The organism is Haladaptatus sp. DYF46, from assembly GCF_021083305.1.
In the GTDB taxonomy this organism is placed as follows: Archaea; Halobacteriota; Halobacteria; order Halobacteriales; family Haladaptataceae; genus Haladaptatus.
In genome coordinates, this window is record NZ_JAJFAY010000010.1 from 1 (window position 1) to 113,888 (window position 113,888).

The 113,888-nt window shown below is 51.5% G+C and carries 114 protein-coding genes, 4 tRNA genes and 3 pseudogenes (1 of these 121 running past the window's edge); 53 read left to right on the top strand and 68 right to left on the bottom strand.

The window, feature by feature from the left end; translation table 11 throughout:
• A pseudogene (locus tag LJF34_RS25935) lies at positions 1-670 on the top strand (transposase); the annotation flags it as partial.
• Positions 671-1,625: 955 nt separating this feature from the next.
• Here the strand turns inward: LJF34_RS25935 and LJF34_RS25940 are convergent.
• The 4 genes from LJF34_RS25940 to LJF34_RS25955 form a co-directional block, all read right to left on the bottom strand.
• Positions 1,626-2,315 (bottom strand): 4-carboxy-4-hydroxy-2-oxoadipate aldolase/oxaloacetate decarboxylase, encoded by a 690-nt coding sequence (locus LJF34_RS25940; protein WP_231189084.1) that lies wholly within the window; start codon positions 2,313-2,315, stop codon positions 1,626-1,628.
• A gap of 738 nt (positions 2,316-3,053) precedes the next feature.
• Positions 3,054-4,082 carry an alcohol dehydrogenase catalytic domain-containing protein gene (locus LJF34_RS25945; RefSeq protein ID WP_231189092.1) on the bottom strand — a complete coding sequence of 343 codons (1,029 nt, stop codon included), beginning with the start codon at positions 4,080-4,082 and terminating at the stop codon, positions 3,054-3,056.
• A 36-nt stretch (positions 4,083-4,118) separates the two neighbouring features.
• The gene (locus LJF34_RS25950; RefSeq protein ID WP_231189094.1) at positions 4,119-5,033 is read right to left on the bottom strand and encodes an NAD(P)-dependent oxidoreductase; all 915 of its coding nucleotides are present in this window, start codon (positions 5,031-5,033) and stop codon (positions 4,119-4,121) included.
• Between the two features lie 306 nt (positions 5,034-5,339).
• Positions 5,340-6,113 (bottom strand): IclR family transcriptional regulator, encoded by a 774-nt coding sequence (locus LJF34_RS25955; protein ID WP_231189097.1) that lies wholly within the window; start codon positions 6,111-6,113, stop codon positions 5,340-5,342.
• A gap of 49 nt (positions 6,114-6,162) precedes the next feature.
• Here LJF34_RS25955 and LJF34_RS25960 point away from each other — a divergent pair, with 49 nt between their 5' ends.
• The 4 genes from LJF34_RS25960 (at position 6,163) to LJF34_RS25975 (ending at position 9,971) form a co-directional block, all read left to right on the top strand.
• Positions 6,163-6,936 (top strand): MBL fold metallo-hydrolase, encoded by a 774-nt coding sequence (locus LJF34_RS25960; protein WP_231189098.1) that lies wholly within the window; start codon positions 6,163-6,165, stop codon positions 6,934-6,936.
• A 68-nt stretch (positions 6,937-7,004) separates the two neighbouring features.
• Entirely contained in the window at positions 7,005-8,057 is a 1,053-nt protein-coding gene (locus LJF34_RS25965; protein WP_231189100.1) for a TRAP transporter substrate-binding protein, read from the top strand.
• A gap of 140 nt (positions 8,058-8,197) precedes the next feature.
• Positions 8,198-8,677: a TRAP transporter small permease subunit gene (locus LJF34_RS25970; protein ID WP_231189102.1), complete on the top strand. Its 480-nt coding sequence runs from the start codon at positions 8,198-8,200 to the stop codon at positions 8,675-8,677.
• Complete coding sequence (locus LJF34_RS25975) at positions 8,670-9,971, top strand: TRAP transporter large permease (RefSeq protein WP_231189103.1); 1,302 nt, start codon at positions 8,670-8,672, stop codon at positions 9,969-9,971. Before LJF34_RS25970 ends, LJF34_RS25975 begins: the two co-directional genes overlap by 8 nt.
• A gap of 309 nt (positions 9,972-10,280) precedes the next feature.
• On the opposite strand, the gene LJF34_RS25980 is transcribed toward LJF34_RS25975, so the two are convergent.
• The gene (locus LJF34_RS25980; RefSeq protein ID WP_231189106.1) at positions 10,281-11,009 is read right to left on the bottom strand and encodes an AEC family transporter; all 729 of its coding nucleotides are present in this window, start codon (positions 11,007-11,009) and stop codon (positions 10,281-10,283) included.
• A gap of 131 nt (positions 11,010-11,140) precedes the next feature.
• On the opposite strand from LJF34_RS25980, the gene LJF34_RS25985 reads away from it, so the two are divergent.
• On the top strand, positions 11,141-11,575 hold the full coding sequence (locus LJF34_RS25985) for a universal stress protein (RefSeq protein WP_231189108.1): 435 nt from the start codon (positions 11,141-11,143) through the stop codon (positions 11,573-11,575).
• Positions 11,576-11,886: 311 nt separating this feature from the next.
• Here the strand turns inward: LJF34_RS25985 and LJF34_RS25990 are convergent, their stop codons facing one another.
• The 11 genes from LJF34_RS25990 to LJF34_RS26040 form a co-directional block, all read right to left on the bottom strand.
• Positions 11,887-12,834, bottom strand: a complete 948-nt coding sequence (locus LJF34_RS25990; protein WP_231189110.1) for a homoserine dehydrogenase — start codon at positions 12,832-12,834, stop codon at positions 11,887-11,889.
• A complete protein-coding gene (locus tag LJF34_RS25995; protein WP_231189112.1) occupies positions 12,831-13,361 on the bottom strand; it encodes an amino acid-binding protein in 531 nt (176 codons plus the stop codon). Before LJF34_RS25995 ends, LJF34_RS25990 begins: the two co-directional genes overlap by 4 nt.
• A gap of 148 nt (positions 13,362-13,509) precedes the next feature.
• On the bottom strand, positions 13,510-14,244 hold the full coding sequence (locus tag LJF34_RS26000; RefSeq protein WP_231189114.1) for a type I 3-dehydroquinate dehydratase: 735 nt from the start codon (positions 14,242-14,244) through the stop codon (positions 13,510-13,512).
• Positions 14,245-14,341: 97 nt separating this feature from the next.
• The gene (locus LJF34_RS26005) at positions 14,342-15,055 is read right to left on the bottom strand and encodes a type I 3-dehydroquinate dehydratase (protein ID WP_231189116.1); all 714 of its coding nucleotides are present in this window, start codon (positions 15,053-15,055) and stop codon (positions 14,342-14,344) included.
• 371 nt (positions 15,056-15,426) lie between these two features.
• Positions 15,427-15,801, bottom strand: coding sequence for a hypothetical protein (locus LJF34_RS26010; protein WP_231189118.1), 375 nt, complete (start codon positions 15,799-15,801; stop codon positions 15,427-15,429).
• A 963-nt stretch (positions 15,802-16,764) separates the two neighbouring features.
• Positions 16,765-17,217, bottom strand: coding sequence for a hypothetical protein (locus tag LJF34_RS26015; protein ID WP_231189120.1), 453 nt, complete (start codon positions 17,215-17,217; stop codon positions 16,765-16,767).
• 278 nt (positions 17,218-17,495) lie between these two features.
• Positions 17,496-18,755: a DUF58 domain-containing protein gene (locus LJF34_RS26020; protein ID WP_231189122.1), complete on the bottom strand. Its 1,260-nt coding sequence runs from the start codon at positions 18,753-18,755 to the stop codon at positions 17,496-17,498.
• Positions 18,752-19,345: a hypothetical protein gene (locus tag LJF34_RS26025; protein WP_231189124.1), complete on the bottom strand. Its 594-nt coding sequence runs from the start codon at positions 19,343-19,345 to the stop codon at positions 18,752-18,754. Before LJF34_RS26025 ends, LJF34_RS26020 begins: the two co-directional genes overlap by 4 nt.
• Positions 19,342-19,827: a DUF4129 domain-containing protein gene (locus LJF34_RS26030; RefSeq protein ID WP_231189126.1), complete on the bottom strand. Its 486-nt coding sequence runs from the start codon at positions 19,825-19,827 to the stop codon at positions 19,342-19,344. The genes LJF34_RS26025 and LJF34_RS26030 overlap by 4 nt, the downstream gene beginning before the upstream one ends.
• 968 nt (positions 19,828-20,795) lie before the next feature.
• Positions 20,796-20,869: transfer RNA gene (locus tag LJF34_RS26035), tRNA-Thr, on the bottom strand.
• Between the two features lie 140 nt (positions 20,870-21,009).
• A complete protein-coding gene (locus LJF34_RS26040; RefSeq protein ID WP_231189128.1) occupies positions 21,010-22,092 on the bottom strand; it encodes a DUF2092 domain-containing protein in 1,083 nt (360 codons plus the stop codon).
• Positions 22,093-22,857: 765 nt separating this feature from the next.
• Between LJF34_RS26040 and LJF34_RS26045 the strand changes: the two genes are divergently transcribed.
• Entirely contained in the window at positions 22,858-23,679 is an 822-nt protein-coding gene (locus tag LJF34_RS26045) for an IS5 family transposase (RefSeq protein WP_231189130.1), read from the top strand.
• Positions 23,680-23,925: 246 nt separating this feature from the next.
• Here the strand turns inward: LJF34_RS26045 and LJF34_RS26050 are convergent, their stop codons facing one another.
• Positions 23,926-24,474 carry a bacterio-opsin activator domain-containing protein gene (locus LJF34_RS26050; protein WP_231189132.1) on the bottom strand — a complete coding sequence of 183 codons (549 nt, stop codon included), beginning with the start codon at positions 24,472-24,474 and terminating at the stop codon, positions 23,926-23,928.
• A gap of 236 nt (positions 24,475-24,710) precedes the next feature.
• Here LJF34_RS26050 and LJF34_RS26055 point away from each other — a divergent pair, with 236 nt between their 5' ends.
• From LJF34_RS26055 to LJF34_RS26075, 5 genes are all read left to right on the top strand, one after another.
• The gene (locus tag LJF34_RS26055) at positions 24,711-25,055 is read left to right on the top strand and encodes a transcriptional regulator (RefSeq protein ID WP_231189133.1); all 345 of its coding nucleotides are present in this window, start codon (positions 24,711-24,713) and stop codon (positions 25,053-25,055) included.
• 472 nt (positions 25,056-25,527) lie between these two features.
• On the top strand, positions 25,528-27,237 hold the full coding sequence (locus tag LJF34_RS26060) for a hypothetical protein (protein ID WP_231189135.1): 1,710 nt from the start codon (positions 25,528-25,530) through the stop codon (positions 27,235-27,237).
• A 102-nt stretch (positions 27,238-27,339) separates the two neighbouring features.
• A tRNA-Leu gene (locus tag LJF34_RS26065) sits at positions 27,340-27,424 on the top strand.
• Between the two features lie 144 nt (positions 27,425-27,568).
• Entirely contained in the window at positions 27,569-27,781 is a 213-nt protein-coding gene (locus LJF34_RS26070; protein WP_231189137.1) for a winged helix-turn-helix domain-containing protein, read from the top strand.
• A 354-nt stretch (positions 27,782-28,135) separates the two neighbouring features.
• A complete protein-coding gene (locus LJF34_RS26075; RefSeq protein ID WP_231189139.1) occupies positions 28,136-28,543 on the top strand; it encodes a heme-binding protein in 408 nt (135 codons plus the stop codon).
• 364 nt (positions 28,544-28,907) lie between these two features.
• On the opposite strand, the gene LJF34_RS26080 is transcribed toward LJF34_RS26075, so the two are convergent.
• The 4 genes from LJF34_RS26080 to LJF34_RS26095 all read right to left on the bottom strand — a co-directional run bounded on the left by LJF34_RS26080 (position 28,908) and on the right by LJF34_RS26095 (position 33,608).
• Entirely contained in the window at positions 28,908-30,797 is a 1,890-nt protein-coding gene (locus tag LJF34_RS26080) for a diol dehydratase reactivase subunit alpha (protein WP_231189141.1), read from the bottom strand.
• A 64-nt stretch (positions 30,798-30,861) separates the two neighbouring features.
• Positions 30,862-31,278, bottom strand: coding sequence for a diol dehydratase small subunit (locus tag LJF34_RS26085; RefSeq protein ID WP_231189143.1), 417 nt, complete (start codon positions 31,276-31,278; stop codon positions 30,862-30,864).
• Between the two features lie 15 nt (positions 31,279-31,293).
• Entirely contained in the window at positions 31,294-31,869 is a 576-nt protein-coding gene (locus tag LJF34_RS26090; protein ID WP_255666504.1) for a propanediol/glycerol family dehydratase medium subunit, read from the bottom strand.
• Between the two features lie 11 nt (positions 31,870-31,880).
• A complete protein-coding gene (locus LJF34_RS26095) occupies positions 31,881-33,608 on the bottom strand; it encodes a propanediol/glycerol family dehydratase large subunit (protein WP_303646690.1) in 1,728 nt (575 codons plus the stop codon).
• Between the two features lie 347 nt (positions 33,609-33,955).
• Between LJF34_RS26095 and LJF34_RS26100 the strand changes: the two genes are divergently transcribed.
• Positions 33,956-34,141: a hypothetical protein gene (locus LJF34_RS26100; protein ID WP_231189145.1), complete on the top strand. Its 186-nt coding sequence runs from the start codon at positions 33,956-33,958 to the stop codon at positions 34,139-34,141.
• Positions 34,142-34,311: 170 nt separating this feature from the next.
• Complete coding sequence (locus LJF34_RS26105; RefSeq protein ID WP_231189152.1) at positions 34,312-34,695, top strand: SWIM zinc finger family protein; 384 nt, start codon at positions 34,312-34,314, stop codon at positions 34,693-34,695.
• 311 nt (positions 34,696-35,006) lie between these two features.
• On the opposite strand, the gene LJF34_RS26110 is transcribed toward LJF34_RS26105, so the two are convergent.
• The 5 genes from LJF34_RS26110 to LJF34_RS26130 form a co-directional block, all read right to left on the bottom strand.
• Positions 35,007-35,885, bottom strand: coding sequence for a mechanosensitive ion channel family protein (locus LJF34_RS26110; protein WP_231189155.1), 879 nt, complete (start codon positions 35,883-35,885; stop codon positions 35,007-35,009).
• 47 nt (positions 35,886-35,932) lie between these two features.
• Positions 35,933-36,979, bottom strand: coding sequence for a YihY/virulence factor BrkB family protein (locus tag LJF34_RS26115; RefSeq protein WP_231189157.1), 1,047 nt, complete (start codon positions 36,977-36,979; stop codon positions 35,933-35,935).
• Positions 36,980-37,034: 55 nt separating this feature from the next.
• Complete coding sequence (locus LJF34_RS26120; protein WP_342765911.1) at positions 37,035-37,277, bottom strand: amphi-Trp domain-containing protein; 243 nt, start codon at positions 37,275-37,277, stop codon at positions 37,035-37,037.
• A 111-nt stretch (positions 37,278-37,388) separates the two neighbouring features.
• On the bottom strand, positions 37,389-39,647 hold the full coding sequence (locus LJF34_RS26125; protein ID WP_231189160.1) for a CDC48 family AAA ATPase: 2,259 nt from the start codon (positions 39,645-39,647) through the stop codon (positions 37,389-37,391).
• A gap of 19 nt (positions 39,648-39,666) precedes the next feature.
• Positions 39,667-40,098, bottom strand: coding sequence for an Hsp20/alpha crystallin family protein (locus LJF34_RS26130; RefSeq protein WP_231189163.1), 432 nt, complete (start codon positions 40,096-40,098; stop codon positions 39,667-39,669).
• A gap of 269 nt (positions 40,099-40,367) precedes the next feature.
• On the opposite strand from LJF34_RS26130, the gene LJF34_RS26135 reads away from it, so the two are divergent.
• From LJF34_RS26135 to LJF34_RS26160, 6 genes are all read left to right on the top strand, one after another.
• Positions 40,368-41,357, top strand: a complete 990-nt coding sequence (locus LJF34_RS26135; RefSeq protein ID WP_231189168.1) for a bifunctional oligoribonuclease/PAP phosphatase NrnA — start codon at positions 40,368-40,370, stop codon at positions 41,355-41,357.
• Positions 41,358-41,567: 210 nt separating this feature from the next.
• A complete protein-coding gene (locus tag LJF34_RS26140; protein ID WP_231189169.1) occupies positions 41,568-42,812 on the top strand; it encodes an inorganic phosphate transporter in 1,245 nt (414 codons plus the stop codon).
• Between the two features lie 54 nt (positions 42,813-42,866).
• A complete protein-coding gene (locus LJF34_RS26145) occupies positions 42,867-43,073 on the top strand; it encodes a hypothetical protein (RefSeq protein ID WP_231189170.1) in 207 nt (68 codons plus the stop codon).
• Positions 43,074-43,176: 103 nt separating this feature from the next.
• The gene (locus LJF34_RS26150; RefSeq protein WP_231189171.1) at positions 43,177-43,479 is read left to right on the top strand and encodes a CopG family transcriptional regulator; all 303 of its coding nucleotides are present in this window, start codon (positions 43,177-43,179) and stop codon (positions 43,477-43,479) included.
• On the top strand, positions 43,480-43,983 hold the full coding sequence (locus tag LJF34_RS26155; protein WP_231189172.1) for a hypothetical protein: 504 nt from the start codon (positions 43,480-43,482) through the stop codon (positions 43,981-43,983).
• A 57-nt stretch (positions 43,984-44,040) separates the two neighbouring features.
• Positions 44,041-44,262, top strand: a complete 222-nt coding sequence (locus LJF34_RS26160) for an SWIM zinc finger family protein (RefSeq protein ID WP_231189173.1) — start codon at positions 44,041-44,043, stop codon at positions 44,260-44,262.
• Positions 44,263-44,471: 209 nt separating this feature from the next.
• Here the strand turns inward: LJF34_RS26160 and LJF34_RS26165 are convergent, their stop codons facing one another.
• On the bottom strand, positions 44,472-44,741 hold the full coding sequence (locus LJF34_RS26165; protein ID WP_231189174.1) for a hypothetical protein: 270 nt from the start codon (positions 44,739-44,741) through the stop codon (positions 44,472-44,474).
• 113 nt (positions 44,742-44,854) lie between these two features.
• On the opposite strand from LJF34_RS26165, the gene LJF34_RS26170 reads away from it, so the two are divergent.
• Together LJF34_RS26170 and LJF34_RS26175 are read left to right on the top strand one after the other, a co-directional pair.
• Positions 44,855-45,910, top strand: a complete 1,056-nt coding sequence (locus LJF34_RS26170) for a hypothetical protein (protein WP_231189175.1) — start codon at positions 44,855-44,857, stop codon at positions 45,908-45,910.
• 268 nt (positions 45,911-46,178) lie between these two features.
• Positions 46,179-47,000, top strand: a complete 822-nt coding sequence (locus LJF34_RS26175; protein ID WP_231189177.1) for an IS5 family transposase — start codon at positions 46,179-46,181, stop codon at positions 46,998-47,000.
• 147 nt (positions 47,001-47,147) lie between these two features.
• On the opposite strand, the gene LJF34_RS26180 is transcribed toward LJF34_RS26175, so the two are convergent.
• Positions 47,148-47,426 (bottom strand): STAS/SEC14 domain-containing protein, encoded by a 279-nt coding sequence (locus LJF34_RS26180; RefSeq protein ID WP_231189179.1) that lies wholly within the window; start codon positions 47,424-47,426, stop codon positions 47,148-47,150.
• Positions 47,427-47,645: 219 nt separating this feature from the next.
• Here LJF34_RS26180 and LJF34_RS26185 point away from each other — a divergent pair, with 219 nt between their 5' ends.
• The 4 genes from LJF34_RS26185 to LJF34_RS26200 all read left to right on the top strand — a co-directional run bounded on the left by LJF34_RS26185 (position 47,646) and on the right by LJF34_RS26200 (position 50,901).
• Positions 47,646-48,230, top strand: a complete 585-nt coding sequence (locus tag LJF34_RS26185) for an alpha/beta fold hydrolase (RefSeq protein WP_231189181.1) — start codon at positions 47,646-47,648, stop codon at positions 48,228-48,230.
• 647 nt (positions 48,231-48,877) lie between these two features.
• The gene (locus LJF34_RS26190; protein ID WP_231189183.1) at positions 48,878-49,816 is read left to right on the top strand and encodes an ABC transporter ATP-binding protein; all 939 of its coding nucleotides are present in this window, start codon (positions 48,878-48,880) and stop codon (positions 49,814-49,816) included.
• Positions 49,813-50,658, top strand: coding sequence for an ABC transporter permease (locus tag LJF34_RS26195; RefSeq protein WP_231189184.1), 846 nt, complete (start codon positions 49,813-49,815; stop codon positions 50,656-50,658). Before LJF34_RS26190 ends, LJF34_RS26195 begins: the two co-directional genes overlap by 4 nt.
• An 84-nt stretch (positions 50,659-50,742) precedes the next feature.
• Positions 50,743-50,901, top strand: coding sequence for a hypothetical protein (locus LJF34_RS26200; protein ID WP_231189187.1), 159 nt, complete (start codon positions 50,743-50,745; stop codon positions 50,899-50,901).
• Positions 50,902-51,035: 134 nt separating this feature from the next.
• Here the strand turns inward: LJF34_RS26200 and LJF34_RS26205 are convergent, their stop codons facing one another.
• Both LJF34_RS26205 and LJF34_RS26210 read right to left on the bottom strand, forming a co-directional pair.
• Positions 51,036-51,308: a hypothetical protein gene (locus LJF34_RS26205; protein ID WP_231189190.1), complete on the bottom strand. Its 273-nt coding sequence runs from the start codon at positions 51,306-51,308 to the stop codon at positions 51,036-51,038.
• Between the two features lie 78 nt (positions 51,309-51,386).
• Positions 51,387-51,806 carry a hypothetical protein gene (locus tag LJF34_RS26210; protein WP_231189193.1) on the bottom strand — a complete coding sequence of 140 codons (420 nt, stop codon included), beginning with the start codon at positions 51,804-51,806 and terminating at the stop codon, positions 51,387-51,389.
• A 55-nt stretch (positions 51,807-51,861) separates the two neighbouring features.
• Between LJF34_RS26210 and LJF34_RS26215 the strand changes: the two genes are divergently transcribed.
• Both LJF34_RS26215 and LJF34_RS26220 read left to right on the top strand, forming a co-directional pair.
• A complete protein-coding gene (locus tag LJF34_RS26215; protein ID WP_231189196.1) occupies positions 51,862-52,053 on the top strand; it encodes a hypothetical protein in 192 nt (63 codons plus the stop codon).
• Between the two features lie 1,491 nt (positions 52,054-53,544).
• The gene (locus tag LJF34_RS26220) at positions 53,545-54,033 is read left to right on the top strand and encodes a hypothetical protein (RefSeq protein ID WP_231189197.1); all 489 of its coding nucleotides are present in this window, start codon (positions 53,545-53,547) and stop codon (positions 54,031-54,033) included.
• Positions 54,034-54,208: 175 nt separating this feature from the next.
• Here the strand turns inward: LJF34_RS26220 and LJF34_RS26225 are convergent, their stop codons facing one another.
• The 5 genes from LJF34_RS26225 to LJF34_RS26245 form a co-directional block, all read right to left on the bottom strand.
• Positions 54,209-54,580 carry a thermonuclease family protein gene (locus LJF34_RS26225; RefSeq protein ID WP_231189198.1) on the bottom strand — a complete coding sequence of 124 codons (372 nt, stop codon included), beginning with the start codon at positions 54,578-54,580 and terminating at the stop codon, positions 54,209-54,211.
• 1,201 nt (positions 54,581-55,781) lie between these two features.
• Positions 55,782-56,072, bottom strand: a complete 291-nt coding sequence (locus LJF34_RS26230) for a PadR family transcriptional regulator (protein WP_231189199.1) — start codon at positions 56,070-56,072, stop codon at positions 55,782-55,784.
• Between the two features lie 365 nt (positions 56,073-56,437).
• Positions 56,438-56,878 carry a hypothetical protein gene (locus LJF34_RS26235; protein ID WP_231189200.1) on the bottom strand — a complete coding sequence of 147 codons (441 nt, stop codon included), beginning with the start codon at positions 56,876-56,878 and terminating at the stop codon, positions 56,438-56,440.
• 716 nt (positions 56,879-57,594) lie between these two features.
• The gene (locus tag LJF34_RS26240; RefSeq protein ID WP_231189201.1) at positions 57,595-58,275 is read right to left on the bottom strand and encodes a helix-turn-helix domain-containing protein; all 681 of its coding nucleotides are present in this window, start codon (positions 58,273-58,275) and stop codon (positions 57,595-57,597) included.
• A gap of 535 nt (positions 58,276-58,810) precedes the next feature.
• Complete coding sequence (locus LJF34_RS26245; RefSeq protein WP_255666506.1) at positions 58,811-59,344, bottom strand: DUF2391 family protein; 534 nt, start codon at positions 59,342-59,344, stop codon at positions 58,811-58,813.
• Positions 59,345-61,304: 1,960 nt separating this feature from the next.
• On the opposite strand from LJF34_RS26245, the gene LJF34_RS26250 reads away from it, so the two are divergent.
• Complete coding sequence (locus LJF34_RS26250; RefSeq protein WP_231189202.1) at positions 61,305-61,472, top strand: DUF1931 domain-containing protein; 168 nt, start codon at positions 61,305-61,307, stop codon at positions 61,470-61,472.
• A gap of 248 nt (positions 61,473-61,720) precedes the next feature.
• Here the strand turns inward: LJF34_RS26250 and LJF34_RS26255 are convergent, their stop codons facing one another.
• The 5 genes from LJF34_RS26255 to LJF34_RS26275 form a co-directional block, all read right to left on the bottom strand.
• Positions 61,721-62,224, bottom strand: a complete 504-nt coding sequence (locus LJF34_RS26255) for a hypothetical protein (protein WP_231189203.1) — start codon at positions 62,222-62,224, stop codon at positions 61,721-61,723.
• Positions 62,225-62,384: 160 nt separating this feature from the next.
• Positions 62,385-62,996 carry a helix-turn-helix domain-containing protein gene (locus tag LJF34_RS26260; protein WP_231189204.1) on the bottom strand — a complete coding sequence of 204 codons (612 nt, stop codon included), beginning with the start codon at positions 62,994-62,996 and terminating at the stop codon, positions 62,385-62,387.
• Between the two features lie 1,010 nt (positions 62,997-64,006).
• On the bottom strand, positions 64,007-64,975 hold the full coding sequence (locus LJF34_RS26265) for a BadF/BadG/BcrA/BcrD ATPase family protein (protein WP_231189206.1): 969 nt from the start codon (positions 64,973-64,975) through the stop codon (positions 64,007-64,009).
• Between the two features lie 108 nt (positions 64,976-65,083).
• Positions 65,084-65,827 carry an FAD-dependent thymidylate synthase gene (gene thyX, locus LJF34_RS26270; RefSeq protein WP_231189207.1) on the bottom strand — a complete coding sequence of 248 codons (744 nt, stop codon included), beginning with the start codon at positions 65,825-65,827 and terminating at the stop codon, positions 65,084-65,086.
• A 101-nt stretch (positions 65,828-65,928) separates the two neighbouring features.
• Positions 65,929-66,909, bottom strand: a complete 981-nt coding sequence (locus tag LJF34_RS26275) for an endonuclease/exonuclease/phosphatase family protein (protein ID WP_231189210.1) — start codon at positions 66,907-66,909, stop codon at positions 65,929-65,931.
• Positions 66,910-67,226: 317 nt separating this feature from the next.
• Here LJF34_RS26275 and LJF34_RS26280 point away from each other — a divergent pair, with 317 nt between their 5' ends.
• Positions 67,227-67,487 carry an SWIM zinc finger family protein gene (locus LJF34_RS26280; RefSeq protein WP_231189211.1) on the top strand — a complete coding sequence of 87 codons (261 nt, stop codon included), beginning with the start codon at positions 67,227-67,229 and terminating at the stop codon, positions 67,485-67,487.
• 449 nt (positions 67,488-67,936) lie between these two features.
• Positions 67,937-69,838, top strand: a complete 1,902-nt coding sequence (locus tag LJF34_RS26285) for an asparagine synthase-related protein (RefSeq protein WP_231189212.1) — start codon at positions 67,937-67,939, stop codon at positions 69,836-69,838.
• Between the two features lie 7 nt (positions 69,839-69,845).
• On the opposite strand, the gene LJF34_RS26290 is transcribed toward LJF34_RS26285, so the two are convergent.
• The gene (locus LJF34_RS26290; protein ID WP_231189213.1) at positions 69,846-71,072 is read right to left on the bottom strand and encodes a carboxylate--amine ligase; all 1,227 of its coding nucleotides are present in this window, start codon (positions 71,070-71,072) and stop codon (positions 69,846-69,848) included.
• A 774-nt stretch (positions 71,073-71,846) separates the two neighbouring features.
• On the opposite strand from LJF34_RS26290, the gene LJF34_RS26295 reads away from it, so the two are divergent.
• Together LJF34_RS26295 and LJF34_RS29350 are read left to right on the top strand one after the other, a co-directional pair.
• A complete protein-coding gene (locus LJF34_RS26295; RefSeq protein ID WP_231189214.1) occupies positions 71,847-72,110 on the top strand; it encodes a hypothetical protein in 264 nt (87 codons plus the stop codon).
• An 18-nt stretch (positions 72,111-72,128) separates the two neighbouring features.
• Positions 72,129-72,284, top strand: a pseudogene (locus LJF34_RS29350) (SprT-like domain-containing protein); the annotation flags it as partial.
• Positions 72,285-72,348: 64 nt separating this feature from the next.
• Here the strand turns inward: LJF34_RS29350 and LJF34_RS26300 are convergent.
• A complete protein-coding gene (locus LJF34_RS26300; protein ID WP_231189220.1) occupies positions 72,349-72,792 on the bottom strand; it encodes a VOC family protein in 444 nt (147 codons plus the stop codon).
• A 280-nt stretch (positions 72,793-73,072) separates the two neighbouring features.
• Between LJF34_RS26300 and LJF34_RS26305 the strand changes: the two genes are divergently transcribed.
• Positions 73,073-73,528 (top strand): hypothetical protein, encoded by a 456-nt coding sequence (locus LJF34_RS26305; protein WP_231189221.1) that lies wholly within the window; start codon positions 73,073-73,075, stop codon positions 73,526-73,528.
• Positions 73,529-73,750: 222 nt separating this feature from the next.
• Here LJF34_RS26305 and LJF34_RS26310 read toward each other — a convergent pair.
• The 4 genes and pseudogenes from LJF34_RS26310 to LJF34_RS26325 all read right to left on the bottom strand — a co-directional run.
• Positions 73,751-74,230: pseudogene (locus LJF34_RS26310) on the bottom strand (IS5/IS1182 family transposase); the annotation flags it as partial.
• A 79-nt stretch (positions 74,231-74,309) separates the two neighbouring features.
• Positions 74,310-75,020 (bottom strand): type II CAAX endopeptidase family protein, encoded by a 711-nt coding sequence (locus LJF34_RS26315; protein WP_231189225.1) that lies wholly within the window; start codon positions 75,018-75,020, stop codon positions 74,310-74,312.
• 529 nt (positions 75,021-75,549) lie between these two features.
• On the bottom strand, positions 75,550-75,927 hold the full coding sequence (locus LJF34_RS26320; RefSeq protein ID WP_231189229.1) for a hypothetical protein: 378 nt from the start codon (positions 75,925-75,927) through the stop codon (positions 75,550-75,552).
• Positions 75,928-76,771: 844 nt separating this feature from the next.
• Positions 76,772-76,845 (bottom strand) — tRNA-Thr (locus tag LJF34_RS26325).
• A 148-nt stretch (positions 76,846-76,993) separates the two neighbouring features.
• Between LJF34_RS26325 and LJF34_RS26330 the strand changes: the two genes are divergently transcribed.
• A complete protein-coding gene (locus LJF34_RS26330; RefSeq protein ID WP_231189233.1) occupies positions 76,994-77,809 on the top strand; it encodes a hypothetical protein in 816 nt (271 codons plus the stop codon).
• A gap of 1,344 nt (positions 77,810-79,153) precedes the next feature.
• On the opposite strand, the gene LJF34_RS26335 is transcribed toward LJF34_RS26330, so the two are convergent.
• The 3 genes from LJF34_RS26335 to LJF34_RS26345 all read right to left on the bottom strand — a co-directional run bounded on the left by LJF34_RS26335 (position 79,154) and on the right by LJF34_RS26345 (position 80,421).
• Positions 79,154-79,318 carry a hypothetical protein gene (locus LJF34_RS26335; RefSeq protein ID WP_231189236.1) on the bottom strand — a complete coding sequence of 55 codons (165 nt, stop codon included), beginning with the start codon at positions 79,316-79,318 and terminating at the stop codon, positions 79,154-79,156.
• A 29-nt stretch (positions 79,319-79,347) separates the two neighbouring features.
• On the bottom strand, positions 79,348-79,563 hold the full coding sequence (locus LJF34_RS26340; RefSeq protein WP_231189238.1) for a type II toxin-antitoxin system death-on-curing family toxin: 216 nt from the start codon (positions 79,561-79,563) through the stop codon (positions 79,348-79,350).
• A 579-nt stretch (positions 79,564-80,142) separates the two neighbouring features.
• Positions 80,143-80,421: a carboxypeptidase-like regulatory domain-containing protein gene (locus LJF34_RS26345; RefSeq protein WP_231189240.1), complete on the bottom strand. Its 279-nt coding sequence runs from the start codon at positions 80,419-80,421 to the stop codon at positions 80,143-80,145.
• Positions 80,422-80,751: 330 nt separating this feature from the next.
• Here LJF34_RS26345 and LJF34_RS26350 point away from each other — a divergent pair, with 330 nt between their 5' ends.
• Positions 80,752-80,943 carry a hypothetical protein gene (locus tag LJF34_RS26350; protein ID WP_231189242.1) on the top strand — a complete coding sequence of 64 codons (192 nt, stop codon included), beginning with the start codon at positions 80,752-80,754 and terminating at the stop codon, positions 80,941-80,943.
• Between the two features lie 411 nt (positions 80,944-81,354).
• The gene (locus LJF34_RS26355) at positions 81,355-82,404 is read left to right on the top strand and encodes an LEA type 2 family protein (RefSeq protein WP_231189243.1); all 1,050 of its coding nucleotides are present in this window, start codon (positions 81,355-81,357) and stop codon (positions 82,402-82,404) included.
• Positions 82,405-82,531: 127 nt separating this feature from the next.
• Here the strand turns inward: LJF34_RS26355 and LJF34_RS26360 are convergent, their stop codons facing one another.
• On the bottom strand, positions 82,532-83,671 hold the full coding sequence (locus LJF34_RS26360; RefSeq protein ID WP_231189244.1) for a mechanosensitive ion channel family protein: 1,140 nt from the start codon (positions 83,669-83,671) through the stop codon (positions 82,532-82,534).
• A gap of 628 nt (positions 83,672-84,299) precedes the next feature.
• Here LJF34_RS26360 and LJF34_RS26365 point away from each other — a divergent pair.
• Together LJF34_RS26365 and LJF34_RS26370 are read left to right on the top strand one after the other, a co-directional pair.
• A complete protein-coding gene (locus LJF34_RS26365) occupies positions 84,300-84,587 on the top strand; it encodes an SWIM zinc finger family protein (RefSeq protein ID WP_231189245.1) in 288 nt (95 codons plus the stop codon).
• Between the two features lie 473 nt (positions 84,588-85,060).
• Positions 85,061-85,495 (top strand): DoxX family protein, encoded by a 435-nt coding sequence (locus LJF34_RS26370; protein ID WP_231189246.1) that lies wholly within the window; start codon positions 85,061-85,063, stop codon positions 85,493-85,495.
• 101 nt (positions 85,496-85,596) lie between these two features.
• Here LJF34_RS26370 and LJF34_RS26375 read toward each other — a convergent pair.
• Together LJF34_RS26375 and LJF34_RS26380 are read right to left on the bottom strand one after the other, a co-directional pair.
• Positions 85,597-85,670 (bottom strand) — tRNA-Thr (locus LJF34_RS26375).
• Positions 85,671-85,743: 73 nt separating this feature from the next.
• Positions 85,744-86,115, bottom strand: a complete 372-nt coding sequence (locus tag LJF34_RS26380) for a MarR family transcriptional regulator (protein ID WP_231189247.1) — start codon at positions 86,113-86,115, stop codon at positions 85,744-85,746.
• A gap of 374 nt (positions 86,116-86,489) precedes the next feature.
• Here LJF34_RS26380 and LJF34_RS26385 point away from each other — a divergent pair, with 374 nt between their 5' ends.
• From LJF34_RS26385 to LJF34_RS26395, 3 genes are all read left to right on the top strand, one after another.
• Entirely contained in the window at positions 86,490-87,047 is a 558-nt protein-coding gene (locus tag LJF34_RS26385; protein ID WP_231189248.1) for an NAD(P)/FAD-dependent oxidoreductase, read from the top strand.
• 543 nt (positions 87,048-87,590) lie between these two features.
• Positions 87,591-88,226, top strand: a complete 636-nt coding sequence (locus LJF34_RS26390) for a helix-turn-helix domain-containing protein (protein WP_231189252.1) — start codon at positions 87,591-87,593, stop codon at positions 88,224-88,226.
• Between the two features lie 150 nt (positions 88,227-88,376).
• Complete coding sequence (locus tag LJF34_RS26395) at positions 88,377-88,835, top strand: DUF6069 family protein (protein WP_231189260.1); 459 nt, start codon at positions 88,377-88,379, stop codon at positions 88,833-88,835.
• 226 nt (positions 88,836-89,061) lie between these two features.
• On the opposite strand, the gene LJF34_RS26400 is transcribed toward LJF34_RS26395, so the two are convergent.
• The 4 genes from LJF34_RS26400 to LJF34_RS26415 all read right to left on the bottom strand — a co-directional run bounded on the left by LJF34_RS26400 (position 89,062) and on the right by LJF34_RS26415 (position 92,066).
• Complete coding sequence (locus LJF34_RS26400; protein WP_231189263.1) at positions 89,062-89,889, bottom strand: ABC transporter permease subunit; 828 nt, start codon at positions 89,887-89,889, stop codon at positions 89,062-89,064.
• Positions 89,886-90,803: an ABC transporter ATP-binding protein gene (locus LJF34_RS26405; RefSeq protein ID WP_231189265.1), complete on the bottom strand. Its 918-nt coding sequence runs from the start codon at positions 90,801-90,803 to the stop codon at positions 89,886-89,888. Before LJF34_RS26405 ends, LJF34_RS26400 begins: the two co-directional genes overlap by 4 nt.
• Positions 90,804-91,012: 209 nt before the next feature.
• Complete coding sequence (locus tag LJF34_RS26410) at positions 91,013-91,639, bottom strand: hypothetical protein (protein WP_231189267.1); 627 nt, start codon at positions 91,637-91,639, stop codon at positions 91,013-91,015.
• 82 nt (positions 91,640-91,721) lie between these two features.
• Positions 91,722-92,066, bottom strand: a complete 345-nt coding sequence (locus LJF34_RS26415; protein WP_231189268.1) for a hypothetical protein — start codon at positions 92,064-92,066, stop codon at positions 91,722-91,724.
• A gap of 105 nt (positions 92,067-92,171) precedes the next feature.
• Here LJF34_RS26415 and LJF34_RS26420 point away from each other — a divergent pair, with 105 nt between their 5' ends.
• Entirely contained in the window at positions 92,172-92,489 is a 318-nt protein-coding gene (locus LJF34_RS26420; protein WP_231189269.1) for a hypothetical protein, read from the top strand.
• Between the two features lie 262 nt (positions 92,490-92,751).
• Positions 92,752-92,910 carry a hypothetical protein gene (locus tag LJF34_RS26425; RefSeq protein WP_231189270.1) on the top strand — a complete coding sequence of 53 codons (159 nt, stop codon included), beginning with the start codon at positions 92,752-92,754 and terminating at the stop codon, positions 92,908-92,910.
• Between the two features lie 131 nt (positions 92,911-93,041).
• On the opposite strand, the gene LJF34_RS26430 is transcribed toward LJF34_RS26425, so the two are convergent.
• Positions 93,042-93,419, bottom strand: a complete 378-nt coding sequence (locus tag LJF34_RS26430; RefSeq protein WP_231189271.1) for a hypothetical protein — start codon at positions 93,417-93,419, stop codon at positions 93,042-93,044.
• Between the two features lie 359 nt (positions 93,420-93,778).
• Positions 93,779-94,024 (bottom strand): hypothetical protein, encoded by a 246-nt coding sequence (locus tag LJF34_RS26435; RefSeq protein ID WP_231189272.1) that lies wholly within the window; start codon positions 94,022-94,024, stop codon positions 93,779-93,781.
• Positions 94,025-94,326: 302 nt separating this feature from the next.
• On the opposite strand from LJF34_RS26435, the gene LJF34_RS26440 reads away from it, so the two are divergent.
• The 3 genes from LJF34_RS26440 (at position 94,327) to LJF34_RS26450 (ending at position 96,906) form a co-directional block, all read left to right on the top strand.
• Positions 94,327-94,542, top strand: coding sequence for a hypothetical protein (locus LJF34_RS26440; RefSeq protein ID WP_231189273.1), 216 nt, complete (start codon positions 94,327-94,329; stop codon positions 94,540-94,542).
• A gap of 1,221 nt (positions 94,543-95,763) precedes the next feature.
• A complete protein-coding gene (locus tag LJF34_RS26445; RefSeq protein ID WP_231189274.1) occupies positions 95,764-96,420 on the top strand; it encodes a helix-turn-helix domain-containing protein in 657 nt (218 codons plus the stop codon).
• Positions 96,421-96,519: 99 nt separating this feature from the next.
• Positions 96,520-96,906, top strand: a complete 387-nt coding sequence (locus tag LJF34_RS26450) for a hypothetical protein (RefSeq protein ID WP_231189276.1) — start codon at positions 96,520-96,522, stop codon at positions 96,904-96,906.
• A 416-nt stretch (positions 96,907-97,322) separates the two neighbouring features.
• Here the strand turns inward: LJF34_RS26450 and LJF34_RS26455 are convergent, their stop codons facing one another.
• The gene (locus tag LJF34_RS26455) at positions 97,323-97,898 is read right to left on the bottom strand and encodes a DoxX family protein (RefSeq protein ID WP_069452282.1); all 576 of its coding nucleotides are present in this window, start codon (positions 97,896-97,898) and stop codon (positions 97,323-97,325) included.
• A gap of 856 nt (positions 97,899-98,754) precedes the next feature.
• Here LJF34_RS26455 and LJF34_RS26460 point away from each other — a divergent pair.
• The 3 genes from LJF34_RS26460 to LJF34_RS26470 all read left to right on the top strand — a co-directional run bounded on the left by LJF34_RS26460 (position 98,755) and on the right by LJF34_RS26470 (position 100,094).
• Positions 98,755-99,084: a hypothetical protein gene (locus LJF34_RS26460; protein ID WP_231189278.1), complete on the top strand. Its 330-nt coding sequence runs from the start codon at positions 98,755-98,757 to the stop codon at positions 99,082-99,084.
• A gap of 33 nt (positions 99,085-99,117) precedes the next feature.
• On the top strand, positions 99,118-99,537 hold the full coding sequence (locus LJF34_RS26465) for a SprT-like domain-containing protein (RefSeq protein WP_231189280.1): 420 nt from the start codon (positions 99,118-99,120) through the stop codon (positions 99,535-99,537).
• Positions 99,538-99,791: 254 nt separating this feature from the next.
• A complete protein-coding gene (locus LJF34_RS26470; protein ID WP_231189283.1) occupies positions 99,792-100,094 on the top strand; it encodes a HalOD1 output domain-containing protein in 303 nt (100 codons plus the stop codon).
• 79 nt (positions 100,095-100,173) lie between these two features.
• Here LJF34_RS26470 and LJF34_RS26475 read toward each other — a convergent pair whose 3' ends face one another.
• Both LJF34_RS26475 and LJF34_RS26480 read right to left on the bottom strand, forming a co-directional pair.
• Positions 100,174-101,013 (bottom strand): helix-turn-helix domain-containing protein, encoded by an 840-nt coding sequence (locus tag LJF34_RS26475; protein WP_231189285.1) that lies wholly within the window; start codon positions 101,011-101,013, stop codon positions 100,174-100,176.
• Between the two features lie 478 nt (positions 101,014-101,491).
• Positions 101,492-101,698, bottom strand: coding sequence for a transcriptional regulator (locus LJF34_RS26480; protein ID WP_231189287.1), 207 nt, complete (start codon positions 101,696-101,698; stop codon positions 101,492-101,494).
• A 270-nt stretch (positions 101,699-101,968) separates the two neighbouring features.
• On the opposite strand from LJF34_RS26480, the gene LJF34_RS26485 reads away from it, so the two are divergent.
• The 3 genes from LJF34_RS26485 to LJF34_RS26495 all read left to right on the top strand — a co-directional run bounded on the left by LJF34_RS26485 (position 101,969) and on the right by LJF34_RS26495 (position 105,022).
• On the top strand, positions 101,969-102,460 hold the full coding sequence (locus LJF34_RS26485) for an Lrp/AsnC family transcriptional regulator (RefSeq protein WP_231189290.1): 492 nt from the start codon (positions 101,969-101,971) through the stop codon (positions 102,458-102,460).
• 315 nt (positions 102,461-102,775) lie between these two features.
• On the top strand, positions 102,776-102,985 hold the full coding sequence (locus LJF34_RS26490; RefSeq protein WP_231189292.1) for a hypothetical protein: 210 nt from the start codon (positions 102,776-102,778) through the stop codon (positions 102,983-102,985).
• A gap of 1,518 nt (positions 102,986-104,503) precedes the next feature.
• Positions 104,504-105,022, top strand: coding sequence for a helix-turn-helix domain-containing protein (locus tag LJF34_RS26495; RefSeq protein WP_231189293.1), 519 nt, complete (start codon positions 104,504-104,506; stop codon positions 105,020-105,022).
• On the opposite strand, the gene LJF34_RS26500 is transcribed toward LJF34_RS26495, so the two are convergent.
• The 7 genes from LJF34_RS26500 to LJF34_RS26530 all read right to left on the bottom strand — a co-directional run.
• Positions 105,019-107,766: a TraM recognition domain-containing protein gene (locus tag LJF34_RS26500; RefSeq protein ID WP_231189294.1), complete on the bottom strand. Its 2,748-nt coding sequence runs from the start codon at positions 107,764-107,766 to the stop codon at positions 105,019-105,021. The genes LJF34_RS26495 and LJF34_RS26500 overlap by 4 nt on opposite strands.
• Positions 107,759-108,640, bottom strand: a complete 882-nt coding sequence (locus LJF34_RS26505; RefSeq protein ID WP_231189295.1) for a hypothetical protein — start codon at positions 108,638-108,640, stop codon at positions 107,759-107,761. The genes LJF34_RS26500 and LJF34_RS26505 overlap by 8 nt, the downstream gene beginning before the upstream one ends.
• Positions 108,641-108,819: 179 nt before the next feature.
• The gene (locus LJF34_RS26510; RefSeq protein WP_231189296.1) at positions 108,820-109,080 is read right to left on the bottom strand and encodes a hypothetical protein; all 261 of its coding nucleotides are present in this window, start codon (positions 109,078-109,080) and stop codon (positions 108,820-108,822) included.
• On the bottom strand, positions 109,077-111,782 hold the full coding sequence (locus LJF34_RS26515; protein WP_231189297.1) for a hypothetical protein: 2,706 nt from the start codon (positions 111,780-111,782) through the stop codon (positions 109,077-109,079). The genes LJF34_RS26510 and LJF34_RS26515 overlap by 4 nt, the downstream gene beginning before the upstream one ends.
• A gap of 250 nt (positions 111,783-112,032) precedes the next feature.
• On the bottom strand, positions 112,033-112,341 hold the full coding sequence (locus LJF34_RS26520; protein WP_231189298.1) for a hypothetical protein: 309 nt from the start codon (positions 112,339-112,341) through the stop codon (positions 112,033-112,035).
• A gap of 117 nt (positions 112,342-112,458) precedes the next feature.
• Positions 112,459-113,862, bottom strand: a complete 1,404-nt coding sequence (locus tag LJF34_RS26525) for a hypothetical protein (protein ID WP_231189299.1) — start codon at positions 113,860-113,862, stop codon at positions 112,459-112,461.
• A gap of 10 nt (positions 113,863-113,872) precedes the next feature.
• Positions 113,873-113,888, bottom strand: the final stretch of a protein-coding gene (locus tag LJF34_RS26530) for a hypothetical protein (RefSeq protein WP_231189300.1). The gene runs 407 nt beyond the window's last position; the window shows 16 of its 423 coding nt (coding positions 408-423); the start codon falls outside the window, past its right edge; its stop codon occupies positions 113,873-113,875.

Sequence of the window (113,888 nt, forward strand, 5' to 3'; positions counted from 1 at the left end):
CTTATCAGTGGGCGACGGTCCAGCTCGTCGGCAATGCAGTACCGATTGTCTTGGATGCTCGGCCGGTTCAGAAGGGCGATTCTCGGTTAGAGATCGTGCAGGATCTCTTAGATTCTGCTCAAGAGCATGTCCTCGTCGATAACGTCTTGATGGATCGCGAATTCGATAGCCACACATCTTAGAGGAAATTGACCAACGTGGGCTTCAATACGTCGTTCCAAAGCGAATGCAGACAAGTGAGCAAGCCCAAGCAAAGCGATTACTGCAGTGGGATCAAGACCGGTACGTGACTGACCGGAGCCTCCTATTGAACGACGATGAGCGGCATGAGACAACGCTTGTGTACCGACGCAGGGACAATTCCAATCGCACGGGCTATCGCCAGTATTCGGTGTTTATGACGAATGGGAATCCGAGACTGTTACGAGAATATTCGTATCGGTGGGAAATCGAGAGTGGCTACAAGAGCATTAAGCGGTTCATGGCGGCCACAACCTCGAAGAACTTCGTGTTGCGGTTTTTCTACTTCGCGTTTGCGTGTCTGCTGTATTCAATCTGGCGTGCGGTCGATTTACTGGTTCAGATCGATTTGACTGGCGAGTACACGCGATCGCCTGTTGTGACGGCAAACACGGTGCTCACGCTGCTAAAGCAGACTGGCATTGGATAGTGCTGTGGTAGGATGTAGTAAACTCCCGTGGATGAGCAACAGCTCTGGCTCAAACAGTCCGCAAATCCTGGAAAAGCTAAAATACTAACTAGAATTGGCCATAGACTTCGGTTTGAAGTGGTTGCAGACCGATAAATCAGTCGAAATCGTGCATTCTAGCCCCTCTATACTGGGTGTAGTCTCATCTTCCGTATAACTCATTTGATGTAGCAACATATACTTTATGGATATGAAAACAGCCATTCTCGGGCGATAGAGCCTTTGTAGCGACGGATAACACTGGAAGTGGTGGTGTGCCGTCCACTTCCACTTAACGCCGTAAGCGGAAGTAGAATCCGGCAGGTCGCCGCCCTCCGGGAAGCACAAAATCCGTATCGCCAGCGAACAGTTGGTTTCTTTTCACAGAATCCTGGTTTGTCGTACTGAGTAGTTTGGTGCTACGCAGTTATTTTAGTACCACAGTCGTTTTTGGATCGTTGATCGGATATGAGTAAGAAAAAGACTGGGTAACCTAACGAGGGATTCCTATAAAATTATTGATTACCATTCCAATTTGGGGTAAATGGGGTTCTTGATAGGGACTTGCCTCGCGAGACTAAGCTCTCGGTGAGCCTGACTCAGGATTCAAAGATTGGTTCGTGTCCTTATCAGAGGTTGGTTGACCTGAGTGGGTGAGGTGCCAGAATCAATATCCTCTGAAAGGCAAGAATCTCCTCCAGGGTTGAAGGGAGACGTCATCTCCGCTACCGACTTCCGGAGTCTCAGTACATGAGTCTTGACAGAAGAAGAGTTCGTCGAGTGCGTGAGCGTCACGTATATCGACATCGAAGATAAGACTGTCACTATACGTATATTCGACGAGTTTCAACTCAAACGAGGTGTCCATCTCATTATCCATATTGGCCGTGATCTGTACTGTCGTTCCTCAATCAGCTCTGTCTATCTGTTCGTATTGTTATTGGACGGAATCTTCGGGGCCGACGACGTCCATATCCTCGTATAGCTTGTTGTATCCTTTAGCTTCGTAAAGGTATGCACCATCCTCGACGAGTTCACGTGTGTCACCTTCGGCGGCAAATTTCTCACGAGCGTCTTTGAGTACTTTCTCTGCATTTTCACCAGGAACAACCGTAATACCGTCGTCGTCACCGACGATGATATCTCCAGGATCGACTGCTACTTTACCACATGTTATGGTAACATTAATCGATCCAGGGCTCTGCTTCAGCGGACCCTGTGGGTGGATCCCTCGAGCGTATACGGGGAACTCCATCTCCTTGATATCTGCACTATCGCGGATCGCACCGTCGATGATGATGCCGGCGAGGTCGTTCGCCTTACAAGAGGCGCACATGAGTTCGCCGAGATGACCAGTTTCGACGTAGCCATTTGCATCTATGACGAGCACGTCGCCTGGTTCCGCCATCGTGATCGCTTTGTGGATGATGAGATTGTCACCTGGCTCTGCCTTTACTGTCACTGCAGTCCCCACGAGTGTTGCTCCGTCGTATACTGGCTTGATCCCGGAGTCCATTGCGAAGCGCACGTTCCCCGTCACATCCGACGCGACAGAGCTGGGAATTCCTTCGAAATCTTCAACAACTTCACTATCTGGTCGTTCGATCTCTGGCTCTACGGTATGCACACCTCTCACAATGTGATTACCGTACCTTAAACTATCGGTCTCTGTGATCCATCATTCGTAACTGACCCTATATTGCCATTTACAGCCGAGAATGAGCCAGTACACTTTCCTAGAATTATGTCTATTGGCCTCACAGAAGTGGCTGTATGTGAATTGGTAAAGATTGTCCAAAGAGAGTGCTCTTAGCAGGCCCCCGGCACAATTAGGATACTTACCGTACAAGTCGTGAGAGCCCATGGTATGACACTATCATCGTCTCCAGCGCGGGTCAAGATGAGGTGTATCGGCTTCCGTTGGCCCGTAATCTCGGAGTTATGATGGTCAGCATTGTGATGGAGAATTTCACAGACTGGCGAGGCAAATTCAACGACGATGTGGCTATGATATCGTCTTCGACATGACCGGACATCGGTCCGGGCTTATGACTGTGTCCGGGAAGGTACGAAAGGGCTAGCGGATCGTACTCGTCGGCCAAACTGGTGAAACCCCACTATCATCCACCTCACTTGCTCGCGCCGAGATTGACGTTCAGAGCTGCTAGGGCCATATACGAGAATTTCGAATACGCACTGTGATTTCCGACACGACGACATCACAGCATACACATTCGTCGACGAGTGATTCTCTCTTCAATGATTGGAAGGCCTTCGAGGCGTTCCTCAATTGGGAGCCGTGAAGGTCGTCTCCGATGTGGCAGAACTCGAATGAGCATTCCAAAGCGGTCGGTAATCCATCTGTCTATTGGAATGAGAACATCGGCTTGCAGGTTTGTCCAGCAAGGAAGTCCTCAAACGCTGATGCAGGATCGTCGCTCTCGTAACTGGTATCGATAATCGTTTCCACATCGACAGCGCCGACCTCAAGCACGTTCACTGCCTGCTTGTAGTTCTCTCGAGTCGCCCCATAGGAGGTATTGATGTCGAGCTCACCGCGGACGATCGGTGAGAAGAACAACTCACTCGACTCACCAGGGAGGCCGACGACAATTACCTCGCCGCCTTTTCGGGCATAGTCGACAGCTGTCTCAACTCCACTTTTGTGGCCGGTCGTGTCGAACACAGTGTCGACGCCAATACTATCAGTCTCTCTCTCAATGTACTCACCAAGGTCCGTCTTGCTGATATCGACGGTCTCTATCCCCAGTTCTTCGGCGAGCGGCAGACGGTATTTCGTGTCTTTTCCGAGTCCGGAGACGATAACATGCGCTCCAAGTGAATCAAGCAGAGCGGCGATCAGCAATCCGATCGGCCCTGGTCCTTGGACGAGGATAGAATCTCCAGGAGTAACGTCCGCCCGCTCATAAGCTGCTCGCGCTGCAATTGCGAGGGGCTCCGTAACTGCTGCGTGGTGTGTCTCAATCCCATCGGGAATCGCGATGAGCTGGTTCGCGTCAACAGTCGTGTACTCCGAGTAAGCACCGTCGGTCTCCATCCCGACGAGCGTCGTATTCTGACAGACGTTCTCCTCACCAATCTCGCACTGGTGACACTCTCCACAGGGATGGATCGGGATTTCGACCACCGTCTCACCGACCGAAAAACGGGGGACATTCTCGCCAGTTTCGACAACCGTGCCTGCGTACTCATGTCCCATCACGCGCGGCATCTTCACCCACTCGAAGCCATCCATTTGTAGATATGCATGGACGTCGCTGCCACAGACGCCAGCGTACTCGACGCGAACGAGAACCTCGTCCGCGCTTGGACCTGGCCGTCTGACCTCCTGTACTTCAACTTCTTCACGACCAGTTTGAACGATGGCTTTCATCGTCTTACCTACTGGTTTGCTGGATTGGGGTGCCATTTAGTTTGGGGTCTGGATTGTGTTCGGTGGGCTGTCCCATTCAGATGCATCGTCCTGAGGTTCGTAGCCGAGGACTGCCTTCGCGTGTTCGGTGCCGAACCAGCGGGCGGCGTTGTCACTGACTGCGTAGAACGTGTCATACGTCACTGTCTCGTCCTGTAGGCAGCATTCAAGAAGATGTGCGAAATCACGCTGGGAGGTCCAAGTCGCTTTCAGTCGCTTCACCATCTGTTCGTACTCCTTGCTCCCACGCTCCCAAGAGCCAGTCTGAGACTGATCCCAGACCTCCCCTTCTTCTACCGTATCCTCGTTTCCGCGTTCGACGCCACGTTCGGCATCCCCGTACGGATGGTCGTAAGTCTCCGTACGTACGCTGGAGATCCGAAGCGCGTACACCTGTTCGGGTGAACCACCCCGACGGGCGTGAATCTGACAGATATGTTCGCCGAACACCTTCGATGCACCGTAGTAACCATCCGGCTTCGGGAGGGTTTCGTGGGTTAGTCGGAGCGGATCGTACTCGCTCGGGTAGTCCTCTTCGTAGAGTTCGGGTTCGTGTTCCTCCTCGTAAAGCCCCATCGTGCGCTGTGAAGAGGCAAAGACGAGCTTTGGAACATCAGCTTCTTTCATCGCTCGCAAGACGTTGTAGGTGCCGACGATATTTGGCTCGACGATTCCTTCAAAGTCGGCGCCTGCGTCTGATTGGGCAGCAAGATGGATTACGGCATCTTGATCATCGAACGCGGGTCGGATCGCCTCGTAGTCAGAGATGTCTGCGACGTGCGTGTCGTACTCTGGGTGGTCGTTCCGGTCGAGGAAGGTGAATTCATAGTCCTCCTCTTCGAGGAGGTAGTTCATAATCGCCTCCCCAGCCTCACCGTATGGTCCGGTGACCAGAACTCGTTGCGTACTCATCGATAGGGAGGTGTACAAGTAGCGTTAAATATCTTTTTGTCGTCCTTTTGGAGCTGTGTTTCTCACCGCGGGTATGCTACATTATAAAAGACGTTCTGTGCCTACGCACGTGATCTAATATTCCGGAGATGAGATGGACCCGGTCTTCAATATTATTGAATCACATCGGTGAGTGATTCTCGTCTGTGACATCGATACAGTGGAAAGGTAGAACAGATCATCCATTACATGACTACGATTGTAATTTAGATGGGTGAGCAGCACCCCCATCACATTGCTACGCTTGTAATTTAGAAGAAAAGTGAGCTAATACTGTTTGAGTTTCAGCTCGATAATGTTCTTTTTATCAAATAGTTCTGGGGAAATTTCATCTTCAATCCGCTCGTCGCTCATCCGGCTAATCGGCCCACTGAGGCTGATTGCGCCAAGCACCGAGTGATTCTTCGACATTATTGGAACAGCAGCCGCACAGACGCCGCCGAAGTGCTCACCACGATTGATGGAGTACCCTCGTTCACGGATCGTCTCAAGATCAGTCATCAACTCCTCATAGTCATCGATGGTTCCCTCCGTTGATCGCGGGAGTCCACGACGCTCGAGAATATCTTCACAGTCCTCCTGAGGAAGATGAGCAAGCATCGACTTACCCGTCGCCGTCGTGTGCATGTAGAAGTGATCACCGAGCGGAGCGTTGTCGTCAATTGACTCTGCGTTCTCGGACTTGTACAGTTGCACCATATATCCATTCTCGATCGTCGCGAGGTTGGCTATTTCGCCGAGTTTCTCTTGCAGATTGTCGACTTCGTTCTTCGCCGCCCGGAAGAGTGGCATCTCATCACGGAGTTCCCCGCCAGTCCTGAGAAAGAGAAGACTACACTGATACTTGCCATCCGACTTCACCACGTAGCCGCTATCCACGAGTGTTGCTAAGTGAATGTGTGCCGTGCTCATCGGCAAATCCAACGACTGTGCGACGTCTGAGAGCGTCGTCGGCCCATCTGTCCGCAGATATTCGATCATATCGAAGGCCTGCTTGACGCTTTTCAGCCTCCGAGACCCGTCGTCATTCTCCTTTGTCATACTTTCTCAAAGGAAGAACGTCGTGATAAGACCTCCGAAAACTTCGACTATGTTGAAACCTTCTCCTGACATCAAAATAGATACTCATGTGCTCACTCAACCTCTCGGATCAGCCCTGACATGCTGTCTACCGGTAGTTTTATTCGGCACGGTATTCGACTATCTGACCGAAATGAGTGCTGAAAAGGTAACTGATGGCATCTACAAGGTACAGTTCGAGCACGTTCGAGTATACATCCTCGAAGATGTCCCCGAGGGTAAGACGACTCTCATCGACACTGGGTTCGACGAGAACGGCGAGGAACTCGTCGAAACGATTCGGGCGGAATTTGGAACGATAGATAGACTGATCCTCACTCACGGTGACCACGGGCATCACGGTGGCCTCCCGTTTGTCATGGAGGCGTTCGATCCGGAGTTCCTCGCGGCCGAAAACGAAGCCAAGCTCTATGAGGCAATCGACTACGAACCAGACCACCGCTTTGAGGATGGTGACGTCCTTGACGGAAATATCGAGGTCATTCAGATACCCGGCCACACGAAGGCAACATCTGCACTGCTCCTCCGTGACCGCGATATCCTCATTTCGGGAGATGCGCTCGACGGCGCCGACCGCGCCGGGTTTCCTGAGGGCTATCTCCTTCCACCGCCCGCTTTATTCAACGATGACCACAAGGCCGCGGAGATCAATCTTTACGACTTGCTCCAGTACGACTTCGATACCGTCCTCGTCTTCCATGGGTCGAACGTCTTCGAAAACCCGAAGCAGAAACTCGACGACTTTCTTGTCGAGCGGGAGTGGGATCCGCGGCCCGATAACTGAACCGTTCGACGCGCCGTTGTCAATCCATTACCATAATCTTTATTAGGGACTGGTTAGGTCGGAGTAGTATGGTCCATGACCAGACAGAGCAGTCTCGGCGTAGCCTATTGAAAAAGAGTGGTGTCGCCCTAAGTATCGGGATGGCCGGCCTCGCAGGTTGCTCCACTAACAGTGGTTCGTCGAACTCTCAATCGGACGGTGATAATCTGACGATTACGCTCGCGACGACTCAGCCTCCGGAGAATATCTCGGTGAAGGCCGCCAAGAAGCACTTCACCCAGCCTCTCGAGAAGAAATCCGATGGAAAAATATCAGTCAACCTGAAGGCTGGCTCACTCGGTGGAACAGAGGACAATCTTGATGCTCTCGAAAGTGGGACCGTCGACATCCTCCACGAGAGCCCGACCGCCCTCGCGCAGCGATGGGCGTCCAAGTACTCCTTCGCTGGTGACCCGTTCGTTATTAAAGATATGGACCACTATCAAGCGGTCACGGACAAGTACTTGAAGCCGGACGACGGTCTGAACGGGATTCTCAAGAAGAACGGCGTCCAACTGGGTGATGCGTTCTATGTTGGCAATCGTGGCTTCACTAGTAATTCCACGGTAAAGACCCCGAAAGACGTACAGGGCATGAAGCTTCGTCTTCCACAGTATGACACGTGGACCAAAGTCTGGGGCGAAATCGGGGCGGATGTCACTCCAGTTGCGTACGACGAACTCTACTCGGCACTCCAAACGGGTGTCGTCGATGCCTCCGAAGGTCCCATCTCGCAGTTCCTTTCGGTCAGCCTCTACGAGGTTCAGTCCCACTTCAGCGTTACAAATCATTTACTCGGCACGAAGCACTTCCTCTATAATCAGGAGTTCATGAACGGGCTCAGTGACGACAACCGCGACCTCATTACGTCGACCGCGAGTGACGCCGTGAAAAAGATGACCGAGCAGATCAAGAGCAATGAGTCGAGTCTCTACAAGGAAGCCAAGCAGAAAGGCACGAACGTCGTTCCAGCAGATAAGGTGGACCGTGAGGCTTTCGTGAACGCTGGAATGCCGGCGCTCAAGCAACTCTCGAAGAACAAGTGGGCAGTCAACATCAATGATGTCCTCAACCTCAAGTAAATCTCTCGGCTCCCATGGATGGTCAGAGATAGGATACTCCACAGTCGTCTCCGTGTTCCCCCCACGTCGATCAAGACATCTGTCTTGATCATTCAACGGGGAACCAAAATGTTTTTAGTGGACCGGCGGGCTTTCCCACTATGGCGCAGAACTGGTTAGACCGGATCACCACTACCATAGGGGTGGTCCTACTAAATGTAATGCTGGTTGTCGGACTCCTTCAGGTGGCTAGTCGCTACATTACTTTCCCCATTGACCTCAACTGGACTTACGTAGTCGCGCGAACTGCCTTGGCACTAATGACGATTATCGCACTCCCATATCTATTCCAGAACGAGGCGGACATCTCGTTCCTCCCTGTTCTAAAACGTATCATCACCCGGACCGATCAGGTATTGTTCGTCCGGAACATCCTGATGGCGTTCTTCTCGGCCACGCTCGTGTTATCTGCGTATCGAGCGACCAATGTTTCCGGGGACACCGCGCTTCCGATGATTGGGTGGTTCAAGGTTGGTTGGGCGTACAACATAATCGCGCTGAGTGCTGCCTGCCTCTTCATCGTGGTCGTGCTTGACACGCGTAAGCGTGTTACCGAATTCTTGGGGAGGACCAATGCCTGAGATTCTCCTACTCGTCGCGTTCATCGCCATTCTCATGGCACTGTACGCCGTTGGCGTGCCAGCGGCCTACTCGTTAGGTCTGACTGTCCTCATCATCATGCTGTTGCCAATCGGTCCACCGCTGAATCTCGTCGTGATTACGCAACGGTTCTGGGCTGGGATGACTTCATGGGTCCTCCTCGCCGTTCCGTTCTTCCTCATGGCCGGACGAATCATGAACATCACCGGAATCACCGACGACATGTTTAATTTCGCCACTGAACTAGTCGGTCCCCTTCCCGGTGGTCTCGCGCAGGTTAACGTCTTTGTTAGTTTGATTTTCTCTGGGATGAGCGGTTCTGCCGTCGCAGACGCTGCAGGTATTGGAAGTGTTGAATACGAGGCGATGACGTCGAATGGCTACGACGGGGATGATGCCGTCGGTATTACCGGTGCCTCCGCAATCATCGGGCCGATCATTCCACCAAGCATACCCGTCGTCGTCTACGCCGTGCTCGCACAACGCTCGATTGGGACGCTATTCGTCGCCGGTATCATTCCGGGTCTTCTCATGGCGCTCGCGATGGCAGCCACGGCGTTCTACCTCGCCAAGCGTGACGGATGGCCGAAGGAAGACAGTCACGATCTCTCGAACCTATTTGAGTCCTTTCTTCGGGCCGTGCCTGGGCTTATCACGCCACTCATTATTGTCGGTGGGATCCTCGGCGGCGTGTTCACCGCAACAGAAGCCGCGCTGATCGCCGTCGTGTATGCAATACTTCTTGGCGTGTTTTACTATCGTTCAATCGGGCTGACCGACCTGATAGAGGTCAGCAAGGACACGTTCGAGGACACTGCGAGCATTGTTGTCATCTTCGGCTTTGCGAATCTCTACGCGTACTGGTTAACGCTCGCCGGTATCCCCGACTTGATCGGGCAAATTCTCGTTGGAATCTCTGCGAGCCCTCCCGTGACGATGTTAATCCTCACTGCCATTCTGCTGATCCTGGGGACGTTCATGGAAGGTACGGCAGTTCTTCTGATCATGGTCCCAATGCTGGTACCGCTCTATCCGACGCTGGGCATCAACCCAGTTCAGTTCGGAATCGTCATGGTTGTTGCCCTAATGTACGGACTTATCACACCACCCTTTGGCCTGATTCTCTTTGTGCTGGAGCGCGTTACTGACGAATCTCTTGATGATGTTATGCGGTCGATGATCCCCTACTATCTGCCACTTGCGTTTGTCCTCCTCTTGATCATCCTCGTTCCTCCGTTAACGCTGGCGGTCCCCCGTGCATTCGGGCTCTTCTAAGAAACCTGTATTCACCGGTTTTCTATCCATCCACTATTCGTAGCTGATATCTCGTCGACACTAACGTAATGGCGGGTCAGACGACGACTCCCGTCTTTAAGATCAGGACAACGATTGAGAGAACAGGAATGGACATAAGCGTCGTTGTAAGCACATTTACTGAAACGTATTCAGGGAGGCCCACACCACGGATAGTCGTTTCACTCGCGAACTCTACAGCGAAAATAAATGGCGCCACAGCAACTGGCATAGCCGTGAGCAAAATAAATACCCGATCAACTGTCACGTTACGAAAACTGAGCGCAAGCGCTACGGCAAGACCGATGGTGGGCGAGACGAGAAATCGAGAGGCCGAGGGTGGAAGAGTAAGCGAGGAGACACGATGGTATTCCGTATTAGGGAGTTGGATGCCAAGAATAATGAGCTTACAGGAATCGAGGCGTTCCCAAGCATTCCGATCGTTTGCATTGTCGCCGCTCCCGCGGGCGGAACGATATCTATAGTACGGACAGCGACTGCGATCAAGACTGCGTAGACAACCGGATACCGAAATACCTGTCTAAGGCTCTCAAGGCCGGGCTGACCGCCTGAATTTGCTGCAATAGCAAGCCCGATTGTGTACACGAACACGCCATGAACTGCGGCGAACAGGACCGCGGTCTGCCGGCCGATATCACCGAAGGCAAATGTAGCGAGCGGGATGCCGAGTGCGCCGGTATTACCGAAGGACGCGATCCGCTGAAAGGTGTTGAGGAACGTTTCTTCCATTTGGAGCGCTTTTCCGACCGCCCAACTTACTGCCAGAGTACATGCGAGGAATGCGACGACGCCAACAGATATCTTGAGGAGCGCGTCTGCTCCTAGTGTTGTGAGCGCAATGCTGTGGATCGTGAGTGCCGGCGTTAACACGAACAACGTCAGCGTGTTCAATGGCCCTGGGTCAAGACCCTCTAACCGATCTAGCACTGCTCCGATTCCGATTATCAGGAACGTCGGAAGGATGGCTGTAATGATGATTCCAGAACGGATGACATACATCAAATTTATCAAACGGAATGTGCAAAAACATACCGCTGTGGCATGGCGAAACTTATTCATGCAATCAACGAAACCGCAGGAACCTATCCAGAGTCACCAACAACTAATAGAGGTGGCTCCATATGGGACCTATGGTCATCGTTGCAGCCATCGATCGTACGGAACGAGCGACAGATGTACTTGCGGAAGCCGCTACCCTGGCAGAGACGTTCGAAGAAGAGGTCCACGTCCTGCACGTGATGAAGCGCTCGGAGGCCATCCAAATTGAAGAAGACAATGCAAATAAAGACGAGGCAGTCAGTACCGCCGAGTTGCGAGGGCAAGCCGCGCAGCCGGCGAAGTCACTTGTGGATACGCACCCACCGAGGGTCGAGACAACGACCGTTGGCCGAATCGGTGACCCAGCGAGCGAGATCGTTGAGTACACGGACGACCAGCAGGCACGCTATGTGGTGATCAGTCCACGACGCCGCTCACAGACGGGGAAGCTACTTTTCGGAAGCGTCGCACAAACCGTCCTACTAAACGCGTCCTGCCCCGTTGTCTCGCTCGCTGACCACTCCTAATGACTGCGTCACGGGGTGATGAATGCCGGGAGAAACCTAACCTGAGATGGGATGAGATCTGCCGTGACTTTTAGTCGATAGAGCGAGTCGGGGCGCGTAGATAGTTGAAGCTATAGCATGCATTTGCGCAGTGTTCGGCGGGCATAGTTGCTGATGTTACAATTGGCGACTAGCTGTACCAAAACTGGTGTCCAGCTTGGCCACGCTCATCAAATCACCTAAAGATGACTCTATGAGCCGTAGATTTTTATATGGTATAAGAGTTCTGCTATCGATCGACGAAAAGAGAATCACAGAGTAAGGCTATGCTGTCACTCCAAACGACGGATATCGGCCATGATAGAGACTGTAGTCGTCGACCCGCCGGCGCCGTGACCTGAGATACTCAACTGTCCAGCGTTCTCGGTTGCGAGTTGGACGACGTTCTCGGTACCGGAGACAACGAGTGGGGATTGTTGTGGAATGATCCGTGGTCCAACGCGAATCTCGCCGTCCACGATTTCGCCAACAAGACGGACCGTCCGCCCATCGGCGTCCGCGAGCGACAGTGCACTGCCGGAAATTCCGACGATTCCATCAACAGACGCGTCATCGAGCGTATATTCACGCTCCCCTTGCGCGAGTACATTCGCGGCGATCACGCATTTGAGTGCGGTATCCGTCCCTTCGACATCGAAAGACGGGTCGGCCTCCGCAACACCGAGGTCTTGTGCTTCTACAAGCACGTGATCGTAGTCAAGTCCCTCGGCCGCCATTCTTGAGAGGATAAAATTTGCAGTCCCGTTCAGTACACCGCGAAGAGCATTCACATGTTCAGGTCCGTAGTCCTCGATCGTCGAAATAACTGGCATCGCCCCTCCGACTGTCGCCTCGAAACGGAGCTCACCTTCACTCTCTCGTTCAAGTGCCCGAACATCTGCGTATCGTTGCGCGACGGGTCCTTTGTTCGCAAGCACGACATTTCTGTTTCGTTCAAATGCCGCCCGAATGTGGTCGTAGGCTGGCTGTGCGGTATCGAGCGTCGTGGGAGTCGCTTCAACAAGAACATCATACTCGCTCGCCAACGCGTCCTCGACGGTGTCTGTCCCGATGTCTTCTGTGCCACGCTTCTTTGAAAGGACGTCCTCGACATCGAGACCATCCGGGTTGATTGCCGCACTCGATGAGTCAGCGAGCGCGGTCACTGTGTGACCGTAATCAGAGGCTATTTTCGCGACCGATGTACCGACCGTGCCCGCCCCAATGACTGCGAGTTTCATGCAAACTCCCCCGAAAGTGGTTCGATGACGCGAATGTCTTTTTCTACGGCAATTTCCCGAATCTTTGAGAGGGTGTGCTCGGTCTTACCCTCTTCAATACCAAGACGAAGTCGCCCACTTGATATATCGTTAGACCCTTGCGGTGCGGACAGCTCGAAATCAGCGATCGTTACGTTCGTGGTCTCACGAATTCGTGTTAACGTGTCCGAGAGGCCGGTGTCGACGAGGTCTCCTGAGAGCAGTACGGTTAGTGACTCACTGTACCGCTCCGTCCCAGCCTGAATCACGTTGATTCCCTCCTCACGGAGTGTGTCAACTATCATCTCGTACCGCTTCGGCGTCGCTTCGAGGTCGATTTCGACGGGGATATGGCCGCGGGGCGTAATGTGTCCTCGCTCGTGATATATCGACAATAAGTTCCCGCCGTTCTCCCCGATTGGATGGAGTGCACGAAGCAACTCACCGGGTTCGTCGACCAGCTCGAGGCGAATCGTGTAGGCTTTCGCCTCGCTTTGTGGTTCGTTCATGCGTAATTCTTCCTCCGATAGAGATTGGCTCGCTCACTCATTGTGAATTACTCACCAGATGCAGTTATATGAATCCCGGCGGTTTGCGTGTGACTGTTCAAGCCAGTGTTGCGGGTAATTGTCGAAAACACGTGAATCTGGGATGGGCCTATGCGAACGTCTCTCGGTCGGCGAGCTTCTCACTCAACGACTCGAGTTCATCGACGTCTTCACTCGCCGTCTGGAGTATCTCAACGAGTACGGACAGTTTCTTCAGTGGGATCTGTCCCGGAGCGTACTTGCTAGTGTCTGAGGCGAGGGGTGCATATCCAAGTTTTGAACCATAGAGCGGTGCAACGGCGCGGCTGTGACTCCCAATCCCTCCCATTGAGATCCCTGCAACGTTCATCCCGTTGTTCGTTGCTGTATTGATGGCTTTCAGAAGACGGAGTACGTCATCGTTGTCCTGCGGATATGTGGCGACTTTTGCGACATCTCCGTATTGCGCGCACTGCTCAAAGAGTGCGTCAAGCACCTTTGATTCCGGTGTCTCGTTGAAGTCGTGATGCGAGATGATGAGCTTGACGTTGTTTTGTCGAAACTCATCGAGAATCCATCCCATTGCACGGGCAGTCTCCAACTCGATATCTACGAGTTCAACTGCGTCGAAGCGTGACGCCGCAGCGAGACGGTCAAGCCGCCCAGTATCGTTTGCCTCGCCGCCGAACCATTTCGTTCGGTTCGTCGCAATTATCGGGAGCGTACCGTCGTACTCACGAAGTTGTCCAATCGGGTCTTGTGCGCTGTCCATCCGGAATTCGAGGACATCCGCTGCCTCACGAGCCTCCGGCTCTCGTGTGAGGTCGTTTGTTGTTGCAGCCAGTGCGAAGCCATCCAGTTTCATGTGGTAGTGTCTCTCAATCCACGGTATAAAATCTTCGCCGGACAGAATCAATACTCCTTATACATACTAGAGGGAGTTCCGCCCATCAATCGTACGCTCACTTGGGGACAGATGGGAACTTGTCCTTGAGATTGTCCATTAATTTTACGTCATCGCCACCGTGTGCTACTGACTGGATTAAGGAAGCTAATTCTTCCAGTTCGACCTGGCCCGGCTCGGCCATTTCCTCGTCAAGTGGGGCGTATCCGATCCGAGAGCCATAGAATGGCCCGATAATACGGGTGTGGCGACCTTCTTCACCCATCGCCACTCCAATGATTTTGACACCATCCTCGTTAGCCCTGTGAATCACTTGGAGGACATCTAATGCATCACTTCGAGATTCGGCAAAGACAGAGATTTTAGCGAAATCACCGATCGCATTGCACTCATCGATGACTCGAGTGAGATCATTGATGTCCGGTGTATTAGACCCATTGTGATAGGAGACGATCGTCTGTGCCTCGATTCCTGAAACCATCTGTTCATTTTCTTTCGCGTCAGATAGGCCAATATCAACGATCTCGACTTGGTTGATCTGTGACGCCTGAACCAACGCATCGATTCGGTCGTCGCTATCGATCTCAGTAGCTTTTGGACTCGGATGGTTGGTAACAATGAGTGGCAACTCTCCCGTGTATTCTTGCAGTTTAGTAATAGGATCTTCCACTGCGGACATAGAAAATTCGACGTAGTCAGCGTACGCCCGTGCCTGTGGCTCTTGAGATAGCTCAGAAGTGATCGCCGCAAGCGCGAAGTCATCGACCTGCATACGAAAATAAAGCCCTCGAAAGTACAAAAGTGTATTTGTGACTTCGCACATATGAGAAAACCACCAATATAATTCTCAAGGAGGACATTAGTAATTGATGTATAACATGAAATTGCCGTTCTGAAGGAGATTGTATAGTTCCACAATCCGCGATATGACGATGACCGAATCCAGAGTTTCCAAATAGTTCTGTAGATCGTCTAACTTCTGCATTGTTCTAATTGGAATAAGGAGACACGAATATGGGGGTTGTTGTTTGATAGCGGTTATAATAACAATAACTGATCAATTTCTCTATCCAAATTGCGAAATCGTGACCATATCGAAGCTGATAGGATTCTCTTCTAAAATTGATCTTATTCTTTGTAGACTCAATCCGAAGAACTTCGTTCCCAAATTGTAGGGAAGTCACGGTCTTTTGGAGCGTTCTCGATACGGTGAATTTCCCATAAACCACCAGAACTAGGATGAAGTAATTCAAGAACGGTATCCTCACTAAGCCACTTTTCTGCATGAAGCGTTTTGTCATCTACAAATACTCGATCAAAAGACAGTGGATCTGGTTCATCATGCTGACGAGAAACATACTCAAACGAGGAAAGATGAAGCCCTATAACTGGAATTCTCTCTTCGGTTCCGTTTATCTCTACAACTAAGTGCTTGTCATACGTAGGACCAATACTCGCAGAGTTCGCTTTTCGATTATTCTGTTTTTCGAGCCCAATGACGTTGACGTTCTGGCCCATTACTATCCTTTTTTCGAGGGAAGAAAATAGATGTTTCCGTCAGAGGCCAATTCCCTCCTAAATCCTCATCATTTTATCAATCTCAAAAAGTGGCAATGTCTAGTTTGTCTCCTCCTCGACAGGTGTTCGGTTGACGAGCGATTAGTACGGTATCTGATAGTTATAGAATTGTGGGAATTGTCCAAGACAGCACTGGACAGTCAGCTGACTGCCACCCATGAGCTACAGAAACAGTAGACCTGGGTTTTAAAAGTATGACACCACTTTTCGATGCGGGTTTACTCTGTGTAATCAGCCCATCCATTCAATCTCAATCGGAAGGAGCAGTGGGGTATCTGAACTAACCAACCAGAAATAATATTTCCTTGCAATTGTATTTATCAATAACTTAGTGGAGGGGTATATCCACCTAATTGGCAGTATATCAATTGTAATATGGTATGTGATTGATAGGTCTCGCAAATATTGTATTGTGATATATAAACAAGACCATTTACCGTTTATCACTACAAATTCCAGTCTACAACAATACATTTCTACTTGCGAAGGTGGATCCAAAAACTATATGATATTTGTCATACACTCTGTAAAATTGCCCAAAATGACCAATCAACACCGAGCAGACGCAACTTTGAGCAGTACTAAGTCGCTTTCTGCCTCCTAAATCCATAAGCGGAAGTAACACCACCCCGGGAGCCCCGAATCAATCTGTGCGCAGTCTATGCTACAAACTCCTCTCCGCTAAAGAGCTAAGCATATCCACCGTAACGCATTCTGCAAGCACATGGCTGCAGTCGAAACCGCAACGGACGACGAGATGCTCAATGTCTTCCCTTAGAGAACGAAGACAATGCTGAACTGGAAGACTGCGACTGCAACGATCCCGGTGGCTTCCCGTGTTGGGATGCGTGAGGACTGAGCAGAAGACTTGCCGAACTAACTCTCGCTTCAGTTCTCTGTCTCTCAACTTCTCTCTAGATCACCAAGATAGAGCGCGAACAGCAACAGAAGCAAAACACCCAAGAGCAGCGTAAATGATGCAGCTGGTATCGCTACCGCCCGGAGACGATTGAATACATCTGCTATCAAAATCCCTCCCATACCGACGGTAAGAGTACCTACTGTATGCACACTCGACACCACAAATGAGCGTGATCCTCGCCCAACTTCCTTCCCAAGTGAAATTGCATGTCCAGCGGCATCCCACGCCAGGATCGTTAGCATGATCGCTCCGAGCAACTGCTGGTGGCTCAATTGTGCTGCCCATCCATTTACTACAGCACTATAGATGAGCAGCGCCGTACTAATCCCGGTGAGCCACCGTGATACAGATTTATGAAGTGGATAAAGCCCGAGTAACAGCACGACCGGACCAAACATCCCGCCGACGAAGGCACTCCGTTCAATGAGATTCATCGGGAAAACGATACCCAGTCCAAGGGAGATGGTAGTGAGGAGACTTCCAAGCAGTATACATGCAAGTCCACTCATGCGATTCCAGCGACGCTGTACAACAATACTCAATTGGAGTATGAGCAGCCCTATTGCCTCGATGCCAACGATTTTTCGTTGGAGCGGGTGCGTCGTAAGAACACCAACGACACAGACTGCAGCACAGAGAGCAATGGTACTACTCGTATAACTCGGGTGTGTCGTAATTCGCGGGTTTGAATTGTTCATACTTTCCACCTCTCTTACCTGCTCGGCCAGACAACCGGGTTTCCTGGTTGCCAATTACAAACCGGTATCTGTACATCCCGTAGCATCTGGATTCGATTCTTTCGTTCAATTTGAGCAAGTTCTGTACCAAGGGTTTCATCCGTACTCACATCTGGGCTCACCACCGTCGGTGTATGGCCATCTACCGTAAGATGCTGTGCCGCCGTCACTCCAAAATCATCTAATAACGGAGTAAATAACGTCACGTCAACGCTTTTTCCACTCCGTGCGAGAAAGCTTCGTATCTGATCGGAAGGGTCTATGTCCTGTATGGATTGTGCGGGAGTTACAGAACGAGTCTGGTGATTTTTGAGGAGATGTGAAACTTCTGCTTGGTGGTGCTGCCCTGTGCCTGGAGCTAGCCACTTGAACTCTTCTCCGATGATTGCGACGCCAATGCGCACAGACCGCTCACTGAGGAGTGAAGCCACCTTCGTCGCGGCAGCAACACTAAAGGAGACTGCATGTGGTTCAGTTGCCCGACGAGTGCGGAACGCTTCTTCTCGTGCATCAAGACAGAGAATAACCGTTGTGAGCCGTTCTTCTCGAAATTCAACCGTCGTCAGATCCCCTGTTCGTGCAAATCGTCGCCAATCAATTCGATTTGCCGAGTCTCCCCGCTGGTACGCTCGTGTTTGATAAAACTCAATGCCAGATCCACCGACAGCAGCACTCGTCTGGCCAGTGTAGCGCTGTGTCTGTTGTAATGTAAAGTTTCGAATATCAACGGTACATTCTAGTGTCTCCTCTATGGCTGACTGCGTCTTGGACGAAATTTCTGTTTGAACTCGCGTGCTGGCACAGATATCATAGACGACAGCTGTTGCTGGCTCAAACTGGTGAGTGCCATACTTTGCTTTGACTGTATAGTGGAAGGTCGTTGATTGACCCGGACGTAGCGTTGCTGTGTGTCGTGCGGTCCCATCAGTAACTGCTAAGAGCGGTGGTACCCCGTCAATCAGCCGTACATCGAAGAGTGTTTGCCTACCTGTATTTGTCACCGTCACAGTGACAGTAACCGAATCATCGTGTTCCGGTGTCTCATCAGTAAACGTTCGAGATAGCGCTAAATCGACTGCCGGTTCTGATGTTAGCAGTGGGTATGTCACGTACACGATGCTGACAACTGATGTTAAGAGGAGTGATGGCTGTTTGAGATAGACTCCAGCTGAGCTTGTAACTAAGGCAATAATAAATATTGTTTGCCATCGGTGAGTTCGGTGAATAGTCGTCATGCTTCCCCATGCTCGTTCTCAAATGCTACAATTGCAATCGCCGTCTGTCGAACCCCATACTGAAATGCAAGCTGATTGGAAACGTGATTACGGAGTTGGTATCCAGGTGGTGGCGTTGTTTCACCAAGGAATGCGGCTGCTGTTCGATTCTCAGTCCATTCACCCTGCTCAAGGAATCTTTCTGCTTGTTGGTGCGACACATCTCTCGTGCGCTGGATCGTCAGTATCGTTGTCTCTTGGAGCTGCGCCTGGACTTGGGTACGCTCATTAGGCGGCAGATGTCGGGGTAAGACACGACGAGCCACGATTTGCTCGAGTTCTGATCCAGCTAAAGGGATCTCAGATGTTGTTTCTGGCGTTGCGGGTATGCCTCCTGAATCGGTGGTCAGCCAATTAATATTGAGTAACATCGCAACTGCAACCGTCGTAATTGAAACAAAAGTGGCTCCAATAATCGATCTATTATTTAACCAATCGTACGTTCCCCCGATTTCTATTTTCGAGAGTCCAACCATTACTCCCGCAACAATTAGTAAAGAGATCCCGAGAAGTACCGTCCATTTGCGGGCAGTATTCAGATATCGATTCATTCCTGGCTAGCACCGTCAGTAGAAAGTAGGTCTGAGAGAGCTGCCTGGACTCGATTGTGATGTACTGGCGTTACTGATTTGTTACCATACTGGACTTTGACAAAAGCCTTCGTGATTGTCTCCACAGCTTTTGGATCAAAACCTGCCTTGATTACCGCAGTTTGACACTCTTTAGGTGTTCGAACATGGGGATCGTCGATCTCCGCTATTTGAATCATTTCGATCCATGCTTTAGAAATATCGTTAGAAGGCTTCTCTCTTGGCCAATCGCTTATTGGTTGTTCCCGTGTTGTCGTGTTTTGATTATTAGATGGTGTCTCTAGTTGGCCCAATGTGATCTGATCATGATTCTTCAGACCAAGCACGCAGATAATCAGTAGTAACAGACTCGTTATGAGGACGAGACGGTGGTTGTACAGTTGCTGTAAGCTGTCCAAAATCACGTTAATTAGCGGAAAGCCTGCTGCCCCGCCTCCTTTCATATTTAGCGAAAGACCAAAGAGAGATAGAAGTGCATTTAGAAGTAAATAAAGGAGCGCGAAGAGCGATAGTCCGGATTTTGGTGTTTGTGAGGATGGAAGCGTCGGTGTTGAGTTTGTTGAAAGAGACAGTTCTAACGTAGTAGTTGAGACACCCACGACAATAACGCAAAGACAGGCTGTAGTTACAGAGAGAAGTGAACTGCGAGTAATTTCGACCATCTATACAGGTCTTATATCTTGTTCCCAGACTTTGTTAGTTACGATTATTATGCAGATAAAAGTGACGCTCGTTTCACCACTATGTAGGACGCTTTGGAGCGATTCTCGGCTGAACAGACCAGCCTAATTTCGTTTTACTTGTCTCATTTGTTATTCTGCGGATTACCCGAGGAGCGAATAGCGCTATGCAGAATCCAACCGCTCGCAAAGGCAGTTCCAATCATAATCAACGATGAACCATCACTGAAGAAAAGCCACCCACTCAAAACCAAGAGCACAAGTCCTGGGACAAGACTTTCGAGCACTTTGGGGAGTGCAAAGACAGCGATCAGCAGATCAAGCAGTTTCCCGAGAGCAAAGACTCCTACAACTGGAAGCGTCCGTGTAAGCGGTAATCCGAGGAGTAGCGTAACTCCTGTCGTGAGTGTACCAATGAAAAGCCAGCCAAGGAGATCGCGTTGCTCTTGGCGTGTTGTTTGTAATCGCGACTGAAGCAGTGACGCCTGAGAGCTCATTAAGCCAACTAAATATTCATTCTCCAAGAATTCTAATAAAGGTAGCCCTCTATCTCAGATTTCCCCTGAGAGCCGCTTAAACCCCATGACAAACGTTAAACCGCAACGATCGCGCAAAATGACGACAGGAGAGACAATACACCAACTAAGAACTGGAGAGCTAGTAGCATATACTAACCGTGACCAATCTCCGGAAATTTGTTTCTCACATGCGAGTGCACAAATCGTATGGAAAGCCTTAGGAGAGATTTGAACTCTTGACCGACTCCTTACAAAGGAGTTGCTCTGCCAGTCTGAGCTACCAAGGCACAACTGGAATCACTACGCCGGCGACAAAGGCTTTCTCTTTTCCTCTAACCGACCTCCATCGAATTAATTCCACTCGTGACTACCTATCCGTTTATAAAAGAAAAATGCTGTCTGCAGACCTACTCCTCAGGGAGTTCCCTCAACAGTAGATCGATTCGGCAACTTCGATCAGCGATGCTTTTGAGAGGGTGCCACTCACTGAATACTGTGATTCAGCATCCGACCACTGGAGTATATGCTGGTCACTAACCGACATATAGGACCCGGCATGCCCAGCAATCGACACGGACTGCTCGCCACTCACGGGACGAGTCATCGACGTCTGGGTCACTGCCAACGAATCAGACCCATTCGAGTACAGCAACGACACCGATGCGTTTCCGTTTGCAGAACTAACCGTCACGTTCTCGAGCGAATAGCCGTCTGGAAGTGAGGTTGGCTCTCGAATCGTGAAGTTCACTTCCTTCTGTGCCTGTGCAACCGACTCATAATTCGACGTCTGGGGCAATTCGACATCGACGACCTTTGCATCCTCTGGCGGGGTGTACTCGAATCGCTCATCCGGAATCGACTTATTGTAGCTCAGATTCGAGTAGGTCATCGTCGTCGTGGTCGTCTCATTGCCAACAGACGTGCTCACTTGCGTTTTCACAGGGAACCAGTTGTCCTGATCAAGCCAGACGGTCTGATTTGACATCACTTGCTGGAGCGATTCATTTTCCGGCTGAAGCGTCACCTTGTATGTCTCCTGTCCGGAGACAGTTGCCTCACCTTGATAATCCGCGCTAAATCCGTTCGATATCTGCTGGAATGCGGCAGTAAGGTTCTGGATCATACCCGCATTCTCGCCAGTGAGGCTGAGATGACGGGCGGTGTTCGTCGACTCGTTGTACATCCAGAAGCCCGAGCCGTTCGAGACCATTACGTTGCCTTCCATCGGTCCAGCCGTGTATTCATACCGGACGTGATTTGGCAGCCGTTGCCAGACATCGGCTTTCATAGTCTGGGTGTTGTTGGGCTGTTCCATCTCGATTGTCACCGTTCCGGTGACGCTCTTGGCGGTGGTATTGTTTCCGAGAGCATGCTGTTCAATCGTTGCTTCGGACGGTGTTGAACTGTCTTGTGCGTGGACTTGATTCCCGACGCTCGCGTAGCCTGTGACGGACACAGCGACGACGAGTGTGAGGAGGCCAAGTGTGAGCAGGGATTTTCGTGCGACCATACATGTAGAACCGCAAATCCTACCCTAATGAAATCTTTTATCCAAAAACAAAATATGCGAACAATTAACATGGTGTCGAGGTGTCACTTTCGGATCCATGCTCCACTACGTACTGTTTGACCAGTTCAGCATGACGCATTCTGAAAACACATGGCTGCCATCAAAACCGCGACGACGGCACACTTGGGAAATACCAACACAGGCACAACGCTCCATCAATCCCGCTCGTCTCACACTCCAGAAAGCGGCTTTCAAACAGCCGCGACGTGCCCGTCTATCTCCTTCTCGTACCCCTGTAACACTCGATGTCGTACAACGACTCGGCGGTGAACCGGTCATCACATACTGGTCCCTGTGACGTCCTTTGAGAGCTTGGTCATAATCGACTTTTTACTTGCCATCGATTCCTCCAATCGAGGTTGCCAGCACCGAGAAACAACACAAGAAGCCACACAATTATCACAATGCCCAATTCGATACTTGCGCAAGGGAGTACTGTACAGACACACCAGAACACCTCAAGCGAATCGTATCCGGGAGATTATCGTTGCCGCAACTGTAGAGCGTTCATAATACGAGACTTCGCTCGTGTCTTCGGTACTAATGACGATGAGGTATTCGGGTGCTTCGAGTGTTTGCATGCAACTGATGTGAAACGAGGTGGGGCGCTCTACTCCGAATAATTCAGAGAAATCGAACTGTGTGGTCAAATCGGCTCTGTTGAAATCCTCGGAGAGATACAGGTTCAATCGGTAGTCTGACCGAATGCAGGTCCTCCCGAAGTCGCGGTTACTCCGGTTCGTCGAACAAGCAACTCACTTAGCCCGGCGAGCTGTCACTCGTTACTCCTCGAAGTTCTCAAAAAAGCGGTACACGCTCCACCAGCACATCGTCTTGCTCTGCCTCAAGGTACGGAAGAATACGACGTATCGTATGCTTCTCGACGAACTTATTGAAATGCCCCGGATTCGGAGCGCCATTGATCTTGAGGAACTTCCGTCTCCCTCAACGTTGTGTAAGGCGTTCAACCGGCTCGATATGGCTGTCTGGCGTGTTCTTCTCAACCTCTCGGTTACACTCCTGCCGACCAACGGTGTCGTCAGTATTGACGCCTCCGGATTTGACCGCAGTCACGCCTCGAAACACTACACGAAACGAGCAGAATTGACGATCCAGCAGTTGAAAGTCACGTTGTTAGTTGATACAAGAGCGAATGCTATCCTTGATCTCCACGTTACAACAACCCGCAAGCATGATACACAGATCGCCCCATCACTCATCAACCGCAACGCGGCAGAAGTTGATGTCCTTCTTGGAGACAGGGGATATGACGATCATCAGATTCGGGTAATGGCCCGCGAGAACGAGATTCGTCCGTTGATCAAACACCGTGAGTTTTCTTCACTTCAGAAAGCGTGGAACGCTCGGTTGGATGCCGAACTCTACGGCCAACGGAGCCAGAGCGAAACAGTGAACTCTCGACTCAAACGAAAATACAGTGCGTTCGTTCGCTCTCGACAATGGTGGAAGCAGTTCCGAGAACTCACTGTCGTATGCCTCATCCACAATCTCGATAAGATACTCTAATCGGGAGAGATAGGGCGGGTATTCGTCGGCTGAAACAGCGACGCCGAACGGGTTCTGACAGTGAAAAAGTACTTTGAGGTTCGAGCCCGATGACTAATAAGATTTTGACAGAGCCACTCACTAGTCAGTGATGGGAGTCGAACTCTGAGAATAGGCTCCCTTCGATGACGGATTCGAGGCTGCTCCGCAGCCGCTTGGAGTACGCCGAGTCGCTAATACCCTCATCTTCGGCGAGTTCCTCTATCGTTATCTTGCGCGGCACCTCAAAGTACCCAGCTCGGTACGCTCGTTTGACTGTTTCACTCTGTCGTTCCGACATGGGTGGTGATGCCACGGGCGGACCTGGGTGGTAGATTCTTTGAGCCGTACTGGAATCAGGTTCGCCGTCAGGCGCTCGGTGAACTCGACGAGGTCTTCCCGGGCCATGAATCGCAGGCGGAACTCCCAGACGTCGTCCTCGTACTCCCCCTCCAGAACATAGACGTCGGACTCTTGGAGCGCGGTGAGAAAGCCGTTCATGTCAGAGGTCCACTCCACCTGGTAGAGAAACTGGTCGTCAACAGCGACCAGCTGGCGAATCTCCTCGGTACCTTCATACTCGCGCACTTTGGTCTCGAACGCGTCAGGGTCGCCCTTGTTGAGCCAGATCAACGGGATCACGCCACCCGAACCCATCGGAATAATCCGTTCGAGTTCGAGTTCGAAGTCCCCCGATAGCACGCGTCCGAACTCGATGTCATCGGCCTCGATGCTGATTTCCGCGATAGTCGAATACCTGTCCGGTTCGGCGTCCATATTCGGGGATACGGGATGGAGAGACGTATACCTGTGGCTGGCTTCCGGGGCTTCGACATCGAACCGAACTCGGCGTGAGAACGTGCACGCCCATCAACGACAACCATACGCGCTGGTGTAGCATCGAAGTAGCCCAGAAGCTACGATACCCTTCGAAATTTTTTTTTTCCAATATAAGTACCCGGTTCGACAATCCACCGCGAACGTATCCCGTTGCAGGTCTCAGACTCATCTGTATGGTCCGTTCCACCGAATCCAGCGAACTACTCTCGCTCGACGAAGTGTTGGAAACCATGGCGGACGTCTATCGTCGCCGCGTGCTCGTTGAGATGCTCGATCACAATCCCCAGGACGACGACGACGTCCAGTTGCCAGAGGGGATCACAATCGCAGACGACGACCTGGCGACCCTTAGAACACAGATGCGGCACGTCCACCTCCCGAAACTAGAGGACGCGGGACTCGTCGAGTGGGACCGCGAGGCCAACGTGCTGCGAAGAGGCCCGCGATTCGAGGAAATTCGGCCGCTGTTGAAACTAATGGACGACCATGCCGACGAACTCCCCGACGACTGGATCTAAGTCCGACAAGGAACGCTCCGCTCCGGATGCGTGTGATCGTCGAACCGCTCGATCACCGTTGGGATACGTAAGCGTACTAAACAGCTGGTATACACAGATTCCTGTCTAAGTAATAGCGGTTCAACAAGGCCGAAATTCGTGGAACCTCTTGAATGTTGCATCTGATGTAGATTCGGTATCTACTTTTCCTGTACGTACCGCCAATGGTGGCAAACCTATCATCCCCTGATGATTTCAACAGGGCCGTCAAATCAGCAATTTGAGTTATAGGGTTAGTCTGTCTTCCTAACCTGATTACTGCTCATTTTGCCACTCTAGATTGTTTCCTTAGATTATTGATCGCTGACGACCGTAACTTATCCATACTCGTTGAGTGGCTTCTCCTATTGCTCGTTAGCTCAGAAAGTGATTGTTGATGCGTTTTTTCAATACAACACAAGGTATATTATTGTAGATTAGGAATGTTATGCTAATGCCCTCTACAATAGCAATCGTTCATTATTGCGAAGGTGCCGGACACGCAACACGAATGGTGGCGATTGCTCGCGCGCTCGATGCCGCTGGTGCTGACGTTCATATCGCTGGTGGTGGAGCTGGGTCACAGTATGTCACGCTGAATGGATACGACTCATATGAACCAACAGTTGTCGATTATATAACTGATTATCAGGAAGGAACCATTAGTGATGTCCTTACAGGCAGCGTGCTTAACAGCGCTCGTCGTATCACGGATCTCGTGAGCTGGCTTCGCGAAATCGGTCCAGATGCTCTCGTTACAGATGATATGTTTGCTGCGATGGCTGCTGTCCGGATTGGCGTCCCACAGTATATTCTGAAACACGATACACCATCTGTATATGACGACCGACTTGAACGACTCGGTGCTCACTTTCACTGTTCATTTCAGTCTGCAGCTGCCAGAACATTCTTCTATCCGAGTGTCTGGACGCCTGACTCATTAGATACGACGGATTTCACGCATGTTCCTCCCGTTGCTCTTGAGGGACCAGACGTCGATGTACCCGACGATATTGACGTTGTTGTTGTACCCAGTCATTACTCGAATCTCGATCCAGTCGCTGAACAACTTGTTGACCGTGGGAAAACTGTTCTTAATGTTGGTTCCGAATCATGGGAGTCAGTTCCTGCGCTTCTTCCATATCTCCGTGCAGCCAATGCAGTCGTCTGCTCGGGATACTCAACTGTAATGGAGGCTGCAGTTGCCGGTACTACATGTGTTGTTTTCCCCGCTACCGATGAGCAGGTGGGAGTTGCACGTCATCTAGAAGATTTATCTGGCTTTGAAGTAGCCAACGATGTTGATACTGCTGTTGCAGCTGCCGAGGCCCCATCGGCAGCTCCTGAATATGAAAACGGAGATATAGTTATTGCGAGTAAAATTCTCGACGACCTTGAGTCACAACACACCTCGGCCGAGAGTAGTAAGCAAATGATCTCCCGACGTAACATTCTCCGTGGTGGTGCAGCAGCTGGAGCCGCTGCAGTCGGGGCAACTGCTACCACCGTAGCGGATGGGCGAAAACCCTATCATTTCCGCTACTCTCGAACGGCAGATAAATCGCTTGACCGAACAGAAGCCTTAGAAGAGATCCAAGCAGCGCTTAAACACTATGGTGGCAACTGGCCCGCTGAATTCCGTGATCTTCCGGCAGATCGTTTTAGTGGAGCAACAACAGACGTCATTCACCTAACTGAGAAGTTTAAGCGTGTGAGGGGCTCAGCTGCAATTCGTGTGATGCAGTGCACTACCACACTTGATACTAGCTCTGCTGATTATCGACATTGGCTTTGGATTGGTGTTGATGTCTCCAATAGTCAGGTTCAAACCGGCGTTGTTCGCAGACATCCAACCAAGATTGAACCACGACACCTTCGAATCGCGTTTGCACCGACAGATGGGACCATAGAACACGCGCAGATCGCCTCCACGACACAAATCGCCACTTCTTCCTGCACTGCATTCATGCCTGATGAGTCACCACCAGCTCATCCAGCAGGGACGCCACCAGAGAATGCAGCCTCGTTCGTCTGGCAGGGGAAGAATACACGTTCCCTTTCATTTATCGGGATCTGCGAGTCGTCCTTCCCTGCTACAGGTGCCAGCTGGGTAGGATCACAATGGCAAATTGTCTGTGAGTTCCGTCCAGATTTCCCGAGATAATGTTCTCGCGGGATATACTGTTGTATCTACCAGCGATCACCCTATTATATTACTCCCACAATTAGTAACTCACGTGTTCTGAACGGAGTAATCGCCTGACGGGCGAGGGTTGCCAAGCCAGGCCAACGGCGGTGGGCTTAAGACCCGCTCGCGGAGGCGTCCATGGGTTCGAATCCCATCCCCCGCATACATTTCCCCACTCAACCCGACAGATATCTCTGTCATAGCAACGGTGCCTTGAGTTACTAGTCACATACCGTGACTAATGCGACAAGGTGCCTCCACGTCAGATGATACTGCTGACTCACAAACAAACACACCGACAGAGGTGATGGCTGAACTTCCACCAAGTGCAAAACTGGTTGGAAAGACACTCGAATACAACGATGATTCACTCACACAGGCTGAAATCGCCGATAGAACCCGCCTCCCAGCCCGGACGGTTCGCTACGCACTCACACAACTCGAGGACCACGATCTCGTCAACTCACGCATCTCGTTTGCTGATGCACGAAAGCGCTACTACTCTCTTTCCTTCGACTAAGCACGCAGGATTGGCGTGCGAGACGACGGCTCTCCACAATCAGCTCAAACCAACGCTGAAATCAGAGACGAAAGCGAACCACAATCGCTAATTGATACCTATTGCTTTGCAATCCACCAGACAACCATCCGCGGACTCAATTTCCCACCCTCTAACTCACCCCATATATACAACCCTTCGAGCCATTGATGCACTGGCCGCCGTTCCATTCCAACTGTATCTGCGACCCATCGAGCGGTCACTGCCGGAAACTCGGACGCACGAATCACCCACAGGATATCATCATCCGTACCATCTTCGACATAAATCTTATACTCTGAATTGTGTTAGCGTATAACGAGTCTGTGATGAACAATGACTAACGTAAGCACGGAGGTTGCAAAATCGATCCTCGCGGCTGCTGAAGAGAAAGCGACAGAGATTGAGGTACCAATGTGTATCGCCGTCTTCGATGAAGGCGCTAACATGGTTGCCTTTCGCAGAATGGATGATGCTCTCTTAGCAAGCATCGATATTGCCCAGAATAAAGCGTACTCAGCGGTGAGTCTGAAAATGCCGACCCATGAACTAGCGGATGCTGGTCAACCAAATGAGTCTCTCTTCGGGATTCATTCGACGAATGATGACCGCATCGTTATCTTTGGAGGTGGATATCCTCTTCGCGCTAATGGCAATGTTGTTGGTGCTGTCGGAGTGAGTGGCGGAGCGGTTGAAGAAGATCGAACCGTTGCTGAAGCCGGTGTTGAAGCATTTGAATCGTAGGTTCTCTATTCGATAATCTGCTTCAACGGAGTTCGTTTTGCTAACCGGGCGCTGTTTGCTCCAAGAAGCCGAGCCTGCACAAGTGTTGGCGACGCCAAATCGAATAACGGTTGTTTTGCTGGTAGCCGTTCATGTTGGAGAACAATTCGACTGGAATTTCCGTCTCTAATTGCAACCCCGATACCAAGTCGTGAATCGTCGGCAGCCTCGTGTGCAACCATGAGAAGGTCCTCCCGCTGCATGCTCTCGACGTGCCAGGGAACCCCTTCTTCCTCAATACCATATTCCACGTAATCGAGTACGTCGGATCGCTCACCATGATAGTATACCTGAATCTGTGGCTGGGGAGATGGTGCAGAATTACTCACTTGTCGTCACCTTCTCGGTAATATGTCGAAAGCTCATCTGGTAGTTCGAAATCAAGGAAAGAATCGCCATCGATATGGGACAGTACAAGCCCAGTGGCAACGGCATTTCTCGGACCCTGTTCTTCTCGAATATTGCCACTGCCACAGACGATGCCATATTCAGCTAAGGTATCCGAGATCATCTCGGGGATCTCGAAATCGAGGGCCGACCGGCCAACCATCACGACAAACGGTAAATGGCGAATATTTAGCGACGGGGTAATCTGGCGAAGCGCCCGTTCACTATTCGTCACGAACACTTTTTCTTTTGCCTCTCGGCGTGTCGTTCGGATCTCTTCCAGCGAATGATCCGAATTGATTGGTTCCATCTCGCCATCGTTCTTCAATAGTACGACTTTTCCAAAGAGCTCAGGGTCAACAGCAGTTTCCAGAAAATCAACAGTCCCGTCTTCATGCCTGATACTGAAGAGGGTCTCTACTTTCGCAGCTGGATGCTTCTTTATCTCTTCAGCAGTTTTTCGATCCTCTAACCCAAGTTCGGAATCAATGAGCATGGTAACGAGATCACCTGCCCCGGCGAGATGAATTGATTCGATCTCTTTGTGCTCGTTCATGTATGCTGCATCGGTAGAGCCGCCTCCAATATCGAGGATTGCAATAGGGAAATCCGTCCCCGGTGTCGTCAATGATCCAAGCACTGCCATTGATGCCTCTATCCCTTGGATGTGAACGTCAACTGCAAGCTCTTGTTCCAGTTCTTCTGCGATCTGTTCCATCGGTAGCCGGTTCGTCTTGACCATCGAGGCAAGCGCAACAGCGTTTTCCATCCGATATTCGCCAGCCACTGCCCCCTTGACTGCCTGAGGAACGATCGTATCCACTGCAAGGATATCACGAATCTGAATCGAGTTTGGGTCTTGATTCGTGATTTCACTCATTTCAGTACGGGCTCGGTTCAGCATCCCTCCGATATTGGTGCCGGATTCACCAGTGACATCCTTGAGTGGTCGTAGGCTACTGACAGCTTCTCGAATCGCGTGTGCTCCGTTCTCAGTATCGACGGTACTCTTCGACCCGTCCTCACCAATTACAGTAAGTGACCCTGCTGGGATGCTCCGTTCTTCGACATCCCCTTCCGGTGTTTTGATCACGACGCCAGATTTGTTCCCAACCAATGCCCGTGCAACCGGAATGATTTTCTGTGTTTCTTCTGCTGTCAACTCGAATAGAGTCGCAATGCCGTAGGGATTCGAGAGGGTGTCGATCGTCTGTCCTGATGAAGCGACTTCGATGGCAGCGGGTTGACCGAGCGGTACTTCGCCGATTTCAGTCACCTCGTCTATGATCGGGATATCGATCTCACAGCGGTTGGAAACGAGTACGGCGTCATCCTTCTGGAGTATTGCCCCTTGGATGTCGAATCCTTGCTCGACCCACTCGTTGATAATGGCCGCCGCATCAGCGAAATCGACCTCATTCGGGATACGGAAAATGATATCCTCGTCTTTCGAATGAGTTTGTTGTGACCCCATAATATCGACAATGGTTCCAGTTCCGATTCCAACGCCTCCAGGTGTCGATGGATCGTGGCCAATCATCGTCGATTCCGTGATGATGGTTTCAGTAATCGTCTCCATAGCAACATCACCGATTACCGGTGCTGCTTCATTCAACAGGAGGAGATCAAGTTCGTTCACCGCTATTCCGGCGTTTTCTACTCCGCGTTCTAATGCTCGGATAATCCCTGGAACGTTTTCGGTCGTCCCTTTGAGACCGGTCGTCTGAAAGAGGCTGCTCGCGACGAATTGCCACGACTCCTGATCATGTCGAATAATTCCAACCTCGGTGCTGGAATTCCCGATATCGATTCCTGCGATGTATTTCATATGTAGTATCGTGTTCTGTAGCGAAAGGTGGACAAACGGCTGTACCAACTACCGTACGGATCCTTTAGTAAAGTCCACGTGTTTCGTAGACTTCTGCAGCTTCACGGACGAGTTCTGCGTTGATCTGTGCATCATATTCGTCCTCAAGTTCATCAGCAATATCCAACAGTTTCTCTTTCTCTGCTCCACTTGGCCGAAGTGCGTTATAGATCTCTAAGATGCGCTCATCCGGTATCTCAGTCAATTCTGCCGCTCGTTGGAAGTTTTGTTTCATCTGCGAACGACCAGCAGATTCTGCGACCGTTGCCTGTTTTTCGAGTGTTTCTGCAGAAATGCGGATGTCAGCTGCATCGACATCGCCGTCTGCTAAGCTCTCGAGCGTTACATCGGACATCGTTTTTCCAGTCGGTGTTTCGACCTGGTCTGGATTCTTGCCGAGCGGATACTCGCTTGGGTCGTCTGCGCTGTTATTGTTGGACATGGATCGTTATGGTAATTATTCGAACTGAGCTTCGAGTTCGACTGGTTCTCGAGTCTCGTCAATTGATTTCGACTCTTTGATGTGGAGCACTGCAGCGAGTGCTTGATATTTCGGCCTAGCCATCGGGTCGTTTTCGACCGTAACAGGTGACGGATTTTCCCCTTTTGCGTACTTTGCTGCATTTTTTCCGATGGCTCTGAATTTCTCGCGATCTAAAAGCGGTGCCTGCGGGAATAATTCGAGATTACTAAGCGGAAGCAAATCCGCCTGATGAATCAATGCCGTTCCCTTCGACTGGATACCGACACTGATCCCTGACCCGCTCAACTTTGCGCCTCGATTCCCGAGATTACCCAGGTCGGCAGTATCGATAAACCGGACAAGTCGTGATTTGAGACCTTCCTCTTCGATTCCGGCCATCGTCTCACGAAGCACATCTGCAAGCGGAATATCCACGATCGTTGAGGTTTGAGTCTCGCCGAAGGCTGGACTGATCGCGATTACGACTTCGTCACTTTCACTTCCCTTTTCGGCACTTCCTTTCTCTTCAAGTCGAAGCTTTCGTCGACTGGTTTTGGTTTCAGTACTCATTGTCACAATGATCAGACTTCTTCTGGATCGAACGCATGTCGAATGTCTTTGATCTCCTCCCAGCGTTCCTCACTCATGCGATAGCCGGTTCCAGGGCCCTGATAGTCATTTCTGTCGTTTACACCGCTGGTTACGTTGAATTCCCCATCAATGACCGCAGAAGTATGGAGATAATCCCCGGAGATCCGTTGCTTAAGCATGTTTAACATATTTTCCGCCAAATCGTCAAAACCATGATCGGCAAGGATTTCTACGATGTCTAAGCCAGTGATATCTCCTTCCATCAATTCTTCTGCAGCTTTCAGATCCGCAGCTTGGTCTCTGTCCGGCATATCATCGCTCCCATCTCCGTACGTCGCAGCTTCAACTTCTTTGTCGGTGATTTGTGGGAAGCCCAGTTCTCGGAATACCACTTGAATAGCTCGTGCGGCAGTATTCCGTACTGCAATCGCATCCTCTTCTGCGATCGGCTTCAGTCCCCCATCAACCTTGAGGTCCCGTTGCACAACGTTGTAGTCATCATAGTCGTATGAGTCGAAGTTCGATCCGGCGAACATATCGTCATAGTTCGGCATGGTGCTATATCCAGAGAAGATGAGATCTGTTCCAGCTACTAATTGCGGGAACGTCCGTGCCATCTGGCGTTTATGCGAATGGGAGAACGTCTGGTCATTTCCTGATGCGACCTCTAAATCCACCATGGTCGTAATCAGATTCTCTGCAAGGACGCCTCGAATCCCTGATGGCACAGCGGATGGGATTGCGATACAGCTAATTCCACCGTTTTGCAACCCTTGGACACCACATCCCTTTGTCACGAGAACACAACGTGATTCGAGATAAACCATCGATTTTCCTTCCGCTTGTCCCATATTCACTTCTGAACCGGAACCAGACGTAAACCGCATCTTCAATCCACGGGAAGCATACCCCGAGGCGAGAAACGCCTTCGACCATGGGGTATCGTCTCCGTCTTTGAAGACTGATTCTGTCCCATAGACAGAGACCGTTTCAGCGTACGTCGTCAGGCCTTTCATCCCTAATTCCAGTTCGGTCGCCTCCTCAACAGCACACTGGGTAAGTACCCCTCCACGTCCAGCTTGGCTTCCGAGCTGCTGAGCGAGTGCGTTAAACGGTGCATATCGAGCAACTCCTACCGTGGTTTCAATTTCATCGAATCCTCGGAGAGCCGCCTCGGCAGCGTCTGCTGCGATTTGCACAGGGTGATCTTTAACACTCGTACAGTGGCCTTGATTGCCTGGCGTTTTTCGAGCACGCATTTTCTGCAATGCCATCATCATCTCCAGTGTGTTCATCTGGTTCACTACTTCAGCCAGTTTTGCTGGAGTCATTGCAGTCGTAAGCTCAATGATGTCTTCACGTGGGATGTTAATATCCACGAGTCGCTGAGCAAGCTCAACTGAATCAATAGCGAGTGCTTCTTCGGCTTTCTCCACATTGATGGCGTAGTCGGCAATGAAGAAATCGATAAAATCGAAGTCTTCTCGCTGCTTTCCATCCATCTCGATGATCTCTCCCTCTTTAACAGTCACACTAGGGTCTGGATCATTGGGACTATCCATTGCGATTAGTCCCTCTTCTGGCCACTCTTTTGCGAACCCGTCTTGATTCACCGGCTTTTCATCGAGTGATTTGAACCGATTCGACCTTTTGTGCTGATTTGTGTCTGCAATCTCGACTTCACCCTCCTCTCTCTCATTCATGCTTTGAAACAGCATACCATGCGATTGGCCCCCACATAGATTTTTCCTATTTTATCATTAAATAATCCAAGCTTGTTTTCAAAACAACAAATTTGATTGGGTCATAATATTCAATCTTATAGGTTCTGTCCTATAGTCGATTACATCTATACCTCCCCCCATCCTTTCCGAAGTACGAGATGTGATGCTCCGATGTTAGCCAAACCAATAGAAAGTGCGAAGATAATGAGCTAAATCAGCAAGTCAATGATATTGAAAGAATTGTTTGAAGCTAGGATGATTCACTAGTTTCCCTATCCCGTTGGAATCCACCAAATAACCACCCGTGGACTCAACTTCCCACGTTCCAACTCACCTCGCTCATGAAGTTCCTCGAGCCGCTGATGTACTGGCCGCCGCTCCATCTCGACTGTATCTGCAACCCACCGAGCAGTCACCGCTGGAAACTCGGACTCACGAATCACTCGAAGAAGATCGTCATCACTCGCTTTCTCCGCAAATCGTCCCTGCTCATCGCGCTCACTCTCGTTTTCAGTCATAGCCCATAGTATTGCATCCATCTACTTAATACCAGATCCTACGTAGGATACCGAAATCTTTAATACCATATCCCATGTGGGATATGGTAGGAAGAACGGTGGCCTCGGGCGTGTTTAGAAACGCGCCGGGTGCGCCAACACCCGGCACTGGTCTTCCAAATTGCCACGGCTAGAAGACCATGAGTACGAAACCGCCTAGTGAACTTGAAGCTGGCGAGACGGCACAGCAACGCGCACAGGCCGAACAGTTTTCCTTCGACGTCGATGCCCCCGGACTCATCGAAGTCACCAACGAGAGCCACGAGAACCTCGCAGACCACCAATACACCGTCTCCATCGACGATGTGACCAACGAACTGATGGCCTGCACCTGCCCGCACCACGTCCACCGCAACGCCTTCTGCAAGCACATGGCCGCCGTCGAAAACGCAACCGACGACGGGACGCTCAACGCCTTCCCGTCCGAAGACGAAGCCGAACTAGAAGACTGCGACTGTGAGGGCCTCGGTGACTTCCCGTGCTGGCCATGTGTGAGAACGGGACGAAAAGAACTGCCGAACTAACCACCGCTTCTGTTTTCACCTACTTTACATCAATCTCTTTCTCGAAAAGGAAGCGGACAGGTAACGTGACGGTTGATCTATAAGTCACCCTACGACGCAGGGTGTAACGCGTTTCGATTGCCGACCTACGTAGCTAACCAACCACCGATTGCGCCTCCGATGAAATCCAATACGGCTCCGATAGCCAAGATAGCCAGTACAACCAATGGGACGACGATCACTGTAAAGACGATTGCGCCGGACCCAAGCCATTTGGTGACGATGTCAGACTCACCTTTACTGTTCAAAAATCGACCTTTGTTCGTCGCACGCTACTCCGAGAGTTCGATCGACCCTTCAAGCGTTCGAACCGGATAGGGCATGTCGATTGCCTCGGCATCAAGTCGCTCTTTGACCGCTTGTACTAGCTCTGATCGAATACGCGTAAAGTTCCCTCGCCCAGGCTCACCGATCCAAAAGCGAGTTTGCAATCCAACATACGAGTCAGCGAGTTCAGTCACCCGAATATCGGGGGCTGGATCTGCAAGAATTTCTTCGTGTTGCCGGGCTTCGTCGAGAATCACATCTTTCGCGTGATCAATATCGTCATCGTAGCCGATTCCGAAGACGAATTTCTGCCGAAGTTTATCATAGGCAACTGGATTCTTCACTGCATCATTCGCCAAATCACCGTTCGGAACGGTAATCCGCTCATTATCGAACGTCCGCACTCGAGTTACACGCAAATCGATATCCTCGACTTGTCCTTCGCCATCGCTCCACTCGATCCAATCGCCGATCGTGAACGGACGGTCTTTGAGAATAAAAATTCCAGCAACGAAGTTACCAAGGAGTTCTTGTGCGGCAAACCCGATAGCGAGAACGATTGCACCCGCGAAGACACCGAATGCGGCAATAACACCGCCAAAGCCCGCGACTGTGAACGCAAGAGCGATAGCGAGTACCCAAACAAGGATTCCTGCCACATTCTCGGCCAAACTTCGAACAGCTGGATCGTGCCCTTGCTCTTTCAATACTCGTGTAAGCAGTGGAATGAGGACGCTCCGCCCGATCAGGTATACCACGACGAGTGTTACAAGGAACAGTGCGGCGGGGATCACGTAATTGCTAACTACGGATGAGGTTGTGAGTGTGTTACCCGTTTGCAACGGGACCATTGAACCGCTGTCCAGTCCAAAATTCAGTACCATGGGTCAAATCGAAAATCGAAGAGCCGTTTTATGAACGTTTTCCCAGATTAGTCCTCATTCTCATCGCTGGTTTCGTTCCACCGCACTCGAATTTCGTATTGTGTGCCCTCGTCCGTTTTCGATATCTCTTCAATCAGCTCGACTGTAGCAGGTCGCTTTGTAATCGAGGTCAAGAACGATTCATCGGCTGGAACTTCTATCGGTTCCATTCGCTCATATCGCCCGAACACTCGTTCGCGAACGAGGCGAACATACCGAGCAGCTTCATCATGGCTGAGTGACCGTTGTCGTGTTTCTATCTGTTCATCTGCCGTTGCCGTTCGGTGTGAAAGGACGGCATTCAGCACTGCCCCAATGAGCAATACTAACCGACTGAAATAGAGCCATGTAACCAAAAGAAGAACTGCACCGAGAACACCCGAGGCACTCGAACCAACCACCTGGACATAGATTTGAAACAAGCCCTGAAGCGCTGTCCATCCCACGGCCGCAAATACTGTTCCAGGCAAAACTCCACGGGGCGTGGTTTCAACGCCAGGAAAGAGATAATACATCGGGAAAAATGCGATGACGAGTGCCACGATCAACACGATCGGGTTGAGCAATTCGATGAATGGAACTGCAGGAAAGAGGGCGAGCAGTGTGCCTGCAACGATCGTCGCAATCACCGCAAACCCAATCGCGAACAGGACGATGAGCCCGTCACGTATCTGGTCGAGAATGGATCCATCTGTTTCAGCTGCATAGATCTCGGAGAAGGCAGTATGCAATCCCCGGAAGAGCTTCAATGCCCCCCATGTGAGCGTTACAATCCCGACGATCGAAGCGCTTGCTCGCCCCTGTTCACTTTCGAGGGTTGTTTCTGCGAGATCACCGATCGCGGGAGAAAGGGAATCTGCAAAGTTGATTACTTGGGTTTGTAAGTTGGTGCTCCCAATGGCTGCAAATGCTAAAAATGCAAGCAGAAGCAGAGGTAGAAGAGAGATGAATGCATGGTATGCGATACTCCCAGCGAGAAACGTTACCCGCTTTTCCTGTATTTCTGTTCGAACCGACTGAGCGACTGTGATACCGTTCTGAACTGATAACGACATAATCGATAACGGTGGTTTGATCTTCGGGTTCTACCAACGAGACACGATTACCGTCCTATTCGGGTTTCCAGTCCAGCTTGATGGTCACCGATTCGCGACTCCCACGGAGGACGGATGACGATTCTCGAGTGCCGATTTCATACCCGACAGAGTCCGCTGGTGAGAGCGTCACCGTTTTATTGCCGACATCGATGTTGGAGTTTCCACCTTCTCGAAGTTCATGTGCAATTGCTTGCAATCGATCAGCGACTTTTTCTCGTGAGAGCTTCTCCTCATTGAGTATTTTTTCAGATATCACTGATAGCTATCTCAAACATGTCGGATAGGTGTTTTGGGCAATGAGTTCGGTTGCTCATTGTCGTTTTAGCGCCTGAAAAAGTCAAACAAAGGTGGTCCGAGTATCCACTGGCTATTCTGCCTCAGACCTCCCATTTTCGGGTTCTGATCGCTTACTGCGATGCTCAATCTCTGCATATCGATCTCTCATACGCGCAGTAACGCTTGGAGGGACTTCGACGAACGCATTTTCGAAGTGCTCTTTCGTAATCCGGACTGTCCCGATCATCTCTTCAAGCTCTTCCGGTGAACTGCTGATAATGAGCTCCCGTGCGGCTGTCATCGTTGCCTCACGTACGACTGCCTCAATATCGGCACCGACATAGTCCTCCGTTTCTGCAGCAAGCCACTCTAAGTCGACATCGCCAGCTAATGGCTTGTCGCGGGTGTGCACCGAGAAGATTGCCTCTCGCCCTTCTTCGTCCGGAACTGGCACATGAATGTGCCGATCAAGCCGTCCTGGTCGGACGAGTGCATCGTCAATGAGATCTGGACGATTGGTTGTCGCGATAACGACGACATCCTCAAGAGTTTCCAGGCCATCGAGCTCGGTCAACAACTGAGAGACAACGCGTTCAGAGACCCCTGAATCGCCCGTTTGCTGCCCACGTTCCCCCGCGATGGAATCGAGTTCGTCGAAGAACACAATAGTGGGCGCATTCTCACGTGCCTTACTGAAGACTTCGCGGACACCTTTCTCAGATTCACCAACCCATTTGCTCAGGAGCTCCGGGCCTTTGACTGAGATGAAATTGCTCTCTGACTCGTTGGCAACTGCCTTTGCTAACAGCGTTTTTCCGGTTCCTGGTGGCCCATAGAGAAGGATTCCTTTTGGCGTGGTTAGATCAAGCTCGTCGAATACCTCGGGATAGGCAAGCGGCCACTGAATTGTCTCGCGGAGGCGCTCTTTTGTGTCCTCCAGACCGCCGACGTCCTGCCACGTCACATCGGGCACTTCCACGAATACTTCCCGGAGTGCCGAAGGCTCGATGCCGTGGAACGCCTGTCGGAAGTCTTTCTCGGTGACTTCGAGTGTCTCGAGGAACTCAGCATCAATTTCATCAGCGGCAAGGTCGATCTGCGGACGGACACGTCGAAGGGCAGCCATCGCCGCTTCTTTCGTGAGCGAGGCAATATCGGCGCCAACGAACCCATGTGTTTTCTCAGCGTACTCATCGAGGTCAATCTCTTCGGCGATGGGCATTCCACGCGTGTGGACGTGGAGGATCTGCGTTCGTCCGTCCTTGTCGGGGACACCGATCTCGATTTCACGATCGAATCGGCCGCCCCGGCGGAGCGCCGGGTCGATTGCATCGACACGGTTTGTTGCACCGATGACAGTCACTTGCCCTCGTGTTTCGAGGCCATCCATCAATGAGAGAAGCTGTGCGACCACTCGTCTCTCGACGTCACCGCTCGTCTCTCCACGCTTGGGCGCAATCGAGTCTAGTTCATCGAGGAAGACGATTGCGGGTGTGTTTTCCTCAGCCTCTTCGAACACGTCGCGGAGTTGTTCTTCACTCTCGCCATAATACTTCGACATGATCTCTGGCCCGGAGATCGTCTGGAAGTGGGCGTCTATTTCGTTGGCAACGGCTTTTGCGATGAGAGTTTTGCCCGTCCCAGGCGGACCATGGAGAAGTACTCCTCTCGGTGGTTCGACGCCAAGCTGTTGGAACAACTCCGGGTGGCGCATCGGGAGCTCGATCATCTCGCGAACCTGTTCAAGTTCGTCTTCGAGCCCACCAATGTCCTCGTACGTCACCATCGGCGCGCTAGATTCTACTCCTTCGTTTGTCTCTGTTGGCAGATGTTCTGTTGCTTGCTCGCCCACCTCGACAGTCGTTGCATCGGTGATGACGACCGGTCCAGTGGGATCGGTACTGGCAATCTGTAGGGGAATCGTTTGATTCGAGCCAGCAAACAGTGACCCGATACCCAATGAGATACGAACTGTTTGTCCTTCCTGTACGACTTGTCCAGAGAGCCGATTCCGAATGAGCTTGCCCACATTGCCCCGAATGCGAAGAGACTGTGGAAGTACAATCGTGACATTGTCTGCCGACCTGACGTCGGCACGTTCAACTGCTACTTGTCCATCGATGCCGACGTTCACTGCATTGCGGAACTCTCCATCAATGCGGATCACATTTTGATCTTGGGATCCCGTATAGCCGGGCCACACCCGGGCGATGGTACTGGCACCTTGTGGGCCAGCGAGAAGGACATAGTCACCACTCTGGACATCGAGTTCGTCCATGATTGTTCGATTGATCACGGCAAGCCCGCGACCCGCGTCTTTCTTGTGTAATGGTTTTACTGTGAGTTTCATTGGTGTCGTGAAAGGGTGGTTATTGTATCTCTATTCGGGAGTTATCATCGGCGTCCGAATCATCACTGGACGGGAGATGCACTTCGAGGACACCATTTCGATAGCTCGCAGAGATCGCATCCTTATCGATCGCTACCGGAATGCGGAGTCGCTCGTAGACGTGACGCTGCTGACCGTATGCGGACGACCCCACATCTTTAGGTGATTCCTCTGAACGATTCTGAGTACCACGTATCGTGAGAATATCATCCTCGAAACGGAGGTTGATTTCATCCTTTTCGAAGCCAGGCAGGTCAGCAGTAACGATGTAACCACTCTCCACTGGCTCAGCAGTAAGGTTTATCGAGAACTCCCGCATAGAGGCGTGATTCGTCTCGGAACTCAGTTTCTGCTGGTAGTTGGTTCCAAAGGTGCCGTCCCCAATCATTGATCGATGCATCTGTTCGATCATCTTTTCTAGTTGAGTGAATGAATTTGGTTGACGCATTTTACAACATATTATGATTGTTTGAACTTCTATAAAAATGTATCGAGGGCCATGATAGCAATCCACATAATAATTCCTGTACAAGAGACTCTGAGCCGCCACATTTGAGAAAAGGAAGGCATGAACGGAATCACTCTGGAAGTATCCTATTTAAGAGGATACTATCGTTGTGTTATTGCTCAACCCCCAACTAGCCTATAGATTCATACACGTGTAGTTGAATTATTCTTATTGTGACTCGTGCACAGCAAGTCGTTGATCATCTGCAGAATCAGGAATCACTGCTTATCGTTTGCCATAACAATCCGGATCCTGACTACCTTGCGAGTGCACTTGCGCTCAAACGAATTGGAGAGTACGCTGGAGTTGAAACGATTACTATTGCATACAATGGTGGAATCTCCCACCAACAAAATCGAGCTCTCGTCAATCATCTCGATATCCCATTAGCGAACTTTGAAAACGAACTGCTAGAGAAACACGATAGTGTAGCATTCGTCGACCATTCGGTTCCTGGCGAGAACAATGATGTCCCATCGACTGCTGACATCGATATCGTTCTCGATCATCATCCAGCAACGCATGTAACAGCCGATGTTATCGACCGGCGTGTGAACGTAGGTTCGACCGCGACAATTTTGGTTGAATATCTACACGATCTTCAGATCATTCCCGAAAGTGATCTTGCAACCGCACTGTTGATCGGCATTCGCTCCGATACACTTGGGTTTACACGCAAAGTGTCGGCCCAAGAATATGCTGCAGCAGAGTATCTCCATCCGTTTATCGATCAAGCCCTTTTTACAAACCTGTTGAATGTCCCGTATACGCCAGAGACGATCGATGCACTGAGTGAGGCAATTGAAAATCGCAAAATCCAGCAGTCCTCCTTGATCTCTTTTGCTGGAGAGACCACTGAGCGAGACGCCCTTCCACAGGCAGCTGATTTTCTGTTGAACCTCCAAGGAATCGATATTGCAGTCGTTTTCGGCGTCATCAACGATGAGGTTCAGTTTAGTGCACGGTCGGCCGACCCAGCTACCAACGTCGGAGAATTGCTTGACCAAACATTTGGCTCGATGGGGAGCCTAGGAGGTCATCACCAAATGGCTGGCGGGTGTGTCCCTTTCCCCAAAGACGACGAAGACTATGATGAGATAATTAAGATTGCAACCTCACTTATCACGAATCGACTATTCCGCGAACTCGCAGATTTTAGATGACCGATAGTGCGTATTCTCGTCGCTAGTCGGAGGTCAAATGTTAAGGACAGGGTATGTACCCTCACGCTTAAAATGAGCAGACCTTAGAATATGAGCGAAAAAGGACTAAGGCATAGGACAGGGGATGGAAACAGGTTGCTCAGAATCATCTCGGAGATGGCTTCAGGGATTTTATATAGGTGCAAGCAACGTTGATTTAGAGAGAAACCAATGGTATCAGTGCTAACTGTCGCCGGGGTAGCCGTCGCCGTATTCGTTGGGTTCAATATTGGTGGCTCATCGACGGGTGTGGCGTTCGGCCCAGCAGTTGGTTCACGTCTCCTTCGGAAGGCAACCGCAGCAGCCCTGTTCGTTGGCTTTGGCTTTCTCGGAGCATGGACCGTCGGTCGGAACGTCATCGCGACGATGAGCAGCAGTATCGTACCAGCAACCCAATTCACGCCTGCTGCGAGCGTCGCCGTCTTGTTTTTCACCGGCGCGTCACTCCTTATTTCGAATCTCTACGGCGTTCCAGCCTCAACCTCAATGACAGCCGTTGGCGCCATCGTTGGGCTGGGCCTTGCGTCGAACACACTCAATCAGGCACTGATGTTTACTATTGTCTCAGCATGGATCGTCGCGCCGCTGATCAGCCTCTGCATCGGAATCGTGGTTGGACGTTACATCTACCCGTATCTGGATCGCTATGTCGCGTTCACAAAGTTTGATCTCCACTTCATCCAAGTCGACCGATCTGGGACGATTCCTCGACTCTACCTGAATCCGAACGCAACACGGCAGGACATTCTTGGATCACTCTCGGTGGTTGTCATTGCGTGTTACATGGCGTTTTCGGCGGGGGCGTCAAACGCAGCGAACGCTGTGGCTCCGCTCGTCAGCGAAGGGGGGTCGCTCACCGTCAATCAGGGTGTCCTGCTCGCGGTCGTAGCCTTCGGTCTAGGCAGCTTCACTATCGCCCGTCGCACGCTAGAGACGGTAGGAGATGATATTACGGAGTTACCAATTCTCGCTTCACTGATTGTCTCCATAGTCGGTGGCACTATCATCACGATTCTGTCCTACTTCGGAATCCCGGCGAGTCTCGCAGTAAGTACGACATCGGCGATTATTGGACTTGGATGGGGTCGGGCAAGCCGAGCAGCAACACTCGTGGAGTTTGCGACGCCGGAACGGGAACATCCGGATTTAGAGGTTGCGACAGGAGCGCTGGTCACTTCCCGCGCCGAGGATATGCCTGCAAGCCCAACGATCGGTGATATTGCCCGTCACGAGGAACCGGCGGAAAAGCCGGAGGAACTGCCAGACGTGCCGGACGTTGGTGCGGAGGGGCCGGCGGATCTCGACCAGCGGAGCCTGTTCGACTCGGCGGCGGCCAAACGTATCGTTACAATGTGGGTGTTGACGCCCTCGCTAGCAGTTGTTGCCTCCTATCCGGTATTTGCATTTTTGCTGTGAACGTGGTTTGACTGATCTCGCGTAAACAATATCGACGACGTCACGAAAGAACTGATGGCCTGCACCGGTCCGCATCACATCCATCGTAACGCCTTCTGCAAACACATGGCCGCCGTCGAAACCGCGACTGATGACGGCACACTCGACGCTTTCCCGTCCGAGGACGACGAGACCAAACCCGAAGACTGCGACTGCGCTGGTCTCAATGGCTTCCCGTGCTGGCCATGCGTGAGAACCGGACGGAAAGAACTACCGAACTAACAACGGATTCTGACGCTGATTATTTTCTCTTCATCCACTGGCCCATTAGCTCACTAACTACCGGAGAACCTTTTTGCTCCTGTAGGTACAACGTACCCACACCATGAGCACTCGGAAAGTCAACTTTCGTCTTCCAGAAGAACTCGTGACTCATGCCGATATCGCTGCTGAAGTCACGCACAAAAATCGAACCGAACTCCTCATCGAAGCACTCCGAGAGTACCTCAAGGAAATCGAATCAGAAGAGAGCTTTCAGGAAGCAGTCGTTGAACTCTACCTCGCAGACGAGCTTGATTTCGAAATACTAACGGACATAATCGGTCGACAGGACGCAGAAGCAGTCCGTACCTCAAAGCAACTCCTCGATCAGGGAGACGACCTTGCCGACAAACTCGCAGATTTGTAGATGTTGGTTATCGATACAAGCGCGTTCATTTCTCTCGCGATTGGTGATGTCCTTGATGACGTACTATCTGAATACGACGTCGTAACGACGACACTCGTCATCGAGGAACTTGAATCGACTGCAGAATATGATGATGTCCACGGTCACGGGGCACTAGCCGTCCTCGAACGTTCCGATTGCTTCGAGATTCTGGATACCTCTGCATCAGAATTTTCTTCGAGTCGAATCGATGCTGGCGAGGCGAGCTGTGTCGCGGCCGTTGATACGACCGATGCAGCGTTTCTCATCACAGACGACTTCCGGGCACTTCCTGAACTCACTACTCTTGTCTCGGCCGATGTTGCTCTTTCACCAATTCTTCTCCGTGCACTCGTCAAACGTGATGTCCTTACTGATTCTGAAGCTCGATCTGCACTCGATACGATTGCACGTGATCGGGACTGGCTTGGTGCGCCAATCTATCGATATGCACAACGTCTCTTTGAAGGTGAGCCGGGGACATAATCACCCGAGAGCGACTACTGAATACGGATCGCAAAAGAACTCGGGAGGAAGATCACGATGCATGACGTGATAGCGTGCGTGTGCCCGCACCACGTCCACCGGAACGCCTTCTGCAAGCACATGGCTGCCGTCGAGAATGCAGCCGACGACGGAACACTCGACGCATTCCCCTCGGAGGACGACGACGAGACCAAACCCAAAGACTGCGACTGTGACGGCCTTAACGGGTTCCCGTGCTGGCCGTGCGTGAGAACGGGACGGAAAGAACTGCCGAACTAATCACCGCTTCAACCCTTTTAATTGCTACTTCGGCGTGTAATACAGAGTGATCAGGCTCTGTTGAAATCCTAGTCGAACAATATCTTCACCTCTAAAACAACTGATCAGTAGATGTGTACTGAATGTAATCTCCCGACCAATGCTTACTTCCCGACAGATACTGCACTGTAGCACTAATGTGGGTGGGGTTTCACGTAGTGGCCTATCTGCTACTCCTTTTCCTCCCTTTTCGAGATGACAAGAATCGTTGCGATAACCACGAAGATGGCGATCTGTATAAGTATCGCTTTGGGGCTGACACCCGTCAAGAATTCAAAAGGGGTACCTTCAGCCAGCCGCCGACCAAGTGGTGTCTCTGAGAAGTTGAAAACAAGATTGATTAGTACAAACGCCAGCCGTGCGAGTAATACAACGGCGATGATCGTGAAAGCCCATTCAAAAACCGTTTTACTGAGTGAATTGGGCTGATTAGTACCCATCTTACTCGCATTTGTGGGTTCGCGGACTTGACTGTTGCGTCAACTCCCTAAGCAAATAAGTGGGGAGAAGTTAATTGAGATAAACGATCCCTCTTGACCGGGAACGCAGACCGATGACGACAGAAAATCCTACTGACTCCGTATCTGGAAGTAGAACGCGGGAGAGTGCCAGTTCGGACGTGAAGGCGTTCATCTACAGAATCGCGCCAGCTGTGGTCCTCTTCTTTCTCTCTCCACTATTCGGTGAATTCCTGCTCGGCAACCTAAAATTCTCGGAACTGTACCTCCTCCCGTTTCTCGCGTTGCTATACGGGGCTGGGGCACTGTTCATCCGGGAGATTTCACGGCGCGCCGGGCGGGGCTTCCCGACCATGCTCGTGCTCGCCGTAGCCTACTCACTGATCGAGGAAGGGCTAGTCACACAATTACTCTTCAACGAATCCTACTTCCCAGGGCAAGCCGAACTGAGCGAAACCTACATCGCGGCGATAGGCATCGATACCTGGATCACGATCATCGTAATCGGCATGCACACCGTCTGGAGTATCTGTATCCCGATTATCCTCGTCGAATCGCTCTTCTCGAACCGAGGGACCAACCCGTGGCTTGGAACACGAGGACTGGTGTTGTCGTTCGTGATTTTCGTATTCGGGTCAGTGTTCATCGGCTACGAGACGTATCTAGAGACGGGTTTCATGGCCTCCGTCCCACAGTTACTGGGTGTTACTACAATTGTCGGCTTGCTCGTCTTCGTTGCGTACAGTAATCCCCAGCCACCGGACATCCGCGTCGTGGATGTCTCCCCGAATCCGGTACTCGTCGGCGGGGTAGCCTTCGTTGCCTCGTCGTTGTTCATGCTCACGGATTACCTGTCGGGCTGGATAGCAGTCGGGACGTGTCTACTCATTATCATGATCTTCTTCATCGTCGCCTCGCCGTGGCCGCACCGACCGGAGTGGGGTGCCCTCCATCGTCTCGCTCTTACAGGTGGCGGGATACTGACGTACTCGTGGCTGGGTCTGGTGATGGATCCTGAAACGGGCCCTCGGAGCCTTTTCGACCAGGTCGGCAGTCTCCTGATCGTCTGCATTGCGATTGAATTGTTCGTGCTTGCTGTGAGAAAATTGCGAACGGATGAAAGTAACTCATCTACTTTGGTCAACGGATAACTCGGTCCGGACACGCCGATTACTGGCGGGAGTTATTGGGGGATCTCTTCGGAGCCAGGTGTTCTCGATACGCTTCTTGAATCGCTCACATAGAAGGTTAAGCACCGTGAGTGCAGTCGGTAGTCAATAAACGGCAATAATTTTATCCTCTATCCAACAATCACAGCGTCTGGTCAAGATTGGCGTATGATAATGGAGTCGTAATTACGAAATTCCGGCTCTGTTCAAATCCTCAGAGAGTTACATGTTCGCCGTATAATTCGACGAGATGAAGGCCCTCCCGAAGTCGCAGATTCTCCGGTTTACTGAGAAGGCGATCCATCTGGCACGCCGGGCGGTCTCTCGATACTCCTCAAAATTTTCCAAACACCGCTACACACTTCCCCAGCACGTTGTTTTGTTGTGTCTCAAAGTTCGGAAGAACACGACCTATCGTGGCCTGCTTGACGAATTAATCGAGATGCCACGTATCCGTCGTGTTCTCGGGCTAGCCGAGCTTCCTACGCCATCAACGCTCTGTAAGGCGTTCAATCGACTCGATATGGCCGTATGGCGTGTCTTATTGACTCTCTCAGCGACGCTACTTCCGACAAACGGAATCGTTGGGGTTGATGCATCAGGGTTCGACCGCAGTCACGCTTCGAAACACTACACGAAACGAGCTGAACTCACGATTCAGCAGCTCAAAGTGACGCTGTTGGTCGATACGAAAGTGAACGCAATCCTCGATCTCCACGTGACGACGACACGAAAACACGATAGCCAGATCGCCCCGTCGTTGATCAAGCGCAATCCCGAGAGTATTGAGATTCTGCTCGGTGACAAAGGATACGACGACCAGAAGATCAGACGACTTGCCCGTCAACACGAGGTTCGCCCACTGATCAAGCATCGTAAGTTCTCATCACTCCACGAGGCATGGAACGCACGCTTAGACACTGATCTCTATGGACAACGGAGTCAATCTGAAACTGTCAACTCAACGCTCAAACGAAAATACGGTGCGTTCGTCTGCTCACGACGCTGGTGGAAACAGTTCCGTGAACTCACCATCGCTTGTCTCATTCATAATGTAGACCGATCACTCTGAGCGGTCAATACAGCAAAGATAGTAACCGTAGTGCTACGGGCGGTCTGAGACGTTACGGATCCATCGCAAGGCGTCGTCGCGGTTGTCTTGGTGGAAGTATCGCATGTGGTCGGGAGCAACTGGCCAGACTGGCCGAATGGCTCGCCATTAGTGATAGAGTAATTTTGCCCAGAGGGAGTCTCCAACGCACGCATAGGAACGGATGTCGAACTCGGGTCCGTATCGAAGGTCTGGAACAATCCCGTGGAGATGGGTGAGATACGTCGTTGCTGTCCAGTCAGGGACTTCCTCATACACTCGGATTGACCCGTGTTGCTTCGTTCGCTCGATGAGTAGAGAGTAGAACTCCTCGTACCCGTCCGCAGTACCACTCCCGACACGTACCGCAACGAGATCGTCCTCTGTCGCGTCCAGTGTCTCAAACATCCTTAGCGAACGCAGTCGAACAGGTGCGTCAAAGTTTCATTGGTATTCGACGAATCAGTTCGCAGCTCTCATCGACCGGCTGTTTCAGGCGACGATATGTATGAATAATATGACTTCAACAGAGCCAGTGATCAGTATCCCAAGCTAGCAATGATTGGCTAACCGTTACAGAAGAGAGCTAGTCCATGTTCGTCGCCCAGCGCATCTAAGACGATTAGGGTGGAACAGATACCCATAGAGAGGAATGCTATGGATCACCAAGTGCTGTTCATTCATGGTGCTGGAGGATACGAAGAAGATGAAAAACTCGCAGTCGATCTCCAGGATGTATTGGGGGGTGCATACGAGGTGCAGTATCCACAGATGCCAAATGAAGATAATCTCGAATACGAGGCATGGAAACAGCAGATCGTAACGGAACTTGCTGCATTAGATGATGCGGTGATTCTTCTCGGACACTCTTTGGGCGGTTCGATTCTGTTAAAATGTCTTTCCGAAGAGAAGATAGACGTGCCTATCGCTGGTCTATTCCTTATCGCATTGCCTTTCTGGGGTACTGAAGGGTGGAATGTTAGCGAGTACGAACTAGAGAAAAACGTTGCGTCGAAGCTCCCAAGTGAACTACCCCTGTTTTTTTACCACAGCCGAGACGATGAAATAGTTCCGTTTTCCCACCTCGCGCTGTACGCGGAAAAGCTTCCGCAGGCAACTATTCACGAGTGTGATACCGGTGGACATCAGTTCAACAACGATTTGTCTGTCGTTGCTCGGGACATCAAACGACTGGAAACGAAGAACCCATAGCGAGATGAACAACTGCCTCTTCCGCTTCAATGTTCAACCTTCGATCTGACCGGAATTCCCATATTTGGCGATCAGGCCAACTTGTGAGAGGAATCTTGTCTATCTAACCCAATGAAATCGTTCGATCGGCCCATTCTCGAAGAATCTTGAGAGCCTCATGTTCGCAACGCGAGACTGGATCGTCTGTCCCGAGTTCATTGCTCTCGAATGCGTTCATCACTACGCATTCTGCGTCTGCACAATAGGTCGTGAACTTTTGAAGATCAAATCTCGCGTGCTGAAACGGTATGGTAGAATCATTAACGAACACAACTCGGGGTTTGGGAGCCTCATCGAGAATTCGTTCCGCTCGCTCGGCGTTATTGCTGGCGAGTGCGACCATCTCCTCTTCAGTCTTGCCTTCCGATCGCGGGGCATTTGCATCGAGGACACCGTACCATACTCGATCAGGAATCGTCGTAAAGCGGTCGAGTGTCAAATGACCGTCTCGACTGGTATCGAATACCGAGCACCCAGAGAGTATTAACGCAATGACGTACGGGATTCATTTGAATTTTCTAATCACTAAAACACCTGATTTCACACGTTTCAGTGCCTGAGAGTAGCACTCAGTCTATCTTTATATAGTCATGAAGCGTATAAATTGTATGGCTGCTATTGAGTTAAACAGTGTGACCAAACAATACGGAGAGGTAACCGCGCTCCGCGACGTCGATCTCGTCGTCGAGGAAGGGGAGATATTCGGCTTTCTCGGACCGAACGGAGCGGGGAAGTCCACGACCATCGACATCCTGCTCGACTTCGTCCGCCCGACCGCCGGGAGTGCCTCAGTGCTCGGATTCGACGCGCAACGCGATAGTCTCGGAGTCCGCGAGCGCGTCGGCGTCCTCCCGGACGCATATCACGTGTACGACCGACTGACCGGTCGCCAGCACATCGAGTTTGCTATCCGTTCAAAGCGTTCGGACGATGACCCGATGGCGATCCTAGAACGCGTCGGCATCGTTGAGGCTGCCGACCGGAAAGCCGGTGGCTATTCGAAGGGGATGCGCCAGCGACTTGTCCTTGGTATGGCGCTTGTCGGTGAGCCCGAGCTACTCATCTTGGATGAACCCACGACGGGACTTGATCCGAAAGGGGCACGCGAGATGCGCGAGATAATCACCGAGGAACGCAACCGAGGTGCGACGGTGTTCTTCTCCAGTCACATCCTGGAACAGGTCGAGGCGGTCTGTGATCGTGTCGGCATCCTGATGGGTGGCGAACTGGTCACCGTCGACACCATCGACGGACTTCGGAACTCGGTCGGCATCGAGCAGACGCTCGCGATCACCACCGACCGACCCGTCGACGAATCGGCGCTCGACGTAATCCGTGCAGTCGACGGCGTCTCACAAGCCACTGCGAGCGGGACCTCCGTCGCCGTGACGTTAGAGTCTCACTCCAAGGCCGCGGTGCTGAACGCACTCGAAGCACGAGACATCGGCGTCGAAGACTTCAGCACGGAGGAAACCTCACTGGAGGAACTCTTCATGGCCTACACGGACGGTCGCTCGATCGCCGGGACGACGGAGGTGACGGCATGAGTTTCGCCGTCGTCGCCCGCAAGGACTTCCAGGACGCTCGTCTCTCGAAAACGCTCTGGGCGCTGTCGGCGCTCTTTGTCATCTTGATGGCCGGGATGGCGTACCTCTACGCCGAATTGCCCGCACTTAGTGGCGACACCAACGAACTCTCGGCCCTCGGACTGATGTTCTTCCTCGCTGCACCCGCTACCTTGTTCGTCTCCATCACGGCGGTCATCATCGCCGCTAAATCAGTCGCTGGCGAACGCGAGAACGGAAGTATGAAGCTCATGCTCTCGTACCCCCACTCGCGCCGTGACGTGGTACTCGGGAAAGTCACCGGCAGAGCCGCGGTGCTTGTACTCCCCCTCGTGATTGGATTCGCCGTCGCAGCGATCGTGGTGCTGGCGAAATATGCCACCTTCACACCAATCGACTACGTGCTGTTCGTCCTACTGACGGTGCTCTACGCGTTCGCCTACATCAGCCTCGTCGTCGGACTCTCGGCCACGACGGGGTCGGGCGCAAGAGCGACGGCGATGGCCATCGGGCTGTTCGTCGTCCTCGAACTCCTCTGGGACGTCGTACCGCTCGGAGTACTCTACCTGCTGGAGGGCCAGCTCGTCCCACTGCAGGAGTACCCGAACTGGGCGTTGTTCCTCTCGGGACTCACACCAAGCGCCGCCTACTCAACCGCGATGGGTGCCGTCCTGCCGGAGTCCCCCAACGCAGTTCTCGGTATCGGCACGATTGGCGACGTACCGTTCTACCTCGCCGACTGGTTCGGACTCGTCCTTCTCGTCGCATGGGCCGTCGTCCCGGTCAGTTTGGGCTACTTGCGGTTCCGGGTCGCCGACCTCTGAACGCGGATTCGCGTTCTCCGCTTTCGACTCCTTCTTTCGCCGGATCGTAACGCTGGGATCCACCGTAACCTCTTCTGCAAACACATGGCTGCGGTCGAAACTGCGACAGACGACGGTACATTTGAGGCCTTCTCCTCCGAGGACGAAGACGAAGCCGAACCAGACAACTGCGACTGTGATGGCCTCAACGGAGTCCCGTGTTTGCCCTGCGTGCGAACGGGACGGAAGGAACTGTCGAACTAACCACCCCTTCAGCTCTTTTTTTATCCGTGGTACAGCGATTGATGTTCTTGATGCCTACGTTTCTTCTCGTGTGGAATCTGTATCCCGTGTTCGTATTCACAGTGCAGAAAAAGGAGGGGCTTTGAGTACTTTGCTCAAAACCATTCCCGTACCGATGGTATAATCTCTAGGGTTGCTAATCCCAGATAGAGGCCGAAAACAATGGCAGCAATCCCTGCCACGAGTCCAACAATAGAGGTTCCATACAAAGCAATGGTTACTCCAGTCCATACCAGAACTACAGCAACTCCAACTAAGAGGAGCGTCCCAACCATTCCTAAAATAGCATCTTCTACTGCTCTGTGAACCAGCTCATATAGCTCCCGTTCTTCAAGTCCATTTACTGCGGCAGTCTCTGATGAGTCCATGCTTTCAATGATGTAGTACGTTCGAAAAAACCTGCGACTCAGCAATTTCAAAATCTCAGGACTGCGGGAACTGCCGGACTAAAGCAAACCACCGTCTAGGGACTCAACGACATACGTAAGATTACCATATTTTTCGATGCGAATGATGGTGAGTTTTCCGTGCGAACCGGAAAATGGGCTCACAGAGAACTGTATTGGGTCACTGCTTTCGTATTGTGCTCGAATTCTGTAGGTCCCACCTGTACTGAACAGCTTCTCGTATGTTTTCTCACTCTCTGGTTCAATCGAAACAACTCCCTCGAGCCCTGATTGGACTTCGACCGTGTTTTGAGGCCCATCGAGAAGATCAATTTCGACGAGATGAGGGAATGAATCGCGGTTTTGAACGATCAGTGATCCCGCTGGTGGGTCTGTCTCCAGGAATGTACAGCCTGATATGAGTCCGATTCCAGCAGTGATTCCAGAAGACAACAATACTCGGCGTGAATACGTTCCCATCAGTTATAGCTTGAACTACGTGCCGAAGTGCTATTAACATAGACGATCGGACGAAATGATCTACTTGATTGCCGTCGAAAACGCAATCGACGACGGAACACTCGACGCGTTCCCATCGGACGAAGAGCGTATCAGTGGCCCGTACACCGGCTACGACAAGTACGGCAACGCCGACCACACCTACTGGAAATGTGAGGACTGTGGTACGGAAGCCACCCGGAAGGGCGCACTCACTGACTGCTGTTAACCTTGTCTCGCTCTTTACATTTCTGTCTCGCCAAACAACGCTGTCCGATGGTGCCCAGCGAACGCTAACCGAATGTGCGGATACAACCGAATGTATAGACAAGACACCGACGACTGAGCGCGACTTGCTCGACCGAGCGCAAGCGCATGCGGCGGACAGTCGTGGCTGGCCGTTTTCCTAGTTTATCAACCACCACAATTGGGTGTCTGCTCATACCATAACAGCTGAATCACTATCACTATATCGTGGAGCTAACTACTCTAATACAGTGACGCAAACTTCGGAGAATTCTGGTTTATCCCGACGGGCTCGGACTCTTAGCGGAATAACGGGTCTAGTATTACTTGTCCTCTATGCCATATCATCGAATTATGTGGGCGAAAAGATGGTTATTCTACTTGTTGTATTTCCCTTAGGCTGTTTTCTTCGAACGTTCCAACAAAGAGGGTGGAAACGATCTTTCGTAAACGCTGGAGCAATTGCTGTCGGTCTGTATCTCTCTTCCTATTTACACTTGTTTTAGGTTTAGAATAGAAATTCATTCGAACGGCATGGATGTGAACAATTCAATGCGGCCGTTCGACACATAACTCATCCAGGCGTTCGAACGCTTAACTACGCCTAAGTGGTGGCTCGTCCGCGAGGACTGCGGTGGGTCGATTCGCGTTGAGGAGGGCGACGGCCACTAACCAATTCTCGTTTAAGTAATTCTCGCGACAAGGAGTAGATACGAGGAAGATTTTCGCGAACTATAGATTTGCTGCTTAAGTTCTTGCTATCACTCATGCTTCGGATTGAGAGCGTATTTTAGTTAGTAGCACATACTAACAGTCTGTGCTCATTCTGTTGACGAGTGACACTCACTAAGTTCAGCGCGTCGTAATCGTCTCACAATTGCCCTGTACGTACGTTTTCTCGGCCATGAAAGAGACTGTTGTCGTTGACTCAGTTTCTCCCTGGCACTGGCCCTGTTGTGGTCGGGGCCACTCGTATGTTTGATCTTCTTCCCCGTTAATGTCCATCTGAATCTTCGCTGGTGTTCCACGAAATGGCTTACTGGTCTGGGCATGATCATATGCGATCCGGAAGTGTTTTTTAGTAGAATTTTCCCGGAGTCATCCTGCACTGTGAGGTCCAGACGAAGTGGTGAGTACCGAACGTTTGCGATTGTCACTTGATGGGCCAACTGATGGCCCAGCAGCGTCCGTTTGAAACTGCTGCAGCCAGCAAGACCGGTGACGATTCCACCTGTACCTGTTTGGAGAATTCTCCGGCGTGTTTGTTCCATTCCTCTATCCCATACAGATATCCAACATGGCGTAAGCTTTGTCTTGGTAACGGTTCTCTATTCTCGGCTTTGCAAAGCTTATGAATGAGGTTCACCAGACCCGACACTATACACAAACAGTGTAAGCGCGATATCCATTACAATCTCTTTATTCGACTTCACACCAGCAGAAAGCAGATACCATTGCAATTAGTGGTGAGGATATGTCTGAGACACTGAGCACCCGTCGACTATTTACAGAAAGTATCCCAATTGCGGTCACCGTCCTGTTTTGGGTCGTTCTCTCCTGGTTTGCAAACTTTTCACTGATTGCAAACGGGGTCCGCTATGCGGGTGTCGCAATGGCACTCTTCCTTGCGGTTCATCGTGGACTCTCGCTTGGACAGACACTCTCGTCTGATCCTGTCACAATGGACGTGGAAGCAGTACTCCGAGAAAATATTCGTGTTGCACTCCCTGCTGGGAGTTGGTTTCTCGCTGCCTTCATTGTCTATGTAATCGACTCTCTGTGGGCGTCTTTACCATTCCCTGGATTGTTCACCTCTCCTGCGAACGCATTTGCATTTGCGTTCACTGTCACCGGTGTTGCAACGGTCGTACTGTACGCAGCGGCTGTGGGTCACTCTTCGGCTCGTGACGATTCGTCTTTCTCAGGAAACTCCACAGCGACCACCATCTCGTCCGACGACTAGCAACCAAGCGTGAACGAAGAGGCATTGGCAGCCTACTCACGGAGTCGCTCTTTAGTTTGGACACTCTCAGTCAGCTTTCTGTCGTGCTGCTTAACAATTGTATCACTCGTGTAGTTCGATACAGTGCAGATTTCTATGGATATTTGACGCTGAACACTACACCAAATAGGAGTGGTTAGATTTTTGCCATAGTCGTATTCCAGCGACCGTAACCGCGTTGTTTGGCCTGCTGCTGTTTGCGAATGAACTCCTGGCGTTTGCTGAACTGCATGTCTGGCACGCGAGCGTAGCCGATACGGACCAAATCTGTGTTGAACATGAAATTCCCGATGTAAACGTACAATTGCGTTTGGCCGTCATCTGTTACACTCACCTGTGGATCAGAGACGACGGTCACGACTTGATGATCCATTTGGGACTTCGTATAGCGAACTGCCTTCTTGTGGATGGGACCGCTTTTAGGGACGCTCACACCAATCAAATCAACAGTGCGGTTCTTCCCATTATGTTTGCTCGTGAGCGTCGTTGGATCGATGACTTTGGTCACACGCGCTTGGAAGCGCTCGCTATTCTCTGGAGTATCAATGTTTGCCGTCGTTGGTTGCCGTAGATACGTCGTCTGCGTCCGGGTCTGTGTCTGGGTTTCCGTAGTTGTCGTAGTCGCTGTAGTTGATTCCGTCGATGCTGTGGTCGTGCTACCGATCGAGGTCGTCTGTGTTTCCATCCTCGTCGTCATTGTTGTGGCGTCGCTACTACCACCGAATCCAAGCCCACCGAGACAGCCTGCGAGGACGATAACTAGGACAAGTCCGAAAAGAGGGAGGGATCGCTGCATACTGGAGGTGATTGCTCTGTTTAGTTCAACATTGGGGGTGCCGAATGATGACCGACGGCGAATGGAAACATACCGGACCGCCTCGCTCGAATACTCGCCACCGAGCACTTCCCTTGACCTGCTGCTGTTGACTGTCCCGTGCTGTCCCACAGACTAGTGTGTCTGCGCCTGTTCTCCCAACAAAAGTCATTAGAATCCGGCTATCGACGAAAGTTGCAAGGTTAAGTCCCCCACTATCGTACAGCAATTTGCTGTCCCTTTCACGCGGGGGAGCAGCAGAACATGGAGCAGGGATATTTCCCCTGCTATGAGGGTGATGGGTGGACCTTCATGACCACCAACATCCTTTCACTGATGATACGGCTCCTCGATAGTCTCCTATTCGCGATGAGTAGGCCATGGTGGTCTAATCCTTGAATCTCTTCGGTCAGCTGAAAAAATGGAGTGATTGTGAGGCTTTGGCCATTTTCGACCGACTCATGAACAGGGAAATGAGATTCCACGCCAGTCAATGGCTGAAGATCTCGCTGATGAGATCGGAATTTCACACCAAGTACTCTCTGAATGGTGCCAACGAGGCCAGTACAATCTTGTCGAAAATGCGCTCATTCTCGACCAAGGAACCGCTGAACCCACGAAATGGGCGTCCAAATGAATCCCTTGGAAAAGCAACCGCGCTGATCAACCGACTCCATCTCTGACCTGCGCATATGACAAATGAGCGGATCCTCAGCTGCGTTGAATGTCAGTGGCAAACAAATACACGCGAATACTCATCGCATGAAGTCAATCAACGTGCAATACGGCATTTTCGTGCGACTGGGCATCAAGTAACCTCTCCATCGTGGGATTTCTATGGAGGTCGAGTTGGCCGCTAGCGATTTACGAAAACGGAGGCCACGGAGTGCGGGTGTTAGGCTGTTGGAGCGTCCTGCTCAAGATACTCTTGTTCCCAGTTTCGCCGGGCTTCGATTTCCCGCTGTCCACGCTGAGTCAACTTGTAGATGTTCGTCCGGCGATCTTTTTTACTCTTCTCGATCAGTCCTTTATCGACGAGTGTATCAAGATTTGGATACAATCGACCATGGTGAATTTCTTTGTCGTAGTAGTCTTCGAGGTCATCTTTGATAGCGAGTCCGTGTGGATCGTCCGAACCCCCTACGACGTACAGTAGGTCACGTTGAAAGCCAGTTAAATCGTACATTGTTCTCCCACTATCTATTGTCACTCACGTGTTAAATCACTTGTGGGATACTGAAGCTCATCGGATCAATGACGAGTCCACAGATCGTCTGTAACGCAGGGAAACTTGACTTCAACATGAACACGAATGTTCTCTAGATTGCTGTTAGTACTGGCTAAAATCGGAGGTGGCTGTAGAGATAGACCGCTCCCATGATTACGGCCTGCACAAGCGCGACATAATCAGGGTGCTTAGGAGTTGCTCACCTAACTACGTCAGCGCATAGGTGTGCTCGTTTCTCTGTTTAGTTCAACGTTGAGGATACCGAATACTGCCGATAGCTCCCTGAAAGCGACCTCATGCGAAATATCGTGTAGAAAGGAGGGTTACAAGACAGAATCTGAGATGGAGATCAACCGTCGATTGAGAATCGACGTCAGGAAGAATAGTGCGCCTCCAGCAACAGCCAATGCAATCCCGAATCCAGCGACAAGTGGTGTGAGCGTGGTTGGATCATACGTCGTTTCAAAAGCGTAGACGTCTCCCTGGTAGCGAACGGCGTTATTGGCGAACGTCTCCAGGGTTACTCCCTCGACGGGGGCTGCTTGTCCTGATTTCACTCGGTTAAAGACGGTTTTTTCTGCCGGTGTGAGCCCGGCATAGGAAACCGTTGACCCACTGGTCGATGCGCTCACGTGGTCGACTTGGACCATGTAATCGCCGTTGATTTCACCAGAGATCGCAACACCAGTGATACCAAGTCCGAGGACAAATAGGCCGATTGCGCTTACGTATACCGCAGGGCGTAACCATGACTGGAGGTGCATAGTGGTCCAGAAATTGTACCCAGAGGATAAATATTTTATTCCAACAATATCCGTTTGACTTAGCTAGGCTGTTGTCGTGTTCTTCCACAGGCCGTAGCCGCCTTGCTTGGCCTCCTGTTGCTTTCGCTCAAACTCCGCTCGCTTGCTGAACTCGCCGTCTGCCACTCGCATATAGCCTGACCGGAGCAACTGGGTGTTATACAGCCAGTGTCCGTATAGACATACAGTTGTGAGTGGCCGTCACTGCTGCTGCCTACCTGTGGGTCTGTAACAAGTGTGACGGTGCTGTACTCCAGTTGGGCTTTGGTGGTTTGGCGTGCTTGTATGTGGCACAGACCGTTCTTCGGGACGCACACACCAATCAGGTCAACAGTCTTGGTTTTGCCATTGCGTTCGATTGTGATGGTTGACGGATCGATGACCTTGCTTACTCGCGCTTCGAAGCACTGGCCGCCACTCAGTGCGCCGATTCATGCGGTGGTCTGTGTCGGGATTGTCGTTGTTTGGCTTCCCGTGCTGACCATGCGTGCGAACGGGATGAAAAGAACTGCCGAACTAACCACCGCTTCAGCCCTTTTTATCCATGGCACGCCAAGTGACGGTCTCGGATATCACCGACCAGCGAACACTGACGGAAAGCGCGGATGCTACGACCAACGATATCCCCGAGACACCGACAGCCCTCCTCGACCGCTGTACAAGGTGCACAACAAATTCTATTTGGCCCGTTCTTTCCCAGCGCCGTCCCCGATGATGAGTGTGTTTTTGATTAGATTGGAATACCCACGTCGCAATCGTTCAGAAACTGCCTGATGAGAAATGTCGAGATCCGCAGCTAACTTTTTCGAATTTGATTTTCGTGGTATATTGAAATAGCCCGCCTCGAACGCAAATGTGAGGGTGTCTTGTTGTTCTTCTGTAAGCCCAAACCGACCCTCACGCCCCTCTTCAAGTTGGTAAATGGTTATGACGTCAAGTGTTAGTCCGTGGTTTTGACAGTAATCGAATGTCCGGGAGAGCGATTCTCGGTCTGCGAACAAAATACGAAGATTCCATCCCGCCTGGGTGCCTACCGAGGCGAGGATTGTCCCCTTCTCCTCAACGAGAATGTGGATGAGTGTTTGTATTTCAGTAATCCATTCCATCCGATAGAGCCATTCATCGTCCAGATCGGCAATCAGCTCAAACTGTTCCAAGCTTGGATCGTCTTCAAGCACCAATTCAAACTCTTTTCGGTCGATCTCATCGCTCTGTACCCAGACGAATGGCATCACCCGATCAGCATTGTGAGCGACAGCTCGCTCAATCTCAAACTCAATTGAAGGTAGATCGGAGAGTGTCTGTCGGAGTGCGAACTCATCAATAGGGATCTCTACTTCGACAACTGTACCTGACATATCCAAATCTACGTCAGGCAAAGGGATAAACTCGCTGAGCATCCGAATCTGAGCAGTACTGCCCTACGATATCTGAGCATTCAAATCGGTACTACTGCCATTCAAAACCAGCCTATAATTCACGATTGCGCTCACGTGGGCGGCGTACGAATAATACGGCTGAGAGCGGTCCAATTCGATTGCCCGGCACGAATTTGTTCACGCGTGGCAGTACCTCGGATATTACTGACTAATGAATCTCCACAAGAAGTGTATGATAAGCGTATCAGCCAGTCAGTGATCGATGGACAATACGCCGCCTATTCATAGCATAAACCACAGATAATACAAAATAGCTGCCCAAGAAATCAGTGCAAAGACAGACCCAATGAGGAGGCCCACCCACATTTCTTGGGTCCCTCGGGATCGTCTCCCATCGTCCCACCGCGGCTCGTGTGAGGCTCCCTCACAAACATCCATGTCAAACACTTGTTCCTGCTGCTGTATATTTGTTCTGGAAACAGAAGTTTTGATCCAATCGGGGAGATTCTCGCCGTCAGAAGAGGCTGTCAGCTGTGGCAGCACCGACCACACTAAAGATCGCTCCGATGCAAATGGCCTTGAACGTTGTAAACCATGTCGCATCAAATGCATCTGGTGCGTCGAAAACGAATGCAAGAATCGTCACAGAAGTATAGGAGACGATGAGCAACGAGAGAAACCGAAGTGGTATTCCAGCGATCGATCGCTCCATCTCTGCCTCACGATCCTCTGCACGATATAATGTCCCATAGCCGATCGCGAACACCATGAAAATCGTAATCGCTGTCTGTAGAAGATTCATACTCGCGGCAAGTGTCCACACCTCTTCAGTCACGACAAACGGAGCCGAGAGAATGAACCCACCAACGATTTGCTGGGCAATATCATCGAATCCAAATCGTCGGACATTCGGAAAATGAGAAAGAAATCGGCGAGTCCGCCGGATTGCCTGACGTTGATTCGATGAATCGACCGTCTCTTCAGCGTCTTCGAGCTGATCGAGCAACTCCGTTAACTCCTCGTCATCTGGGTGGGGTTCCTCTGGCATTTTTGGGTGATCGCGGGCCACTTTCTTCGCCTTGACTCTCTACATATATATTCCATCCGGCAACTAAATCGCCAAGATTCCTCTCCCATCCATTGCAATGCATTCTGCACTACAAACCGACAGTTAAGAATCGAATCGACGACAACACGCTCACCGCCTTCCCCTCCGAGGACGAAGACGATGCTGAACCAGCAAACTGCGACTGCGAGGGTCCCGGTGGCTTCCCATGCTGGCCGTGCGTGCAAACGGGACGAAAAGAGCTGCCCTGACGGACCGCTATTCCGGCCGAATCCAGACCACCCGACGCGCCTCGGACTTCTCCTTTCAAATCACCCCCTCTCCAGCAAGCAATTCAAAATCTTATACGTTTCCGTCGTAGCCACCCTAGTTCCTCTGCAATCTCGCTCGTCATATAAGGCTCAAGCGGTTCCACGACCTCGAACGCATCCGTTGTTTTCCGGTCCTGAACGTATTTGCTTCCCTCTCCTCGTGCTCTCGTACCGATATTGAACATCTATTTCTCGAGATTAAACCGCATGCCAAGCGATTTTGCACAAAATGTGGCGCTTCGCTCTGGGTCGGGTGAATTAATAACCGAGAGCAGTCTCACGATGCATGAGTTTGCTAACGCGGCGAAAAGTAATTCGTCGAATTAGTCTTGAAGTGTCGCAACGGTGCGCCCAGCTTCTTCCGCTGCTTCACTATGTTCCATCCCAAGGTTCTCTTCGAGTTGAGCAACAGCCTCGCGAATGTTCATACATATAGTGTGACTACCCTCGAAGATAAATCCACCGACAGCGTTGAAGGCTCTTTTAGAGTTCTCACCTTGGTTTGAAGGGTTTCTTTGTGGCTCACCGAAAGCCATGGGAGAGCAAGAACTATTCTCCTGTACTCATTCGCTGGTTGTCGCATCTGTCGCCCGCGTAAGCACTCTCTTGTCGATACGTCCGGCAGGTACCTGACTATCTCCGATATCGATGGCGATACTCATCAGTGAGTTACTGCCCAAACGCTGCTCTCAAATAGTGAAAATACAGCTGTTCAATACAGTCTTGCTCTCTTGACTTTCCTATCAGTGTCGATCCTCGTCCCATTCGTTCGTACCCCCCTATTACTTTGGAAGAATTTGGAGGTACAGATCGGTATTTGACGCCTTTAAAATCGCATAAAATTGCTTAGGGCTGGTTTCCGGCCATAGAATCCAGCCTTAGGATTCTAAGGCTGGATCAAAATTATAAATGCAGCCTTTCACGGCGTTACGCGACTGAAAACAGGATTTGACCGAGTAATTCTGATTCCTGTTATTCATCCAACCTTAGACGCTCCGATTTCTGTTACTATTCCAACCTTAGGTTTGCGAGTCGATATGGGCACACACAGGTAGTATTGGGGGAATAGAACGTCTATATCCAGCCTTAGATCCAAGTTATTAAAGTTCAATAAATACTACTACATGTACTTGTGACTTTGGAGACATACCCGCCAATCCGGTCGTCGATTCAGGACATCTCTTGCGTTCCCAAAGTAGTTGGTACAGGAGGCCGTTGAGAAACGAAATGAGCCCTGGACTTACTCAATGTCCTGACTGTGGATGGTCCGGTAATACACGTAATTGCGTGATCGATGAACTTGAACGAAAGTGTCCTGTCTGCCATTATGTCTTTCGACGTACTTCGTGACTCGGGGATTCGGTTCACTCTTTCTCTGGAATCCACCAGATAACCACCCCAAACTCAATTTCCCTCGCTCAACCTTCTCAACCTGATGAAACTTTTCTAGTCGTCGATGCGCAGACCGTCGCTCTATCTCAAGCGTATTCGCCTCCCGCCTAGCAATTACAGCAGGAAACACCGACTCATGTACCACTGTGGGAGTCTCGTCGTCAGTGGCACGACGTAGCGGACCGATCCGACTATTTTGCCACTGCTCTTTTGTAGTATTATACCGTCTGGACGCTTGTATGGCTGATTTGATTGTCCAATCCGCAGTGAAAGAACAGCTCGAAGGACAAAACGTGGCGAGTGACTTCTACGATGCACTCGATGAAGAAGTCGCAGAAGTCCTTGAAAACGCCTCCCGACGAGCTGAAGAAAACGATCGCAAAACCGTCCAAGCGCGCGATTTGTAGCTGCTCACCGCCTTGATGTAGCATCAACCTTTTTCTTCATCACTTCACAGAACTTATTCCTCTAGGGACTGACCACTACTCCGGTCGAATCCAGACCACCCGATGCGCTTCCGGCTTCTTCTTTCGAATCTCCCCCTCCTCGGCAAACCCGTTCAAAACCTCATATACCGTCCGATGTGGCCACCCACGCTCCTCCGCAATTTCGCTCGTCATAGAAGGTTCGAGCGGTTTCATGACCGGAGGTCGACCTATAGCAAGGCAACTTCTTGGCGTTTCCCCACGATCACCGGAATATCGGTCGTATATTCTTTCCCAATAAATACGACTGTCACGGTCACATGATTCGGTAGCTTTACTACCAACTCTTTGCGTGTTACCGTTGGACCAGTTGGAGACACAGTCACGTATGGCTGACCATTTTTATACCCTAGTCCAGATGAAATATCTTCATGCGTTCCAAATCGAAGTGGAATAGCCTGTTGGACTGTTCGGGTTGCAATCGATCCCGCCTGGAGTTCAGCCCACCATTCGAGCGACCGCGTTGCAAATTCGGCCGGACCATCAGCATTCCGTGCTATCACAATCCGAACTTCGTCTGTTTCAGGAAGGTACTCAACATTCTTACTCTTGGCCCGTTGACGGACAGTCAGTGGCTTGCCGGTCGCCTGAATTCCAGGGAGTGGCGACAGAACAGATTCAATTCGCGCCTTCGTATACTCGTCTGCCTGGGAGCTAACAACGCCTGCACTCATGACAGCGCCGCCAGCAGCGAGAAATTTCCGCCGTGAACAATGACCCATAGCAACCAGTTACTCTATTTACCATTAACTGTCCCGTACACTCAAATCGTGATTTTACCGATCACACCACTCGACAACCCGCCAGAGAACAAAATTCGATAATCGAAGAGATCTATTCTGACTGCAGTGCGCTCCATACTAACACGCCAAGCAGGACGGTGAGCCCACCAGCGAAAAAGATGAGCCCTGGGGGCAACCAAAGCCACGGTTCAGGTTCCACTGGTACACTCGTCTTACTTGCGAGGTTGAGAAGCCCGGCCGAATTCGACCCAATTCCAAGAATGTCTTGCCGTGTGAGCCACTCCACCAGTATACTTCCGCCCAGTAATAGAGCGATTCCGCCGAGAAGATCCGACAGTCGAGAGCGTACTTTTTCTAGTCGACTTTCCGACCCACTCACGATAATAAGCGGGTCATCGGTTGCTGCATAGATGTTCATCTCGCTTCCCTTCGACGAGTACTCTGTATCCGCAACTTCGACTAACTCTGCCTCCCGTAGTTTCGTGAGGTGGTACTGTGCATTCTGAATTGACGTGCCTGTATGTTCGGCGATTTCTGAGGCTGTCGCGGTTTCGTCCTGTAAGTGGAGATAGATTCGACGTGCTGTTTCTGATCCGAGCACATTGAACACGCGTGCACCGGCGTCGTCTGCGAGATCACACAGCGTTCCTTGTTGTGCTGGTTGCGAGCGTGTTCCCGAGAGTTTCTGGAGAAGGTCACTCATTGTGAATGTGTATCAAGCGGGTTATCTTAAACATCCGTACTCCCCTTTCCATGATGGACGTCGTTGACTGCTGCTTTGACCGTCTGGAACATCCCATATTCCGACAGCGTCCCCGTCCCCGTCACGAGGTCATAGATAGACAAATCAACAAATACTTTGTCAGTACTCAATAGAAACCAGGCGAGATACCGATGATGACTATCAAGACCCGTTTTCGGACTATGTACGAATTGTAACGTCATCTCTTACAGCCCTTTTGTGACGCTAGCGGATATTCGCTGAAGGACAAGACTGAGTAATCCACCGAATGTTCCAAGAACTGCAGCAGTTGCAAGTCCAACGATACTCGCCCACACTACTCGAAAGAGAATGCCCGGCATTTCTCCAGTGATTCCCATGCCAACGAGATGGATGCCAAACCCAGCTGCGAGCGCAAAAGAAAATATCCAAACGCGCCGGAGACTCTGATCATGGGCAGCAAGCACTGCACAGCCAGTGAGCAGTCCGATCGCCAAATACTCTAACCGAAGAAATTGGAATACGGGCAACTCAGACCGTTTTACCACAGCGAGAAACCCAGCAGAACACACAAACAACCCAAATGCGATCAGAACGGTCTGTAATCGCGTCTGTCGATCAGGGCCCGAACTATTTGCGGAGGTCAGTGTCTGCATGATGAATGTAGGGTTTCTGCTCGCCACTATGGCACGCGTGCGAGCAGGAAAGAGGGGTGGCGAGGGAAAGGGCGTGTGGATCGGGAGTGATGGCGCCAGACCCACAAGACCGATTCAGGGTGTCAGAGGCAACCGCGCCACAATCAGTCGCTTCGTGGGGTTCGGTATATGCTTTGTGCTACTGTTCGAAAATAAGACAGTCAAACAAACGACCATAGGTTTCACCCTCGTTGTCTGCTTGCGTACCTGCGACCCACTGAGCGGTCACTTGCGGAAACTCCACCCTGTTTCACCGCGAGAACATCGCCATCCGTGGAATGAACTCTATTTCGACAGCTATGGATATCCGATTGTGTGGTCCGTCAGTTGTTCTGCCACAGCATCGCCAGCACTTTCCATCCGGTCGATAGCGTCGAAAACCGCCCCCGCAACGGGACTCATTGATGGTCCCACAACACGATAGTCCTCACCGTCTGTGAATCGTTGTCGAAGCTCGGCAGTCATGTACTCGCTTTGGAGGACGCTCCCTGCCGTGGCGACAGCCACTGGTGCATCGAGAAACCCTCCGACAATTCGAATACCAGTTACAACTTCTGCAAGCGCGTCGTCACAGATTGACTGTGCATAGGAGTCCCCGTCTACCGCGGCAGCCGTGATCAGCGGTGCAACATTGTCGAACGGATTTCCAGACACTACGTTGGTGAACCGATTTTCATCTTGAACTGCTACTCTAAGGTCACTCACTGAATCACAGTCCCAGCGACCCAACAAACGATTCCCGAATTCCCAGCTTTTAGACGCCTCACCACTGAGTATGGTGTGGAGTGCTCGTTCACCGAGATTATGTGCAGCGGCACCAGCATAGTGCAGACAGTCGTAGTTCTGAATCTGATCACCATCGGCGGTTATACCGAGGATCACAGACCCAGTTCCACAGACGGCGATTACTCCTGGATCACCACAAAATGCTCCGATGTGAGCGATCACTGCGTCGTTGACGACCTGTGGTTCACAGGTCAGTCCATCGATATTGAGCAATCGCTTAGCTTCTGCGTAGTCTTGGCCCGTTCCGACACCTGCTATACCAGCAGTAAGCGCCACAACATCACTTAGCGACCGATTGGCATCTGCCAATGCGCTCCAAATTCCCTCCCGTAGATTTTGTTGAGCTGTCTCTGGATCATTATGCTCAGTGCTTGCACCACCATACTCGGCAGTTCCAAGCACGCACCCGCCGAGATTAGCAACGGCGACGCGGGTTTTAGTGCCTCCTCCGTCCACGCCAATCACTACATCATTGCTCATTAGTTTCACAGGAGTAAGCAGATAAGGTAAATCCTCGGTCAATATGCGAGTCTACGGTTGTGCTGTTCTTCGCTGAAAACAAGATCTGGATTTACCGCAACCAAGTCTCTATGGTGCCAATCGGTTCTTCCGCCCCTGCATCTTCTCCTCATAGTATGCAAACGTGAGTGGACACCACTCGGCAGCCTTCGCAAGAACCTCTTCAGTCAACTCTCGAATCTCCCACTGACTATCGGCTGCTGCCCGCATATCAGCGACGTGCATTAACATCCGGACGTTCAGCGTCATTACGAGATTGACTTTCGTCCCGATCGGTAACACAAAGCGAGCATCTTCTGGTGGCATTCCGAGGTCGAGCAATTCCTGATAATCTTCGACTGACCCGCGAACTGACTGCAGGAACAACTCTTCTCGCTTTGCAACTATCTCCTCATCCACGGTCCCGCCTTTCTGGTTGCGCCCAATCCAGTTGGCATCCGTCGCTGAGGGTGGTGTGACAACCATCGCTCCGGCTTCCACATCTGCAGGATCAACGTCATCGAATGCAACGTACCGCATCGATTGGACGTCGAAGCTAACGTGGCGATGGCGAGTGAGTTGCGCCATGCATGCTCGGCTCATTCCTTTGACTGCGAATGTTGCAGAGGGATGTTCGAATGGGCCATAGTGGCCGTGCTGGAGCAAATGAGCGATGAGCGTTCGTTTTTTCTCCTCAATGGTCTCTCCCTCAATGCTTGCCATTGTCTCTTCGAACGAGAGATCGGCATTGAACTCGCTCATGTAGTCGTTCCGTGCGCCACGACAGATGAGTTCCTCCGGATTCTCGGTTGCTTCGAGTAATTGGACGTTCATACCAGAGAGAGGCAGATACTCCATCAAAATACTGTGGCTTAGGGTTCCAAAAGAGATGGATTGTAGACGGATCGGGTTGCATTCGAGTGCAGTGTGTATTCTTAGTATTTACCGCGAGGCCACCACTGGGTGCTATATTCGACATCCGTGACAACAGGGAGGTGATCAGAGCGATACTCATTCTCCTGAATTGGAAGTGTACGATACGAATTAACTGTGGCGGTATCTCCAGTGAAGATGTAATCGATTCTATCTTCAATGTCGTTTGTAAATCCGTGATAGGTACCCCAGGTCCCAGACACAGAATCAGTATCAGCTTCCCGGCGGGGATCAGCTAGTGGACTCTCTGATGTGCCATTTGTCCCGGTCATGATCTGATAGGGCTCCCAACTCGGTTTCGTGTTAAAGTCTCCTGTAATCACAACATCTTCGCCCTCCTCTGTACGCTGACATGCCCGTTTACGGATGAGCTTTGCAGACTCCGATCGCGCGGTTTCTCCCACATGCGAAAAGTGAGTATTGCAGAACCACAGGTGTCGGCCTGTTTTCCGGTGGCGAAGACTGACCCAGGTCGTAACACGGGGTAAATCAGCATCCCACCCAACACTGGGCTTTGTTGGTGTCTCAGAAAGCCAGAACTCTCCCGTTTCAATCGCTTCAAAGCGATCTGGGTGCCATGCTATAGGAACCATTTCTCCCTTTCGATCGCCATCTTCTCGCCCAACACCATACCATTCATACTCATCAATCCCGTCACGTAGATCATCGTATTGGTGTGGGAGTGCTTCCTGCATTCCAAGGACACCTGGTTCGCTATTTTCCACCGTTTTGATCACACGACTCACCCGTTCGTCCCATGAATATTCGTCATCTGGATTGTCATACCGGATGTTGAACGAGCATGCTGTGAGATGTGTTGGACGCCAACCGGACCAAGGTGTCTTTCCTTCATGGTTCGTTTGGTGGTGGTTTTCCTGATTATCCATTGCTGTTCCAGTAGTCGATCCGAGTGATAGTCCAGCGACAGCTATTCCTGTTCGTTGCAAAAACACTCTGCGTGAATGATTGATGCCTTTGAGCATACGTTCTATACTATTTTGCATGGTTAAATGAATTTGTATTTTGGAAGATAGGACTATGTATATGTTTCAAGACGACAGTGTTCAGTGGAGACCTCTATTGGGACCATAGCAATCGACAATGTCTGTTAAATCTGACAACTATATTTTTAGATGGTGGTACCCGCGGCACTGACGAGACGGTACAGAAACGCGCACAGGCCGAACAATTCGCCTTCGACGTTGATGCTCCTGGACTCATCGAAGTCACCAATGAGAACCACGACAAGTCCACAGAGCACCAGTACACCGTCTCCATCGACGACGTGACTGGTGAACTGATGGCCTGTACGTGCCCGCACCACGTCCATCGGAACGCCTACTGCAAACACATGGACCCCGTCGAAAACGCAACCGACGACGGGACGCTCGACGCGTTCCCATCGGTTGATGACGAGGACAACGAAGACGACACTGAATCGACAAAGGGCAACTGTGATGGCCTAAATGGATTCCACTGCTGGCCGTGCGTACGAATGGGGCGAAAGAAACTGCCGAACGAACCATTGCTTCAGTCTTGTTATCCATGGCACGCCAAGTGACGGTCTTGGATATCACCGACCAGCAAGCGTTGATGGAAAGCACGTATGAAATAACCGAGAATATTCTCGAGACACAGACACTCCTACTCGACCCAGTGCTGACTCAGGTGCGGAGAATTCGATCCCTGTTTTCAGATACAATGTGAGAGACGACGGTTTTTGCTAGTGTTGCAGACCCTCATGTTGTCGAGGTTGCGGTTCCCCCCGACACGTGTAACTGCGGATAGCAGGTCAGTATCGACCTGTTTGAGTACGCAACGATCTAGCGATTAACCCTGATCGTACCACTCAATCATTCAGTACCCCGTCTAAAGAATGCTCACGTGTTATTAGTAACAATAAGATTATATAAAGTACCTCCGATAGCAATCTGACTTCATGCTATCTCTAGTAGACGGCTCTTACACACGACTAAGTGGGAAAGATAAAATCGAGGGAGGGTCGTTTGTATGGTTGGGTTGATCGGTAGTCTTGGTGACTATTCTGGTTCTACTTCGAAAATTGCGAATTCATTACACGGATCGAAAGAATCGACCACCTCTACCTACAGAACCACGTCCGCTACTGTTCATATGGCGTTTCACTCACAGGCAAACGATAGTCAACCAGTTTGGTGCCGCGATGGCGAAGTCCAAATGTGGCTCCTGGGTGAAGCGTACGGTTTCCAGGACAAATCCGGATATACTTCCCGTCCATCCTCAATGGCAAGCGTTGAGTTTTGCGCATCGCTCTACGAACGACTCGGCTGGGAATTCCTTACTGGTCTCAACGGTAATTTCGTCGGTATCGTCTACGATCACGTTAGTGAGACCGTCTCAATTTTTCTCGACCGATTCGGGACTCATCCCGTTTTTTACGCCCGAGTCGATGGAACGCTTGTGTTTTCGACACAAATCCAACTACTTCCTTCCTTCTCACAGATCAGCCGTCGATTTGATCACGAATATCTTTTCGAATATCTTACGCTTCGCAGAGTTTTCGGGACTAAGACACCACTTCGTGATATCGAAAAGTTTCCTCCGGCATCTGTCACGACATACGACCTCTCCACTCACGAAGTTACGTCGGAGATCTACTGGACCCCTCACTATCAACCGGAGGACAAACCGTTCGAGCACTTCGTCGAAACGTTCATCGACGTTTTCCAGGACGTCATCGACGAGCGTTTGGACTCGGATCGTGAGCCCGGTCTCATGTTGAGTGGTGGAAGCGACTCACGGTTGATTTTAGCTGCCGCAAATCGTCAACTTACTGCCTTTCATCTCGCTGAGTGGAACAATCGGGAGGCACGAATCGCCGAACAGGTCGCCGAAATCGGCAACGCAGACCTTCGAATCCTCCACCGAACGGATACCACGTATCTGGAAACGTTACCGCAGAACGCGTCGCTTTCCAATTTCGATGGCTACTACTTCCAAGGCTATCTCACCCCCTTCGCGGACGAAATCACCGAGTCGGTTGATTCGCTCTTCACCGGCCTCTATGCCGATACGCTGTTCAAACGTTATCCTATTCCAACCCGTTCACAATCGCTCGGATCATTGGGAACGCTCACGTTACCGGTCGGCGTCAAGATGAGCTCACTGACGGATATTCTCGAGTACTGGATTTCTTCGGCCGGGACGGCGCTCGCTTCGCCGCCGGAATACCTCACCACGTCTCACGACCTCCATGAAATCCTGTCCGCGAACGTCGGTTGGGATGATGGGAAAATCGACCACCACGGCATACGCTACGATTCATTGGACGACTTGCTCGTCTGTAGCACGTACTATCCCCTCTCGAACGATTCCGAGTTAATCAATCTACATAGCCTCCGACAGCTGTGTCCGTCTCACATTCCCTTCTTGGATAACCGGCTCGTAGATTTACACCTTCGAATACCCAAAAGATACCGCCTCCGACGCGATCTCATCAATCGAGCCGTCCAACGGCTTGCTCCCGAACTCGCGGCTATCCCACATCCATCATCGGATGTCCCGATCGCGCGGTCTTATCCAGTGCAGTATCTCGGGCGACAAGTGGCCAGCTTCCGACGCAAACACTTACCGAGACACCAACCACCAAAATATCACCTCAATCAAGATTCGTGGCGGGATCACGCGAGGTTTGCTCGCCACGAAGACTTCGTAATCGATGCCATCCGCAAGCATAAGCCTACGATCCAGGCACTTCCATTCTTGGATTGGGAGGGGGTAAAAACGGTCTATCGAAAGCATCAGAACGGAGAAAACAGGACTGCGGAACTGTACACGCTTCTTACCCTGTTGGAGATGCCGATGATAAAGCAGGCGACGATGATGAATCAAATGCACTCCTTTTCGCCCGGTGCAGCGGAAGAAAGTGCATAGCCCGATACTACGTCATTCGCCGTCGGATCCCCTGAGAAATTTCGGATCGTGCTATACGGACCGTTGGGAGTGGATCGTCTACGTGGCAGTAATCGAAGTTCGGCATCTCATAACACGAAAGCAGAACCTCCTTTATAGCTGCAGAAAGCGGTGGACGACCGACGATTGATGAATCGTCGCGGACGATGCTCGTGAGATATTCCAGCTCGCCGATCATGTAATGCGTTCCGACACCGGCCTCGTATCCCGGTTCGATCGAGTCGGTGTTGCCGATCGCCTGAAGCCAGTACCAGAACGGGAAATCCGCACCTGCAGCCGTCGCACATGCAAGCGATTGCCACATCCGTGGGTTGATTTCGACGAGTTTGAACTCATCAGTCGTCGAATCTTCGATGTATTCGATACACGCGAGCCCATGCCATTCGAGTGCATCGAGGATCGCTCGACCCGCTGTTTCTAAGCTCGGAATCTCGACGGATTCACGGTATACACCACCACCACCGGTATACGAATCCCCGCGAATCTGTCGATGCTGAAACGTCGCGAGCGGTTTACCGTGGTCGTAGAGCGCACCGAATACGTACTCGTCCGTTCCATCGATGTACTCTTGAACGATCGGGACATGGTCCATTGCTTCGCACGTTGTCGCGATATCGAGTGACTCGTTCGACGGGACGTGCTGTACCGACTTGACGATCGACGACTCGGATGGCTCATACGAGTCGATGTACTCGTCGACGAGCAGGTTGTATCGCGATTTGACGACCCGATCGACCTCCCATTCGGTGGCTTCGTCCAGTAGACGTGTCTCCGGCACTGGTACCCCTGTGCGCTCTGCAATATCCATCAACTGCTTTCGATCATGGACTCTCTTCAATGTCTCAAGTGGCGGGACGACGAGGCTAACGTACCGATCGAATTCGTCGTGATACTTCGAGAGGACGTATGTATCCTGTGGACGATGTGGAATAATCGTATGCACATCCGGACGGGCAGCGATTCCTAGAAGTGCGTCCTTGTACGCCAGTATTTCGTACGAGGGCGGAACTCGTACGACTTCTTCGCAAAATCGGGATGCGGCAACCGGAAGGTGTTCATCTGCTACTGCGACGATCGTTCGTATGTTTGCCCGGGTAAGTGATCGTACCGATGCATACCCATGTGGATACCGTGAAGCGGGTATCACAACCCCCTTTGGTTCGTCTCTATTCACCCCTTCGTTAGTCGTTCTCATGCTATTCCTCCGGTATAGGAGAAGATAGGCTCTCCAATTTGTCTTTTGTCCCCTGGGACGAATTCTTGAGGGCATCGTCAAATGGCTGGTAGATGTATCCCTCTACTCAAAGACGACGAAAACCATGGGCAGATAATTGAGATTGCACCCTCGCTCAACACGAATCGACTATCCACGAACTCACAGCGATCGAAAAATCTCACCTCCAAAGCGTTACTCCAGGGATGCGAACTAACTACGATCTGATTGAACTGGTTTCCAACAGGATGACGGAGTAACCCCAACTGAGTGAGGTGCTTATCAATTATCTCGGAGTTAAGTACTCAAGCTATTCAACCAGCTCCAGTCATGACCTCCCTACCACTGCAGGCCGAAAACGCCCGTGACCATTTCGATAAGTGTGACAATGACTGATAGCGCATACTCTCCTCGCTAGTTGGAAGGTGAATGTTGAAGACAGGGTACGTGCTTACTCGCTCAAAATGTGTGGACCTTGAAGTATAGACGAAGGAGGAGAGAGGCGGAAGACAGTGGATGTCTGCAGATTGGTCAAAATCATGTCCACTGCAAGCACGGGACTGGCGTCGAAATCGTAACGAAAGACGGCCCCTTGATGTGTTCCCGTCGAAAGAGAACACCGATGAGACGGACGACGACGAGTGTGAGACAACAGAGTGCTCTTGTGATTGCCTGAATGGCGTTCCACGCTGGCCGTGCATACGTGCAGGTCGCAAGGAACTACCGAACTAACCACCGCTTCACCTGTTTTTCTCCATGGCACGCCAAGTGACGGTCTCCGATATCACTGACCAGCGAACGCTCACCGAAAGCGCGAATGCTGCGACCGACGATACTCTCGAGTCACCGACGGCCCTCCTCGACCGAGCACAGCAACACGCAACGAACGTCGCCGCCGAGCACTTCCCAGATCTGCCGGTTGAAGCGATCGACTGGGAAATTTCACACCAAGCCCAACGACAGGCGGGCGTCACGAGGTACGACCCTGCAACCGAGGAGGTCACGATTGCACTGACCTAGAAAGCCTACGAACAACACGGCTGGGAGCAATTCAGCGAAACCTTCCGGCACGATCTGATTCACGCTTGGCAGTACCACGAGTTCGGTGACCCAGATCACGGGCGAACGTTCGCCCGCTGGACGGACACCCTCGCCACCGTGAAACCGGCGACAAATCGCCCTGTTTCCGGCTAGACCTGATTCCCAGGGATGGCCGGGTTCCAAACGGTAACTGCCAAGAGCGTATGGGGACGACCCGCTAGGCTCCGTCGAGTTCCTCGGCCACCCCGACGATGATGCCTTCGGGGCCGCGCACGAAGCAGAGGCGGTACACGTCTTCGTACTGGGCGACTTCGCCCAGTACGAAGACGTGGGAGCGGAGGCGGTCGAGGACTTCGTCGACATCGTCGACGGTGAACATGATGCGGCGGATCCCCAGGGTGTTCACCGCCGGTTCTTCGGATCCGTCGCGGGTGGCCTCGGGTGTGATGAATTTCGAGAGCTCGACACGACCGTGGCCGTCGGGGATCCGCATCATGGCGATATCGCTCTGGACGTTCTCGAGGCCCACGACGCGGCCCGTCCACTCTCCCTCGACGCGCGTCTCGTCTTCCAGCTCCATGCCGAGCTCCGTGAAGAACGCCTTTGCAGCTTCGAGGTCCTCGACCACGATGAGGACGTTGTCCATTTGCTTGATCGTCATAGTCCGATCAAACCTCTCCTGCATTTGCCACTTTATTCGCCGCGACGAGTCCAAGAACGAAACCGAATCCGAAGACGACAAAGCGAGGCGGACCTCGTTGCATGGAACGCCCGCTATCTGCCCTCTGTTTTGTCTTTGTGTATTCTGTACCACAGGACGTAGCGTCGGTTCGCGCATGACTTTGGAGCCATCACTTCTACAGACGGGCCGTCATACCCTCAAGATTCGTTCGAACATGTTCGAGTAAACAGTCATCGTGGCTGCTATCGTCCTCTAGAGTATGAAATCACCTGCTGGAGTATCAAAGAGTGAATCGAATTACAGAGGAACACGATTACGTAACCAAGTTCGAAGTATCGCAGCGATTCCGCTGAGACGAATCATACGCGTATTGCTGGGGGTGGAGGCTGCATCATTCTTCTTCGCCGCCACAATTCATGCAGGGATGCTCATCAGTGGCTATGAGCATCATGAGGCGATGACTGCCGAGAGTGTCATCGGTACGGTTCTGCTCGGTGGCTTTGTGATAACCTGGCTCCATTCACGTTCAATGTTCACAATTGCCATAATCGTACAAGCATTCGCATTACTGGGAACGCTCGTCGGGATTTTCACGATCATCATCGGCATTGGCCCACGTACAGTCCCAGATATTGCATATCACATTAGCATCGTGGTAGTGTTAGCAGTTGGCCTTGAATTGGCCCGACGCGGACGTAGAACTGAAACAATGTGAAAGCCATCACAGACTAGAATGTCGGTGATGTTGTGTATAGCTTCAGTGAATTTCCCCAGGCGGGCTCCCACATAGAATACATAATAATGGCAAACACAAATTAGTTATTTTTGACTACAATCGTAAATGGAAGTAGGATCGCGTGGTACTACCACGTCCTCGAGGGAGCCCAAGATCCAGTTTGTCAACAAACGTAGGTTCATTAGGACTTGAGGTTGTACATGTCGTCGTCACGTGAATATCGAGAACGACGTTGGTTGCCGTATCAACCAACAGGGTCGTCTTCAACTGTTGGATTGTCAAGTTCGTTCGCTTCGTGTAGTGAGCTGAGGCATGAGCGCGCTCAAACCCGGACGCATCGATCCCTGTTATACCGTTCAAGGGTAGATCAGCGAGTGAGATGTTCAGTAGGACACGCCAGACAGCCATTTCCAGGCGGTCGAATGCCTTACTGAGCATTGGGGGTGCCGGAATCGAGTCAAGGTCAAGGGCATCGCGGATGCGTGGCATTTCGATGAGTTCGTCACCGAAGTCGCGGTACGTGGTCGTCTTCTTCACTTTCAGACAGAGCAGAACCACGTGTTGGCGGAGCGTGAAGCGCTTCCGAGAATAGCCTGACGAGAACCGTGGCACGGCACGGCGAGCCAACACGACAGCACGTTCAACGAATCGAAGGAGATGTGACTTCGGGAGAGAATCCATCTCTCCTCTGCTACACACTCGTTGTGTTTCTCAGTAAGGTTTCGACAGGGGCTTTGATGTGAGACTACACACGCCCGACTCAGCCATAATACAAAGCGTAGGTCAACAGGATGGCTATCATATTCCAACTGCCGTGTGCGACCATTGAGGCGGTCAAGCGGCCGGTGTACACGAACAGAAGGGTGTAGGCGATGGTGGTCGGGAGAATATCGAACCACTCTACGGCGTTCGCCGGTAGGTGGCCGAGGGCGAAGAAGAGGATCGACAGAATTCCGGCCACCCACAGTCCCACACGAGGATTTTCGAAGGTGTCCTTGAGAACAGTGATGAAGTATCCTCTGTTGTAGAGTTCCTCGGTGATTCCGCCGCCGATCACCCCGAGCGCGATGTAGGCCGCGAGGCCCAGTACCGTCCCATCCATCATTGACACCATTTGCGCTATGTCCGCTCGTTCGGCCCCACCGGTGCTGGGAATAATCCATCCAAACTGTAGCGCCGCCCAACTCAATCCGACCAGAAGCCCCAGCAGGCTATCTTTTTTCCAGTTATGCGGAGTGAGGCCGATAGACCGGAAATCCCTTCCCAGCCACCTGAGGGAGACGTACAGTAAGGCACAGATGGCACCTAACTGAAAGAGCGCGATAACGAACAGGTTGATGCCGGTGAGGCCGCCGTTGAATTTGCTGATACCGAAGAACAGGTTCGGGAGGGCGAACAGAATGAATCCGAGGAGGATCGTTACGACAAAGACAAGGATGGTTTTGCGTTTGCTGGCTGGTGATTGAGACATCATCTGTTAGTAGGTCGACCGTTTTCAGTGGACTATGTGGGATTTCGGACACATGGCCCTTCCGTCGACTCGAACCTTGTATACCTCCTCTAATCGACTGTGACATAAACATCACGGTCGAAATGGGCTTGTTGAAACTCTCTGAGAATAACAAAAGTGGTGTGCTGAATATAGACCACCCATTGACCGGCTTCTCTGCAAAAACGTATTCGATGGTCTACCCTCTATCGCTGGTATGTCCACTAGCGTTGCAACACCTGACGCAGACGGGCAGTATGCGTACTGTGAGTCACGAATCTTCGACCACGACCCAATCTGTGTTACACCTTCTGGGCGCGTGAGACTGTGGGGCAGAAGCCACTCGAAAAAGCGCACTCACCGACTGCTGCTAGCCATTCACTCTTTCCAGTTTGGCATGCCAAACAACGCTGTCCGATAGCGCCCAGCGAACGCTGGCCGAGTGTTTCCCTGATTTGCCGATCGAACCCATTGAGTGAGAAATCTCCGTGATCTCGAAAAACTGCCTACTTCAGAACTGATCCCGCTCACGAGCAAATCGCACTCGATCGTTGATTGATGAGCCAAGTGTCAGCTCAATCCGATCCTCAGTTAAGATTCGTCCTCCCTCGACAGCGACACCCCACGTATCGAACCGGAGGTATCCCCGGATTTCATCGGCGTGCGTATAGAGGTCGATGTACTGAATCCGATGTTCTGGAAACTCACTTGCTGTGTGCGCTTGATCCATGTCAGAATAGACTGTCTCCACATCAGCAAAGAAAGCCTCTAGACGCTCGGCATCTTTCTGCGTTGCCTCAACAACGGCGTTGGCGACTGCTTGTATCTGGTCGGGTGAGAGTCCTCCTGTTTCGCGAAGGGCGTTTTGTGTCCGTTGATCAAAGTGCATACGACTCTCGTATGGATTCACGAGTGAAAAGCCATCTTCTCCATTGTTGTCTGCTCTATAAGGATGGGTCTTGCTGTTGATCTCTTGAAATTCTCCAGTATCTCTGACCGGCGACCGCTCATGGAAAACGCGGATGCACGACTAACAGATACGACGTAATTCCGACAACGAAGACAGTACTACTTGATGTCGTCAAGTACTGATAGTCCGTGACTGGGTTCATCCACTACGCGTTGCAAATCTTGGGAGACCAACGCCAACAACAAGCAGTACGAAAAACGAGATCATGAAGGCTGTATCTTGAGCGATGCCGTTTGACTCCAGTAAAACATTAATAGCGTACGCTGCGGGGAGGGCTACGATAACAAAGGCAATTGTTATCCAATTTTCATGGCTTACCATCGATAGTTTCGGATAAAAACCCCATTCAGAAATAATTTGTGCGTAGTAACGATTATGCCGCAGAACTGTTTCTTGCCGATTCTACTCAAAACAATTGTGAAGTAATAAGATTACAGCAAAACTTCCTGGTAGTGCTACGAATTCGGCGACGCAGATCACGGCACAACGTTAACCCGATGGACAGATACGTTCAACACCTCACAGTACTGTAAACTGTTCACTTCGCCGAACTGATGGGTGATTTGTGAGGAGAGCAATGGACAATCTCCGCGATAGAGAATTAGACACGAGGAAGATTATTGTGAAGTATTGCTTATTGTCCGAGTCATTTCTATCGTGTTTGCATCGGAATTCAGATGGAGTTTGGTCAGTAGCCAATACTAACTTCAGACACCCACGGTGAAACTTCTCACCTACTATAGGCAACCAGAACTCGTTGAAAAGCCTCGGGAGAGATTTGAACTCTCGACCGACTCCTTACAAAGGAGTTGCTCTGCCAACCTGAGCTACCAAGGCACTCCGATATCAAAATGCACTCAACAAAGGCTTTCTCCTTTCCTTGTCTCTTGCTATTGTAATTCACTCCATGTCCCCCTCCAACTGGTGGATCACGTAACTAGTTGCCACACAAGAACTTTAATCAAATACAAATAACTATCAAAAAATGTTCCAGCGTCCAGTGCAGCGCACTTTCTTTGAACTTGCATTCGGCATTTATACTGCCATTCTTGCCCACGTAGTCGTAGGACTCCTCATGAGTACTCACTATCTTTCGCGTATCTCACTCGCTACAGCCTGCCTCGGCTTTTTGCTTGGCGTTGCACTTGCAACAGCTCGCGATGGTCTTACTGAATTACTCGTTCGCACTCGTCTCTATCTCGCGCTCTCACTCGGACCACTGTTGTTTCTCCTGATCACCGATATTGGTACTTCTTCCGGCATCATCCTGGACGCGAACCTGCTACAAGATTTGACTGATGAAGCTCTGCTCCTCGCAATCACGGGACTCATTCTCTATGGTACAACCATGAATTACTATGCTGTGATCCTTCAGCAAAACGAAGACGTGCTCGCAGAGTGGTTCGGACGAGCCGATACACGGTATCTCCGTTTCGTTCGAATACTCTCGTTCGTGAGTGGTCTCGTCTTCCTGGCAAGTGGACTCATGCTTTCTATTTCAGTAGAACTCGTTCAGGGGTTGTTCGCCTCGATTGGTGGTGTTCTCCTTGCTAATGGAGTAATTGTCGGAAAAACAAAACATTATATTCTGGTTGAGAGCGGACTCTTCGTACAGCGACGTGGCACACTCGCTACCCGATTTATTCCACGCCAGCAGCTTCGCTCGGTCGACTGCAGTGGGGATATTCTCACGCTTCATCGGGGATTCCCGTGGCCAGTGCCATTTCGATGCCGACTCGCATCGATTCCAAATTCTGACTCGGTTGTCCAGTCACTTCAGAAGTATGTAAACGAAAATTAGAACAAAGATTTCTACCGAGAGAGGACACGACGAATCGGGGTCTGAACGAGATACAATGAGATTGTGGCACCAATGAATGGCGTAAGAGCGTCACTGACTGTGTGAATATTGTCGATGAGGAGATTGACGAGTACAGCAATGATTCCAACGAGAACAGAAAACGCCAGACGCTGCTTGTCGAATAAGAGTTCTCGAGAGGAGGGGGATGAGCGAGCGGAGTTTGCTGTCATACAAACCTATTGGATAGTGTTCTGAATAAACATTACGAGTGGATCGAAATTAGCGTATCTCTATCTTTTTGAAGAACATTCAACACCCACTAAATCATCGTACCGATGAATTGCTCTCTTTTTTCCTGGTCGGCCTGTGGTGTGGCTCTCATTTAGCAGCGAGCAGCACCTGATCACGACGCCGCCTTCTCGATAATCACTGAAACAGTCGCACTCGTTATAATAATTATTTGATGTAGTGTCTTCTCATAGAGACTACAGTATGGTTACAGAGCAAACTCGAGCCCGTATGGAGTTTATCGGAAATATCGCTAGCCTACTGGCAATCTTGCTGTTTCGGAGACGCTCTGATGAGTATGAACCCCTCTCTCGTCGCTGGATGATTGCTGGCTTTGTTAGCATGATCCCGTATTTGTGGGCGTACGATCGTGATTGGCATGCGCTCAAGAGTTCTATTCGACGGCGCGGAATCGCGACAATGGGATGGTCGGCTATTCAGCAATTCATCCTGCCAGAAAATGAGCCCGTCAAGTATAGTTTCTCAATCGGAATGCTCGCAGGCAGCATTGTATATCGACTTTGGTATGGTGTGCTTCAGCCTCTCCCCATCACCGATAACGAGTAGAACAGGACTGTCGGCGGTTCACTGGTTCACTATTTGGATGACCAACCAATAGTGACCCGCTTCTCTCACCCTTGAGGCTCAACCGTGACTCTCACTCACCACCACTGGTTTCGATACCAAGAATTTGGATATCACTCGCTTGCTCAGTATCAATCTCGGACGTTGAACTGGGTAATAGAGACATGACTGGATCAAATATATATCCCTGCACGGGCACGCCATGGCACGCGTTCGAGCAGGAAGGAGGGGTGGCGAGGGAGAGGGCGTGTGGATCGGGAGTGATGGCGCCAGACCCACGAGACCGATTCAGGGTGTCAGAGGCAACCGCGCCACAGATAATCGCTTAGCAGGTGTCGGTATATGCTTTGTGCTACTGTTAAAAAAATAAGACAATCAGACAAACGACCATAGATGGGGACTTCACTAGCCAACGGGAGAATTTTCCAATAAGATGTCTACAATAAATATCGAAGGCACTTCAGGTTAGTTCTACTCTTTTGCGAGTTTCTCGTACGTTTCAGCATGCTCTTTCCGCTCAAGCGCTGCCATCGCACGCATCACTTCACGGCGTTCCTGTGCTGTCTCCGCTGTTTGCAGTTGCTTCCGGAGACTGGCCCGTTCGGCCTCGAAGTCAGTCGTGCTGTACGAGCTCATCTTAGCAATAAATATGTCCGTCATGGTATTTAGTCTTCGGGAACCGCATGTGTTCGGCAATACTCGATCACGTTTTCGATATTCACGGCTTGTTCTTGGATCGCAAATTCCTTGAGAATAGTTCGGACCGACTCATCTTCGTACGCAAAGTGGTAGCCGTTCAGGAGATAGAAAAGCTCCACCGTGTTGAGTGCCGTTCGCTTGTTCCCATCTACGTAGGGATGATTTGCCACCAAGAGCCGCATTAGGTGGGCGGCCTTTTCGTGAATCGTCTCCGTCCTTGTCCGAAGAATCCACGTCCTCGAATGTACTCAAGCGCAGATTCAACGTCGTCGGGAGAGTGAACGCCTGGCTCTGTCTCAGTATCGCTTGCAACGATATCAGTATGTAGTGTATGAATGGTTTCCGCGTCCGGATATTCCAAGTTAGTCATCCTTCAGTATTTGTTGAAACAGGGTCTTCGTCTGTGGATCTTTTGTGAGCGGGGCAATCCATCTTACTCTTCTGGAATCCACCAGATAACCACCTGCGGACTCAATTTCCCACCTTCTAACTCACCGTGTTCATGCAGGTCCTCAAGTCGCTGATGCACTGGCCGCCGCTCCATCGCAACCGTATCTGCAACCCATCGAGCAGTCACAGCCCGGAACACGGACCCATACTCCGAATCACTAGTCTATTCACGACTATTTTATCGCTGTCTTTGTAGTATTCTACCGTCTGGACGCTTGTATGGCTGATTCGATCGTCAAATATCAACTCCTTACACCACGTCGTAAGTTCCGTGAACTTCTTGCGAAAAGAGAGGTAGAATGGCCGATGACTCACTGCGCTTTAGGCAACTCGTCAGTGGGTAGGGTGAAGGTAACGTCCTGATCCTTGTTCAGGTTGACTTGTTTAGATTGGCTGCCAGCAACGACTTCGTACTGACCACGCGGGAGCGTGACATTAATCTGGCCAGCGTTGTCAGTCGTTCCAGTGAAGACTTGGTCGCCTGTCTTCTTGTTGATGATTGTGACTTGTTTGTCGGCGACCGGGTCACCGTCGTCACCGTTGACCTGCACACTGACGGTGTGTGTACCCGCACAGGAATAATCGACCATCGTTCCCGTGAATGCACCCGCTGCAGCTGTGATTCCGATTGAGATGAATATAAACCCAATCACAAATATAACAGCAAGCAGCTGTTTCCTTCGCGTATTCCAAATAGGCATTCCAAATACAAATTTGAACTAACCATTGATAAATTCTGTGCCTATTGAATGAAAATAGGTACAATCGTGGAATCGGTAAATAACGAGAACAGCCAAATACTCTCCAATCTGCCATATTTTTCTATAGTATACTAAATAGTATCAACTACTAATAATGGTGCGACCGACAAGCAGATGGCGTGCCCGCATCACGTCCACTGCAATGCCGTCTGCAAAAACATGGCCGCCGTTGAAACCGCGACGGACGACGGGACGCTCGATGCTTTCCCATCGGACGACAACGAAGAGGAGCGTATCAGTGGCCCATACACCGGCTACGACCAGTACGGCACCGTCGATCACACCTACTGGACGTGTGAGGACTGTGGCGCGAAAGCCACCCGGAAGGGCGCACTCATCGACTGCTGCTAACTCACTTTTTTCAGTTCTGTCACGCCAAACAACGGTGTCCGATGGTGCCCAGCGAACGCTAACCGAATGTGCGGAGACGATCGAACGCAAAGACAAGACACCGACGACTGAGCGCGATCACACGCGTTAGACAAATCGTTGCTGGAAAGATTCCAATCTCGCCCGTCAAGGTGAGTAGCAAAGGGTATTTCGAATAAGTGTGACGACAAGTTTAAAGGTAGCCCATCATCTTCCACTGCTAAAATGTGGGAATCAGATTACCTGGAAGTATGCCCATTGTTAAATAATCACATAGTAGATATAAGAATATTTAACAAAGGCCAATGGAATCATACTCTTCGAAACTCACCTTCCTTGTATTAGAACAGATCAATCAAGACGACGATCGATTCAAAAAAGATTCGAATCTATATGAAACGAGTACAAAACATTCTTATCGGTGGTGTTATCGTGATGCTCATCCTCGCTGGAAGTGGGTATTTAGCGATCACGAGTGGAGCCGTGCCAAAACCCTCTGCTGGCGTTCAAGACTTCGGAGACTGGGGCAGCGTCACTGATCAACACACCGAGGTCATCACCACGTTCTGGACAACGAATCCGTATCCAATCGATTTGACAACTGGCAACGCACTGCACGTGCGTTATTCACTTTCTCTTAACGGGGTGACTGTTGCCAGTGGAACTCGAGACCAGGTTGACCTTCCCCGCGGAAATACGACGCACACTCAATCCACGTATGTACAGAATAACCGTCTCAAACACTGGTGGGTGAAGTTCATCAAAGCAAATGAGACAATTCATGCGACTGCTCATGGAAATATTCGCATCACCACGCCGATCAAAAACTGGTCGTATCAAACATCTAAAGCTCATACCCAATTTGAAAATCAGTCGCCGATTCTTGATTCGCTCTCACATGCCACTGAGCGAACTGAAGGGAAGTATATTCATACTCGACGGGTTGACGTTGGCCCTATTCACCAGAGTGTGATCGTCGGTGCAGAGGTACAGGACGCTCGAGCAACGTGGGGACGCGTGAATCAGAACCGGACGACTATGTTAGTACGATTCCGAATTCACAACCCAAGCAAGACCGTTCCCCTCATCGTCGAACCAACTGGACTCAGAATGAGAGCTGACGTAAACGGCGTCACGATGTTTCACTCGGGTGGAGGTGTCGCTTCAGCAAATTCGACGAAACAGAAGCTTCTACTCCCAGGGGAGACTCGGGAAGTTATCATTCCAGTCTCGATGGACAACGACAAAGTCGATGACTGGTTCCGATCACATGTCCGGAACGGCGAACGTTCCACCATTGCGGTGCATACACAACTCGTAATTGACCCACTCGGGGTCGGCAAGCCGATTCGTGTTCCTGATGGGGACGGCATTACCTATCGATGTGCCATGCAGACTGCTATCTTTGAGAATAACCAAACTGCCGCAACAACATGTGGATGAATCCTTTGGAGGTAAGCATGTGGTTCATGAGTTTCCCTACCTATAGAGACGAAATCAGTGTCTCTTTTGAGTCTTGGAACTTCTAAGAGAAGAAACGCCACTGATCACTCAAACCGTAGGGTGGTAGTTATCTATTGCTACTAATGCCTCGATCTTGCTCAGGAATGGTAACCGTTGATTCGCCATCGACCACCCGAAACCCACCGGCTTCTTCTCGAGCCAATACCTCTTGCTGTGGATATGGAATTTTGATTCCCTCTCGGTCATAGGCGAGTTTGACTGCTCGAACCACGGCAGTCACTGCTCGCCACTTCTTGCGGCTACTCGGTTTTTCGATCCAGAACCGAAGTTCAAGAAGGACTGAAGAATCCCCAAATTGCTTTAGAACGACGTCTGGACTCGGCACGGTCAAAATCTCGTCGATACCTTTCATTGCTTCTTTAGCAACAGCCATCGCATGATCGGGATCGGTTTCATAGTCTACCCCAACCTCAACCCCGAGTCGAAGTCGTCCTTTGCGCCCGATATTGATGATTGTACTACTACTGACAACGTCGTTTGGGAGCATGATGTATTTCCCTTCGAATGTCTCGATACGAGTCGTGAAAATCGTGATGTCAGTCACGATCCCTTCATGCTCATCGATCTGTACCCAGTCACCGATCTCAAACGGCCTGGAGAACATGAGCTGAAAGCCAGCAAGCAACGACCCAAGTGTTTCATTCGCTGCTAATCCAATCACAGCACCAAGCAATCCAGCACCCACAAATAACCCTTGGAGGTTAATCTTCCAGACACTCAATAGAGCAAGAAGACCAACAACATATACACCAATAATAGACAATCGCGAGACAACCTTTCCCTGGTGGCGTGTAATCTCTTCGGTCTGTTGCAAAAGTCGGTCAATGACCCGATCAACCATTCCAGCACTAACATACGCTGCCGTGCACACGCCGAGTGTCAGCACGATCTGAAATCCGGTCCTTCGGACTGCACCGAGTGCTTTTACACTCTCTTTCGCTTGGTGTGTCTGTTCCCAGATTACGACGTAGAGACTACCACTGACTCCAATGAGAATCAGACTCGCGATGAGGAGGCCAACATTTACCAGGCGAAATGGATACTCACGCTTTGCAACCCGTGAGAGTCTCCAAAGTACCCACTCACAAAGGATGAACCCGATACCAACAATGAGTGAGAGGAAAAATTGGCCCTCGGAACCTGGAAATTGGTTGATGACCCACTGGAAGAGCGATACAAGAATCATCGACATCGCTCTCTCGTGAACTGGTATTGGGGGGTGCTATCAAAGCGGGATATCCCGGTCTGGTTGCGTGGTTGTTGTACGATGCGTGCCATGCGTCACATTCGAACACAGTGCCGTCACAAGAATATACCGAAGTTATATTCCATCTACAATTAAGATATCCTCAATCCGATGATGAGCAGATAACTGCTGCAATGATTCTAATTACTCATCCGTATTGCAGCTTGAGACACTACAGAATGAACCACTAGGTTTTCACTAATTACAGTCGGAGATCATCGACGATTACAGCGGGGGAACACCGACTCGCAAATTGCCGTCAGAATATCGTTATCAGTCACCTCTGTACAGAATGTATACGACCTTCAAGTGTTTGAACAGGAAGGGGAGTTAGGGAACTCCCGACGGGAGACCACGTTTCCTACGGAATGAGCGGGCGTGATAATCGATAGATATCGTGCTCAGGACTCGAACCTCTTGAATCCGTTCCTGACTGGTTTGCCCTCCACGGGTAGGGCATTTGAGTGAAAGAATCAGTATACTGTAGCCATTTATATTTCCAACTGCTTTGGTTATATCTTCCTATGGATAGCTCTATACCGTTGCTCCTTCTCCAAGTCATCCAATAGTGAATGGATTTTCCTTCGATGCCCCCAAACTAGTAGAAGTCACCAACGAGAGCCACGAGAACCCCGCAGAGCACCAGTACACCGTCTCCATCGACGACGTGACCGACGAACTGATGGCCTGCACCTGCCCGCATCACATCCACCGGAACGCCTTCTGCAAACACATGGCCGCCATCGAAAACGCAATCGACGACGGGACGCTTGACGCTTTCCCCTCGGGGGACGAGCGTATCAGTGGCCCGTACACTGGCTACGACAAGTACGGCAACGTCGATCACAACTACTGACAGTGTGAAAACTGTGGCGCAGAAGCCACCCGGAAGGACGCACTCACCGACTGCTGCTAACCCCGTCTTCCTTTTTGATTTATGTCATACCAAACAACGAGTCCGATGGTGTCCAGCGAACGTTGACCGAGTGTGCGGATGCGACCGAACGGGAAGACGGCACACCGACGACAGAGCGCGGCCTGCTCGACTGAGTGAAAGCACACGGGGATGGCACCGCTAGGCACTTCCCTGAACTTCTGCTCGATGCAATTGAGCGAAATATCTCAACCCGGACGCAACGAACGGCAGCCGCAACGACATACGACCCTAATCTTGATTCTTGTATCTATTGAACACAACACACTCCAGCCAAAAGCTAGTTGACTACGTTTCCCTAGACTAGCAGGATCGAATAATACTTGAAAAGGGAGGGAGTCGGAATATTCCGCTGCATTATGAATTTATATTTCCTTCCTCGATAGATTACAACTATGTCGATCAATTTATCGATTGGTACGCTTCTGATTCGCCTCGCTGTTGGCAGCATCATGCTCGTCCACGGTACTGGAAAATTGTTTTCGGTCGGCCCAGCCGCGATGTCGATACCTCAGTTTACGGGATTTCTCGCTAGTCTCGGCGTTCCAGCACCATCTATCGCTGCGTGGGTGGTTGCACTCATTGAACTCGTTGGTGGTCTCTGTATTCTGGTAGGTTTCCTCACTCGGTTTGCCGCATTCGCAGTTGCGATTAATATGCTCGCTGCGACGTTGCTCGTTCATCTTCCAGAAGGGTTCTCCGACTCGGAACTCACTATTGTCCTGTGTCTGGTTTCCTTGGCCCTTGTGTCGATCGGAGCCGGAAAACTATCGATCGATGAATCCGTCGTCGATAACCAGTCGCATTCGATACTACCAGTCGGTGAGTGACAGAGTTGTTCTCCTTCCATTTCAATTTACTTTAGAAATTCCGGTTTGTATACTGCGACGCAAATCTCATTGTATTATCCGTTGGTAGATAATTAGGAGAAAGCCTTAGGAGATATTTGAACTCTCGACTGACTCCTTACAAAGGAGTTGCTCTGCCAGACTGAGCTACCAAGGCACTTCAATATCACTCGTCTTTGACAACGACCTTCTTTTCTCTTGTCCTATACCATCGCTACTCAATATTGCTATTAATATGCTTCCTGTGATAGCTGCAACACCCACTGCGTGAATGCATTCGAATCGATCGGATCGGATTCTTCTTCAGCGCTAACCAGTGGAGAAAGCATGTCTCCAGCCATGAGCAATGAAAAGTCGAGGTCTTTCTTCCTTGGGTGAAGCAAATACGTTCGTTGGCCGTTGTACGTCGTTTCCTCTCGCTGAATCATTCCTTTCTTCTCTAAGCTGGTAGCCAGTCGACTCCCCGTTCGACTACTCACCTCGAGTTCTTTCCAGAGATCACTTTGGTAGATGCCCTTTTGCTCTGTAATCAGTGCCAGGGCGCGATTTTCACGAGCGCTAAGCGAATTGGCTGTCTTCCGGGAACTCGCTCTTGTTATCATACTCCTCTTGCGTTCGAGTAGAAGCATCACTATTCGTTGGTTCTAATCTGTACGTCAGGTGTCCATCACTCGTCGCTTGCTCTCGTGTGAGGAGACCTTTCTTTGCTAGTGATGTTGCAAGTCGACTCCCTTTGCGACTTGTAATATCGAGTTCTTTCCAGAGGTCACTCTGGAGAATGCCATCGTGAGAACTGATAAGCTCGTACGCCTGTTTTTCATCCGACGAGAGATCCTCAACCGCGCTCATTTCCGTTCTCTTACTACGTGATCAGCAAACAAATCGCCTTTGATTTGTAATGCTGCTCCTCCCAAAACACAGCCATATCCCTCTTATTGGGAGTAGATTTATGCAAAAACCAACCGTACAATTGTCCATGTCGGATGTGACAATCGTCGGTGGCGGTCCCGCTGGACTCAGTACAGCACTCTTCACTGCAAAAAATGGTCTCGATACCGCTGTCTTCGATACTGATGAAACATGGATGCACAAAGCACACCTTTTCAATTACTTGGGAATTGAGAGCATCGATGGTACCGAGTACATGGAGAAGGCTCGCGAACAAGCCGATGAGTACGGTGTCACCCAGCATCTAGAGACAGCGGTCACAAACATCGAACAGGACGATGATGGGTTCCAGATCACGACTGATGATGGCGATCATCACGCAACATACGTCGTCTTAGCGACCGGCGCAGATCGCGATATTGCCGAGCAACTCGGGTGTGAGTTCACCGATTCAGGAACTGTTTCAGTCAACTTGAGCATGGAAACGAGTATCGAGGATGCTTACGCGACTGGTGCAATGGTTCGCGATCAAGAATGGCAAGCAGTCATCTCCGCCGGTGATGGAGGTGCGGCAGCACTTGACATCCTGAGCAAGGAGAAGGGAGAACACTTCCACGACTTCGATACGCCGACAGACGCTGAATAACTAATCAACATCTGCGATCATCTCGTATCGTATCTCTTATCATGAGTTTCCTCGAGAAGAGCGCGCTTGCCGTATTTCGTTTCCATCTCGAACGATGTCTTCACAATATGGACAGACACGAGGTTTCTCGACTTCATCCGGTGTGAACACACGAACATATTGCTGAGTCACAAACGATCCGCAATTATCACAGTGTGGCATATTTGTTCCATTCGTTAATACTCTAATATAGACTTCGACTATCCAGATCGTACGCAGCCCGTGACGCTACGAGACGGCACAGAACCGCGCACAGGCCGAACACTTCTCCTACGACGTCGATTCCTCTGTTCAGAGTAACGTCACTTGTCCTCCTTGCATTTATTTTGTGTAGTCTCCGTGCAAGGTATGGTACGACGAGTAGCACCGTTGCTCACCTTCTCGTGAACGGCCTCAGTACTGTTACACTTGCCCTCATGTAGTAGCAATATCTTGTCCACGGATGCTGCATAGAACTAGCGCAGACACGTACGTAGATATTCGCTCGGAATAGTACACCATATGATGCCACGTATACAGCTCAAAATCAATGCTGCTGCGTCACAGGACCAGCTGGCCACTGCCTCTACCGAATTCCCGGAGGAAGAATTCGAAATATTAGCGAGCCACACAATTGACGATCGACTAGTTGGTATACTCAAGGTTCGAACGATGGACGGAGACGCCATCGTTCAATATTTCCAAGACACAGTAGGAGTCTACTCATCTGAAGTGCTTTTTACAGATGAGAGATATATTCTCCTCCAGTACGAAATTCCAATTCCTGATCCATATCGTGTGGCTCGTGCATCAGGCAATCTGACGCTCTTCCCGATTACTATGCACGACGGCTGGTTGTTCGTGGAACGAAGTGCCTCAAACAAACAGTTAGCACAATATAGGGATCAACTAGAAAGCGCTGGACTTCAGTATCAGATCCTCTCGTTACAGCAATCACACGATCCGATTGAACTACTCACTGATCGGCAACGACAGTTCATCACCGAAGCTATTGCGCGCGGTTATTACGAGACTCCCCGCCAGTGTACGCTAACCGATTTAGCAGAGATCTTTGGAATTAACAAGTCTGCTGCAAGTGAAACACTCCGTCGGGCTGAAGGACGAATTATCACAGACGCACTACCCAAAGCGAAAACGTGACGTCTTGAGAAAATTGCAAGATAATGCCTATTGGAGCAGCGAAAAATCATTGAGCTACGATTGTAGATTCACCGTTTGAAGAAGAATGCTATTTAAACTGCTGAACTAGTTCACGCACAAAGCTGGGATATCTCCCGAGCTAGTATAGATATGGCACAATTAGAAACGGCAGACGATGTAAAATCGTCAACATCGCCTGATTTGAATCGTTTCGTAAAATATGGTCTATTAACGATTGTCATAGCTGTCATCGTAAATTCGGCTATTCGTGTGGTCGCATACCAATTCATTACCATTCACTCTGCTTTTTGGCCGTTAGGATGGGAAGCGGTGGCCGGAAGTACAGCTCTCACGATCATTGGTGCAACTTTCATTTACTGGGCAGTGACTCGCCTGTCTCAGCGACCGAACCGAATATTTGTGATTATTGCGGCGCTTGTGCTGCTTCTCTCGTTTGGGTCTTTCATAGTGCCTCCACCTATTTTGGAGGAAACACCACCTTCAGTAAGTGCGGTCTTAGCAGGAATGCACGTGAGTGTAGCGGTCATTAGCGTTAGTCTATTGACCCGGATCTCAAACACCACTTCTGAGTCTGACAATCGTCATTAAATCGGATTCCAAGTGCCGCAAAACCTCGACCAAAGGGAAAAGAGCCGTTCAATGTCGTATTCGTGAGCAAGACCGCACTTGTGTGGTCAATAAATGAAATCTCAGGGTAGTCATAGTGCTCAAACGATCACAAGACGCAATAGACACTCCAGCACAAACGAGAAGAGTATTGAAACTCTCTGAGCGTCCAATCGACTAGAGTGCAGAACCGACGTCTCATGGATTATCAGGAGAGCTCTGCGTGAGCGAATCGCCAGTACCCGAACACGAGAGGCAAGGTCAGCCAGAGCACCAATACGACAAATCCGAACCAACCTTGTTGCCAAAATGTATCCACAGTTCCCGTCTGACTTGCCGAGTTTACCACCGTATACGCAGAGTAGAACGCTTGACGTGGATTCATTGCGTTAATAAATGTGATGATATCACTTTGGAAAGCTTCGGAGCCGATTTCGAAGTAGCTGAGGAGGAGCGCGAGGACAATATTCAGAATGTCCCAAACCATTGTGAACAGGACGACGAGTCCAAAGCCCATGGCGACGACCGCGTTCTCCGATGCGAGCCCCGCCGAAAGCCCGACGCTGATGCTGACGAAAACCGCCCCGAGGAGGAGCGCGAGCAACGCGAACAGCAGGAAATCTACTATTGGGAGCGGAGCGCCGAGAGCGGCGATGACACCACCACTAACCACTAACCCGACGAGCGTAGCTACCGAAACGATGGTTGTCCGCCCGATGAACTTCCCGCACAGCACGTCAGTCCTCGTGTGTGGCAACGAGAGGAGCAACTTCAGGCTCCCCGAGTCCCGCTCACCAACGACTGACCGATATCCCGAGAGAATCCCGACTGTGGGGAGGAAGATGGCTGTCGGCGTCGTGAGCGAGAGGATGATGGCGAGTTCGTTTGCGTCCTCAACCTCGTAGGCGCTGGTAACCTTGACAAAGAAGGACGACGCACCGGCAAAGAACAGCACGAAGATCGCGATGAGCGACAACAAACGCCGTGAGCGAACGGCGTCCCGCACGTCTTTTTTGGCGACGGCCATCCAACTCATGCGTACACCTCCTGTCGGTTCGTGAAAGCGGCGAACAGGTCGTCGAGGGACGATTCCTCGGTGGCAATGTCGTGAATCTCGACTCCCGCTTCTCGGACGGCATCTATCACCGCTATCTTCGACCCGTCGGCAATTGTGACGGCGATTTCGTGGTCGTGTCCCTGAACCTCAAAAACACCCGGACAGTTTTGGACGGCAGCGAGTGCGTCTTGTGTCACTTGCGAGACGAAGAGGGTGAGATTGGCTGATGTCTCGGTCGACTGCCGAAGGCCCTGAATCGAATCCTGTGCGATAAGTCGTCCGTCTTGAAGTATCCCGACACGATCACAGACCGCATCGACCTGTTCAAGGATGTGACTTGAGAAGAAAACTGTCGCACCGCGGGCGTTCTCTTCGAGGATGATTTCGCGCATCTCGCGGGCACCGTTCGGGTCCAGTCCAGTCGAGGGTTCATCGAGAATTATCAAATCCGGTTGGTCTACCAGAGCCATTCCGAGAGCGAGGCGCTGTGCCATCCCCTTCGAGTAGCCACCCGCTTTTCGATCTGCTGCGTCTGCAATACCGACACGTTCAAGAATTTCTATCGGCGAGTCCTCGGCGTTTTTCGATTCGATGGCAAATTCGAGATGTTGACGACCGGTGAGGCGGTCGTAGACCGAAAAGGCGTCCGGGAGAACGCCGATTCGCTGCCGGATAGCGAGCGAGTCCATCTGGGCGTCGTATCCTAACACGTTCGCTTGTCCTGTGGTCGGGCGAATGAAATCGAGAAGAATGTTGATAGCCGTCGATTTGCCGGCACCGTTTGGTCCAAGGAAGCCGAATATTTCTCCATCTTCGATGGAAAGGTCCAACCCGTCCAAAGCGGTGAAATCACCGAACCGCTTCGTAACGTCCGAGAGATCGATTGCAGTCATTGCAGGTGGACGATGGCGTGGGTATCTATTGGTCTCTAATGATGGTTTTCTACCCCAGAAAAACGTCGTCGAAGGCTTTGATACCGCGAAGAGAGGATTCCTCACGAGTCGTATTCGAATATCGGTCGTCCCATAGGTGGCTGGCAAGTAAATCAGTTATTTGTGCTGCCACCGATATACGTTGAAAATAGTTGTCTTATCGTTGGTTGCTATACTGATCTTTTCTTAGTCTTAGTCGGTATTGACTTGCGTTGTTGCAATATCTCGCGTATCGTTCTCGCGTGACTGGCCCACAAAATGAGTGCACACCCAAACCCAATGAACGACTGCCGAAATGTAATCAAACTTCCCCCATCCACAACGACTTGCATCGGTATCATCAATGAGACAATTCCGATGAGGCACATTGCACTCCCAATCGCTGCAAAAATCGGTGCATCAAAGGCACGAACAAGTCCAAAGAAGTGAAGCCCAACAATGATTGCCACCACTGACGTGATGGCGCTCTCAAACCCTGTGCGTGTTAGGATCGTTCCTGCCACTGGAAACGCAATTACCATTAGTACCACCGAGATCCCGTATGCGCGGGTAGTGAACGGATTTTGCATGTCCTCACTGTCTTCTACGGGCAGCTGCTGTGCTTTCCGATACAAGTGTACCGCAAGCGCAAGTAAAGCAAGCGTAACTCCGATTACCACAAATTGCCCCACGGTTTCGTATGGCGCTGGTAAGCCAGCGCTGCCATACAGTCCCCATCCAAGTGCAAACATGGCGGAGATAAACGTGGAAAGTGCGATGCCTTGAAAGGATTGTACTGTCCGTTTGAGCGGGGCCATAAATACAATCACATTGCTGTTGCGGATAATAACTGTATTGAGTAGAAAGCTACAGGTAGAAGCCCTCTCCAGACACAATCGCTTACTCGTGAGCAGCGTTCAACGCGCTGTTGAGTTCAAACAATTCCGTGACAACAGCACTCTCGGCTACTTGGTATCGCGTTGGCGAGGTTTTCGGCACTTCCTCTATGATCTCGACTTCAAGTAGTAGGTCGATGTAATTCGCGACAGTCTGGCGAGTAACACCAGCATGGTCAGCGAACTCGGTCTTATTGAACTCCCGTCCTGGTGGTAGGTCGAGGAGTGCATCGATAAGAATTGCAACGCTCTCATGCTGGGTAAGATGGAGCCAGCCACTCGGGTGTGCAAGACGGGCCGCCTTCGTATCGAGCTCTTCAGCGCCGTCGGGTGGTGTCGTTTGGCTCATGGCTTCTGTCTGAGTGTCTAGTTGCCCACATACGCATATAGAAGTTTCCATTAGCGTTAACACCAATTAACATCGTTTATATACTACTCTTGAGTAACGGTTTTCATGGAAAAGCCGTCGGTGAAATGCGCCCTCCTTGCGGCTATGATCGCGAAACACCGCTGGGGGACACCAATTGACCAAGAACACCTTCTTGCAATTGCGGCTATCGAACAACATGCATATCCAACTGCTCGTGAGGTGTTTGCTACTCTTCGGAGTGCCGAATATATTACAAACAAGGGAAATCGCGGGATCGAACTCAACAATAGCGAATTCGGCGCATTAGCGGATACACTCTACCACGAGTGCCACTGGGAAGCCTTTGAAATCAAAAGTCGCCTCAAACACTATGAAGGATGGAGTCAGCACGATTGGGCCTAATACTGTGAACAATATTCGAGAGCGGGATGGTATACGACTCTAACCATCATTTCACTGGCTGAAGCTGACGAGACGGCACAGAACCGCGCACAGGCCGACCAATTTGCCTTCGACGTCGAAGCCCCGGACTCATCGAAGTGACCAACCAGAGCAACGAGAATTCCGCAGACCACCAATACACAGTCTCCATCGACGACGTGACCGACGAACTGATGGCCTGCACGGCCCGCACCACGTCCACCGCAACGCCTACTGCAAACACATGGCCGCCGTCAAGAGCGCAACCGACGACGGGACGCTCGATGCATTCCCATCGGAGGACAAAGACGAGACCAAACCCGAAGACTGCGACTGTGAGGGCCTCGGTGACTTCCCGTGCTGGCCGTGTGTAAGAACAGGACGGAAGGAACTGTCGAACTAACTCGCACTCCGATTTTTAATCTGTGGCACAGCGATTGATGTTCTTGATGCCTGCTTCCTTTCTCGTGTAGAAACTGTCTCCCGTGTTCGTACTAACAGCCGGAGGAGAAGGAGGAGCTTTGAGTATTCTGCTCAAAACCATTCCCGTACCGATGGTATAATCTCTAGGGTTGCGAATCCCAGATAGAGGCCGAAAACAATGGCAGCAATCCCTGCCACGAGTCCAACAATAGAGGTTCCATACAAGGCAATGGTTACTCCAGTCCATACCAGAACTACAGCAACTCCAACTAAGAGGAGCGTCCCAACCATTCCTAAAATAGCATCTTCTACTGCTCTGTGAACCAGCTCATATAGCTCCTGTTCTTCAAGTTCATTTACTGTGGCAGTCTCTGATGAGTCTATGCTTTCAATGCTGCAGTACGTTCGAAAAAATTTTTGACTTGGCACTTTCAAATAGCCGGAAATTGCTGGAATTGCTTGGTAGCATATCCTCGACTCAAAATACATAGGTGAGCAGTAGTCACGGGATGCAAGAATCACAAGAGAACAGCTACAAATTTCTATGTGAGACGAATTCCACTGAACTGAGCTCCTTTCAGAAAGATCAAGAGTCCCAATACAAAATGGAGGAGAGACGCCCACAAGGCACCAGCACGGAACGTAAACGCGAAAAACTAGATTGCGATAAACACTAGAAGAACCCCGATTAGAAGCGAGATTAGCGATACTTCCGTCAGTTGAAGTGGGCCAAATGAATAGGGTGTGTGAGTAAGAGAGCGATCAGATGCCATATCATACTATCCAACACCCACCGATATAAAGTCCGCTAGTTATTTATTCCTATCACTTTTATCTGGAATATGGCTTCAAATCTCCTCGCCACTGGATTTGCGTTTTTCTGGCTCCCTGCTCTCAGCACACTGTTCCTGGGATATTGGGTCTATCTTGACGCCACAATTCGAGGGAGCGACGCAGCTCTCCTCTGGGCAGTCTGCTGTACCGCATTTCTCCCGTTGATTATCGGATACCTGCTCCATCGCAGTGAGATTGGCGGGCGTCCCGAGCCAGCTGATCGCCGTGAACGTATCCTTGGCACGTATCTCGTCGCTCACGTCGTTGCCGCTCTCATTGTCACAATACTTCCACAAGTGCAACTGTCTAGACAGCTGCTCTACTTTGGCGCATTATTCGTTGGACTACTTCCTGGCTATTGGCTCGTCTGGACTGGTGGGTGGGCGCGACTTCGGCGTGAATTTGGCTGGAGTCATCCCTCGGAATCTGCAAGCTGAATGGCAACTATTCCAAACCCGAAGACTGCGACCGTGAGGGCGTTGGGGACTTCCCATGCTGGCCGTGCGTGAGAACGGGACGGAAGGAACTGCCGAACTAACCACCGCTTCAGCCCTTTTTATCCATGTCTCGCCAATTGACGTTCTCGGATATCACCGACCAGCGAACGTTCACCGAAAGCGCGAACACAGCGACCGACGATACACCTGAGGAAAGTACACAACAGCACACGGCCGGTATCGCCGCCGAGTACTTCGTGGGACGCTTGGGACTTTCTCCGAGGGCGAAGATTGACGAACCGAAGGAATGCGACTATGAGGGTTTCAGCAGCATCTCATAACCGGTGAGCCGACTTCATTAACACTATTCTATACAGTAATGATGGAAGCGATTATGATATTTTGTTGATAAAACCTATGTATGTAGAGCAAGTGTCTATACGTTGCTATGGAAATACTACATCGGTTACGCGGTGCCTTTCATTCAGAAACACCTTCTCGGCAGACGGAAGAGCAGGTACGAGCGTCCGGTGATATTTTTGAATGCGAAGAATGCGGTACCACCTTTATCTCGAAACCATCCCGTTGTTCAAAGTGTAACCAGAGCGACTTCCGCAATCTCGGCAGTTGTTAATCCGATATCACTCACCGTTCTCTTTCTACTGATACCGGTTCTAACTGTTGTGACCGACGATATACCCAAGACACCGACAGCCCTCCTCGCCCGAGCCCAACGACTGGCAGCGGTCACAAAGTACGGTCTATAAACGGACAAAAATGTGGACAGAAACCAGTAGAGGGCCTACTCGAGTGAAATTCACTGACTGACTTCAGCTGTGATATTGATACACTCTTCTAGTACAACTACGTAATGATCATTCGTATGTTTTCATCAACTGCCAGAGTATATTTATAACTACCGTCCTTAGCACTGATGAAGTTCTCACGAGGGGTTTGAATGTGGGGCTTCAGAATGAGAGTGAGACACAATGGGAGAGAGCAATACCAATACCCCAGATGACGACCAGAGTAGAGCAACAAAGCCATCCATCACTGTCCTCATTCAGAAAGCGATTACAGCACGAGAACAATCTGAATGGAGTGACTGTCCGCCATTGTACAGCGTTATTGATCCAGATGCACTCGATAGATTGTTTGCACCCACACAGGCAGGTACCGAACGTCGTGGGACTGTGACCTTTCACTACTGTGGTTACGAGGTAACAGTCAACACCGACAGAATGGTTGATCTCGATCCGATCAACGCAGATGAGACCTGATCTTGTATCGCTATTTCTAAGCCCAAGGGTAATTCCTTGCCTACCCTGAATTGTGTGGATTTTAGCGCACCTGTACCGCCACCAGTACACATTCTTCACGATGCCACGGCTATACCACAGTCGGTCCAAATTCTCTCAACGAATGAACAATTGCGTTCCTCGACTGGTTCAAAACTACAGATTAGCGGTGGTTCCTCCGTGATGAACGCACTCTTTCACTTGGCAGTTACAAGTCCCCTGCCCAAGTTACTAAGATGGTAAGAATAGATAGTCCACGAACACATGGCGGTCATTATCGAGTTATCACTTCCCTCCGAGAACTTCCCTCTAGGAACGATGCTCACCGCCGGTACAGAACTGCATATCGAATTCGAACGGATCGTCCCAGTCGGCGGCGATGTCGTGCCGATTTTCTGGGCATGGGATGGCGACTTAGATGCCTTCGAACAGCGTGTTCGCGAGGATCCAAATGTCCAGCAATTCGTTGAAATTGACCAGGTAGAAAATCGTCGTCTATATCTCCTGAATTGGGATATTCCACCCGGCGCGTTTCTCGAAGGCCTCACTGTCGCGGAAGGAATCATCCGGAACGCGCATGGCTATGGCGATGACGATTGGGAGTTTGAGTTATTGTTCCCCTCCCAAGACCAGCTGACCCGATTCCATAATTTGAGCCGCGACAACGGAATCGAATACACACTCGGTAAAATGCAAGCATTGAGCGACGCCGGAGCCTCACAATTAGCGAACATCGTTACCGACAAACAACGTGAAGCACTCGTACTTGCGTTTCAGCGTGGCTATTTTGAGACACCCCGACAGGTGACTCTCTCGGAACTGGCGGGCGAACTCGACATCAGTCAACAATCGTTGTCAGACCGGATTCGCCATGGTATCGAAGCTGTTGTGGAGTATGTGCTGTTCGGTGCGTCCAAGTAATGAAATTTCAGACTGTCTTTCATTCCCCACCTGACTTTTAAATGGCCCTGTTTGAACAGACCTAGCCCTTTTACAACTACATCCGATAGTAACTAGGAAATGGGCTCCTCTTCTGACGATGACGATGATCAGCAATGTTCAGTTGATGAGATATTCGAACTTGTAGCTGATGCACAACGCCGACAGATTCTCACCTATCTCATCCAGAACGCTGACCATCCAATTCCGCTCGAAGCACTTCTTGAAGAACTCATGACCCAGACAGATACCAGTGAATTAGATCAGCCAACTGAACAAGAACATCTTTTAACACGACTTCACCACCTCCAACTCCCCAAATTGGCTGATTATGGTGTGATTGAGTACAACGAATCGCTCCAGCTCATTTCGTATATCGAACAATCACGAATTGAGATGCTATTACAGTCAGAGCATATCGCTAGTGGTGGAGCAGAAAATAGTACTGGGGACGATCACGACTCGTAACTCTTTCTCACTACTATTCTCTCCCTATCTCTAGTCTGGTTCTCCTGATGTTGTCCTCAACAGCTTCCCGTGTTGGGAATACGTAAAAACGGATCGGCGAGAGATTCCAGAGAAACTCAGCCCCTCTTCTCTATAGCCCGTTAACAAATGCTTCCGCAAATCGCTGATCAGTGTCCACTCCTGAAGTGTATCCACACTGTGATCGTTAAGAGTGACAACGGTATCGCGCCAGAGACACCGCTGGCTTCTCTGCTTGGGCGCGTACGTATTGCAGATGAGAATGTTATGACAAGTACTGTGCCGATTTACTCACCAAAACGAGTGAGAGGGCCGAATTTGATGGAGGAAACGAAGGATCAAGAACGAGTGATAGACCGATTCTCACATGAAGGCGGTATAGGTTCAGCTGTCAGAATCTACCCGAGGACATACTCGAGGATGGGGTAGCGCTCGAGGAGTGACTGCCCACTGATCTCGTAGTTCTCAATCCAGGCATCGAGACCGAGGATCCGGCCGGCACCGAACGCTGCAACGGCCAGGAAGACGAGCATGTACGCGAAGTCGCCATTGATAACGCCGTGAGCGATGTCCCAGTTTCCGAAGTAGAACATGAGCATCATGAGCGCGCCGAAGAACGCCGCAAGGCGGACGACCGCGCCGACGAGCAGTCCAAGACCGATGAACAGCTCGCCCCACGGGACGGCGACGTTCGCGAAGTCGACGAACCACGGGGTCGAGCCCATCCAGGCGAATAGGCCTGCGATCGGGTTGCCGTTGGTCGCCGCGACGTTCGCCAGGTAGCCACCGGCCGAGAACGGTTCGGCGGCGACGATTTTCGTGAATCCCGAGTATGCGAACGCCCAACCCATCATGAGCCGAAGCGCGAGGACGAACCAAGCTGAGAGGCTGTGGGCACGGGTGCCAACCGTGTAGCCACCGATGGTGCTTTCGAAGGTGTTGCGAGTGTCTGGAGAGATGGTGGATGCTGTCATGGTCTCGGAAGAAAAACTTCCTACTTTCTAAAACAACGGCGAAGTATATAAGTGTATTTAGATAGGCTGTGTCATGGATTTGTATTGGTTATAGAAATTATTTAGCACCGCTATCGACTCATTTTTGTCTTGGTGAATGGCGACGAGAGTGAAGATACTGAGACACCTATCGACGACGAGAGCGGGCTACCGGAGGACCGTGACTGCGATGGCCTCGATGGCTTCCCAGACTATCCATCGTGAAAGCAAGCCGGAAGGAACTGCCGAATAAACCTGCGCTTCCGTTTTAATCCATGTCTCGATAATTCTCAGTGGCGTCAATTTATCAAATAAACTCCAATCGCAGAGTTATATATCTATATTTATTGCGGAATAGATTAACAATCGTTTCATAATTTTTAGAATGAAAACATATATGGCTTAGTTGCTTGTACCCCATACCAGACTATGGAACTCCTTCATCGGTTATGTGACGCCTTCAGTCCGGAAGAGGCCCCTCAGCAAACGGAAAAGCAAGTTCGAACAACCGGTGATATTTTTGAATGTGAAGACTGTGGTACAACGTTCATTTCAAAGCCAACCCAGTGTTCAAAGTGCGATCATAACGAATTTCGAAATCACGGCAGCTGTTAATATTCTGCTCAATCCAGGCGTTCTAGACCGTGTTTGCCCTTACATCCCCCCTTCGCTAAAGCGCGAGACTTCCCACGAGTTGGGATATTAGGGTTCCCGGTTGACAACTCTCCGAGTTTTAATAAAATATTCTTAACACAATCCGAAGCAAGAATTTTCTCCGGGATGGTGGTCGAATCCACAATCACTATCGTCGACGATTGGCTAGACGTTGATGGGAAACATGGCGACATTGGACACTATCTTCGACTTATTCAGTACGGAGCGGCGACGATACGCACTCTACTACCTCGATCAACAGAGTGGAACAGTAACGGTTGATGAGGTTGTGGAGTATGTTGCAAATCACGAAAGCGACGCGACTGATGAAACAATTCCTGACGAGCAGTACGATCGGATCGAACTCTCTCTTCGCCAGGTGCATATCCCGAAAACAGCTGAAATTGACTCGATTGAATATAATCGCGATGAAGGAGAAATTAATATTCAGGGAACGTCAACCGAATTTGACGCAATTGTGACCGTCGCGAAGGTCCTCGAACACGCCGACTGAGCCGAGTAGGTAGCCGACCGATGGCTCATTTCAATGGCTATCTCAGCAGGATACTTCCTGAATCTAACAGTCGAAATGTGCCCAGTGATATCGGGCGTCACGAAGTACGACCCGACAACAGAGGCAATCACGATCGCGCTCACGTGGGCGGCTTATGAACAACACGGGTGGGAGCAATTTAGTTCGACGGTGCGCCACGAACTCATTCACGCATGGCAGTACCACAAGTTTGGCGACGCGGATCACGGCACAACGTTCGCCCAGTGGACGGACGCCCTTGATACCTCGCAGCATTGCAAACGCTTCACTACACCCAAGTGGTGGCTTGTGTGCGAGGACTGCGGCGGTCGGATTGCCCGGTATCGACGCTCGAAGACCGTCCGTAACCCCGAGCAGTACAGTTGTGGTGAGTGCGATGGACCGCTACCCGTCGAGGAGAGCGATGGTCACTGACCGATTCTCGTTTAAGTAGTTCTCGCGATAAGGGATAGATACGAGGAAGATTTTCGCGGACTGCGGCTTTGTGGTTGGATTCTCATTGATGCACTTGATCAGTGGCAGCGCAAAAGTCAGTATGGTATACTAACCGTGAGCACGGATTATGGTGAATAGAGGAATTTCCGAATTTCGACGTACCAATAGCTCTACCGTACTGTATCTCAATTCCTCACGCAATATATTTGCCAACCGCCTGCATATCGAACAGTATGAGTGAGAAGGATTCACCGAACGCTGGCGAGAGGGGGTCGTCCGAAGGGATCCAAAATCAGTACGACTGGTCGTCGACAGAACCGAGTGCCGCTGTCGTCGAAACAACTGCTCAGGCAGCGAGCTGCGACCACCAGGAGCTCGGTCCACTCTACGACTCCATCGACCCTGATGCCTTTGACGCGATTCTTGCACCACCAACGACAAAAAACACCGATACGACCACATTAATCTCGTTCATGTACGCTGGCTACTCCGTCACGGTCCAAAGCAATGGCACTGTGAACGTTTCTCCTGTCTAAAAACACGCCTCGAATCGAAAGCATCGGTCATGCGGAGAACTCGCTCCTGCAAAAACACATCCCGATAACACACTCGCACTCATTCGTCGCCGGGCATTTCAGGATCATCAGCCGGCTGTAAGCCGGTCGCCATCAATCGCCGAGCAATCACCACAATTCCATTGTCGAAGCCCCGTCCAAACACTGCTTTTTCCGACACTATCCCACCAGTGTCCATCTCGTGGACCGAACTCACCAGAATCGTGTTCTTGTCGATCAACAACAACCGACTGATCGTCGTGTCGTCGTCAACTTCGAGTGGTGAGCTATGCAACCACTCTAGCCCCGAAACGAACACATTAGCGTCGGGCAGTGCCTCTGCAACCCGCTCACGAAGGTCCTCGGTCTGCGTGCCAATCAGAACATCAAGACCGGTGTCGAGTGCCTCTTGGAGCTGTTCGAGTAATTCGTCGGTGAGAACGTCTTCTCGACCGACGATGAACACGATTTCTCGTCCAGCGGCATCGATGAGTTGCTGGGTGCGATTCGCAATCGCGGTCGTTCCCGAGAGCGCCCACACTTCGTGCGTGATTTCTTCATCACCACCGTTCGATTCTGCAGGCTCGATCGCAGCGAGAGCCTCGACAAGCGTGTCCGTCCGTGATTCGTACTCCTGGCGCAGTGTCTCGGCAGCCTCCTCGATCGGCACGGCGCGAAATTGCTGGGGATTCGAGTGTTGGATCTCGACCAATCCTTTCGTCTCTAACACGCGGATCGCATCATACACGCGTGTTCGCGGCACTTCGGAGGTCTCGCTGATCTCTTTGGCCGTCCCTTTCGGCAGACGTGCTAAGGCCACGAAGCAGCGTGCTTCGTATTCTTTTAACCCGAGTTGCTGCAACAAATCGATCGCTTGCTCTTGATTAGTTATCTCGTTCATGGGTCCCAACCATCTGCCCGGGAACACCGGGGTTGTTCATACCGTTTTGGCGTCGCTCACAAGACAGTTGTTGTTGAACCCATCGTGCTCGCCCAACAGCACTGTCCATCATATAGTAGAATATGGGCGTCAATACGTATCAAAGGCACTCATCCCCGAACAGTCACATTGCTAATTCACCAGCTGTCACGATATTCACTCGGATAATCACAGAGTGCCAATGCGGAATGTGCAATTTATGGGGGTATTATTGCTGATTTCACAGTCGCGGCGGGAGTAATTTCGACGAGATTAGTAGTTGGAGATATAAGTTTCTACTCTCGCCATTCAGATGTATAATCAGTAACCCACATAATCACAGTAGCGTTATACCGGTCTAGCTCAAACCTCTACTTGGTACGGAGTTCTGATGGGTCCCAACCAATCGTCACTCCGTACCTTGCTGCCACATCTGTGGCAGTTTTTCGATTGCGATCGATTAGTCGGGAGCCCCACCAGCAGGTAGCACATCTTGATTCTCACTCAAAACGGTGAGCAGTGGCTCGATCTCATCGAATTGTGGCCCCTTCGTCACGCGTTGTGTTTCTTGATCCCAGTCGATGAACCCGTGATCTGCTAACTTCGGGAGATGGATGTGCTGCATCGCAATTGTCTGGGGTTGTTCTCCACCGTCTGTCTCCACCATGGCCGCGGAACCAGTGGGTGTGGTTTGCGGCGCATTGTCGACTAACGCGAGGAGAACCCGCCGTCTATGATGATTCGAGAGTACTGAGAGCTGTGTATCGAGTATCATAATGCACCAATTTGTGGTCACCTCAGACACGGTTAAATGGCCCCTATTTTGTGAATTGCTCTTCGTTTGAGGAAGAGAGAGAACTATTTGTGACCGAATCTATGAGAAGGAGTTCACTCACTTATTCATACACTATTTACCTCACGAGGTCGATTCTTGTGTATGGGTCGAGAACTTGACAACGTGGATCGCGGCATTCTCTATCATCTCCAGCGAGACGCACGGAATACGACGACTGATGAGATGGCTGAAACGGTCGGTGTCTCGGCCAGTACCATCCGGAACCGGATCGAAGCGCTCGAAGATGATGGAATCATCAAGGGCTATCATCCCGAGATCGACTACGAAGCAGCAAATCTCCCGCTGCGCGTGCTGTTCGTCTGTACCGTGCCCGCAACCAACCAATCCGAATTTGTCCAGCAAATGCTCGAGATACAGGGCGTGGTCGATGTGCGCGAGATGCTGGTTGGCCGGCGGAATATCTACGTCGAAGTCGTGGGGACGAGTACAAAGGATATCACGCGCATCACGGACACATTGCACGAGTCAGGGGTCACGGTCGAGAGTTCCGAGATCATGCGCGAGCGGCATATGCAGCCATTCGACCATTTCCATTTCAGTGAAGAAACGGCAGAGGAGCAGCGTGATAGCTAATTTTCAACCCATCTGATTGCGTATTTCACAGTACTTGAGGCTAATAGTGCGGGTATTGCACAATAACTCTGTTACAAAACGATAATTCGCGTCTCTCCGTGTGCATTTCACAACCTACCAATATAATTATTAAAAATGATTATATGTGTAGCCAATCGAGGGTCAAATATGCACGAGGATAGACACGCGATTGGCGATCGTAGCACCACAACAGGACAGCTTACCCTATTATATAAGCTGCTTGCTGATCACCGGCGTCGGGTTCTCCTCCAATGCCTTCGCAACACCGATGCTTCTTTGTCTGTTTCTACATTGGTGACGGAGCTCACACAGGGTGACGGCCGGGAACCCTCAGAGAGGGACGTGGACACAGAGATTGCGGTCCATCATATCCACCTCCCGAAACTCGCTGATGCAGGGGTGGTTGAGTATGACCAATCCGCTCAGCAAGCCACCTACAGCGCCCCACCACAGGTCGACGCACTGCTCGAGGAAATGCTGGTGACGGTTTCGACTGGCGAATAGGAATCCTCACTACAGGAATAATACCGAACCGCCCCGCCCGAATAACCGCTCCTCGTGACCACTGGACAGTCGGCCGGCAGAAACACACGGGTGCCCACCCAGCTGAAACACACCGGATTTCATCTGTTTTTCCACCAGCCAGACAGTCAGTTGGTGTTCTTCTAACCGTCCTCCTGGTAACACACCGGATTTCCTTTGCTTTTCACCGGATAGACAGTCAACCCCTGCCCCTGACAGTCCTCCAGGACACACCAGAGTTCCGCTGTAAACAACGCTCGCTCGACAGTCCCACCATCAATGGAACTGACCCTCTCCTGCTGGTACGCAGAGGACAGTCCACCGGGCTCTAGCCGGCTCGTCTCTACTGTGTTGCTCAATCTTGGACAGTCCAGCGTGCTGTACTCTTTTCTCTCAGGGTAGTCCCCTGACGTCCCGTGGACAGTCTGGCAGTGCTGTTCACTGCTCCTCGTCGTGCGTTCTGCGGAAGACGGTCGCTCTGATATTGGCACCCCCAGTATGGCGCCCATGTGGCACCCCACCTTTGCTGTCACACGGGCATTCCGTGAGTACGTGCTGCTGGCACCCCAGCTAGTGCACCAAGACTGGTTGACTGCGTGTCGCTCATTGGCACTCCACTCCAGTGCGGATACTGGCACCCCATATTATCGCTTCGCGGGTTTCTCAGTATGCCCTGGCAGGCCAGACTGTCCACTCTTCTCGTCTATCCCTGGTTCAAGGATATCACGGCCCCACTCGCTTGTGCTGGCCATCATTCCAGGTCTGCTGTTGCGGTCGCTGTCGCTGTGCTGTTGTAGCCTCTCTGCTGTGCGGCACACTGTCCAGTGCTACTCATGGCGGCTTGCCGCCAGTGCTGTGTTGCTGTTCCTGCTACACTGCGTTGCCCTCAGCGGGCCCGCTAAGTACAGTGGTGGGCGTCCCCTTTTCGTCAGTCTGTTGTTCCCTTTAGGATCGGCACGGCCTGACTGTCCCACTGTCTCGCTCTCTGTATTCCTCGTGTGACCTCGGTGGATTGTCCCTTCCTTCGATGTACTTCTTTCTCGGTTGTTCTGCAGAGTGGACTGTCCTCTTCTTCGTGTCCTGGGTGTCGTCGAGAATTCGCTCTGGTAGACTGTCCGGGTGCTATTGCTCCCGGCTATCTGCACTCTCGCATCACCTCAGATGCTTCTGCTGGTCGCCTGTTGGGGTGCCCTCTTTTCGCATGTGTTGTTCATCATCTGTTTTGTGATAGATTGGGGGTGCCCACTGGCTCTTGCTGTCGTGGATTCGTCTATGTTTCTCGGTGGTTCATTCTACTCTGTATTCGGGGGGTGCCAGCCCCCCGCGTTGTGTCGCACACACTTGTTTCCAGTTTCTGATGTTTCTATCTGATAGCCCGGCTTCGCTATTTTTTGCCCATTGGTTGGTTCCCATGGCTCTTCCTTCGGCCTGGGTAAACCAACTTGGTACAATCGTAATATTATAGTTGTTTCACTCCGTTATCCTTGCTTGTGAGTACTCATGCCAGCTGATACATCCGACTATGACGACGAGGACTGGGGTGCACAGATGGACATCATTGAGCGGAAGCTCAACCAGGGGAGCCAGCACCGCCGGAGCATCCTTGCTGCGTTCGCCAATGCAGATGAAAGTGAGTTGAACACATCCATTCTTCGCGAGCGTGCTGACGTGCCAACTGGGAGTGCTAATCACCACTTGGTGACGATGGAAGAGTGGGGCCTGATCGAGGATACTGGTGAGCGAGAGTACCCCGCTGGCGGTGGACGTCCAGCACGGATCTGGCGACTCACCGAGTTCGCAGAAGAGTTCATCGAGACGACTGACACGGCACTTAGTCCACCGCCAACTGCCGAGACAGCAGCGCGGGTTGGTGCTGTCGAGAATCGGCTTGAATCGGTCGAGAATCAGCTGGACGACCAGGAGAAAATCAAAAAAGCGCTCGTCTTGCTGGCGTCGAAAAGCGATGCAGTGAGTGACGAGAACGTCGCAGAGATGCGCGACCTGCTCGACGTCAATTAGCGGAGGGCGTCAACAATGTCTCCGCCGTCATCTTCTGACTCGGTTTCCGCGTGGCTGTGATCGTCGTCAGCGACCGTCTGGGTAGCTTCTCCATCGTCGGTAGCAAGCATATCCAGCGGAACATGGTCACCATCAGGCCGGTAGAGGAACAAGTCTGCTGGCGTCTTCGCGTCTTCTTTGACGACGATGAAATCCAGCATGTCCGTGTCATAGTCGGGAATGATCGGCGCTTTTATGGACCGGTCGCCGCCCATCGGGTAGGCAGTAGCATCCTCGAAGATCGCCTCAGCGTTCTCGAAGCGAGCGTGCTCTGTTCCGTTGTCGTCGCGGAGGACATACTCCCCACTGCTCTCCTCATACACCCAGACGTTGTCGCTGCTCCCAGGACGAGTTATGACCTCGCCGTCGATCGCTACGTCACCCGTGAGCGTGTAGAAGCGTTGTTCGCCATCGACGGAATGGTTCTTGTGACAGCCCTTCGGTTCTGTGAGGAGCGTCGTATGAACACGTCTAGCTGTCTGTTCCCGCGAGATGAGCAGGCATCGTTTCCCTTCGTTGACCGCCTGCATGACGTTCCGAACAGTCTGTGAGGGTTGGCTATTGCCAGTCGTGTGTTCGCTTTCAATATAGACCTCGCGAGCACCAGCCAATCGATTCATCACGGGATTCTGCTCTCGGTAGTGTGCGACAGCGTCGGCGATTTCCTCATTGTCTGCGTCGTCTGGGATGTCTAATGCGTCCTCGACGCTGGCGAGCGCGTCTGGCATGTCACCGCCATCCTGTGCGAGGATATCAACGACAAACCCGAGCTGTGTGAGTGGGACGTAGGCATCAGCCATTGGTGCCCAGTGTTCTGCGCCACCGTCATTCTCGCGATCGCCGATGTTCATGAAGCTCCGAGAGCGCACTTTGACTTGCCCCTGCTCGTTCTCCTCACGATAGTCGAGATATGCCTCAGGGATGTCTTTGAGCACATGCCGCCACGCACGTTCGGCGGTCTCAACGCCACCCCTCGCGGGAAGATACCTATTGAGTCGATCGAGACACGCATCAATCGGCACGAACTCACCCGGTTGTCCCTGTCGGATGCTCTCGTCGTAGATGGCTTTCAGTGCCGCATCACGCGATCGCTCGTCGGTAGCCGTATCGAGTGTCTTGGCGCTCGCCTTCTCTGGCGTGACGGTTTCGTTCATCCCGCCAAACTTGAGCTGGCGCATCATCTCGTCGTCCGTGAGCGGCGGGACTGCGAACCGCCCCAGACTTTCAGTGATAATCTCCTCCGCTTCGTCTTCATCGCGGATGTTCGGATACGGCGCGAATGTCTTGAGCTTGAGCGCACCAGAGAACCGGGTACCGCCGTCTAACGGAATTCGTGACCAAATTCGATGGTTTTCGAGCTCGGTGAAGTCCTCAATATCACAGTCACTCAACCGCCGTGTGAGTGGGCGGGCGTCTTCGTCGTCCAGCACACGGAAGAACACACCCGTGTTGCAGTTGTTCTTGACTGGCTTGAGCACTCCTGACTCTTTGAGTTGCGTCGGGTACTGACATGCTAGCGTCACCGAGAGGCGCATCGAGCGGGCGCGTGCCAGCATGTCGTCGACGTCAAGATTCTTGTGGAGGACGCGATCGGCCTCGTCGAGGATCGCAAAGAATGGCGTTTTCTCCGCGCCTTCGATCGAGCGGTTTTGAATCGCATTCCACAGCGGGCGAAGCGTACCGAGCGTCACGAGTTGCTTGATATCATCGTCGGAGACGGCCGTGCGAACGATGACGATCTTCTCATCATCGAGGATGTCCCGAAAGTCGATCGTACTCGCACGACAGCCTGCGATCCGACGGGTGACAGGACTCTCGACCCACGGTTTCAGCCGAGTAATCACGGGTCGCACAGCATCGTCATCCATCTCGGCGATTTCGGAGACGAACTCGCCAACCCACGGATCGTCAATCTCGTCGGCAAAATCTTCTCGCCGTTGGGCGTTCAGGAGGACGAAATACATATCGAGCACACAGTACTGCTCGTCTCGGTCCTCGATTTCGTGATTCGCCTGCATCATCGCCCGTGCCATCGACTCAACAATGGCGTTCATCCGTGGGCCCCAGTAGTCGTCGCCCGACAGAACGGCCTTGAGCACCTGTATGCGGTCTGTGACGTGCTGTTCAAGCTCCATCTCGCTCTCGCAGTCCGGCACTTCGAGGAAGTTGATCCCGATACTTCGATCGTGGTCGTCGTCACCTGGCTCAATCCAGATCACGTCGTCATGCCGATACTCGGGAAGTTTCTGGAGGAGTTCTTTGCTGTCTTCGGCCTTGGGGTCGAAGTAGATGAACCCGTAGCCTGCCCAGGCGAGCTGCACCATCCAGTTCAGCATCTCGGTCGTCTTCCCCGCGCCAGTGGTTCCGACAACCCAGAGATGTTGGAAAAGCTGGTTGAACTCGACAGGGGCTGGATCAAAGCCCTGCTGGGCACTGTCGTTGTAGCCCAACCACAATGGCATGTCCGGGTGATCACGAGCGCGTTCAAGCAATTCGCGGATCTCTGGGCCTGCCACCGGTCCCTGCTCTTCGGTTTCAGTGATGGTTTCGGTCATGCCATCCGCCGCGTACTCTGCACCCGTTTGCGTGAACCCGTACGGTTCGTTTGTGATTGTCGTCGGAACGGAAGCGCTCTCTTCGGCTTCACCCCCCAGTGATTCATCCGTCGAATCGTCTTCCCCACCACCGAAGAGCCGGTTAAGCATCTTTCTCCCCCGTGATGTACCCGCTGTGTTCGTGGGATCCAACTGGTACCTCTTCGCCGCGCTTGGTCTGGCGGCGATCGAGCTGGGCAATCGAGATATCCGCTGGCGGTAGATGCACAATCGGGGCAATCTCTAGCGACGTGAGCAGCATCTTTTCGCCTGACCACTCCCGGCGGGCCATCGCTTCTGCCAATGTATTCGGCGAACGACTCGGCTCGACGATGAACGCCTGCTCGGTTTTTGAGTTGTAGTAGCTCGCGAAGGAGGCACCGACCGCCTCGGCGTGGTGTTTGACCGCTTCCTTGTCGTCACCGACCGAGAGGTGACGAATCATCACATCGAACGCCTTCTCCTTTGCACGCCGATCAAGGACGTTTCCGATCTCCGTTGCATCGGCTGTCTCTTTCTCGCGCTTGGTCTCGGCGAGGTCGTGGATCGTGTAGACGCCGTTCAAATGGTAGTAGAGTTCGGTGAGATTCGTCGTGAGAAGCCGTCCAGTCTGCCAGTTCCACGTTGTTGGGCGAAACATGACTTGGATGACGCTCCGTACTGGCTCTCGACCAGTTGCACCGCCTGCTTTCACCGCATCATCCACGATATCGCCAAGGACGGTCTCGTAGGGATCGTCTTCGCGGAAGCCTTCGAGGTCACGGCGACGAATTGGCCACCATCGGTGCTTACGAAGCGTCCACTCACCACCGGCGACGTAATCCCCCTCATCGATGTGTATGAGGTCGGCCTCTTCCCGCCGAACGTCTGAATCAGGATACTTGTGCCGAAGGCGGGTGAGGAACCAGTGGAAATCGTCGCTACACGGGAGATACCGGAAGCTGATCTGTTCGCCGTCGTAGACGATCTCTGCTGCACGGGGCACGCTTCGCTTGCCACTCAGGTCAGAGTGAGAGGGATGAACGGATTCGAACCACTCGATTGCGGTGTCTATCCCGCCATCGTCTTTGAATGGCCGAACGCGAATGAGCTCATCACTGGCTTGGCTATTAGACTCTGCACCGAATTGTGCAGCACTGTACTCAGCGGACCGACTGAAGCGACTCATCGGCCTGCCCCCGGAATGATTTTCGAGGCTCCGATTAGCACACCGATGATCGCGAGATACGACGCGACGATATCACCGAGCAGTGCGTTGAGTTTCGGTGCCGAGTAGCCCAGGAACGCCGGCACGAGACTGTTCGTGAAGAAGACTGCGAACATCCGCTCAGCGAGGAATGTTGAGAGCGGCTGGATGAGGGGAACACTCGCGAGTGTCTGAAACGCGGTCACTACCATCTCGACAGCCTGGAAGAGGAGGCTCATTCCTGCTCACCTCCGTCAGCCGCCACTACCGAACGGTGTGTCTCTGGCTCACTCTCCGACTCATCACCGGATTGCTGCCCATCATCGAAGCGATCGCCAAGCTGGCGCTCTAAATACTCGTGCCAATTCCCGTGGTCACTCGGTTCGTAATCGACGATCGAGAACTCGACCGGATTCACATCCATGCTCATCTCAACCCGCTGCGGGTAGCACTCTCGCGTTCCGTCTTCGTCCACCGCAAGCAGCATTTCCGAGTACCCACGGTCCTTGTCCCCCGGTAGAGCACTATTGACGAAGGTTGCTTCCTCGGCATTGAGCCCAATTTCACTCCCGAACTCGGGCGTCATATCGTCCAAGTGGTGGAAGCACATCATCGAGGAGTTGTTGAAGATGACCTCTGCCTGCGATTTGAGCGCACTCGTCCCCTCGTCGTCTTTCGCGTAGAACTCGCTGATCGACTGCGTAGAGAACAACAATGAGAGGTCGTAGTGCCGAGAGTGACGGACAACCTGCTCCAGGAACGTCAGGTTGTCCGCGTGCTTGGTGAGATACTGCGCTTCGTCAATGAGAATCATCGTCGGGTCGTCGCTTTCCTTCGCCATTTCGTAAACCGACGTGAGGAGCAACCCGAGCATCAGCCCCGTCTCACCTTTCCCTTCCTTGAGCTGCAGATCAAGGTAGAAACTCCCGCCATCAGCGTTCAAGTCGAAGCCAGTTTCCTTCGTGAAGTGGCGATAGCGTGTGCGGAACGCTTCGATATCTTCTGAGAGAACTCGCTCGGCTGCTTCGCGGGTTCGCAGTGGGACGTCCGTTTCGCTCAAATCAGCGTCAAGAAGGTCGCCCATCTGATGAATGTCGGGGTTGTCACCGACCCCAGCAATGTGCGCGATCTCCTGAATCGCATCACGGAGCGTTGGCGATTCGTTACCGTGCGTGCTCGGGTCCTTGGTGATGCCTTTCTCGTTGTAGGCACGGCGTCCGGCTTTCTCCCAGACGTTCTTTTTCTCGGCTTCCAATTCTCGGCCTTCGAGGTCGTAGAACGTCTCCACGAAACTGATGAAGCGCTCCATCGCCTCGCTGAACGGCGTGGTTCGCCCAACGACCGATAGCTTCTCCTCGGGCGTCTCTTTGATTTCCAGCGGATTGAGCCCCGTCTCACCACCCACGACGATCTGCTCGGCATCGAAGAGCTTCGACGGGCCCGCAAGCCCTTCGAGAGGGTCGATGAGCACAACATTCATCTCGGGATTGCGCTCTTTGAGCTGAGTGAGGATCTTCTTCGACGTGGTGGACTTGCCGCTCCCGATTTTGCCGAACACCATCATATTGTAGCCCATTCCCCGCAGGTACGGATCGACAATCGTGGGTTCGTCCCGATCGTGATGGATGCCAACCTCAATTCCCGATGGCTCGTAGATGTTGTTCGACGTGTAGGGCATCTGTTTCGCCAGTGCACGCCCAAGCATCGGTGTCGCCTTGTTCATCGAATCGTAGACGAGCGGGGCGGCCGAGTGGGTCATCTCTTCCTGCTGGAAGTGTGCTGGCACAACCTCGCACCGAGCAGGTTGCTCTTTGAATCGCTGTTTCATCGTCTTCGCCGCATCCAGCAGCTGCTCTTCAGAGCTGGCACGAAGGCTCACATACGTCGATGTCATGAACAGCCCCGACCCAGATTCGGTCAGTGAATCTTCGATGTCAGAAGCTGCTTGCCACTTGCGATAGGCTGACTCGGCTCCCCAATGGCCTTCTTGCTCTTTCTTCTCGTAGTCGCTCTTGTGTTTGATCTTGTTCTTCTGGGATTGTTGCCGGGCATCGGATTTGGAGACGCCGAGTGCGTGTGTTGAGAGCGTAATATGCACGCCAGGCGTGTTCAATACGTCTCGGAACATACCGATATCAGGGTTCTCTGGCCAATTCTCGACCCACAGCCCAAGGACGTAGGTCTCTTCGTCCAGGACGAGATAGCGCTGATCATCATACCGAACCGACTCGGGAGCGAGAAATGATCGATAGCTTTCGGCGATCGGATCGCTGTCTTTCGTCTGTACATCGACCTCGTAATCTGCGTCTACATCCGCGTTCGCGCCTACAACCGGTGAATCATGGATCAGTGCCCGAATCGTCTCATCGGGAATCGTGGCTGCATTGTCCGCTCGGTAGTAGGAGCGAAGCAACCGCGTGAACTCCACAAGTGAGATGGGCGTCCCGGTGATCCCATCAACACTCCCAAGTGCCTGAACGACGCTTTCAACCCGCTTGTTCAGCCGAGCAGTCAGGTCAGTGCGAAGCTGCTCGAGGTCGTCGCCGTAGTTGTTCATCCGGCGAGCCTTGATCTGATCACCGATCAGCGGGAGGTTGGTCGCACTCCCGAAGAGTCCGGCAGCATCGTCCCACGATTCGGAGAGTTCGACCGGCATGACCTTCACGAGGATGTAGTGCTCGCGAACAAGCACACTCTCGTGGTCGTCGTCGATGATTTCCACTCGTTCATCGAGCAGGCGACGCTGAAGCCGATTCATCCCCGTGAGGTCCTTTTCGTCAGGGCGTTCAGCCGCCATCTCGTGATAATCCTCGCGATAGCTCTGCTTATCCAGCGAGCGAAGCGTACTGTATTGCTCAATCTCGAAATCGACGGTTGTTGAGAGGGCTTCATCCAGCTGCTTGATGCGGTCCTCCCATTGGGATGCCGTTTTCGTACTCATGTTTGCTGGGTCGACGCGGATCGCGGCAACAACCGAGCGGTCTGCCAATTCCACTGCGTTGTGTGCCGGAAGTGGCCGATTCACGGGAACCCACTCTTGGGTGGATTGGCCGCTGGTACTCGTCACGAATCGACGGACGAGGGGGACTGTTTGGAAAAGCTTCTGTGCGGTCGGATGCTCGTTTGGGGGTTGAGCGTTCTGACTCATTGGTTTGAATGTCGGAGTGTTGGTTTGCGGGCGATACTGTGGGTTAGCGGCGCTTCTGACGGGAATGGAGCTTCACGGATTGCCGGGTGAGCCATTTCGTCCGTTGGGCGACGAACTCACCTGCTGTGAGGTACGCCGGTTCGACAGCGAGCACAACCCCTGCACCCGCTAGCGCAGCGAGAGTTAGGAGGATGCCCGCGAGTTGGAGTCGCTTCGGGAGGAATGGCGTGAGGACCAAGATCCCGAGTGCCGGATAGATGGCACGAACGAGTTCGTTCATGTCCCACCGGCCGAAGACATCCCGTCCGCTGGCCATTTGATCGAGAACTTCTGCTCCGGGTGAATCTGACATGGGTAATCTGGTTATGTAGTGGATCACCGCAGCACAGTGCCGTTATCAAACGACACTGTTTGACTGCGAATGGGAGGACAAGTCCCGTCCTCCGTGGTTGAAAGTCGGTTCGTGGTGTCAGTCATCGTCTGGGCTCGCTCTGTTCGATTCTGCTGTGTACTCCCAATCCCGGCTGTTCACACGTCGCTTCCGCATGCCCTCCTTCCCGCCATCGGTCCGAACGGCTCGAAATCCGTCTCGCTTACTCCGGGCCCATTGCTTAGCGGATGCCGTGCGCTCACCAGCGCGTTGACGAATGTTTCGTAACTGGTGCTCACGGGACTGGATCCACGTGGTCGCTGATTCTTTGCGCTCTTTGGCACGCTCGTAGGATTTCTCGATTCCCTCCTTCGAGGGGCGACTCTTGTTCGCTGCCTTGCTCATCTTTCCCGCGTAGCGCCGCGTTGCGATCGATGTCCAGCCGAGGATCGCGACCGACAGAATCGCACCACCGAGGAAACCCATTCCGGCGAGCACGTCCCCAAGCGGACCGAATCCGAAATCGAAGTCAATGATCAGTCCAAGCCGGAGGAGGAAGGCCGCCGGGAAGACGAGGATGAGCAGCGTGATGTAGTGCCACGCTAACCGCGCGAAGAAGCCGCGCATCCACTCAGCCGGTGCCGTGAGTGCCATGATCACCAGGAGCGGCATGCACACCTGATAGAGGATGAGCAGCGCGTGGCGCGTGCCGTACATGAGTGCCAGAGCAGCAACTTCCGAGACGCCCGCACCATGTGTCAAGACGACAGTGAGGATCGCACCGGAGGCCACTTTCACGAGCCCATTCAACGTCGTGACCATTTCTGCCCCACTCGGGGCAAGCGTGGTCGCAAGTGCATTGTTCAGCCGGGCAATTGCCGTCCCGATCTGCCACCAGAGGCCGATGAACATCCCGCCAGCCGTCGTCTTGACTAGCAAATCACTCCCATCAAGATGCTGTCCGATGCCGGGCGTCGTGACCTTGATCGCGGAAAACCAGTGGTTCAACACTAGCAGTATCATCGACGTTGAACCGACGTATGGAACATAGAGCTGCCAGAAGACAGCGTTCCAATTGGGATTCTGATTCTCCACAGGGTAGCCAAGGATGCCGAGGTAGCCATCGTTCGTCGGGTATGGCGTCCCAACGATGAAGCCGGTGAACGCGTTGATGAAGTCCTTGAATGCCTGAGTGAGCTGGTTGGCAAGCCATGTCCCAGCCAGATAATTGATCGCGATCTTTGCGGTCTCTTTCGGACCTGGAATATCCGGCATGAACCCACCGAAGCCACCACTCCCAGACGAGCCACTGCCCGGCGCATGCGAGCCATTGGTTGGCGTCGTTGTCGTCGAATTATTGGCCGCAGATCCGTTGGGCGGAGTGATTTGGAGCATTGGTTGTGACGAGTGCGGAGTGGCGGCGATCGCCGAGGTAATCAGCATCGGAACGAGGAGGCTGATGGCGAGACTGACAACCAACACTCGTCGGGTGTTGGCGTGCATGCTTTCCTCCTTAGACACCGGGTAGA

Excerpts from the sequence above, each read along its gene's own strand:
- LJF34_RS25945 (WP_231189092.1), bottom strand. The coding sequence starts at position 4,082 with ATGAAAGCCATCGTTCAAACTGGTCGTGAAGAAGTTGAAGTACAGGAG.
- LJF34_RS25950 (WP_231189094.1), bottom strand. The coding sequence starts at position 5,033 with ATGAGTACGCAACGAGTTCTGGTCACCGGACCATACGGTGAGGCTGGG.
- LJF34_RS25955 (WP_231189097.1), bottom strand. The coding sequence starts at position 6,113 with ATGACAAAGGAGAATGACGACGGGTCTCGGAGGCTGAAAAGCGTCAAG.
- LJF34_RS25960 (WP_231189098.1), top strand. The coding sequence starts at position 6,163 with ATGTTGAAACCTTCTCCTGACATCAAAATAGATACTCATGTGCTCACT.
- LJF34_RS25965 (WP_231189100.1), top strand. The coding sequence starts at position 7,005 with ATGGTCCATGACCAGACAGAGCAGTCTCGGCGTAGCCTATTGAAAAAG.
- LJF34_RS25970 (WP_231189102.1), top strand. The coding sequence starts at position 8,198 with ATGGCGCAGAACTGGTTAGACCGGATCACCACTACCATAGGGGTGGTC.
- LJF34_RS25975 (WP_231189103.1), top strand. The coding sequence starts at position 8,670 with ATGCCTGAGATTCTCCTACTCGTCGCGTTCATCGCCATTCTCATGGCA.
- LJF34_RS25980 (WP_231189106.1), bottom strand. The coding sequence starts at position 11,009 with ATGTATGTCATCCGTTCTGGAATCATCATTACAGCCATCCTTCCGACG.
- LJF34_RS25985 (WP_231189108.1), top strand. The coding sequence starts at position 11,141 with ATGGTCATCGTTGCAGCCATCGATCGTACGGAACGAGCGACAGATGTA.
- LJF34_RS25990 (WP_231189110.1), bottom strand. The coding sequence starts at position 12,834 with ATGAAACTCGCAGTCATTGGGGCGGGCACGGTCGGTACATCGGTCGCG.
- LJF34_RS25995 (WP_231189112.1), bottom strand. The coding sequence starts at position 13,361 with ATGAACGAACCACAAAGCGAGGCGAAAGCCTACACGATTCGCCTCGAG.
- LJF34_RS26000 (WP_231189114.1), bottom strand. The coding sequence starts at position 14,244 with ATGAAACTGGATGGCTTCGCACTGGCTGCAACAACAAACGACCTCACA.
- LJF34_RS26005 (WP_231189116.1), bottom strand. The coding sequence starts at position 15,055 with ATGCAGGTCGATGACTTCGCGCTTGCGGCGATCACTTCTGAGCTATCT.
- LJF34_RS26010 (WP_231189118.1), bottom strand. The coding sequence starts at position 15,801 with ATGGGCCAGAACGTCAACGTCATTGGGCTCGAAAAACAGAATAATCGA.
- LJF34_RS26015 (WP_231189120.1), bottom strand. The coding sequence starts at position 17,217 with ATGAATCTCATTGAACGGAGTGCCTTCGTCGGCGGGATGTTTGGTCCG.
- LJF34_RS26020 (WP_231189122.1), bottom strand. The coding sequence starts at position 18,755 with ATGACGACTATTCACCGAACTCACCGATGGCAAACAATATTTATTATT.
- LJF34_RS26025 (WP_231189124.1), bottom strand. The coding sequence starts at position 19,345 with ATGAATCGATATCTGAATACTGCCCGCAAATGGACGGTACTTCTCGGG.
- LJF34_RS26030 (WP_231189126.1), bottom strand. The coding sequence starts at position 19,827 with ATGAAAGGAGGCGGGGCAGCAGGCTTTCCGCTAATTAACGTGATTTTG.
- LJF34_RS26040 (WP_231189128.1), bottom strand. The coding sequence starts at position 22,092 with ATGGTCGCACGAAAATCCCTGCTCACACTTGGCCTCCTCACACTCGTC.
- LJF34_RS26045 (WP_231189130.1), top strand. The coding sequence starts at position 22,858 with ATGCAGGTCCTCCCGAAGTCGCGGTTACTCCGGTTCGTCGAACAAGCA.
- LJF34_RS26050 (WP_231189132.1), bottom strand. The coding sequence starts at position 24,474 with ATGGACGCCGAACCGGACAGGTATTCGACTATCGCGGAAATCAGCATC.
- LJF34_RS26055 (WP_231189133.1), top strand. The coding sequence starts at position 24,711 with ATGGTCCGTTCCACCGAATCCAGCGAACTACTCTCGCTCGACGAAGTG.
- LJF34_RS26060 (WP_231189135.1), top strand. The coding sequence starts at position 25,528 with ATGCCCTCTACAATAGCAATCGTTCATTATTGCGAAGGTGCCGGACAC.
- LJF34_RS26070 (WP_231189137.1), top strand. The coding sequence starts at position 27,569 with ATGGCTGAACTTCCACCAAGTGCAAAACTGGTTGGAAAGACACTCGAA.
- LJF34_RS26075 (WP_231189139.1), top strand. The coding sequence starts at position 28,136 with ATGACTAACGTAAGCACGGAGGTTGCAAAATCGATCCTCGCGGCTGCT.
- LJF34_RS26080 (WP_231189141.1), bottom strand. The coding sequence starts at position 30,797 with ATGAAATACATCGCAGGAATCGATATCGGGAATTCCAGCACCGAGGTT.
- LJF34_RS26085 (WP_231189143.1), bottom strand. The coding sequence starts at position 31,278 with ATGTCCAACAATAACAGCGCAGACGACCCAAGCGAGTATCCGCTCGGC.
- LJF34_RS26090 (WP_255666504.1), bottom strand. The coding sequence starts at position 31,869 with ATGAGTACTGAAACCAAAACCAGTCGACGAAAGCTTCGACTTGAAGAG.
- LJF34_RS26095 (WP_303646690.1), bottom strand. The coding sequence starts at position 33,608 with ATGCTGTTTCAAAGCATGAATGAGAGAGAGGAGGGTGAAGTCGAGATT.
- LJF34_RS26100 (WP_231189145.1), top strand. The coding sequence starts at position 33,956 with ATGAAGTTCCTCGAGCCGCTGATGTACTGGCCGCCGCTCCATCTCGAC.
- LJF34_RS26105 (WP_231189152.1), top strand. The coding sequence starts at position 34,312 with ATGAGTACGAAACCGCCTAGTGAACTTGAAGCTGGCGAGACGGCACAG.
- LJF34_RS26110 (WP_231189155.1), bottom strand. The coding sequence starts at position 35,885 with ATGGTACTGAATTTTGGACTGGACAGCGGTTCAATGGTCCCGTTGCAA.
- LJF34_RS26115 (WP_231189157.1), bottom strand. The coding sequence starts at position 36,979 with ATGTCGTTATCAGTTCAGAACGGTATCACAGTCGCTCAGTCGGTTCGA.
- LJF34_RS26125 (WP_231189160.1), bottom strand. The coding sequence starts at position 39,647 with ATGAAACTCACAGTAAAACCATTACACAAGAAAGACGCGGGTCGCGGG.
- LJF34_RS26130 (WP_231189163.1), bottom strand. The coding sequence starts at position 40,098 with ATGATCGAACAGATGCATCGATCAATGATTGGGGACGGCACCTTTGGA.
- LJF34_RS26140 (WP_231189169.1), top strand. The coding sequence starts at position 41,568 with ATGGTATCAGTGCTAACTGTCGCCGGGGTAGCCGTCGCCGTATTCGTT.
- LJF34_RS26145 (WP_231189170.1), top strand. The coding sequence starts at position 42,867 with ATGGCCTGCACCGGTCCGCATCACATCCATCGTAACGCCTTCTGCAAA.
- LJF34_RS26150 (WP_231189171.1), top strand. The coding sequence starts at position 43,177 with ATGAGCACTCGGAAAGTCAACTTTCGTCTTCCAGAAGAACTCGTGACT.
- LJF34_RS26155 (WP_231189172.1), top strand. The coding sequence starts at position 43,480 with ATGTTGGTTATCGATACAAGCGCGTTCATTTCTCTCGCGATTGGTGAT.
- LJF34_RS26160 (WP_231189173.1), top strand. The coding sequence starts at position 44,041 with ATGCATGACGTGATAGCGTGCGTGTGCCCGCACCACGTCCACCGGAAC.
- LJF34_RS26165 (WP_231189174.1), bottom strand. The coding sequence starts at position 44,741 with ATGGGTACTAATCAGCCCAATTCACTCAGTAAAACGGTTTTTGAATGG.
- LJF34_RS26170 (WP_231189175.1), top strand. The coding sequence starts at position 44,855 with ATGACGACAGAAAATCCTACTGACTCCGTATCTGGAAGTAGAACGCGG.
- LJF34_RS26175 (WP_231189177.1), top strand. The coding sequence starts at position 46,179 with ATGAAGGCCCTCCCGAAGTCGCAGATTCTCCGGTTTACTGAGAAGGCG.
- LJF34_RS26180 (WP_231189179.1), bottom strand. The coding sequence starts at position 47,426 with ATGTTTGAGACACTGGACGCGACAGAGGACGATCTCGTTGCGGTACGT.
- LJF34_RS26190 (WP_231189183.1), top strand. The coding sequence starts at position 48,878 with ATGGCTGCTATTGAGTTAAACAGTGTGACCAAACAATACGGAGAGGTA.
- LJF34_RS26195 (WP_231189184.1), top strand. The coding sequence starts at position 49,813 with ATGAGTTTCGCCGTCGTCGCCCGCAAGGACTTCCAGGACGCTCGTCTC.
- LJF34_RS26200 (WP_231189187.1), top strand. The coding sequence starts at position 50,743 with ATGGCTGCGGTCGAAACTGCGACAGACGACGGTACATTTGAGGCCTTC.
- LJF34_RS26205 (WP_231189190.1), bottom strand. The coding sequence starts at position 51,308 with ATGGACTCATCAGAGACTGCCGCAGTAAATGGACTTGAAGAACGGGAG.
- LJF34_RS26210 (WP_231189193.1), bottom strand. The coding sequence starts at position 51,806 with ATGGGAACGTATTCACGCCGAGTATTGTTGTCTTCTGGAATCACTGCT.
- LJF34_RS26215 (WP_231189196.1), top strand. The coding sequence starts at position 51,862 with ATGATCTACTTGATTGCCGTCGAAAACGCAATCGACGACGGAACACTC.
- LJF34_RS26220 (WP_231189197.1), top strand. The coding sequence starts at position 53,545 with ATGTCTGAGACACTGAGCACCCGTCGACTATTTACAGAAAGTATCCCA.
- LJF34_RS26230 (WP_231189199.1), bottom strand. The coding sequence starts at position 56,072 with ATGTACGATTTAACTGGCTTTCAACGTGACCTACTGTACGTCGTAGGG.
- LJF34_RS26235 (WP_231189200.1), bottom strand. The coding sequence starts at position 56,878 with ATGCACCTCCAGTCATGGTTACGCCCTGCGGTATACGTAAGCGCAATC.
- LJF34_RS26240 (WP_231189201.1), bottom strand. The coding sequence starts at position 58,275 with ATGTCAGGTACAGTTGTCGAAGTAGAGATCCCTATTGATGAGTTCGCA.
- LJF34_RS26245 (WP_255666506.1), bottom strand. The coding sequence starts at position 59,344 with ATGCCAGAGGAACCCCACCCAGATGACGAGGAGTTAACGGAGTTGCTC.
- LJF34_RS26250 (WP_231189202.1), top strand. The coding sequence starts at position 61,305 with ATGGCTGATTTGATTGTCCAATCCGCAGTGAAAGAACAGCTCGAAGGA.
- LJF34_RS26255 (WP_231189203.1), bottom strand. The coding sequence starts at position 62,224 with ATGAGTGCAGGCGTTGTTAGCTCCCAGGCAGACGAGTATACGAAGGCG.
- LJF34_RS26260 (WP_231189204.1), bottom strand. The coding sequence starts at position 62,996 with ATGAGTGACCTTCTCCAGAAACTCTCGGGAACACGCTCGCAACCAGCA.
- LJF34_RS26265 (WP_231189206.1), bottom strand. The coding sequence starts at position 64,975 with ATGAGCAATGATGTAGTGATTGGCGTGGACGGAGGAGGCACTAAAACC.
- thyX (WP_231189207.1), bottom strand. The coding sequence starts at position 65,827 with ATGAACGTCCAATTACTCGAAGCAACCGAGAATCCGGAGGAACTCATC.
- LJF34_RS26275 (WP_231189210.1), bottom strand. The coding sequence starts at position 66,909 with ATGCTCAAAGGCATCAATCATTCACGCAGAGTGTTTTTGCAACGAACA.
- LJF34_RS26280 (WP_231189211.1), top strand. The coding sequence starts at position 67,227 with ATGGCCTGTACGTGCCCGCACCACGTCCATCGGAACGCCTACTGCAAA.
- LJF34_RS26285 (WP_231189212.1), top strand. The coding sequence starts at position 67,937 with ATGGTTGGGTTGATCGGTAGTCTTGGTGACTATTCTGGTTCTACTTCG.
- LJF34_RS26290 (WP_231189213.1), bottom strand. The coding sequence starts at position 71,072 with ATGAGAACGACTAACGAAGGGGTGAATAGAGACGAACCAAAGGGGGTT.
- LJF34_RS26295 (WP_231189214.1), top strand. The coding sequence starts at position 71,847 with ATGGCACGCCAAGTGACGGTCTCCGATATCACTGACCAGCGAACGCTC.
- LJF34_RS26300 (WP_231189220.1), bottom strand. The coding sequence starts at position 72,792 with ATGACGATCAAGCAAATGGACAACGTCCTCATCGTGGTCGAGGACCTC.
- LJF34_RS26305 (WP_231189221.1), top strand. The coding sequence starts at position 73,073 with ATGAAATCACCTGCTGGAGTATCAAAGAGTGAATCGAATTACAGAGGA.
- LJF34_RS26315 (WP_231189225.1), bottom strand. The coding sequence starts at position 75,020 with ATGTCTCAATCACCAGCCAGCAAACGCAAAACCATCCTTGTCTTTGTC.
- LJF34_RS26320 (WP_231189229.1), bottom strand. The coding sequence starts at position 75,927 with ATGCACTTTGATCAACGGACACAAAACGCCCTTCGCGAAACAGGAGGA.
- LJF34_RS26330 (WP_231189233.1), top strand. The coding sequence starts at position 76,994 with ATGTTCCAGCGTCCAGTGCAGCGCACTTTCTTTGAACTTGCATTCGGC.
- LJF34_RS26335 (WP_231189236.1), bottom strand. The coding sequence starts at position 79,318 with ATGAGCTCGTACAGCACGACTGACTTCGAGGCCGAACGGGCCAGTCTC.
- LJF34_RS26340 (WP_231189238.1), bottom strand. The coding sequence starts at position 79,563 with ATGCGGCTCTTGGTGGCAAATCATCCCTACGTAGATGGGAACAAGCGA.
- LJF34_RS26345 (WP_231189240.1), bottom strand. The coding sequence starts at position 80,421 with ATGGTCGATTATTCCTGTGCGGGTACACACACCGTCAGTGTGCAGGTC.
- LJF34_RS26350 (WP_231189242.1), top strand. The coding sequence starts at position 80,752 with ATGGCCGCCGTTGAAACCGCGACGGACGACGGGACGCTCGATGCTTTC.
- LJF34_RS26355 (WP_231189243.1), top strand. The coding sequence starts at position 81,355 with ATGAAACGAGTACAAAACATTCTTATCGGTGGTGTTATCGTGATGCTC.
- LJF34_RS26360 (WP_231189244.1), bottom strand. The coding sequence starts at position 83,671 with ATGATTCTTGTATCGCTCTTCCAGTGGGTCATCAACCAATTTCCAGGT.
- LJF34_RS26370 (WP_231189246.1), top strand. The coding sequence starts at position 85,061 with ATGTCGATCAATTTATCGATTGGTACGCTTCTGATTCGCCTCGCTGTT.
- LJF34_RS26380 (WP_231189247.1), bottom strand. The coding sequence starts at position 86,115 with ATGATAACAAGAGCGAGTTCCCGGAAGACAGCCAATTCGCTTAGCGCT.
- LJF34_RS26385 (WP_231189248.1), top strand. The coding sequence starts at position 86,490 with ATGTCGGATGTGACAATCGTCGGTGGCGGTCCCGCTGGACTCAGTACA.
- LJF34_RS26390 (WP_231189252.1), top strand. The coding sequence starts at position 87,591 with ATGCCACGTATACAGCTCAAAATCAATGCTGCTGCGTCACAGGACCAG.
- LJF34_RS26395 (WP_231189260.1), top strand. The coding sequence starts at position 88,377 with ATGGCACAATTAGAAACGGCAGACGATGTAAAATCGTCAACATCGCCT.
- LJF34_RS26400 (WP_231189263.1), bottom strand. The coding sequence starts at position 89,889 with ATGAGTTGGATGGCCGTCGCCAAAAAAGACGTGCGGGACGCCGTTCGC.
- LJF34_RS26405 (WP_231189265.1), bottom strand. The coding sequence starts at position 90,803 with ATGACTGCAATCGATCTCTCGGACGTTACGAAGCGGTTCGGTGATTTC.
- LJF34_RS26410 (WP_231189267.1), bottom strand. The coding sequence starts at position 91,639 with ATGGCCCCGCTCAAACGGACAGTACAATCCTTTCAAGGCATCGCACTT.
- LJF34_RS26415 (WP_231189268.1), bottom strand. The coding sequence starts at position 92,066 with ATGAGCCAAACGACACCACCCGACGGCGCTGAAGAGCTCGATACGAAG.
- LJF34_RS26420 (WP_231189269.1), top strand. The coding sequence starts at position 92,172 with ATGGAAAAGCCGTCGGTGAAATGCGCCCTCCTTGCGGCTATGATCGCG.
- LJF34_RS26425 (WP_231189270.1), top strand. The coding sequence starts at position 92,752 with ATGGCCGCCGTCAAGAGCGCAACCGACGACGGGACGCTCGATGCATTC.
- LJF34_RS26430 (WP_231189271.1), bottom strand. The coding sequence starts at position 93,419 with ATGTATTTTGAGTCGAGGATATGCTACCAAGCAATTCCAGCAATTTCC.
- LJF34_RS26440 (WP_231189273.1), top strand. The coding sequence starts at position 94,327 with ATGTCTCGCCAATTGACGTTCTCGGATATCACCGACCAGCGAACGTTC.
- LJF34_RS26445 (WP_231189274.1), top strand. The coding sequence starts at position 95,764 with ATGGCGGTCATTATCGAGTTATCACTTCCCTCCGAGAACTTCCCTCTA.
- LJF34_RS26450 (WP_231189276.1), top strand. The coding sequence starts at position 96,520 with ATGGGCTCCTCTTCTGACGATGACGATGATCAGCAATGTTCAGTTGAT.
- LJF34_RS26455 (WP_069452282.1), bottom strand. The coding sequence starts at position 97,898 with ATGACAGCATCCACCATCTCTCCAGACACTCGCAACACCTTCGAAAGC.
- LJF34_RS26460 (WP_231189278.1), top strand. The coding sequence starts at position 98,755 with ATGGCGACATTGGACACTATCTTCGACTTATTCAGTACGGAGCGGCGA.
- LJF34_RS26465 (WP_231189280.1), top strand. The coding sequence starts at position 99,118 with ATGGCTATCTCAGCAGGATACTTCCTGAATCTAACAGTCGAAATGTGC.
- LJF34_RS26470 (WP_231189283.1), top strand. The coding sequence starts at position 99,792 with ATGAGTGAGAAGGATTCACCGAACGCTGGCGAGAGGGGGTCGTCCGAA.
- LJF34_RS26475 (WP_231189285.1), bottom strand. The coding sequence starts at position 101,013 with ATGAACGAGATAACTAATCAAGAGCAAGCGATCGATTTGTTGCAGCAA.
- LJF34_RS26480 (WP_231189287.1), bottom strand. The coding sequence starts at position 101,698 with ATGGTGGAGACAGACGGTGGAGAACAACCCCAGACAATTGCGATGCAG.
- LJF34_RS26485 (WP_231189290.1), top strand. The coding sequence starts at position 101,969 with ATGGGTCGAGAACTTGACAACGTGGATCGCGGCATTCTCTATCATCTC.
- LJF34_RS26495 (WP_231189293.1), top strand. The coding sequence starts at position 104,504 with ATGCCAGCTGATACATCCGACTATGACGACGAGGACTGGGGTGCACAG.
- LJF34_RS26500 (WP_231189294.1), bottom strand. The coding sequence starts at position 107,766 with ATGCTTAACCGGCTCTTCGGTGGTGGGGAAGACGATTCGACGGATGAA.
- LJF34_RS26510 (WP_231189296.1), bottom strand. The coding sequence starts at position 109,080 with ATGAGCCTCCTCTTCCAGGCTGTCGAGATGGTAGTGACCGCGTTTCAG.
- LJF34_RS26515 (WP_231189297.1), bottom strand. The coding sequence starts at position 111,782 with ATGAGTACGAAAACGGCATCCCAATGGGAGGACCGCATCAAGCAGCTG.
- LJF34_RS26520 (WP_231189298.1), bottom strand. The coding sequence starts at position 112,341 with ATGTCAGATTCACCCGGAGCAGAAGTTCTCGATCAAATGGCCAGCGGA.
- LJF34_RS26525 (WP_231189299.1), bottom strand. The coding sequence starts at position 113,862 with ATGCACGCCAACACCCGACGAGTGTTGGTTGTCAGTCTCGCCATCAGC.